This is a genomic window from Chryseobacterium sp. RU37D, assembly GCF_900156075.1.
Lineage (GTDB): Bacteria > Bacteroidota > Bacteroidia > Flavobacteriales > Weeksellaceae > Chryseobacterium.
Genome location: NZ_FTMM01000012.1, coordinates 1 through 95644 on the forward strand (window position 1 = coordinate 1; position 95644 = coordinate 95644).

General features: G+C 35.2%; 95 protein-coding genes and 1 tRNA gene. 57 read left to right on the plus strand and 39 right to left on the minus strand.

Annotation, left to right across the window (positions count from 1 at the left end):
- Positions 1 to 80 precede the first annotated feature (80 nt).
- A complete protein-coding gene (locus BW926_RS07530; protein ID WP_143756516.1) occupies positions 81 to 314 on the minus strand; it encodes a hypothetical protein in 234 nt (77 codons plus the stop codon).
- A gap of 266 nt (positions 315 to 580) precedes the next feature.
- Positions 581 to 1954 (minus strand): phage integrase SAM-like domain-containing protein, encoded by a 1374-nt coding sequence (locus tag BW926_RS07535; RefSeq protein WP_076445793.1) that lies wholly within the window; start codon positions 1952 to 1954, stop codon positions 581 to 583.
- A gap of 359 nt (positions 1955 to 2313) precedes the next feature.
- Between BW926_RS07535 and BW926_RS07540 the strand changes: the two genes are divergently transcribed.
- The 6 genes from BW926_RS07540 (at position 2314) to BW926_RS07565 (ending at position 7735) form a co-directional block, all read left to right on the plus strand.
- Complete coding sequence (locus BW926_RS07540) at positions 2314 to 3537, plus strand: site-specific integrase (RefSeq protein WP_076445796.1); 1224 nt, start codon at positions 2314 to 2316, stop codon at positions 3535 to 3537.
- A gap of 16 nt (positions 3538 to 3553) precedes the next feature.
- On the plus strand, positions 3554 to 4480 hold the full coding sequence (locus tag BW926_RS07545) for a hypothetical protein (RefSeq protein WP_076445798.1): 927 nt from the start codon (positions 3554 to 3556) through the stop codon (positions 4478 to 4480).
- 237 nt (positions 4481 to 4717) lie between these two features.
- Entirely contained in the window at positions 4718 to 4966 is a 249-nt protein-coding gene (locus BW926_RS07550; RefSeq protein WP_143756517.1) for a helix-turn-helix domain-containing protein, read from the plus strand.
- Positions 4967 to 4968: 2 nt separating this feature from the next.
- Positions 4969 to 5742: a DUF5131 family protein gene (locus tag BW926_RS07555; protein ID WP_076445803.1), complete on the plus strand. Its 774-nt coding sequence runs from the start codon at positions 4969 to 4971 to the stop codon at positions 5740 to 5742.
- A gap of 143 nt (positions 5743 to 5885) precedes the next feature.
- Positions 5886 to 7289 carry a DNA primase family protein gene (locus BW926_RS07560; RefSeq protein ID WP_076445805.1) on the plus strand — a complete coding sequence of 468 codons (1404 nt, stop codon included), beginning with the start codon at positions 5886 to 5888 and terminating at the stop codon, positions 7287 to 7289.
- Between the two features lie 104 nt (positions 7290 to 7393).
- A complete protein-coding gene (locus tag BW926_RS07565; RefSeq protein WP_076445807.1) occupies positions 7394 to 7735 on the plus strand; it encodes a hypothetical protein in 342 nt (113 codons plus the stop codon).
- A gap of 100 nt (positions 7736 to 7835) precedes the next feature.
- Here BW926_RS07565 and BW926_RS07570 read toward each other — a convergent pair whose 3' ends face one another.
- From BW926_RS07570 to BW926_RS07595, 6 genes are all read right to left on the minus strand, one after another.
- Positions 7836 to 8306: a hypothetical protein gene (locus BW926_RS07570; RefSeq protein ID WP_076445809.1), complete on the minus strand. Its 471-nt coding sequence runs from the start codon at positions 8304 to 8306 to the stop codon at positions 7836 to 7838.
- A 2-nt stretch (positions 8307 to 8308) separates the two neighbouring features.
- The gene (locus tag BW926_RS07575; protein WP_076445811.1) at positions 8309 to 8884 is read right to left on the minus strand and encodes a DUF6705 family protein; all 576 of its coding nucleotides are present in this window, start codon (positions 8882 to 8884) and stop codon (positions 8309 to 8311) included.
- Between the two features lie 25 nt (positions 8885 to 8909).
- Positions 8910 to 10565 carry a hypothetical protein gene (locus BW926_RS07580; protein WP_143756518.1) on the minus strand — a complete coding sequence of 552 codons (1656 nt, stop codon included), beginning with the start codon at positions 10563 to 10565 and terminating at the stop codon, positions 8910 to 8912.
- Between the two features lie 280 nt (positions 10566 to 10845).
- Positions 10846 to 11304 carry a hypothetical protein gene (locus tag BW926_RS07585; protein WP_076445815.1) on the minus strand — a complete coding sequence of 153 codons (459 nt, stop codon included), beginning with the start codon at positions 11302 to 11304 and terminating at the stop codon, positions 10846 to 10848.
- A 7-nt stretch (positions 11305 to 11311) separates the two neighbouring features.
- The gene (locus BW926_RS07590; RefSeq protein WP_076445817.1) at positions 11312 to 11671 is read right to left on the minus strand and encodes a hypothetical protein; all 360 of its coding nucleotides are present in this window, start codon (positions 11669 to 11671) and stop codon (positions 11312 to 11314) included.
- Between the two features lie 10 nt (positions 11672 to 11681).
- Complete coding sequence (locus BW926_RS07595) at positions 11682 to 12137, minus strand: hypothetical protein (protein WP_076445820.1); 456 nt, start codon at positions 12135 to 12137, stop codon at positions 11682 to 11684.
- 1203 nt (positions 12138 to 13340) lie between these two features.
- Here BW926_RS07595 and BW926_RS07600 point away from each other — a divergent pair.
- Positions 13341 to 13871 (plus strand): antirestriction protein ArdA, encoded by a 531-nt coding sequence (locus BW926_RS07600; protein ID WP_076445822.1) that lies wholly within the window; start codon positions 13341 to 13343, stop codon positions 13869 to 13871.
- A 100-nt stretch (positions 13872 to 13971) separates the two neighbouring features.
- Here the strand turns inward: BW926_RS07600 and BW926_RS07605 are convergent.
- Both BW926_RS07605 and mce read right to left on the minus strand, forming a co-directional pair.
- Positions 13972 to 14045, minus strand: a tRNA-Ile gene (locus BW926_RS07605).
- A 65-nt stretch (positions 14046 to 14110) separates the two neighbouring features.
- Entirely contained in the window at positions 14111 to 14506 is a 396-nt protein-coding gene (mce, locus tag BW926_RS07610; RefSeq protein ID WP_076445824.1) for a methylmalonyl-CoA epimerase, read from the minus strand.
- A 91-nt stretch (positions 14507 to 14597) separates the two neighbouring features.
- Between mce and rbfA the strand changes: the two genes are divergently transcribed.
- The 7 genes from rbfA to BW926_RS07645 all read left to right on the plus strand — a co-directional run bounded on the left by rbfA (position 14598) and on the right by BW926_RS07645 (position 22436).
- Positions 14598 to 14957, plus strand: coding sequence for a 30S ribosome-binding factor RbfA (gene rbfA, locus BW926_RS07615; RefSeq protein ID WP_076445826.1), 360 nt, complete (start codon positions 14598 to 14600; stop codon positions 14955 to 14957).
- A 3-nt stretch (positions 14958 to 14960) separates the two neighbouring features.
- Positions 14961 to 16166 carry an ABC transporter permease gene (locus tag BW926_RS07620; protein WP_076445828.1) on the plus strand — a complete coding sequence of 402 codons (1206 nt, stop codon included), beginning with the start codon at positions 14961 to 14963 and terminating at the stop codon, positions 16164 to 16166.
- A gap of 48 nt (positions 16167 to 16214) precedes the next feature.
- Positions 16215 to 18011, plus strand: a complete 1797-nt coding sequence (locus BW926_RS07625; RefSeq protein ID WP_076445830.1) for an endonuclease — start codon at positions 16215 to 16217, stop codon at positions 18009 to 18011.
- Between the two features lie 64 nt (positions 18012 to 18075).
- Positions 18076 to 18813 (plus strand): shikimate dehydrogenase family protein, encoded by a 738-nt coding sequence (locus BW926_RS07630; protein ID WP_076445832.1) that lies wholly within the window; start codon positions 18076 to 18078, stop codon positions 18811 to 18813.
- A 72-nt stretch (positions 18814 to 18885) separates the two neighbouring features.
- The gene (locus BW926_RS07635) at positions 18886 to 20688 is read left to right on the plus strand and encodes a DUF349 domain-containing protein (RefSeq protein ID WP_076445835.1); all 1803 of its coding nucleotides are present in this window, start codon (positions 18886 to 18888) and stop codon (positions 20686 to 20688) included.
- Positions 20689 to 20746: 58 nt separating this feature from the next.
- On the plus strand, positions 20747 to 21766 hold the full coding sequence (gene ribD / locus BW926_RS07640) for a bifunctional diaminohydroxyphosphoribosylaminopyrimidine deaminase/5-amino-6-(5-phosphoribosylamino)uracil reductase RibD (RefSeq protein ID WP_076445838.1): 1020 nt from the start codon (positions 20747 to 20749) through the stop codon (positions 21764 to 21766).
- 64 nt (positions 21767 to 21830) lie between these two features.
- Positions 21831 to 22436, plus strand: coding sequence for an IMPACT family protein (locus BW926_RS07645; RefSeq protein WP_076445841.1), 606 nt, complete (start codon positions 21831 to 21833; stop codon positions 22434 to 22436).
- Here BW926_RS07645 and BW926_RS07650 read toward each other — a convergent pair.
- Entirely contained in the window at positions 22433 to 23143 is a 711-nt protein-coding gene (locus BW926_RS07650) for a zinc metallopeptidase (protein WP_076445843.1), read from the minus strand. The two genes, BW926_RS07645 and BW926_RS07650, sit on opposite strands and share 4 nt — an antisense overlap.
- A gap of 105 nt (positions 23144 to 23248) precedes the next feature.
- On the opposite strand from BW926_RS07650, the gene BW926_RS07655 reads away from it, so the two are divergent.
- From BW926_RS07655 to BW926_RS07735, 17 genes are all read left to right on the plus strand, one after another.
- Positions 23249 to 24379: a GNAT family N-acetyltransferase gene (locus BW926_RS07655; protein ID WP_076445845.1), complete on the plus strand. Its 1131-nt coding sequence runs from the start codon at positions 23249 to 23251 to the stop codon at positions 24377 to 24379.
- Between the two features lie 384 nt (positions 24380 to 24763).
- On the plus strand, positions 24764 to 25135 hold the full coding sequence (locus BW926_RS07660; RefSeq protein ID WP_076445847.1) for an NADH-quinone oxidoreductase subunit A: 372 nt from the start codon (positions 24764 to 24766) through the stop codon (positions 25133 to 25135).
- A gap of 74 nt (positions 25136 to 25209) precedes the next feature.
- A complete protein-coding gene (locus BW926_RS07665) occupies positions 25210 to 25770 on the plus strand; it encodes an NADH-quinone oxidoreductase subunit B (RefSeq protein ID WP_047397471.1) in 561 nt (186 codons plus the stop codon).
- A 5-nt stretch (positions 25771 to 25775) separates the two neighbouring features.
- Positions 25776 to 26270: an NADH-quinone oxidoreductase subunit C gene (locus BW926_RS07670; RefSeq protein WP_076445849.1), complete on the plus strand. Its 495-nt coding sequence runs from the start codon at positions 25776 to 25778 to the stop codon at positions 26268 to 26270.
- A 75-nt stretch (positions 26271 to 26345) separates the two neighbouring features.
- A complete protein-coding gene (gene nuoD / locus BW926_RS07675) occupies positions 26346 to 27569 on the plus strand; it encodes an NADH dehydrogenase (quinone) subunit D (RefSeq protein ID WP_076445851.1) in 1224 nt (407 codons plus the stop codon).
- 106 nt (positions 27570 to 27675) lie between these two features.
- Positions 27676 to 28185, plus strand: a complete 510-nt coding sequence (gene nuoE / locus BW926_RS07680) for an NADH-quinone oxidoreductase subunit NuoE family protein (RefSeq protein ID WP_076445853.1) — start codon at positions 27676 to 27678, stop codon at positions 28183 to 28185.
- An 89-nt stretch (positions 28186 to 28274) separates the two neighbouring features.
- The gene (nuoF, locus tag BW926_RS07685) at positions 28275 to 29633 is read left to right on the plus strand and encodes an NADH-quinone oxidoreductase subunit NuoF (RefSeq protein ID WP_076445855.1); all 1359 of its coding nucleotides are present in this window, start codon (positions 28275 to 28277) and stop codon (positions 29631 to 29633) included.
- 7 nt (positions 29634 to 29640) lie between these two features.
- Positions 29641 to 30522, plus strand: a complete 882-nt coding sequence (locus BW926_RS07690) for a hypothetical protein (RefSeq protein WP_076445857.1) — start codon at positions 29641 to 29643, stop codon at positions 30520 to 30522.
- Between the two features lie 27 nt (positions 30523 to 30549).
- Positions 30550 to 31548 carry an NADH-quinone oxidoreductase subunit G gene (locus tag BW926_RS07695; RefSeq protein ID WP_076445859.1) on the plus strand — a complete coding sequence of 333 codons (999 nt, stop codon included), beginning with the start codon at positions 30550 to 30552 and terminating at the stop codon, positions 31546 to 31548.
- Between the two features lie 97 nt (positions 31549 to 31645).
- The gene (gene nuoH, locus BW926_RS07700) at positions 31646 to 32710 is read left to right on the plus strand and encodes an NADH-quinone oxidoreductase subunit NuoH (RefSeq protein WP_076445862.1); all 1065 of its coding nucleotides are present in this window, start codon (positions 31646 to 31648) and stop codon (positions 32708 to 32710) included.
- Positions 32711 to 32838: 128 nt separating this feature from the next.
- Entirely contained in the window at positions 32839 to 33396 is a 558-nt protein-coding gene (locus BW926_RS07705) for a NuoI/complex I 23 kDa subunit family protein (protein WP_076445865.1), read from the plus strand.
- Positions 33396 to 33893: an NADH-quinone oxidoreductase subunit J family protein gene (locus BW926_RS07710; RefSeq protein WP_072957421.1), complete on the plus strand. Its 498-nt coding sequence runs from the start codon at positions 33396 to 33398 to the stop codon at positions 33891 to 33893. The genes BW926_RS07705 and BW926_RS07710 overlap by 1 nt, the downstream gene beginning before the upstream one ends.
- Before the next feature lie 4 nt (positions 33894 to 33897).
- Positions 33898 to 34227, plus strand: a complete 330-nt coding sequence (gene nuoK, locus BW926_RS07715; protein ID WP_062652978.1) for an NADH-quinone oxidoreductase subunit NuoK — start codon at positions 33898 to 33900, stop codon at positions 34225 to 34227.
- A 2-nt stretch (positions 34228 to 34229) separates the two neighbouring features.
- Positions 34230 to 36143, plus strand: a complete 1914-nt coding sequence (gene nuoL / locus BW926_RS07720; RefSeq protein ID WP_076445866.1) for an NADH-quinone oxidoreductase subunit L — start codon at positions 34230 to 34232, stop codon at positions 36141 to 36143.
- Complete coding sequence (locus tag BW926_RS07725) at positions 36143 to 37636, plus strand: complex I subunit 4 family protein (RefSeq protein WP_076445868.1); 1494 nt, start codon at positions 36143 to 36145, stop codon at positions 37634 to 37636. The genes nuoL and BW926_RS07725 overlap by 1 nt, the downstream gene beginning before the upstream one ends.
- A 16-nt stretch (positions 37637 to 37652) precedes the next feature.
- Positions 37653 to 39038, plus strand: a complete 1386-nt coding sequence (locus BW926_RS07730) for an NADH-quinone oxidoreductase subunit N (RefSeq protein ID WP_076445870.1) — start codon at positions 37653 to 37655, stop codon at positions 39036 to 39038.
- Positions 39039 to 39114: 76 nt separating this feature from the next.
- On the plus strand, positions 39115 to 41415 hold the full coding sequence (locus BW926_RS07735) for a GAF domain-containing protein (protein ID WP_076445872.1): 2301 nt from the start codon (positions 39115 to 39117) through the stop codon (positions 41413 to 41415).
- Positions 41416 to 41470: 55 nt separating this feature from the next.
- On the opposite strand, the gene BW926_RS07740 is transcribed toward BW926_RS07735, so the two are convergent.
- Positions 41471 to 42643: a Pycsar system effector family protein gene (locus BW926_RS07740; RefSeq protein WP_076445874.1), complete on the minus strand. Its 1173-nt coding sequence runs from the start codon at positions 42641 to 42643 to the stop codon at positions 41471 to 41473.
- Positions 42644 to 42681: 38 nt separating this feature from the next.
- Here BW926_RS07740 and BW926_RS07745 point away from each other — a divergent pair, with 38 nt between their 5' ends.
- Positions 42682 to 46386, plus strand: a complete 3705-nt coding sequence (locus BW926_RS07745) for a metallophosphoesterase (protein WP_228403420.1) — start codon at positions 42682 to 42684, stop codon at positions 46384 to 46386.
- 67 nt (positions 46387 to 46453) lie between these two features.
- On the opposite strand, the gene BW926_RS07750 is transcribed toward BW926_RS07745, so the two are convergent.
- From BW926_RS07750 to ruvX, 5 genes are all read right to left on the minus strand, one after another.
- Positions 46454 to 47323 (minus strand): hypothetical protein, encoded by an 870-nt coding sequence (locus BW926_RS07750; RefSeq protein WP_083672284.1) that lies wholly within the window; start codon positions 47321 to 47323, stop codon positions 46454 to 46456.
- 5 nt (positions 47324 to 47328) lie between these two features.
- A complete protein-coding gene (gene mazG / locus BW926_RS07755; RefSeq protein WP_076445880.1) occupies positions 47329 to 48102 on the minus strand; it encodes a nucleoside triphosphate pyrophosphohydrolase in 774 nt (257 codons plus the stop codon).
- A gap of 160 nt (positions 48103 to 48262) precedes the next feature.
- Positions 48263 to 48820, minus strand: a complete 558-nt coding sequence (locus tag BW926_RS07760; protein WP_076445882.1) for a DUF5606 family protein — start codon at positions 48818 to 48820, stop codon at positions 48263 to 48265.
- Between the two features lie 98 nt (positions 48821 to 48918).
- Positions 48919 to 49491, minus strand: a complete 573-nt coding sequence (gene def, locus BW926_RS07765) for a peptide deformylase (protein ID WP_076445885.1) — start codon at positions 49489 to 49491, stop codon at positions 48919 to 48921.
- Positions 49488 to 49904, minus strand: coding sequence for a Holliday junction resolvase RuvX (gene ruvX, locus BW926_RS07770; protein WP_076445888.1), 417 nt, complete (start codon positions 49902 to 49904; stop codon positions 49488 to 49490). The genes def and ruvX overlap by 4 nt, the downstream gene beginning before the upstream one ends.
- A 111-nt stretch (positions 49905 to 50015) precedes the next feature.
- On the opposite strand from ruvX, the gene BW926_RS07775 reads away from it, so the two are divergent.
- The 7 genes from BW926_RS07775 to BW926_RS07800 all read left to right on the plus strand — a co-directional run bounded on the left by BW926_RS07775 (position 50016) and on the right by BW926_RS07800 (position 53941).
- Entirely contained in the window at positions 50016 to 50492 is a 477-nt protein-coding gene (locus BW926_RS07775) for a SixA phosphatase family protein (RefSeq protein WP_076445980.1), read from the plus strand.
- Positions 50493 to 50597: 105 nt separating this feature from the next.
- Positions 50598 to 50816 (plus strand): hypothetical protein, encoded by a 219-nt coding sequence (locus BW926_RS14205; protein ID WP_143756519.1) that lies wholly within the window; start codon positions 50598 to 50600, stop codon positions 50814 to 50816.
- A 153-nt stretch (positions 50817 to 50969) separates the two neighbouring features.
- Complete coding sequence (locus tag BW926_RS07780; protein ID WP_076445890.1) at positions 50970 to 51488, plus strand: HEAT repeat domain-containing protein; 519 nt, start codon at positions 50970 to 50972, stop codon at positions 51486 to 51488.
- Positions 51485 to 51982, plus strand: coding sequence for a metallophosphoesterase family protein (locus BW926_RS07785; protein ID WP_076445892.1), 498 nt, complete (start codon positions 51485 to 51487; stop codon positions 51980 to 51982). The genes BW926_RS07780 and BW926_RS07785 overlap by 4 nt, the downstream gene beginning before the upstream one ends.
- An 80-nt stretch (positions 51983 to 52062) precedes the next feature.
- Positions 52063 to 52557: a Smr/MutS family protein gene (locus BW926_RS07790; protein ID WP_076445894.1), complete on the plus strand. Its 495-nt coding sequence runs from the start codon at positions 52063 to 52065 to the stop codon at positions 52555 to 52557.
- 18 nt (positions 52558 to 52575) lie between these two features.
- Positions 52576 to 53292, plus strand: a complete 717-nt coding sequence (locus BW926_RS07795; RefSeq protein ID WP_076445896.1) for a DUF3822 family protein — start codon at positions 52576 to 52578, stop codon at positions 53290 to 53292.
- Between the two features lie 70 nt (positions 53293 to 53362).
- Positions 53363 to 53941, plus strand: a complete 579-nt coding sequence (locus tag BW926_RS07800; protein ID WP_076445898.1) for an RsmD family RNA methyltransferase — start codon at positions 53363 to 53365, stop codon at positions 53939 to 53941.
- Between the two features lie 26 nt (positions 53942 to 53967).
- Here BW926_RS07800 and BW926_RS07805 read toward each other — a convergent pair whose 3' ends face one another.
- On the minus strand, positions 53968 to 54315 hold the full coding sequence (locus BW926_RS07805) for a winged helix-turn-helix transcriptional regulator (RefSeq protein ID WP_076445900.1): 348 nt from the start codon (positions 54313 to 54315) through the stop codon (positions 53968 to 53970).
- A gap of 84 nt (positions 54316 to 54399) precedes the next feature.
- On the opposite strand from BW926_RS07805, the gene BW926_RS07810 reads away from it, so the two are divergent.
- Positions 54400 to 54999, plus strand: a complete 600-nt coding sequence (locus BW926_RS07810; RefSeq protein ID WP_076445902.1) for a nitroreductase family protein — start codon at positions 54400 to 54402, stop codon at positions 54997 to 54999.
- A gap of 255 nt (positions 55000 to 55254) precedes the next feature.
- Here the strand turns inward: BW926_RS07810 and murI are convergent, their stop codons facing one another.
- The 5 genes from murI to BW926_RS07835 all read right to left on the minus strand — a co-directional run bounded on the left by murI (position 55255) and on the right by BW926_RS07835 (position 60585).
- Positions 55255 to 56085 carry a glutamate racemase gene (gene murI, locus BW926_RS07815; protein WP_076445904.1) on the minus strand — a complete coding sequence of 277 codons (831 nt, stop codon included), beginning with the start codon at positions 56083 to 56085 and terminating at the stop codon, positions 55255 to 55257.
- A 99-nt stretch (positions 56086 to 56184) separates the two neighbouring features.
- The gene (gene hemW, locus BW926_RS07820) at positions 56185 to 57309 is read right to left on the minus strand and encodes a radical SAM family heme chaperone HemW (protein WP_076445905.1); all 1125 of its coding nucleotides are present in this window, start codon (positions 57307 to 57309) and stop codon (positions 56185 to 56187) included.
- A 51-nt stretch (positions 57310 to 57360) separates the two neighbouring features.
- Positions 57361 to 58311, minus strand: a complete 951-nt coding sequence (locus tag BW926_RS07825; RefSeq protein WP_076445907.1) for a PorP/SprF family type IX secretion system membrane protein — start codon at positions 58309 to 58311, stop codon at positions 57361 to 57363.
- A gap of 51 nt (positions 58312 to 58362) precedes the next feature.
- The gene (locus tag BW926_RS07830; RefSeq protein ID WP_076445909.1) at positions 58363 to 59436 is read right to left on the minus strand and encodes an RluA family pseudouridine synthase; all 1074 of its coding nucleotides are present in this window, start codon (positions 59434 to 59436) and stop codon (positions 58363 to 58365) included.
- Positions 59437 to 59508: 72 nt separating this feature from the next.
- The gene (locus tag BW926_RS07835; protein WP_076445912.1) at positions 59509 to 60585 is read right to left on the minus strand and encodes a PASTA domain-containing protein; all 1077 of its coding nucleotides are present in this window, start codon (positions 60583 to 60585) and stop codon (positions 59509 to 59511) included.
- Positions 60586 to 60740: 155 nt separating this feature from the next.
- Here BW926_RS07835 and BW926_RS07840 point away from each other — a divergent pair, with 155 nt between their 5' ends.
- The 3 genes from BW926_RS07840 (at position 60741) to BW926_RS07850 (ending at position 63004) form a co-directional block, all read left to right on the plus strand.
- Positions 60741 to 61727 (plus strand): D-alanine--D-alanine ligase, encoded by a 987-nt coding sequence (locus tag BW926_RS07840; RefSeq protein WP_076445914.1) that lies wholly within the window; start codon positions 60741 to 60743, stop codon positions 61725 to 61727.
- Positions 61728 to 61808: 81 nt separating this feature from the next.
- A complete protein-coding gene (coaD, locus tag BW926_RS07845; RefSeq protein WP_076445917.1) occupies positions 61809 to 62276 on the plus strand; it encodes a pantetheine-phosphate adenylyltransferase in 468 nt (155 codons plus the stop codon).
- 92 nt (positions 62277 to 62368) lie between these two features.
- Complete coding sequence (locus BW926_RS07850) at positions 62369 to 63004, plus strand: trimeric intracellular cation channel family protein (RefSeq protein WP_076445919.1); 636 nt, start codon at positions 62369 to 62371, stop codon at positions 63002 to 63004.
- A gap of 229 nt (positions 63005 to 63233) precedes the next feature.
- Here the strand turns inward: BW926_RS07850 and BW926_RS07855 are convergent, their stop codons facing one another.
- Both BW926_RS07855 and BW926_RS07860 read right to left on the minus strand, forming a co-directional pair.
- Entirely contained in the window at positions 63234 to 63803 is a 570-nt protein-coding gene (locus tag BW926_RS07855; protein ID WP_076445921.1) for a hypothetical protein, read from the minus strand.
- Positions 63804 to 63877: 74 nt separating this feature from the next.
- The gene (locus BW926_RS07860; protein ID WP_076445924.1) at positions 63878 to 64372 is read right to left on the minus strand and encodes a dihydrofolate reductase; all 495 of its coding nucleotides are present in this window, start codon (positions 64370 to 64372) and stop codon (positions 63878 to 63880) included.
- 73 nt (positions 64373 to 64445) lie between these two features.
- Between BW926_RS07860 and BW926_RS07865 the strand changes: the two genes are divergently transcribed.
- The 5 genes from BW926_RS07865 to BW926_RS07885 all read left to right on the plus strand — a co-directional run bounded on the left by BW926_RS07865 (position 64446) and on the right by BW926_RS07885 (position 68857).
- Positions 64446 to 65054 carry a LemA family protein gene (locus BW926_RS07865; protein WP_076445926.1) on the plus strand — a complete coding sequence of 203 codons (609 nt, stop codon included), beginning with the start codon at positions 64446 to 64448 and terminating at the stop codon, positions 65052 to 65054.
- Positions 65054 to 65482: a TPM domain-containing protein gene (locus BW926_RS07870; RefSeq protein ID WP_179077989.1), complete on the plus strand. Its 429-nt coding sequence runs from the start codon at positions 65054 to 65056 to the stop codon at positions 65480 to 65482. The genes BW926_RS07865 and BW926_RS07870 overlap by 1 nt, the downstream gene beginning before the upstream one ends.
- The gene (locus tag BW926_RS07875; RefSeq protein ID WP_076445930.1) at positions 65463 to 66275 is read left to right on the plus strand and encodes a TPM domain-containing protein; all 813 of its coding nucleotides are present in this window, start codon (positions 65463 to 65465) and stop codon (positions 66273 to 66275) included. The genes BW926_RS07870 and BW926_RS07875 overlap by 20 nt, the downstream gene beginning before the upstream one ends.
- A 173-nt stretch (positions 66276 to 66448) precedes the next feature.
- Complete coding sequence (locus BW926_RS07880; protein ID WP_076445932.1) at positions 66449 to 66970, plus strand: NAD(P)H-dependent oxidoreductase; 522 nt, start codon at positions 66449 to 66451, stop codon at positions 66968 to 66970.
- Between the two features lie 3 nt (positions 66971 to 66973).
- On the plus strand, positions 66974 to 68857 hold the full coding sequence (locus tag BW926_RS07885; protein ID WP_076445934.1) for a monovalent cation:proton antiporter-2 (CPA2) family protein: 1884 nt from the start codon (positions 66974 to 66976) through the stop codon (positions 68855 to 68857).
- A 3-nt stretch (positions 68858 to 68860) separates the two neighbouring features.
- On the opposite strand, the gene BW926_RS07890 is transcribed toward BW926_RS07885, so the two are convergent.
- Positions 68861 to 69679, minus strand: coding sequence for a head GIN domain-containing protein (locus tag BW926_RS07890; RefSeq protein ID WP_076445981.1), 819 nt, complete (start codon positions 69677 to 69679; stop codon positions 68861 to 68863).
- A gap of 286 nt (positions 69680 to 69965) precedes the next feature.
- Between BW926_RS07890 and BW926_RS07895 the strand changes: the two genes are divergently transcribed.
- Both BW926_RS07895 and BW926_RS07900 read left to right on the plus strand, forming a co-directional pair.
- On the plus strand, positions 69966 to 72107 hold the full coding sequence (locus BW926_RS07895) for a M3 family metallopeptidase (RefSeq protein WP_076445936.1): 2142 nt from the start codon (positions 69966 to 69968) through the stop codon (positions 72105 to 72107).
- Positions 72108 to 72372: 265 nt separating this feature from the next.
- The gene (locus BW926_RS07900; protein WP_076445939.1) at positions 72373 to 72750 is read left to right on the plus strand and encodes a YchJ family protein; all 378 of its coding nucleotides are present in this window, start codon (positions 72373 to 72375) and stop codon (positions 72748 to 72750) included.
- Positions 72751 to 72937: 187 nt separating this feature from the next.
- On the opposite strand, the gene BW926_RS07905 is transcribed toward BW926_RS07900, so the two are convergent.
- From BW926_RS07905 to BW926_RS07925, 5 genes are all read right to left on the minus strand, one after another.
- Complete coding sequence (locus BW926_RS07905; RefSeq protein ID WP_076445941.1) at positions 72938 to 73438, minus strand: FKBP-type peptidyl-prolyl cis-trans isomerase; 501 nt, start codon at positions 73436 to 73438, stop codon at positions 72938 to 72940.
- 89 nt (positions 73439 to 73527) lie between these two features.
- Complete coding sequence (locus BW926_RS07910) at positions 73528 to 73779, minus strand: VF530 family protein (protein ID WP_076445982.1); 252 nt, start codon at positions 73777 to 73779, stop codon at positions 73528 to 73530.
- Between the two features lie 62 nt (positions 73780 to 73841).
- Positions 73842 to 74867: an LLM class flavin-dependent oxidoreductase gene (locus tag BW926_RS07915; RefSeq protein ID WP_076445944.1), complete on the minus strand. Its 1026-nt coding sequence runs from the start codon at positions 74865 to 74867 to the stop codon at positions 73842 to 73844.
- Positions 74868 to 74945: 78 nt separating this feature from the next.
- Positions 74946 to 76025: an acyltransferase family protein gene (locus tag BW926_RS07920; protein ID WP_076445946.1), complete on the minus strand. Its 1080-nt coding sequence runs from the start codon at positions 76023 to 76025 to the stop codon at positions 74946 to 74948.
- A gap of 13 nt (positions 76026 to 76038) precedes the next feature.
- Positions 76039 to 78180, minus strand: a complete 2142-nt coding sequence (locus tag BW926_RS07925) for a S9 family peptidase (protein WP_076445948.1) — start codon at positions 78178 to 78180, stop codon at positions 76039 to 76041.
- A 627-nt stretch (positions 78181 to 78807) separates the two neighbouring features.
- Between BW926_RS07925 and BW926_RS07930 the strand changes: the two genes are divergently transcribed.
- A complete protein-coding gene (locus BW926_RS07930) occupies positions 78808 to 79320 on the plus strand; it encodes a YceI family protein (RefSeq protein ID WP_076445950.1) in 513 nt (170 codons plus the stop codon).
- Between the two features lie 103 nt (positions 79321 to 79423).
- Positions 79424 to 80251: a 4,5-DOPA-extradiol-dioxygenase gene (gene ygiD, locus BW926_RS07935; RefSeq protein ID WP_076445952.1), complete on the plus strand. Its 828-nt coding sequence runs from the start codon at positions 79424 to 79426 to the stop codon at positions 80249 to 80251.
- Between the two features lie 51 nt (positions 80252 to 80302).
- Here ygiD and BW926_RS07940 read toward each other — a convergent pair whose 3' ends face one another.
- The 3 genes from BW926_RS07940 to hutH all read right to left on the minus strand — a co-directional run bounded on the left by BW926_RS07940 (position 80303) and on the right by hutH (position 82798).
- Entirely contained in the window at positions 80303 to 80686 is a 384-nt protein-coding gene (locus tag BW926_RS07940; RefSeq protein WP_228403421.1) for a hypothetical protein, read from the minus strand.
- A gap of 154 nt (positions 80687 to 80840) precedes the next feature.
- The gene (locus BW926_RS07945; RefSeq protein WP_076445954.1) at positions 80841 to 81287 is read right to left on the minus strand and encodes a GNAT family N-acetyltransferase; all 447 of its coding nucleotides are present in this window, start codon (positions 81285 to 81287) and stop codon (positions 80841 to 80843) included.
- Between the two features lie 23 nt (positions 81288 to 81310).
- Entirely contained in the window at positions 81311 to 82798 is a 1488-nt protein-coding gene (hutH, locus tag BW926_RS07950) for a histidine ammonia-lyase (RefSeq protein WP_076445956.1), read from the minus strand.
- A 282-nt stretch (positions 82799 to 83080) separates the two neighbouring features.
- Between hutH and uvrC the strand changes: the two genes are divergently transcribed.
- The 3 genes from uvrC (at position 83081) to BW926_RS14355 (ending at position 86862) form a co-directional block, all read left to right on the plus strand.
- Positions 83081 to 84871: an excinuclease ABC subunit UvrC gene (gene uvrC / locus BW926_RS07955; RefSeq protein WP_076445958.1), complete on the plus strand. Its 1791-nt coding sequence runs from the start codon at positions 83081 to 83083 to the stop codon at positions 84869 to 84871.
- A gap of 138 nt (positions 84872 to 85009) precedes the next feature.
- On the plus strand, positions 85010 to 85798 hold the full coding sequence (locus BW926_RS07960; RefSeq protein ID WP_076445960.1) for a T9SS type A sorting domain-containing protein: 789 nt from the start codon (positions 85010 to 85012) through the stop codon (positions 85796 to 85798).
- A 212-nt stretch (positions 85799 to 86010) separates the two neighbouring features.
- Positions 86011 to 86862, plus strand: a complete 852-nt coding sequence (locus BW926_RS14355) for a DUF4822 domain-containing protein (RefSeq protein WP_076445962.1) — start codon at positions 86011 to 86013, stop codon at positions 86860 to 86862.
- A 155-nt stretch (positions 86863 to 87017) separates the two neighbouring features.
- Here BW926_RS14355 and BW926_RS07970 read toward each other — a convergent pair whose 3' ends face one another.
- The 3 genes from BW926_RS07970 to BW926_RS07980 are packed head-to-tail and all read right to left on the minus strand — an operon-like array spanning position 87018 to position 89754.
- The gene (locus BW926_RS07970) at positions 87018 to 87767 is read right to left on the minus strand and encodes a hypothetical protein (protein WP_076445965.1); all 750 of its coding nucleotides are present in this window, start codon (positions 87765 to 87767) and stop codon (positions 87018 to 87020) included.
- Between the two features lie 13 nt (positions 87768 to 87780).
- A complete protein-coding gene (locus BW926_RS07975; RefSeq protein ID WP_076445967.1) occupies positions 87781 to 88863 on the minus strand; it encodes a putative type IX sorting system protein PorV2 in 1083 nt (360 codons plus the stop codon).
- 12 nt (positions 88864 to 88875) lie between these two features.
- Complete coding sequence (locus tag BW926_RS07980) at positions 88876 to 89754, minus strand: DMT family transporter (protein WP_076445970.1); 879 nt, start codon at positions 89752 to 89754, stop codon at positions 88876 to 88878.
- A 664-nt stretch (positions 89755 to 90418) separates the two neighbouring features.
- Here BW926_RS07980 and BW926_RS07985 point away from each other — a divergent pair.
- Together BW926_RS07985 and BW926_RS07990 are read left to right on the plus strand one after the other, a co-directional pair.
- Complete coding sequence (locus tag BW926_RS07985) at positions 90419 to 92047, plus strand: acyl-CoA carboxylase subunit beta (protein WP_076445973.1); 1629 nt, start codon at positions 90419 to 90421, stop codon at positions 92045 to 92047.
- A 143-nt stretch (positions 92048 to 92190) separates the two neighbouring features.
- A complete protein-coding gene (locus tag BW926_RS07990) occupies positions 92191 to 92685 on the plus strand; it encodes a VanZ family protein (RefSeq protein WP_076445975.1) in 495 nt (164 codons plus the stop codon).
- Positions 92686 to 92752: 67 nt separating this feature from the next.
- On the opposite strand, the gene BW926_RS07995 is transcribed toward BW926_RS07990, so the two are convergent.
- A complete protein-coding gene (locus BW926_RS07995) occupies positions 92753 to 94192 on the minus strand; it encodes an AAA family ATPase (protein ID WP_076445977.1) in 1440 nt (479 codons plus the stop codon).
- Positions 94193 to 94225: 33 nt separating this feature from the next.
- Positions 94226 to 95347, minus strand: coding sequence for a vWA domain-containing protein (locus tag BW926_RS08000; protein ID WP_076445979.1), 1122 nt, complete (start codon positions 95345 to 95347; stop codon positions 94226 to 94228).
- Positions 95348 to 95644: the final 297 nt, after the last annotated feature.

The window sequence follows — 95644 nt, forward strand, 5'->3', positions numbered from 1 at the left end:
AGATTTGAAACGTTGGATATTACTTGGAAGAATCTGCATTTTTTAGCATTTTCTTTAAGATTAATCAAAAAATTAAAAGTTTAAACAACTTCTATGTTACCATTATCAGCAAGCAATAAAATTCGGTTTTCTATTTCTGCCAAAGCCTTTATACAAAATTCTTTAACACCAAAATAATCAGGATTAGTCTTACGTTTTAACAGTCTTTCCTGTTTCTTTAACACACTTGCTACAGTTTGGAATTCTTCTAAATCTAATTTAAAAGCAGCATCTTTGTGCATTTTTAAAAATACTTCAATATCAAAATCACTCATACACATAATATTTAATGACAAATTAAGCATTTTATCACAAATTATCACCAAATTATCATTAAAAAACATCTGAAAGCATTATGAATAAAGGACTCTGCCAAAATTGTCAATTATACCACCTGTAATTTTATAAAATTCATAATCTACTTATCGATACATATTTTATCATAAATTGTCAACAAATTATCATTGAAAAAGATCCGAAAGGATTATGAATAAAGGATTCTATCTAAATTGTCAATTTTACCATGTAATATTTTTAAATATTAATCTTGTGTAATATCAATATTTGCATAAAAATTCGTGATAAGTTTGGCATTTGTGTTATCCTTTTTTCCAATGTATTCTAATAAGGTTCTTTCTTCTTTATGTCCTGAAACTTCTAAAATTAAAGAGGTAGGAAGTCTTGAATAAAAATTGGTACAATATGATTTTCTACCGATGTGTGAGCCTATCAATTCCCATTTTTCATATTTTCCTTTTACATACCTCCATGTACCATCTTCTTTTACCTTTTTCAAAACGGTTCCATTAGTCATCTCATCAATGCCAGCTATTTTACAGACTTCTTTTATTTGTTTGTTATAAATTTGATCTACCATAGAGTCTGGAAAATCCATATCTCGCTTTTGCAATATATTTATTACTGCTGGATGCAAAGGCAAGGAAATTTTCTTATCTGTTTTTACCTGAGTGAAATCTATAAAGAAATCTTCACCGTCTTTACGGATCATATTTTTTGTAAATTTCATAAAGTCTGAAATTCTTTGCCCTAAAAAGCAGCTTATATACAACCAGTCACGAGCATCTTCCAGATACGTAGGAATTTTATCACAGTTTATAATGGTTTTTAGCTCTGAAAAAGATAAATAAACTATATCTGTTTCTTCATAAGCCTTTTTAAAAAGATCATACATTGGATGTAATATAATACCGTAATTTTTGGAGTAATTACAAATGGTTCTAATGATCTTAATGGTTTTTGCAATGGTATTGGAAGAAAATAATTTTATATCTTTCAAATACTCTTCCAAGTAATACATAAATTCCGGGTTTACTTCTGATACGGAATAATTAACATTGTATCCCTTTATGGATGATTGGTATTTTTGAAAATCAAATATGATGTTTTTACTATTTTCCAGCTTTAATATTGTTCCTCTTGCTATTTCATTACGTTTTAATTTAATGTAGTTCTCAAAATGCCAGATCAAAGATACCGGAGTTTCTGAAAGATTGTCCTGATCTTCTTTCTTCTTGAGTTCATCGTAATATTTCTTTACCGTTGAGGTGAGCCAAGCTTTATTTGGATTTTCTTCATTCTTAAAATCTGCTTCATAATTTAGAATAATATAGTCTCGGAGTTCTTTCTGGTTATTTAAAGCTCTTACAATAGTATTCATAATATGCAAGTCTTTCCCTTTGTATTTTTTGTATTTGCTCCAGAATTTTTTCCCATCAAATAAAGGGCTTTCTAAAACCTCATCGGGTTTATATACATAAATTTCTGTTTTTGTTTCAACGAAATCTAAACCAAACGGATTTTTGTCTGATATTTTTTCTGGGTTGTTGAACTGTAGTCTAACTGTAAAGGGATCATTTTTCTTGGTAGATCGTAATAAAAAATTAACAGAAGCCATGAGCATTATATTTTAATAACTCGAATATAGCACTATTTAATACAAGTGTTGTATTATTCTGTATTATTTTAACAGGTGTAATTTAAAAGAATGAAATGCTATGAAATCAAAAACTCTTTATTAATAAGACTTTAGATAACATAGCATTTCATTTGAATAAGTATCATTTCACTTATTGTGGTCCCACCTGGGCTCGAACCAGGGACCACCTGATTATGAGTAAGGTGTCACAATATTTACTTTCGTTTACTTTTATTTACAAATATACTGTTTTTCAATTAATTACAATTATATCTCATTTTGAATATTGACTTATTTTTACTAATTTTGACCTTTAACCTTGACCTAAAACTTGACCTATGGCAACAACACAACTAATGCTCCGAAATAAACCTAAAGCAGACGGAAGTCTCCCAATTGTTTTTAAAATATATCTAGGCAACAAATCTAAAATTTTGACTACACCATTTTCCATACAGGAGAACCAATGGGATACCAAAAATAAAAAAGTGAAATCGTCTCACGGCAAAGCCCGTGAAATTAACGAAACTCTAAAAAAACTAGATACCCGTCTTAATGAAGCAATAATAGAACTTGAATCCGAAGAACTTGATTACAATTTAAATGATATTGTCACAAAATTCTTAACACAATCAGCAGGTAATAGGATAAAATCTACTTCTGTGAAAGATTTTTTTCAGCAGAGAGTTGATTCATTAGATGAATTAACCAGATTCGGATATGCTAAAGCAATTAAAGAATCTATGCAAGCATTGTTCAGATTTGATAAAAACAAAGACCTTAGATTTAAAGATATTGATTTTGAATATTTGGTGAAGTACGAAAATTTCTTAGCAAAAACGTGCAATAACTCAACTATAAGAATTAGAATGACTGATTTAAGGACATTGTTTAATCTTGCCATACGGTCAGGATATGCAAAAAAAGAAGATTACCCATTCAGAAGTTATAGTATTCAGAAAAGATTAAAAATACAATCTCGCAAAATCGCATTGAGTACAGAGCAGTTTGCAATGTTCAAAAGTTTTGATTGTGGAGAATTTCCAAAATATACAGACACTTACAAAATGTTTTTGTTTTCTTACTACGTTGGAGGAATGAATTTTAAAGATATGGCATTTTTAGAATGGGATAACATAAAAGATAATCGTCTGCATTATACCAGAAGCAAAACAGGTCGGGATTTTAATGTTCCTTTACGAGCAGAAGCACTAGAGATTTTGGAGTATTACAGAAGCTATGTAAAACCAGAACCGGTAAAATATATCTTTCCTGTTATCCTAAAAAATGGACTTGTCGATAAGCAGTTACACGGGAGATACAGAAGATGTTTAAGAACATTTAACTCTGGATTGAAATTTATAGCAGAACAAACAGGAATTGACGAAGATATAACCAGCTATGTAAGCCGTCATTCGTTTGCTACACATTTAAAGTTCAATAATGTTTCTTCAGATGTGATTAGCCAAGTAATGGGACATTCTTCTGTTGCTGTCACTAATTCATACCTGAAAGATTTTGAGAATGATATTATTGATGATGCTTTCAGTAAATTAGCATAACCAAAGTACAGACAACATGGAACAAAAAAGCCTGACAACAATACTAGCTGAAAAACTCGGACTAGACCCTGCACAAAATACAGATACCCGATACCAAAAACTAGATACATTATTAAAAGTTACATCTGACGATGAGTTAACTAGATTTATCAATAAAAATCTTCCTCCTGTAAGAACAAATGATAAACAGGAACTTTTAACACATTTTCAAAAATACCTCCGAACCTATTTTTCTGAGGAAATTCTGAAATATTACGAGAAATCTTTTACCAACCGAGCTGCACAGGTGAACCACTGCAAAACCAGAATAAGTTTTTACAAAGAAACCTTGCAAAAACAACAACATAGCGATATGTGCTATGAATATTTTCATGTTATTTTGGAAGAATTATCTTTGATAGAACGTAGTATCAGTAGGGCAAAAAGCGATGATATGACAGAAGTTCCACCACAATCTCAGGTCACAGCTACGACTACGAGAAGAACCGCAGTACCTCCCCCTGAAAGATTACAAACACCAATCGAGCAAACTGTTTTTGGGCTGAACTTTGATTTTATCGGAAAATTATATGATAACCTTTTGATAGAGGGTTTTGTTAATGAATCCAGTACAAAAGAAATATTTTTACAGCATTTTTTTGTAGATACTGTTCCTGAAACTCGGATAATATTACATGGAAGAAGCCAATCCGACATCGGGTATTTGATTGATTCCTTACGGGAGTTCTTCAAAGGAGATTATCAGCATGACAGTACGCTTTTTAACACATTCTGGGCGGAAAGATTTATGTTTCAAACGAATGGTGATGCTCAGATTCCGAAAATCAAAGATAAAACTGGTATCAGCAGGATTGTAAGCAGTGCAAAAAGAGACGATAGAAAGTCAACAAAAGAACGTATAATCAATCAAATTGTCGAAAATCTCAAAGCCGTTCCGCAGTAATTCCGCATAAATTTAACGTAAAACTCTTAAAACTCCTTATGTACAGGGAGTTTTTGTTTTTTTGCAGAATACTGTATTCCTCGACCGTTCCGCATTTCCTGCCATACTTTTGTAAACACATTCAGCAACGAAGCTGGATAATAAAAAAAGAAAAACATGGTAAAAATTTTACAAGAATTTAAAGAAATGCTAATAAGCATTTTGAGCGAATTAAAGGAACTAAAAGAAACAGTCCGAATGTCAACTATTCTTAATAAGGAAGTACTGGATGTAAACGAAGCTGCGGTACTCACGGGGTATAAAGTGAGTTATCTTCATAAACTCAGCAGTGTCGGAACAGATTTACCCATTTACTCTTCTTCCGGTAATGGGAAACTTTACTTTAAAAGATTGGAGTTGCTAGAGTGGATGACAAAACACAAAAGAAATAATTTCGATGATTTTCAAAAAGATGTAAATAAATATTTAAACAGAAAAACAGCTTAATTATGAAAGAATCAAAAATTCAATGGACGGATAACACATGGAATCCGTGGCATGGTTGTCGAAAAGTATCACCTGGTTGCAAATTCTGTTATATGTACAGAGATAAAGAAAGATACAGTCAAAATGCAACAATAGTTCTGAAATCAAAAACCAAATTCAAAGAACCTCTGAAATGGAAAGAACCCAAAATTATCTTTACTTGTTCATGGAGTGATTGGTTTATTGAAGAAGCAGACCAGTGGAGAAATGAAGCGTGGGAAATTATCCGAAAAACTCCATATCATACATACCTGATACTTACAAAACGACCTGAAAGAATAAAAGATAATCTTCCCAGCTATTTTGAAATGTTGCATAACGTTTGGATTGGAGTTTCAGTTGAAAGTCAGCAACAAGTAGATAGAATTGCTTACCTGAACGATTTATCCTGCGTGACTTTTGCAAGTTTTGAACCCCTGATAGGTGAGATTGAGTGGGATAATAACATGAATCTTTTGGACTGGTGCATTATCGGCGGTGAAAGCGGTAATGATTTTGGAAAACATAGATATCGACCTATGGAAATGGTGTGGATGGAAAAATTGATTAATGCTTCCGTTAAAAATAATGTAAAATGTTTTGTAAAACAGCTAGGAACTTATCAATCTAAACTGCTAGAAATCAAAGACAAACATGGTGGAAATATTGATGAATGGGATTCTCATTTGCAGATAAGAGAGTTTCCTAAAAAAAGAAGACCTTTTGATTTATTTTCATATTCCGTTTCTGAATCATAATCAATGAAACGACTTAGCTACAACTTCTAAGTAGCAATCTTTTTAAATCTCCAAAAATTTAACAATTCAAGGTGTAGCCGTAGTAGAGAAACTATGGAGAGCTATTGCTATGCCTTTTTTTTAAGAAACAAACAATAAAAAAAATGAACAAAGAAAAAGTAATACAATCTCAACATGAGATTTTAGAGCAATTATTAAATGAAATCAATAGAGTAGATTTCAGAGTGTTTTTAAACTTACCAGAAAATGAAAACACTAAACAAAAACATCTTTTAGTCGGTATTATAAAAAACCTGAGCGAGGTTGCAAAGGCTAATCAATGGAGCTTATGCAAAAGTTTTGATTATACTTATATCTATAACGGAGAGTACTGGAAACAGTTGGATAAAGACGATTTAAAAGATTTTCTGGGTAAATGTGCCGCTAAAATGGGTTGCCCTGATTATGATGCCGCTCATTACGAGTTCAAAGATAAACTGTTAAAGCAGTTTCTGACCGACTGCCATTTATCACAGCCTGTACCTGACGAAAATAAAATGATAATCAACTTACAGAATGGGACTTTTGAATTTGAAAATGATACGTGGACGCTTCGTGACTTCGATTCAGCAGATTTTATGACCTATCAGCTTCCGTTTTGCTATGATGAAACAGCTACTTGTCCTATGTTCAACAGCTATCTGGATAAAGTTTTGCCTGATAAAGAAAGTCAGATGATATTACAGGAATTTGCCGGATATATTTTCACCAAACTGAATCTTGAAAAAATGTTGATGCTTACAGGCTCAGGACAAAATGGGAAAAGTGTATTTTTTGATATAATATGTGCTTTGCTTGGCAGAGAGAATGTGTTGCAATATACGCTCGGAGCATTTTCAAGTGAATATAACAGAGCAAAATTAACAGATGTATTGCTTAATTACAGCAGTGAAAAAGGAACTGATGTAAACCCCGATACCTTTAAAGCATTGGTTAGCGGTGAACCTTTGCAAGCGAGAGAGCCGTATGGCAGAAGTTTCACTTTGCATAATACCGTTAGATTTATCATTAATGCGAATGAACTTCCGAGTGAAATTGAGCTTACAGATGCCTTTTTCAGAAGATGGATTATTATTCCTTTTGAAGTTCAAATCAGTGAAGAGGAAAAAGATATTGATTTGTCTAAAAAAATAATTGCTAATGAATTAGCAGGAGTTTTCAACTGGCTTTTACAGGGATTGGACAGAATTGTTAAAAACAGAAGATTTACCAATAGCGAAAAAGTCAACAACGCCATAGGTGAGTTTAAATGGCAGTCGGATAAGGTTAACTTATTCATAGATGAATTTAACTATACGGCATCGGATACAAACAAAGTACATTTATCCGACCTGTATAAAGACTACAAACAGTTTTGTCAGGATGACGGCTATAAGCCACTTGGGAAGAATAAATTTTCAAAGAAACTGGAAAATAAAAAATTTGAAAAATCCAGAGCGAGTAATGGTTCTATTTGTTTTGGTATGGCTTCCGCTCAGTCGGATAATGATGATTTCCTGATTTTCTAAAAAAAAAGATTTGTTTTTACGATTCAGTTTTTCAGTTTTTCGGGCGTATGAAAAACTGAATTTCTGAAGCTCGTTTTAAACATTTTTTTTCTAACAATATACATATGATAAGAGAAATATATATCATCAACATAAAAACGGTACAGGATTTTGAAAAAGAGATTGGGTTTGCCATAGATTCCGACTATACCATTGTTTTATATGACAAAAAAGACGGTGTGATAATGGGTGTGCTGTATAATAAATTTGAGGGTTGGCTGGAAATAGATATTAATCCGGTGTACAAAATCCAACTGTCACAGGTAGAAATACACTTGCTGCATTTTTTAGACAGTGAGAATGACCCTGTATGGAATCCTTGTAAAAAATATCTTTTTGATATTCACATTATTGATAAAGCACTGTCAAAATGGAAAGATAGGGTCGGGTATATTTATTGGAACTAATCTACAATATTTGAAGTTACCTTAAATGAAAATGATTGGCTTTACCTTTCTGCAGTAGAACCAATCATTTTTTTGTCAGATTAAGTAATTGCTGCTATATTTAATATAAATCTTCGTTTTTCATTTTTACAGTGTTTAAAATGAGTTTTGTAGAATTCCAAAAATCCATTCTATTTTTATCAAATCTATCTTTTTCTGAGAGACAATCAATATAGTATTGTTTTTTAGTGTTGTTTTGAAAAATCGTAATTAATGCATCCGACCCATCGATACATCTCGTTTTAATAGAATCTTTCGATTGCACACAAGTTTTTTCCTTAATTTTTAAGATGTTATTACTTATTTCGTTATACTCAGTCTTAGAAATCTTTTTAACGAAGGAATTATTTTTATCTTGAAAATGTACTTTTACTTTCCCTTTTTTATTATTTTTCAAAGGTTCTAAAAAAATATTAATTTTGTTACCTATAATAAGCGAATTATAACTTTCAAATTCTATTTTATCAAATTTTTGAGAAAAAAAATGATTTCCACATAGAAAGATTAATATTGCAGTGAATTTAGAAATCATAGCTATTGTTTAGTTAGAATAATATCTTTGGGGAAATTTATAGGAAAATCACCATGCTGCTCTACATATGCATTATGTATACAGTTTTCATCAATGACACTAGGTAAATATTCAAAATGCAAAGTCATTTGCGTACTTGTTAAGCTTGTGATATCTAACGTTGCCATTTTCCTGCACATATTTTTTGGAGAAAAAAGGAGTCTGTCTCTACCTGGGGGCTTAATACTTTTGCTCATTCCACTAAATTCAGCCCCATCAACCCCAAAATTAGCAATCCTATCAATTTCTACCACACCATTAGCGTTGATGATTTTTCTCTCTCCTAATATTCTATCTTTATAATATGGATGAGTGCCTCCTGGGATAGAATAGTAATCTTTCACTTTTCTTAAATCAAGATAAACGGTTTTACCATTCCAGTTTCCTTTCCATAATCCAACAAATTTATCCAATTCATTATTAATGTCTTTTATATAAGCATTATTAGGTATGTCACTTGGACTTGTATTAAGTGGGTAAGTTTGACAAGAAATCAGATTAATGGATAGTAAAGTAATTGCTAAAAATATATTTTTCATAATGTTCGTAATTTAAATTAATTGTTTAAGGACATTTTGTCCCCTGAAGATTTGTTAAAGAAATTTCATAATTGCCATCACTTTTTACTCTATAGAGCTTTAATCCCGTAATATTCATATTTTCAGAAACAAATTTCAAAAATTGTTTTTCTACCTCGGCCATATCAAAATTACCATTTGTTTGAGTTTGATTCAAGTAATCATTTACGTAAACTTTATTCATTGCATCAAATTGTTGTGGCGTATAAGTTGGCAATGCATCTATAGTTGAACCATCAAAAGCAAGAAGATAATTGCCGTTGCTCGTTACTAATGTTAAAGTTAAATTATTAATTGGAATTTTGGGACTGCTTGAAGGATTATCATTGTAGTTTTTAGCCCAAACGACCCATTGATTAAAGAGTAATAAGTCTCCTGGTGAAAAAATTGGATAAAGTCCATCATAATGAGTATGCATTAGAGCAAAAGTATTATTGAAAATTTTCATATCTACCTGATTTGTTCCAGGCTTGTTTTGTAATACCTGATTCTGTGTCTCAGTTTGCCCTGTTCCAGGTATTGCTGTTCCTAATCTATTGCCACTCTCATATCCATCTCCTGTTTTTCCTTCCAAGGTTGTGATACTTGATTTATATTTTGCATCACTTGTAGATATTTTTATTTTCTCACAAGGTGTCGCCAAAAACTGATTATAAAAATCATCCCAGCTAAGACTTGCATTTTCAGTAAACATATCTACTGCATTATTCAAAATATCAGGTTTTGTACCAAAATAAGATAAAAGTTTAGATACTGTATATTGGTCTTCGTATTGATAAAGATACAGATAAAATAGTTTGGTTCTTAAAGTTGAAGTAAACCCATAAGAGTTGATATGAAAAATGTTGCTAAACTGTTGATATTTTGCCAGCATCAAATCACTGTCATCAGAATAAGGAAGTGTTCCATACCCACCTGTATTTCCTCCTGTTGAATCAGGATTGGGGTAAGGAGGGATTCCTGTATCTGTTCCACCTGCTCCTCCTGAACATGTATTTACAATTGAAATAATGCCAGGAGCTGATGCAGCACCACTTCCTGTCAGTTGGCAGGTGTCATCTCCATATCCATGTTGTCCAGAACCACAGACTCCATTTTCCCATGTTATTACATAGCATCCAATAGCTTCTGTGGCTACTTTTTGGGAAATACTAAGGTTGTTGATATCAAATATTTTTATTTTATTTTTCATATCAACATCCTCACCTAAAACAAAAAGGTCCTTTTGTAATGGGGTAATGTCATACTGAATCAATACTCCCGAAAAAGTGCCGTCAGCATTTTGTTTGAGTACGAGATTTTCTAGTCCAGAACTTTTAGATGCTCTCTTTACAGGGAATGTGTAGGTTTTTTGAGTGCCGTTTTCTACAAGTATAACCTTGTCTGTTGAAATAGTTGCCCCGTCCAAAATTGAATTGTTTTTTTCCAGTAGCTTGTTGGAAGAAAATAGTTCTGTTTGTAGTTGTGTGACCTTTTGAATGAGAGGAGTGTTGTTGCTGATTTCGTGAAATCTTAGTACTGATGCCTTAAGGTCTTGTTTTTGCCGTTCATTCTCCTGATACATATCCTCAGTTCGACAGGAATGAAAGATGAGATTAAAGGCTATCAATAATGATAACCACAAAATAAATTTGTTTTTCATTTGATTGTTTTATTTAAAAGTTGTAAAAATAGTTTTTTTTTAATAAGTTATAGGTTTTTTTTTATTGATATTACAAAGATATACTCTTAAAGCGTCAAAACTTGACGTATTATCTCTAAATTTTCCCAATTATTGATTTGTATGGGTTTGGAAGTAGTGTAATAATAAGTATAGGTATTTATAGTGCTATGGTATTATCTTCGAGGTTTTTTGTCAGCCCCCCCCTTGTTCATTGTTGTTTTCGGAAGCCTTGTATACAAAGACAAAAGGCTGTCGGTGTTTAATCTTTAACCAAACTCGTCCAATTTAGGACGGGAGCTTGTCTGTATTGTATCTCCGTATCTGAAATTTTTCTGAACTCATAATAGTCTGTAACTCCTGTACTGTTATACTTGATGGTAACATTGTATTCCGTGTTATTGACAGTTTCATCAACATTCCCTCCATTAGGCGATACTTTGATTTTTTCCGTCCAGCTCGTTTGTGTTCCTCCCGAACTGATTGATACTATGTCAGAATCAGTAAACTTTAGTGTTAACGGGGAGTCCATTGGTGTTCCAAACGGTGCGTATTTCCATGTACTCTGAATCCATGTTGGCGGATGAAAATATTGAGTTGTTACAGGTGGTTGTTGATTGTTGGGTGTGGTGGTGTCTTCATCATTGCTATTTGAACAACTTATGATTGTTAATGCTAGTGATAGTGCTACCATTGTAGCTTTGAAAGAAAGTTTTTTCATAATAGTATCATGGTTTTATATTAATATATCTTGTTCCGTCTCCTGCGAGATTCATGATTTCTAATCTGTTTTTGTTATAAGAAAAAAAGTTGAGTTTGTTTTGTCTGTCCCGTATCATGCAATTAATAGATGGTGTGGTAATATCACAATAGCTATCAATCTTAAAGACATACGGTGTGGGAAACTCAGAATCTATTACACTGATTGTGTTTTTAGATTTGTTAATTACAATCTTAGTTTTTCGTGTTGCGAGTTCTGTTACATTCATGTTCTTGGTAATCTGAACCATATTGTAATTAAATATCTTTGTCTGCGCGGATAGCTGTAATGTCAGGCTTATTGTCAGACCTAATAAAATCTTTTTCATACTATGTTCGTTATTCGGTGATTAAAAATGTGTTTCTTTTTTCGCTTGCTTCTGCATAACTGCCAAATACAAACATTTCTTTCTTTTTGACCCTGCCATTACGAATTTTCGCATCGGGTGAACTGAGATAGTTTGAAATTATCAGGTCTTCCATCTGTGCTTTTTCATCCTCGCACAAATCGTGGGTTATATCTTGGATTCCTGAGACAAAGTTGGCTCGTCTTGTATCCATTCCATAATCTTCCTCAACAAGCAACCGAACGAATATGTATTGTTTTTGAGCTTTGGCGTGGGCTTCTAGTTTTCTGTCAATTTCTTCAAACTGAATCTTTTCATTGGCTTTCATACGTGCTTGTATAGAATCAATATACGGGTCGGGCTCTCTAGTGGGTTTGGATTTTTCACACGACAAGACGGATAGTGCTGTGGATAGTAGCAGTGCCGGAACTAGCAGAATCTTTTTCATAGGCGGATGTTTTTTTTATTCACCCGCCCTCCTAAAGTGATGTTGTTGGTAAATGCAAAAAGCGTGAAGGACTAAACTCAATTTGCTATAGGAGGTTCTGACAAAACCTTGCAATACAAACAAGAATAGCCTCCACGCCATAGGTGGAGGCATCAACTGTTTATCCTGTATTGCATTTGAAATTGTCAGATTTCCTATAACAGAATAAAAGCTAACGCTTTATATTTTTTCGATAAAATTCAGTCACAAAAGTATAAATTTTTCCTGATACTTTGATTTAAAATTTAGTACCACAATCATGCAGTAAAAAGTACCGTTATACTACTATTATAAAATGCTATTTAATAGGGTATGATTAGAACGGTGATAACTTTAAAAAAAAGATTTGTTTTAAGATTCAGTTTTTCAGTTTTTCATAGCATAAATCCGAAAAAATGAATTTCTGAACCCTGATTTAAACATTTTTTTTTTCAATGAGACTTGAATTTAGCATAGATTCATTGTCATACTCTTTCATTCTGTTAAAGCTTTCTGGGTGTGGTAAGTAATCTTTAAGGTCTGGTCGGGGCGTTGAAAAATTAGATTTGAAGTAAACAGCATTTTGTCAATATATTATCTGCCGATTTACCCCAAAACAAAAAAGTCTCCCAATGAAACGAAAGACCTAAAAACACAAATGATGAAAAATCTATCACTTTTTGTTGGTTCATACAAAAACATTTCGGAAAACTAAGGTAAACAGTTTGTGGTACTTTTAGTTAAGTGATATTTTTTTAAGTTTACTTACCGGGAAAATGTATAATACTTGGGTTACTATTTACACCAACCCCCTCAAATTTTCACTGTAAAATGTCCCCCTTATAATCAAATCTCAAAATTTTTATACAGGTATCGGGACTGTACCTACTATAGCGGTTTGGGGGTAGGATATCGTACTTTTTTCGTCGTGTCCCCTATGCACCGATTTTGCTTTTCTCAGACTTATTTTACTTTTTCTGCCGTCCAAACGGTTAAAAAGTTTTTAACTAACCTCGAAAGTATTGATTTTTTGAGTAAAAAGTGCCTGAAACACTTGTATTTATCCGCTTTTTATCGTATATTTATACTGCTTTTTATGAGCAACTTATTACAAAAAAATGCCTTGAAGTGGTGACACACAACAAGGCGTATCAATAAATTTTAACTACACTAAAACTTATCGACATGGCAAATTTACAAAATTGTCTGGATATTGCAAGTATCTACGTATCTACTTACGCAAAGTACAACAATGGGAGCCTGTATGGCAAATGGCTTAATCTTTCTGATTATTCAGATTATGATGAGCTACTTACAGCAATGTATGAACTTCATTCTGATGAATCCGACCCTGAATTCATGCTACAAGATTATGAGGGGTGTGAACTGTTTGAAAAACTAGGATTGATTAGTGAGTGTCATATATCCAAAGATATCTACGACATTGCCGAGCAAATAAATGATTCAGAGTATAGTATTGAAGTTTATGAGGCTTTGCTGGACAACTTTTTAGATATGAGCTTTGAAAGTGCCTGTGAGTATGCAAACAATTTTTATTGTGGTGAATACGCAAACGATGTTGAGTTCGTGCAGGAGTTCTACGAAAATGACATATATTTCAAACTGCCTCATTTTGTTTGTATTGATTGGGAAGCAACAGCCCGTAACATCATGTATGATTATTTTGAATCGAACGGACATTATTTCCGTTGCTAAAATTATTAGTTTACTTATGTTTACTTTTAGACTTGACCTGTACCTTGACCTACTACAAAACAAAGCCACCTACGATTTTGTAAGTGGCTGATTTTCAACGTGGTCCCACCTGGGCTCGAACCAGGGACCACCTGATTATGAGTCAGGTGCTCTAACCAACTGAGCTATAGGACCTCAAAATTTGGCTAAATTTGTGACTGCAAAAATAGCAAAATTTATTTCACTACAAAATTTTTTCACTACTTTTCTTGACAAAGTTCTATGAGGATTCCGTTTGTATATTTTGGGTGAAGAAAGACAATTAATTTATTATCAGCACCTTCTTTCGGTTCTTCGGAAATAAACTGAAACCCTTCATTTTTTAATCTTTTTATTTCTTCAAAAATATTTTCCACAACAAAAGCCAGATGATGAATACCTTCTCCTTTTTTATCAATAAATTTTGAGATCGGGCTATCCTCCTTACTCGCTTCCAAAAGCTCAATTTTACTTTCTCCTGCAGCATAAAATGAAGTTACCACCCCTTCCCTTTCTACAGATTCTTTTTTATAAGATTCTTTTCCCAAAAGCTTTGTAAAAAGATTATCCGAAACACCCAGAGATTTTACCGCAATACCTATATGTTCTAATTTCATAAATAATTTAAATAAATTAAGTCGTAAATTTGATACAGAGACCAAATTTCAAAGTATCAATTCAAACAAAAGTACTAAATTTGCATAAATTATGGAAAGCAACAGACAAAGAAAAGTAGCACAGATTATACAGGAAGACTTTGCAGAGCTTTTCCGCAAACAGGCTGCGGAAAGCAAACAAAGCATTTTAGTGACTGTTTCAGATGTAAAGGTAACTGCAGATCTTGGTATTGCCAAAATTTATTTAAGCATATTCCCCCAGGAACATCGCCAGGCAATTATGAAAGAAATTGAGGAAAATAAAGCATTATACAGAAATTTCATTGGCCAGAAAATGGCAAAACAGGTCCGCGTAATTCCTAATCTGAACTTCTACCTGGATACTTCCCTTGATGATGTCGAAAAACTAGAAAGAGAACTAAGAGGCGAAGGAGACAATCCTATTTTATAAAACTTGAAAAACATTGCATTTTATATAGCTTCGAGATACCTTTTGGCCAAAAAAGGAAGTACTGCAGTTACGTTTATCACGTGGCTGGCCGTGGGTGCTATGATGGTTGCAGTTACAGCAATGTTCGTAATTATTTCTGTTTTTTCAGGGCTTGAAGATCTTAACAAGGATCTTATTTCTAATTTGCATGCTGATCTTACTATTAAAAGCACTTCAGGGAAAACATTAAAAAACTTTGATAACATAAATGCTATTCTCAAAAACAATAAAGAGATAAGTAATTTTTCAAGAGTTATTGAAGAAAAAGTTTACATCAATTATAATGGAAAAGGTGATATTGCCTATTTAAGAGGTGTTGATTCTGCTTATATCAAAGTAAATCCGATCCATAAAGATGTTTTCTACGGAACCTACCCCAGCTTCAAATACTCTAATGAGGTTTTGATGGAAAATTCGCTGAACAACAGATTATCTATTCCTGTACCCTCAAACAGAGATTATGCTACCATCTTTATGCCTAAACCTGGAACAGGTATTATCAATAAAGAAGAAGACATTTATAACAAAAGGGATATTCTCGTAACAGGAGTTTTCCCAGGGAAAGACCAGCTGGACAACTATATTATTTCCCCGATTGAACTAACCGAAGAACTGCTTAATTTGCCCAAACATTCAGCTTACCAAATTGTTATTAAATTAAAAAACACAGAAAATACAGATGCCGTGAAGCAGCAGCTGCTTTCTTCTTTTGGTAAAAATATTGAGATTAAGACAAAAGAAGAAGAAAACGCCGCTTTCTGGAAAATGATTAATACTGAAAAGCTATTTATTTATCTTATTTTTGCACTCGTTATTTTCATTACAACGTTCAATCTTGCGGGGGCTATTATTATTTTACAATTAGATAAAAAAGAGCAGGCCAGATCTTTAATCTCCCTTGGATTTCCTTTAAGTCACTTAAGACAAATTTATTTATATACTGGAATTCTTATCGTAGTTTCAGGAATTATCTCCGGCTTGATTTTAGGGACAGCACTTTGCTACTTCCAACAATACACAGAATTCTTTAAGGCCAACGAAACACTACCTTTCCCCGTGAAAATAGTCGGGAAAAATTATTTGATTGTTACACTGACAGCTTTAGTTTTTGGATCTCTCATTTCCTGGGTATTTTCTAAAATCAGTAAAGACTATATTACTAAAAATTAACACATTGTAATTTCATTTTTTTGTATATTTACCACCCAAATTTTTAAAATGAAACATACTTTACTTTCTTTCTTCCTGATATTCACCTTTATCAGCGCATTTGCCCAGATTCCTACAGGATACTACGACGGAACAGCAACCCTTAGTGGTGCTGCGTTAAAAACCAAACTTAAAGAAATTATTACGAATGGCCATGTCGATCATGGTTATAACGGTTTATGGTCTGGTTATCAAACTACAGATATTGATAAATTCTACGAAAATGACAATTCTGTTCTAGACATTTATTCTGAGAATCCTAACGGTATAGACCCTTACAACTATACTCCTGGCTCCAACCAATGCGGAAGCTATAACAGCGAAGGAGATTGTTACAACAGAGAGCATATCGTTCCTCAAAGCTTATTTAATGAGCAGCCCCCGATGGTGTCAGACATCCATTTTATTCGTCCTACAGACGGAAAAGTAAACGGTATAAGATCAAATTATCCTTATGGAAAAGTAGGCACAGCTTCTTTTACCTCTCAAAACGGATCAAAATTAGGAAATTCCGTTTCCCCGGGATATTCAGGAACCGTATTTGAACCTATTGATTCATTCAAAGGTGATGTCGCCAGAATGATTTTTTATTTCGTTACACGATACGAAACTCAGCTTTCAGGGTTTACAACAGGAAATATGCTAGGTGGATCTGCTTTTCCGGGACTTCAAAACTGGGAACTTAATCAGCTTTTAGCATGGAATACCTTAGACCCCGTTTCTCCTGCTGAAATTGAGAGAAATAATAAATCTTACGCTTTTCAGGGAAACAGAAACCCGTATATCGATCATCCTGAATTCGCAAACCAAATATGGGGAACTCCGACTGCAGACTCACAAGCCCCGACTGCTCCAACGAATTTGGTAACAAGTAACCCTTCTTCCAATTCAATTTTTTTAAACTGGACAGCCTCTACGGATGATGTAGGTGTTGCCGGATATGATATTTATAAAGATGGTGTTTTCTATGCAACCGTTTTAGGAACAACAGCTACTGTTTCAGGGTTAAACCCTTCTACAACATATAATTTTTATATAATTGCTAAAGATGCAGCCGGAAACTTTTCCACAGCCAGCAATACAGCACCGGGAACTACTCTTGCCGGCGGACAATCAAGCGGAACTTGTGGAACGGAAACCTTTGAAACAATTCCAAACGGTGGTAACGGATACGGGCTAAGAACTTGGACCAATGGAGGAATTACATGGAATGCTACTGACGCAAGGACAGATCAAACCATTAACAATAAAGCCATTACTCTAAGATCCGGAAATTTAACAAGCTCTTCGGCTTCAGCCGGTATCCAAAGCCTTACTCTGACAACTTCTTTAAAATTCGGAAGTGGCGCAGGAGTTTTAAATGTCGAAATAAATGGTGTTCAGATAGGTACGGTTCCTTACAGCTCTACAACAAATGAAATAATAACCACTACAATTAACAATATTAATGTAACCGGAAATGTAATTATCAAAATCATAAATCCTACGACAGGTACAAATGGGCCAAGAGTTGCAATCGATGATTTAAGCTGGACGTGCTATAGTGGAGCTCTATCAACCGCTGAAACAGCAAAAGAAAAATCTTTCAGCATCTATCCAAACCCTGTGAGAAATAACGAATTATTCGTAAAAGGAGAAAACTTAAGCAAAATATCAAAAGCGCAAATCTATGATCTTTCAGGAACATTGATCGAGACTATTGAAAATCCTTTCAAAAAATCAAATAAAATCAACCTTAAAGGTTTAACAAAAGGAAGTTATATACTTAAAACGGATACTTTCTCTACAAAATTTATAGTGGAGTAATCGTAAAAAAAACATTTTAAAGTAAAGATCGGTTTTGTCCGGTCTTTTTTTTATTTTTGATTATATGGATTCAAATAAAAAATTAGGTTTAATAGGAAGAAATATTTCTTATTCCTTCTCAAAAAAATACTTTGAAGACAAATTTCAAAAGCTGATGCTGAAAGATTATTCCTATACTATTTTTGATTTCAACGAAATCAATGAAGTGGAAAATTTGCTTACTACTCCTGATCTTTTAGGTTTTAATGTAACAATTCCTTACAAAGAAAAGATCATGAATTATCTCGATGATTTAAGTGACGAAGCGAGAAAAATCGGAGCCGTAAACTGCGTTTTAATAGAAAACGGAAAAAAAACAGGCTACAACACAGACGCTTTCGGTTTTGAAAAAACACTTCTTCTTCATAAAAAACCACATCAAGATTCTGCCCTGATTTTAGGAAACGGCGGTGCTGCAAAAGCTGTAAAATACATTTTGGATAAGCACAGAATTTTATCCATCACGGTTTCCCGGACTTCTGAAATTAATTTTGAAAACCTTGATGCAGAAACAGTTGAAAAACACAAGATTATTATCCAGTGTACTCCCGTCGGAACTTTCCCCAATGTGGAAGACTGCCTTGATTTTCCTTTCGAAGGGCTTTCTAAAGATCATTTGATTATTGATTTAATTTACAATCCAAATTACACACAATTCATCATCAAAGCTTCCGAAAAAGGCGCAAAAACTGTGAACGGATATTACATGCTGGAGCAACAGGCAGAAAAAGCCTGGGAAATTTGGAATTTTCAAAAAAAATAACATAAATTAGTACTTTAATTGGCTTTTTGCTATATTTAAAGGATATTAAATGCCACTCATAAAAGATTTGCTATGACTACAGAAAACAATCTTTCTGAAAACGAAGAAAAGAAAAATTCTAACGAAGTATCTCATCAAGAAACACCAGGAAATGCTGTTTCGCAGGAAAATGTGCATGAAGAGGATGTAGAGCAGGAAGAAGAACATGAAGATGTAGACATCTCCCTGGCCGATGCTTTGAAAGAAATGGAAAAAATTATCAATGCACATAATGCCGGTGAAAATTCCAAACAATTCAACTTACTTAAGGAAAAAGCAAGTCATTACATTCACGATGAAGTGGAAGATAAAAAACATGAATATATGGAAGCTGGAAATCCTCCTGAGAATTTCAGCTATGAGCATCCTTCGCAGGCAAGATTTTCTGCACTGGTAAATATCTTCAAAGAGAAATATGAAAACTATCAAAAAAGGCAGGAAGAAGAGCAGAAAAAAAATCTTGAGCATCGCCAGAATATTATAGAAAGGCTTAAAAATCTTTATACTAATTCCGAACCCGGAACCAATCTTTTCAAATCTATCCGTGAGATCAAGGAAGAATGGTCAAGCGCTGGGCAGGTTCCAAAATCTGAATTCAGAATTCTTAACAATAATTATTTCCATCACCTGAACCAATTTTATCAAATGCTGGATTTAAACAAAGAATTTCTGGAACAGGAATACAGCCACAATTTAGAAAAAAGACAACATATTATCGAGCGCGCAAAAGAGCTTGAAAACGAACCTGTAATCCAAAAAGCCTTAAATGAGTTGCAGTACCTCCATAAGCTTTGGAAAGAAGAAGCAGAACCGGTAGCAGAAGAATTCCGTGAGAAAACATGGGAAGAATTCAAAGAAATTTCCAACAAAATTCATGAAAGAAAATCTGAGCTTTCTGCTGCAATTGAAGCCGAACAAATAAGCAATCTTGAAAAGAAAAATCAGATCATCGCAGAAATCAAAAAGCTTTCTGAACCTTCCGAAACACCTAATCATAATTATTGGCAAAATGCCATCAGAAGAGTGGAAGATCTTCGTTCTGAATTCTTAAAAACAGGAAGTGTTCCCAGAAAATTGTCTAATCAAAACTGGAATGAATTCAAAACAACTTTAAGAGGTTTCAATACCACTAAAAATACATACTATAAGTCTTTAAAAGGCTCTCAGCAGGCAAATCTTGAAGAAAAACTAAAGCTGATCCAGACCGCAAAAGACAATCAAAATAATGAAGAATGGGATATTGCTGTTCCGCTTTTCAAAAAGCTTCAGGAAGACTGGAAAAAAATTGGACACGTGCCAAAGAGCATGACCAATAAAATCTGGGACGAATTCCGTGATGCCTGCAATGCTTTCTTCAACAATTACAGAGAAAAAAGCAATGCTTCTACAGATAACTGGAAGGAGAACTATAAAAATAAAAAAGTACTTCTTGATGAGCTGAAAACCGTTACCAACGAAGAAGGAAGCATCGAAAGAATCGAAGCGATTAAAACAGCATGGAACAATATCGGGAAAGTACCGAGAGATAAAATCTCCATTAATTCTGAGTTTAACAAAACGCTGAGAGAAAAATTAAAGCTCAACAAAATCAATGAACTGGAGCTGAAAGAAGAAGGCTTAACAGAAAATCAGCTGACTGATAAAGCAAGAAAAATCAAGAGCCAGATTTCTGATCTTGAAGCTGAGATTGTGAAACTGGAAAATAACCTGGCATTTTTCAAAAATCCTTCAAAGGATAATCCTTTATTAAAGGAAACCTTTGATTTGATAGACGAGAAAAAAGCTCATTTAGATACCTTAAAGCAAAATCTTCACAACATCATCGCTGGCGAATAAAATATTTTAAAATCTAAAAAGCGGAGCAAAGCAATTTGTCTTCGCTTTTTTCATACCTATGCAAGACGAATTTTATATCAAAAGATGCATCGAGCTGGCTCAAAAGGCCATCGGCAAAACCTATCCTAATCCGCTGGTGGGAAGCCTGATCGTTCATAACGGGAAAATCATCGGCGAAGGATACCATCACAAAGCAGGTGAAAATCACGCGGAGATCAATGCGATCAATTCGGTGAAAGATAAAAGCCTTATTCCGGAATCTACCATTTACGTTTCGCTGGAACCTTGTGCTCATTTTGGAAAAACTCCGCCATGCGCTTTAAAAATAAAAGAGCTGGGATTCAAAAAAGTGGTTATCGGTGCCATGGATTCTCACGATAAAGTAAACGGAAAAGGAAAAAAAATCATCCAGGACGCAGGAATAGAAGCCGTTTCCGGCATTTTAGAAAAAGAATGCATTGAGCTGAATAAAAGGTTTTTCACCTATCACGAAAAGAAAAGACCTTTTATCATCCTGAAATGGGCAGAATCGGGGGACGGATTTTTAGACAAAAATTTTAAGCCCACTCCTATTTCAAATTCTTTGGTAAATCAGCTTGTGCATCAATTGCGGGCCGATGAACACGCAATTTTGGTAGGAACACAAACAGCTCTAAATGATAATCCCGGCTTAACGGTAAGAAATATGCTGGGAATCAATCCTGTAAGAATTTTAATTGATTTTGATCTTAAAGTCCCACAGTATTTCAGAATTTATAATAATGAAGCTAAAACTTTAATTTTTAATACAATCAAGGAGGAAACAATTGATAACATTCAGTTTATTAGAATGGAAAAAGAAAATTTTCTTTCTAATTTAATGAACAATCTATACAAAGAACAGATCCAATCAGTCATTATCGAGGGCGGAAGGTTTACTTTGCAGGAATTCATCAATGCCGGTCTTTGGGATGAAGCCGTTGTAATCAAAAATAAAAATTTAAAGCTTGAGAACGGAACAAAAGCTCCAGAATTTAATAACAAACCTATTAAAGTTGAGACTTTTAGAGATAATTTGGTTGAATTTTACAACAAATAAACTTTGTCAAAGATTTTGAACTTTGACAAAGTGCCCGACCGGAAAAATTCTAAGACATTAATCAATGACGTTCGAATACAAAACCATAGAAAAGCCTGTAGAAAACACTTTATTAAAAGAAAAAGGGAGCAAATTCATCGGATTTGCCTTTCCTGTAAACAATGAAGAAGAGTTAAAAGCCGCCTTGGAAAAAATCTGGACCGAGCATCCTAAAGCTACACATCATTGCTATGCATTCAGAATAGGTTTGAATGGTGAAAACTACCGCGCTAATGATGACGGAGAACCTTCCGGAAGTGCAGGTTTGCCTATTTATAATCAACTTTTAGCGAATGAAATTACAAACGTTCTGGTCATTTCAGTTCGTTATTATGGAGGAACAAAGCTAGGCGTGTCCGGTTTGGTAAAAGCTTATAAAGAATCCGCAAAAATTACTTTGGAAGAGGCCAATATCATTGTAAAAGAACTGGAAACGGAAATGGAAATCCAGTTTAATTTTAATCAGCAGAACACCATTTTTACTCTTCTTTCAAAATACGATGCAAAAGTCCTGAATTTTGATGCTAACGAAAACTGTATCCTTACCGCATCTTTAAAGATTGCTCAAAAAGAAAGCATCTCAGAAAAGCTTTCCGAGATGCAATATGTTTCTTTTATATTTAAAGATTAATCCCTTCTTCCTCCCATCAGCAAAGATGCAAAATACAGAAGCTGTGCCAGAGAGCCGATAGCAGCTACCACATAAGTTCTTGCAGCCCATTTCAGGCTGTCCTGAACACCAACATATTCTTCTGATGTCACAGTTCCCGTGTCCTTCAGCCATTTCATCGCTCTGTTGCTGGCGTCATACTCTACAGGAAGTGTAATAAAGGCAAAAAGAGTCGTAACGGCAAACATTAAAACCCCTATTGCTAAAACCGTTGTATTGCCACTAGGGTCTTCAATCGTTCTTGTAGCTGCCATAATGGCAATCCCTGCAAAAATAACAAACTGCATTAAATTAGAGCTGATATTAACGACAGGAACCAATTTCGAACGCAACTGAAGCATCGAATATCCAACCGCATGTTGTACCGCATGACCACACTCGTGGGCTGCAACCGCCGCCGCTGCTGCATTTCTCTGCATATAAACACCTTCTGAAAGGTTCACCGTTTTATTTTCCGGATTATAATGATCGGTCAGCTGTCCGGGAACGGAAATCACCTGAACATCATTGATTCCGTTATCTCTCAACATTTTTTCTGCCACTTCTTTACCCGAAAGTCCGTTTCTAAGGTGGACTTTGGAATAATATTCAAATTTTGATTTCAATCTGGATGAAATCCACCAGCTTACCAACATTGAAATACCTATTATTATATAATAACCTCCCATTATCTTAATTTTATGTATATTTTTAACTAAAAATCATGTAAAAACTATGCCAAAGTTTTACATTTAAATTAATTATATTTGTTCTTTAATTACACTCATATCACTATGTCTAAAGTCTCTGTTATTGAAGTAAAAACACCTGCCGAATTAAAGCAGTTTGTAAAATTTCCAATGGATCTATATAAAGACAATCCTTACTATGTTCCGTCATTCATTAAAGACGAACTGAAAATTTGGAATGCCAAAGAAAATCCTGCGTTAAGCTATTCTGAAGCCAAACAATATCTTGCCTACAAAGACAATAAAATTGCCGGAAGAATTGCCGTGATCATCAATTATAAGGAGGAAAAAGAACTTGGTATCAAGAAGGTACGTTTCGGATGGATCGATTTTATTGATGATGAGGAAGTTTCCAAAGCGTTGATTCAAAAAGCAATACATTATGCCAAAGAAAAAAAAGTGGACAAAATCGAAGGACCAATGGGTTTTACCAATCTTGACAAAGCAGGAATGCTGACAATGGGCTTCGATAAACTGGCGACAATGATCGGGATCTATAATCATGAATATTATCCTAAACATCTTGAAGATCTTGGTTTAACGAAAGAAAAAGAATGGGTGGAGTTTGAAATGAATTTCCCTAAAGTGTTGCCGGAAAAAGTTGAAAAATTCAGTGGATTAATTGCTCAGAAATATAAACTTAAAGTTCTTCACTTCAAATCGAAAGAAGAAATCTTACCTTTTGTGGAGCCTATGTTTAAGCTATTGGATGAAACCTATAAACACCTTTCTACTTACACCCCGATTTCAGACGAGCAGATAAAAACATATAAAGAAAAATATTTCCCTTTAATTGACAAAAATTATGTGATCTGCGTAGTAGACGAAAATCAGCAATTGGTTTCTTTCGCTATTACAATGCCTTCATATTCAAAAGCTTTACAAAAATCAAAAGGAAAATTATTCCCATTCGGATGGTGGCATTTTCTACAGGCGAGTAAGAAGAATGACCGTGCCAATTTTTACCTTATCGGAATTCATCCTGAATATCAAAGACGTGGCGTTACAGCCATTATCTTCAAAGAAATTTTTGTACGCTTTACAAGCATGGGAATTAATTTTGCTGAGACCAATCCTGAATTGGAAGAAAATAAAAACGTACAGCTTCTTTGGCAAGATTATAATCCGATAAACCATAAAAGGAGAAGAACGTATTCGCTTAATATAAATAATTAACAGTGAGTGATTAAATTACCCATTTCAAAACCTCTGCTGTTATTTGCTTTAATCAGCTATAATCCACAAACCTTACCATTTTCATAATGAAACCACACCTTATTATTTTCGCCATTTTGATCATAGGATTTATTGTTTATAATTTATTTTTCAAGATAGAAGATGATAGAACAAATAGTATATTTAACATAATATACTCAAGTATATTATTCGGTTATATCTCTTTTATGGCTTTTTCTCTCCTTAAAAAAATGAAAAAATAAATACTATTTTTATTGATTCTAAATTATCAAATTTATCCATTTTCATACCACTTTTAAGCTGATTAATTTCATGCTTTCTTGTTTATTCTGTAAATTTGCAAATTGAGATAATAATGCAAAAATGAATTTACCTGAAAGTTATATTCCAATCCTATTACAAGCAGGTGTTGCGGTAGCATTCGTAGCCGTTTCTTTGCTTGGAGCGCATTTTTTAGGGCCAAAACAGAAAAAAGGAGATTCTGTGAAAAACCAAAGCTGGGAATGTGGTGTCCTGGTTGAAGGAAATGCAAGAACGCCGTTTTCCATCAAATACTTTTTGACAGCGGTATTATTCGTATTATTCGATATTGAAATCGTATTTTTTTATCCATATGCTGTAAACTTCAGAGAATTCGGAATGGAAGGATTCTTGGCAGTACTTACATTCGTGGCGATTTTCTTCATGGCATTTTTCTATGTCTGGAAACGTGGCGCATTAGATTGGGATAAATAAATTTTAACATTAAAAGATGAATCTTATTTAATCTAAGTTTTAAATTCAATTCGTCTTTAAATATTTATAAAAAAATGTCAGACAACAAACCAGTAATAAGAACAGATGCACCTGCTCCGGAAGGATTTGAAGGAGAAGGGTTTTTCGCAACGAAACTGAGCAGCGTAATCGGAATGGCAAGAAAGTTTTCACTTTGGCCGTTACCTTTTGCAACCTCTTGTTGTGGTATCGAGTTTATGGCTACCCTGAACCCGACATATGATGCTTCAAGATTTGGTATGGAAAGAAACTCTTTCTCACCAAGACAGGCAGATATGCTGATGGTTTGCGGAACTATATCTAAGAAATTAGGACCAGTCCTAAAAGAAGTTTACACTCAGATGGCAGAGCCGAAATGGGTGGTAGCAGTTGGAGCATGTGCTTCCAGCGGTGGTATTTTTGATACTTATTCTGTATTACAGGGTATAGATAAAATCATCCCAGTAGACGTTTACGTTCCGGGATGCCCTCCAAGACCGGAGCAGATTATCGAAGGAGTAATGCAGGTTCAGGCTCTTGCAGAAAGCGAAAGCATCAGAAGAAGAGATATGCCTGAATACCAAAAATTATTAGATTCTTACAACATAAGCAACTAACGGAAATGACAAACGAATTTGTATTAGAAGCAATCACAAGAGAATTTCCGGAGTCTATAATCGCGAGTTCAGAACCTTATGGAATGCTGACGATTGAGGTGAAGAAAGAAGATTTGAAAAAAATTGTTCATTATCTTAAAGATTCATCGCTTGAATTTAATTTCCTCACAGATATTTGTGGAATCCATTACCCTGAGTTTCCAGAGAAAGAAGTAGGCGTTGTTTACCATTTGCATAATATGATGTCTAATTTCAGATTGCGTCTGAAAATTTTTATGTCCAGAGAAAATATCGAGGTAGATTCTTTAGTAGAATTATATGCCGGAGCCAACTGGATGGAGAGAGAAACTTTTGATTTCTTCGGAATTAAATTTAAAGGACATCCTGATCTTAGAGCTATTTTAAATATGGAAGATCTTGGATACCACCCAATGTTGAAGGAATATCGTTTGGAGGACGGAACAAGAACCGACAAGAACGATAGCATGTTCGGAAGATAAAATATAATGCAATAAGCAGTAAGCAGTAAGCCATAAGCTTAAAGCCTAAAGCCTATCGCCTAAAGCATTTAAATTATGAAAGATAACTCATTATCTAATATACTAAACCAGTACGACAGTAAGGAGCAGATTGATGGTCAATTATACACCCTCAATTTAGGACCAACCCACCCTGCAACGCACGGGATTTTCCAGAATATCTTAACGATGGACGGGGAAAGAATCCTTCACGCCGAGCAAACAGTTGGATACATCCACAGAGCATTTGAAAAGATTTCTGAAAGAAGAAATTACTCTCAGATCACTACCCTTACCGATCGTATGAATTACTGTTCTGCACCGATCAACAATTTGGGTTGGCACATGACAGTTGAGAAGCTAATCGGAGTTAAAGTTCCTAAGCGTGTAGATTATATGCGTGTTATTTTAATGGAATTAGCAAGAATCGGTGACCACCTTATCTGTAATGGTGTAACCGGGATGGACTCCGGAGCAATTACTGGTCTTACATACATGTTCATCGAAAGAGAGCGTATTTATGATATGTACGAACAGATCTGCGGAGCGAGAATGACAACAAATATGGGAAGAATCGGAGGTTTTGAGAGAGATTTTACTCCAAAATTCCATGAGTTATTAAAGGATTTTCTTAAAACTTTCCCACCAAGATTCAAAGAATTCTGTACTTTATTAGAAAGAAACAGAATTTTCATGGACAGAACCATCGGAGCAGGAGCAATTTCTGCGGAGAGAGCATTAAGCTATGGCTTCACCGGTCCCAACTTACGTGCAACAGGTGTAGATTACGACGTAAGAGTTGCACAACCTTATTCTTCTTACGAGGATTTCGACTTTATTATTCCTGTGGGAACATCAGGAGATACTTACGACCGTTTCATGGTTCGTCAACAGGAAATCTGGGAATCCATTAAAATCATCAAACAAGCATACGAAAATCTTCCTGAAGGACCATTCCACGCGGATGTTCCTGATTTCTATCTTCCTGAAAAGGCCGATGTTTATCAAAAAATGGAAGCTTTGATTTACCATTTCAAAATTGTAATGGGAGAAACGGATGTGCCTAAAGGTGAAGTTTACCACGCTGTAGAAGGTGGAAACGGAGAATTAGGGTTCTATTTAGTGAGTGATGGTGGAAGAAGTCCTTACAGACTGCACTTCAGAAGACCATGTTTTATCTACTACCAGGCGTATCCTGAGATGATTACAGGTTCTGTAATTTCCGATGCGATCGTAACGATGTGTAGTATGAATATTATTGCGGGAGAATTAGACGCATAAAAAAAGAAGAAGTCAGACATCAGATTTTAGATGTAAGACTTTTTCCTTTATATATAAATTTAAAATCTGATGTCTGAAATCTGGCATCTGAAATCTTAGATAAAAAATGAGCGAAACAATAGCTTTTAAACCGGAAAGTTTAGCACAGGTACACAAAATTATCGCAAGATATCCTGAAGGAAGACAAAAATCGGCTCTTCTTCCTGTACTGCATTTGGCACAGAAAGAATTCGGAGGATGGTTAGACGTTCCTGTTATGGATTATGTTGCGGGATTATTGAGTATTAAGCCAATTGAAGTATATGAAGTTGCAACTTTCTATACGATGTTCAATATGAAGCCGGTTGGTAAATATGTTTTGGAAGTTTGCAGAACGGGACCTTGTATGGTTTGCGGAAGCGAAAAAATCCTTGACCATATCAGAACTAAACTGAACATTAAAGACGGACAAACTACGGAAGACGGGATGTTCACATTAAAACCCGCTGAATGTCTTGGTGCTTGTGGATATGCTCCAATGATGCAGTTAGGAAAATTCTTTCACGAAAATTTAACGATAGAAAAAGTTGACGAAATCCTTGATCTTTGCAGAGAAGGACAGGTTGATTTGGGCTAAATAAATTTTAAACTAATTAAAAAAAGGCGCAAAAGCTGTCACACTGAGCTTGTCGAAGTGTAGAAGCCATTCGCCAAAAGCATACTAAAATGAGTAAAAAACTTTTACTTAAAGACGCACATATAGAAGGTATCCGCTACTTGGAAACATACCGTAAACAGGGAGGTTACACAGCAGCTGAAAAGGCCTTGAAAATGACACCGGACGAAATTCTTGAAGAAGTAAAGGTTTCAGGACTTCGTGGACGTGGTGGAGCTGGATTCCCAACCGGGATGAAATGGAGCTTTTTGGCAAAACCGGAAGGCGTTCCAAGACACTTGGTTGTAAATGCCGATGAATCTGAACCGGGAACTTTCAAAGACAGATATCTGATGGAGTTTCTTCCTCATTTATTGATCGAAGGAATGTTGATTTCATCTTACTGTTTAGGCTCAAACGTTTCTTATATCTACATCCGTGGAGAATATTCTTGGATTCCTGATATTTTAGAAGAGGCGATTGAAGAAGCTAAAGCAGCAGGATTTTTAGGTAAAAATATTTTAGGAACAGGTTTCGATTGCGAAATTTATGTTCAAAGAGGTGGTGGAGCATATATCTGCGGTGAAGAAACTGCATTGCTTGAATCTCTTGAAGGTAAAAGAGGAAATCCGAGACTAAAACCGCCATTCCCCGCTGTAAAAGGACTTTGGGAAAGACCAACGGTAGTAAATAACGTTGAATCTATCGCGGCAGTAGTTCCAATCATTGATATTACAGGAGCTGAATATGCTAAAATCGGAGTTGGAAGATCTACAGGTACGAAATTGATTTCTGCTTGTGGAAACATTAACAAACCGGGAGTTTATGAAATTGACATGACAATCACTGTTGAAGAATTCATTTACTCAGAAGAATATTGCGGTGGAATTAAAGACGGAAAAAGATTAAAAGCTTGTATCCCTGGAGGAAGTTCTGTTCCGATTGTTCCTGCTAATTTATTATTAAAAACCGTAAACGGAGAACCAAGATATATGAACTACGAATCATTAGCAGATGGTGGTTTTGCTACCGGAACAATGATGGGTTCAGGAGGTTTCATCGTGTTGGATGAAGATCAGTGTATCGTAGAACATACCATGACTTTAGCGAGATTTTATAATCACGAAAGTTGCGGACAATGTACTCCTTGCCGTGAAGGAACGGGTTGGATGTACAAGATTTTAAAGAAAATCGAGAAAGGAGAAGGAAAAATGGAAGATATCGATCTACTTTGGGATATCCAGAGAAAAATCGAAGGAAACACGATTTGTCCATTGGGTGATGCAGCAGCTTGGCCTGTTGCAGCAGCTATTCGTCACTTCAGAGATGAGTTCGAATGGCACATCAAAAATCCTGAGTTATCACAAACTCAAAACTACGGATTGGCACATTATGCAGATCCAATCCCTACTGTTGAAAAGAATGCTTAATTAAAAGATGAAAAAATTATTAGTTGCCGGCATATTGATGTCGGGGATTGCCTTTGGACAAGTAAAAAAAGATACATTAGAGAAGGAATATAAACTAGAAGAGGCTTCTTACAAAACCAAAAAAAAGGAAAAGCCTTTACCATTAAGTAAAAAAGGTCAGATGTTCGTTTTCTTTGGATGGAACAGAGCTGCGTTCAGTAACTCTGATATTCATTTCACAGGAAATGGTTATGACTTTCAGCTAAATAACGTATCTGCACAGGACAGGCCTACCAAGTTTGGTATTGTTTATATCAATCCTGGATGGTTTACAGTGGTTCAGTACAATTTCAGAGCAGGGTATTTTATTAAAGATAATTTAGCCCTTGTTTTGGGGATAGACCACATGAAATATGTGATGGATCAGAATCAGACGGTTAATTTTTCAGGTACAATTTCAGATCCGAAATATGCTGCGATGGTACATAATGGTCAGGTAGATTTATCAGACGAGCAGTTTCTTACTTTTGAGCATACAGACGGATTGAATTATGAAAACATAGGTTTAGAAAAATACAAAAACCTTATTCATAAGAAAAATATAGATTTAGTATGGTCTTATGGGGCAGGTCTTGGAGTAATGTTCCCAAAAAGTAATGTAAAACTTTTTGGAAATGAAAGAAGCGACCGCTTTCACGTAGCAGGTATGGGAGCTGATGTAAGATCCAGCCTTAATCTTGTCTTCTGGAAAAACTGGATGATAAGAGCAGAAGCAAAAGCCGGATATATCAATATGTGGGATATCAAAACTACATTAAATAATAAGCCGGACAAAGCACAACAGGATTTTGTTTTTGGACAAATCCTTGCCGGGATCGGATATACATTCAATACTAAGAAATATAAATAACAAAGCCTATTGCTTAAAGCATACAATATGAGCGAAGAAGTTAAAAAATTCAAAATAACTATAGACGGACAGACTACCGAAGTTTTGCCTGGAACTTCTATTTTGGAAGCTGCAAGACAAATCGGTGGAAAATCTGTACCTCCTGCAATGTGCTATTACAGCAAATTGGAAACCAGTGGAGGTAGATGTAGAACTTGTCTTGTAGAAGTTTCTAAGGGGTCGGAAGCAGATCCTCGTCCTATGCCAAAATTGGTTGCAAGCTGCAGAACCAACGTAATGGATGGTATGGAAGTAAAAAATCTTACTTCTGATAAAGCTCAGGAAGGTAGAAAAGCTGTAACTGAGTTTTTGTTGGTTAATCACCCGTTAGACTGCCCTATTTGTGACCAAGCCGGAGAATGTCACCTTCAGGATCTTGGATATGAGCATGGTGTGGAAAACACAAGAACTGAGTTTGAAAGAAATACTTATGAAGCGGACGATCTTGGTCCTCACATCAAATTAAACATGAACCGTTGTATTCTGTGCGCAAGATGTGTATTGGCTGCAAACCAGTTAACAGGAGAAAGAGAACACGGAATTTTGTTCAGAGGAGATCACGCTGAAATTTCTACTTATTTAAATAAAGCTCTAGACAATGATTTCATCGGAAACGTAATCGACGTTTGTCCGGTTGGAGCATTAACAGACAGAACAGCCCGCTTTGCAAGCAGAGTTTGGTTTACAAAGCCAATGAATGCTACTTGCAAATGTGATAAATGTTCAGGAAAAGCAACAGTATGGATGAAAGGTGATGAAATCGTAAGAGTTACTGCAAGAAAAGATCAGTGGGGTGAAGTGGAAGAATTCATTTGTGATACTTGCCGTTTCGAAAGAAAAGAACTTTCTGACTGGAACATCGAAGGTCCTAGACACATCGACAGGCATTCTGTTATTTCATTGAATCATTACGAAAAACCTAAGGATGAGCTAAGAGTATTGGACAATCCTATGGCGAAAGAAATCAGTGAAAAAGACGAAAAATAATTAATTAAAGACAATTAGATCTTAGACACTAGACATCAGACTTTTATCTTATATCTAGCATCTGACATCTCATATCTAAAAATCTTTACAAATAAAAATGGATTTACTTACATTTAAACTTATACTTGTACTAGCGCTTTTCCTGCTTTCGTTAACGATTGCGGCCTACTCTACTTGGGCAGAAAGAAAAGTTGCCTCTATCATGCAGGATAGAATTGGTCCCAACAGAGCTGGACCTTTCGGATTGTTGCAGCCTCTTGCTGACGGTGGAAAGTTCTTCTTTAAAGAAGATTTTACACCTGCCAATGCAGAAAAATTCCTTTTCGTATTGGGACCGGCTTTGGTAATGTTTATTTCATTAATCACGGGAGCGGTTATTCCTTGGGGTAAAAGTTTAAATATTGCAGGTACTTCTTATGATCTTCAGGTGGCTAACATCGATGTTGGTGTACTTTTCATCATCGGAATGGCTTCAATTGGTGTTTACGGAATCATGATCGGAGGTTGGGCTTCAAACAACAAATATTCATTATTAGGTGCAATCCGTGCTTCTTCTCAGATGATTTCTTACGAATTGGCAATGGGATTGGCTTTGCTTTCTATCATTATGATGACGGGAAGTTTAGATTTAAAAGAAATTACGGCAAGTCAGACCAACGGAAAACTTTGGGGATTAATTCCTTGGGTTTCAGGTCTTAACTGGAATATTTTCTATCAGCCGATTGCTTTCCTTGTTTTCTTTGTAGCAGCTTTAGCAGAAACAAACAGACACCCTTTCGATTTACCTGAGTGTGAATCTGAATTGGTAACAGGATATTCTACAGAATACTCATCCATGAAATTAGGTTTATACATGTTCGGTGAATACGTGAATATGTTTATTTCCAATGCGATCATGGTCGTTCTTTTCTTCGGTGGTTACAATTATCCTGGAATTGAGTGGGTAACTCAAAACTGGGGTGAAAACACTGCAGGGATCTTGAGTATCGTAGCATTTTTAACTAAAACGGTAATTGGAATTTTGATCTTCATGTGGATCAGATGGACGCTTCCAAGATTTAGATATGACCAACTAATGCATTTAGGTTGGAAAACTTTAATTCCAATGGCATTGGTAAACTTATTAATTACGGGTGCTGTGATTTTAGCATTTGGAAATTAATTATTTTATCTAAACCTTATAGGTTTTAAAAATCTATAAGGTTTGTGTATTAATAGAATATTAAAAATTAAGATAACAGGCAAGATTAGTCTAAAATCTAATGTCTAACATCTAACATCTATAATTAAATGAAACTTACGAACAGATCAAAAGTTGTTTCTAATAAAGAAATGACCCTTGCTGAAAAAATCTACTTACCTGCGATTATTACAGGAATGGGGATTACATTTAAGCATGCTGTAAGAACCGTATTGAAAGGTGCTCCCGCAGTATATTCGTATCCGGAAGTACAGAAACCGAGAGCAGATATCTGGAGAGGTCAGCACGTTTTGAAAAGAGACGAAGAAGGCAGAGAAAGATGTACAGCTTGCGGACTTTGTGCGGTTGCATGTCCTGCAGAAGCAATTACAATGACTGCTGCTGAAAGAACTAAGGAAGAAAGAGATCTTTACAGAGAAGAAAAATACGCATCGGTATATGAAATCAATATGCTGAGATGTATTTTCTGCGGTATGTGTGAAGAAGCTTGTCCGAAATCTGCAATCTATCTTACAGACAGATTGGTAGACGTGGAAACCAACAGAGGTTCTTTCATCTATGGGAAAGATAAATTGGTTGAAAAAATAAATCAAAGGATTGATATCACTGAAAGACAATCCGAGAAACAAAAAAATGCGGTAAAATAATGGATCAGTTTTTATTTTTCTTGGTGGCGTTTTTAGCAGTGGCGAGTGCGGTGTATTTCGTATTTGCCAGAAATCCTTTATATGCTATTTTGTCATTAATTGTTACGATGTTTTCTATTGCGGGTATGTACATCCTTCTGAATGCACAATTCCTTGCGATTATCCAGATTATTGTATACGCCGGAGCGATCATGGTATTATTCCTTTATATCCTGATGATGCTAAATCTTAATAAACAAGACGAAAGTAAGAAGAACAATACTTTAAAATTTATTGGAGTTTTTACGGCAGGTCTTTTATTAACGGGAATTTTGGGCGTATTCAGAGGTGTTCAGCAAAACCACGTTGTTGTTGAAAATGTAGACAAAGGCGTTGGTCTTACTAAAAATCTGGGTAGACTTTTGTTTAATGAATATGTTTTACCGTTTGAGCTTGCATCCATCCTTATTTTGGCAGGTATTGTAGGTGCGGTATTAATCGGTAAAAAAGATTTATAAAATTATGGGAGAAGTAAATACATTTATACAAAGCATCCCTCTGAATTATTTCATCATTCTTTCTTCTGTATTATTCAGTTTAGGAGTGTTGGGCGTATTGTTGAGAAAAAATGCTATTGTTATTTTGGGTTGTGTTGAGCTTATGCTAAATTCTACGAACCTTTTATTGGCTGCATTTTCTGCGTACAAAGGTAACGGAGACGGACAACTTTTAGTTTTCTTCATTATGGTGGTTGCTGCTGCGGAAGTGGCGGTTGGTTTGGCAATTATTGCTATGCTATATAGAAATACCCGTTCTGTTGATGTAAGTATATTTAATAAATTAAGAGGATAAGAATGGAGAATTTAATATATGCAATAGTACTTTTACCACTTTTAGGTTTTCTTATTAACGGTCTTTTCGGGAAAAATCTTCCTAAAATTGTTGTGGGTAGTTTGGCTACGGCAATGGTTTTCGGATCTTTCTGTATTGCAGTAAGTCTTTTCATGAATTTCGATTCTGAAAGTCCTGCTGTTATCGTAAAGGCTTTCAAATGGTTCACAGTAAACGGAGTTCAGATTGATTTCGGATTCCAGATCGATCAGCTTTCATTAATGATGGTAATGATTATCACAGGAATCGGATCTTTAATTCACCTGTACTCTATCGGATACATGAGCCACGATAAAGGTTTTTATAAGTTTTTTACTTATTTAAATCTATTCATCTTCTCCATGTTATTATTGGTAATGGGATGTAACTACCTTATCTTATTCATTGGATGGGAAGGTGTAGGATTATGTTCTTATTTACTAATCGGATTCTGGTATACTAACGAAGAATACGGTAAAGCAGCGAGAAAAGCATTCATCATGAACAGAATCGGTGACCTTGCGTTATTGATCGGTATTTTCATGATTGCAGCACAGACAAATTCATTAGATTATATTTCTGTAGCGCAAAACGCCGGAAAATTTGAATTAGACGGAACAGTAATTATCTTTATTACAGCGAGTTTATTTATCGGTGCAACTGGTAAATCTGCACAGGTTCCATTATATACTTGGTTACCGGACGCGATGGCTGGTCCAACTCCTGTTTCTGCGTTAATTCACGCGGCAACGATGGTAACGGCGGGTATTTATTTAGTAGTAAGATCAAACTTCTTATTTACTTTAGCACCAACTGTTCAGGGAGGAATTTTATTCATCGGATTCTTAACAGCTGCTTTGGCAGGATTCTACGCATTACGTCAGAACGACATCAAAAAAGTATTGGCATATTCTACAGTTTCACAACTTGGATTTATGTTCATCGCTTTAGGACTTGGAGCTTATACAACAGCAATGTTCCACGTAATGACGCATGCTTTCTTCAAAGCATTATTATTCTTAGGAGCAGGTTCTGTAATCCACGCCATGAGCAACGAACAGGATATGCGTTTCATGGGAGGTTTGAAAAAGTACATTCCAATCACTCACGCAACTTTCTTAGTTGGAACACTGGCAATTTCAGGATTCCCTTTATTATCAGGGATGATTTCAAAAGACGAAATTTTAGTAGCAGCTTTTGCAAAAAATCCTATTTACTGGGTAATCTTATTCATTTTAGCAGCTATTACTGCAACATATATGTTCAGATTATATTATTTGACTTTCCACGGAGAGTTCAGAGGTACTGAAGATCAAAAGCACCACTTACACGAAAGCCCATCTAACATGACATTACCTTTGATCGTATTGGCTATTCTTTCTGTTTTGGGTGGTTTAATTAATCTTCCTCACTTCATCGGTCACGGTCATTATGCTAAATTAATGGAATGGTTGAAGCCGGTTCTTACTGAGGAAAGCTTTAAACAAATGGAAGCTACTCTTTCTGGAGTTCCGTTTGGTACTGAAATGATACTTTTAGGAGCAACAGTTTTAATGTTCTTCTGTGTTTGGTTCATTGTTAAAAATACTTACGTGAACAAGAAAAAACAAGCTCTTCCTGAAGAGCAATACACTGGATGGGAAAAACTGTCTGCTAAAAAATTATATGTTGACGAACTTTACAATGCATTAATTGTAAAAACTGTTGAAGGATTAGGACGCGGAGGAAAGATGTTTGATAAAGGTATTCTTGATCGTTTTGTAGACTTCGTAGGTGAAGGTGCTGAAGACAGCGGAAAAGCGATGAAGCGTATCCAGAATGGAAATGTAGAAAACTACATTCTAATCATGTCTTTGGCTGTGGGAATTATACTGATTGTTAACTTTATATTACAATAATGTCTGGTTTATTATTAACATTATTACTATTACCTCTAGTAGGTTCGGGATTAGTTTTTGCATGGAAAGATAAATCCAGCAAATATTTGGCACTGGGAATTGCATTGGTTCAAATGCTTGTTACCTTCTACATTACAGCGGATTTTAATTTTACGCCAACAGTAGACAGCGTATTGCAGCACGAGATCAATTACCCTTGGTCACAATTTATGAAGAGTTCTCTTCACTTCGGGATCGATGGGATGAGTTTGCTTCTTTTATTGTTGACTAATATTTTAGCGCCAATCATTATTTTATCTTCTTTTAATGAAAATGTAAGCTACAGAAATACATTCTACGGTTTGATCCTGCTGATGCAGTTCGGTCTTGTAGGAGTTTTCACTTCGTTGGACGGATTATTGTTCTATATTTTCTGGGAAGTAACATTGATTCCGATCTGGTTTATTGCCGGACTTTGGGGTCAGGAAAATAAAAGATTTGAATTCACTACGAAATTCTTCGTATATACATTCGTTGGGTCATTATTTATGTTAGCCGGATTAATTTATGTTTACAATCACTCTGCATCTTTTGCCCTGACAGATTTATATAATGCTCAATTAAACGAAACACAACAAACGGTGGTATTCTGGTTTATTTTCTTTGCATTTGCAGTAAAATTACCGGTATTTCCTTTCCATACTTGGCAACCGGATACGTATACCTATTCGCCAACTCAAGGCTCGATGCTTTTATCTGGTATCATGCTTAAAATGGCGGTTTATGGAGTTCTTCGTTATTTATTACCAATCACTCCCCTTCCGATTGCAGGAATTTCAGGACAGATTGTAATTATTTTAGCCATTGTAGGAATTGTACACGGGGCTTTAATTGCTATCATTCAATCAGATATGAAGAGAATCATTGCTTATTCTTCTTTCTCTCACGTAGGATTAATGGTTGCAGGTATTTTTGCTTCTGCAGTGATCACTTTAAGAGGAACTTTCAACATCGAAGGTGCTGAAGGTGCTTTGGTACAGACTTTTGCTCACGGTATCAACGTTGTAGGTTTATTCTACTGTTGTGATATTTTATACAAGAGATTTAAATCAAGAGACATCAGACAAATGGGAGGTTTGGCGAAAGTTGCTCCTAAATTTGCCGTGTTATTCTTGATCATTATATTAGGTTCAATGGGAGTTCCATTGACTAATGGATTCATCGGAGAATTTATTTTGTTGAAATCTGTGTATGATTTTAACGGATTGGCGGCGGTAATCGCTGGTCTTACGGTAATTCTTGCTGCAGTATATTTATTGAGATTCTACGGAAAAGCAATGTTTGGGCAAGGAGATGATGCTGTTTTAAGCACAGTAAAAGATTTATCTTCAGTAGAGTTTTCTGTACTGGCAAGTATAGCGGTTTTTGTGATTATATTTGGTATTTTCCCACAACCGATAATCGAAATGGTGAATAGTTCGTTGAAGTTTATCTACCAATCAATGGTAAGCTAATTTGATATTTTAAAAAATGAGTGTTTTAATTATTGTTTTCCTAACGGCAGTTGTTGCGTTATTTTCAGGAGTTTTTGAACAAGGGAAATTCGCAAGATACATTGGGATTTTGGGATTAATCATCGCATTATGGGTAAGTTTCATGCCGGAATGTGCTTTCTTCGGACAGTACAGACATATGTATGACTATACAGCCAATACTGCGTTATTCACAAAAATATCAATTGTAACGACATTATTATTATTCTTTTTGGGAGGTTTTGCATTTAGCAATCACAGAAGTCACCAATCAGAATTATATGCATTGATGCTTTTTGCATTGTGCGGTGGAATTATCCTTTTCGGATACCAAAACTTAGTAACGTTATTCTTAGGAGTTGAAATTCTTTCTATTCCATTATACGTAATGGCGGGAGCTAACAAAACAGATCTTAGATCAAACGAAGCTTCAATTAAATATTTCTTAATGGGTGCATTCGCAACAGGTTTCTTGTTGTTCGGTATTGCATTTATCTACGGAAGTGTCGGAAGTTTCGATTTATATAAAATCCAGGATTTTGGAGTTTCAAATCCAAAAGATGTGATGTTCATCTTAGGAGTATTATTGATTCTTTGTGCATTGGCATTCAAAGTAGCATTAGCACCGTTCCACATGTGGAGCCCTGATGTTTATTACGGCGCGCCTTCATTAATCACAGCTTTCATGGCAAGTGTTGTAAAAATCTCAGGTTTCTTCGCATTGTTCAGATTAATGACCATCGGATTTGGTGGTGTTACAGAAGAATGGATTAATGTTTTTGGAGTATTCTTAATTATTACTTTACTTTTAGCAAATGTTATGGGTCTTGCTCAGACAAATGCAAAAAGAATGTTGGCATACTCTTCAGTTTCTCACGCAGGATACATCGGGTTGGTGTTCTTCGGAATGACAAGCCTTTCTACTTATAATTTAGCGTTCTATTTATTCGCGTACGCTTTATCAACAGTAGGAGTTTTCATGTGTTTGATCTATGTTGAAAAACTGAAAAGAGAAACGTCTTTCGGAGCTTTCAAAGGATTGGCTAAAACAGAACCTTTATTGGCAACAGTAGCGGCAATTTCTATGCTTTCAATGGCAGGAGTTCCGTTAACGGCTGGTTTCATGGGGAAATTTTCTTTATTCTCTCAAGCGATGAATTCTAACCACGGAGTCTTTCTTGTACTAATAGCGGTTTTAGGTTCTGCAGTATCTATTGCTTATTATTTAAGACTCATCATTTCGATGTTCTTCTTTAAAGAAAGCACATTCAAATCTTCAGAAAAAGTAACCCTTACATACAATATTGTGGGAGTAGTTGTTCTGGCAGCAATCATTGTTTTAGGAGTTGCCCCTGACTTATTTGCAGGAATATTCGGATTGTAAAAATTCATGATAAAAATAATAAACCACAACCCGCGAAGTTGTGGTTTTTTTTTAACTTTACTCTAAATTTCACCTTTTGTCAGATCTCTACAAAAAAGACGCCCCATTTCAGGTATATATTTCGTTCAAAAAATATTTGGATGTGCTTGAGCATATCCGCTATAACGACCGTTTGGAATACCGCGTCAACTATGCCGAATCGATTATCGAAAAAACAAAAAATTTCAAAGAGCTTAGAGATGGCTTTCAGGATACTTCTCTGCTGGAAAAAAATGATGACCTCATCAAACTCCTGCTGGCTGACCTCTTCCCTACCGGATTGACAAATAACGAAATAAAAGCCGCAAGCATCCCCCTTTCAAATATTACCTTCAATTATACGGAAAGATTTAAAGCCATATTAAAAGATGCCGGGAAAGATTTCGAGATTGAGCTGAGGAATATCGACGACGATGAATTTTATGTTTTTTGCTGCTGCCTGATTTTACAGAGCTATTTTAAACGGGATATAAAAAGTAACATTCCGTTTTACTACGACATCCCGAATAAGCACGGAATCATGAAGCATTACAAAATCACGGTGAATGCAGATTTTACGGAACTTTGCCCTACAGATAAAGCAAAAATTCCATCAGCTGAAGTCTTGGATATGTTACTCGAAAATCTGGATGACATTAAGCTCTGGAAAAAATATTTCCCTTCAAAATCATGGATATTAAAGGGATTTTCAATTATTTCTTTGGTAGATTGTACTTCAGAAGTTGCTTTGTCGGATTTAAAATCAACAATGATTCAGATTGATCCGGAAAATTTTAATCCTGATGAGAATTTAATAGAAATTTTTAAATCTTATTTTGATGTAGCACAGCTTAATTTCGGATTAATGCTTTTCAATAAAAAAGATCAAAGGCTTGAAAAGCTGCCTATTTATGAAAATGTTTTTACCAATCATATTCTCGATTTCTGGATCAATGCTTTTGATGAAGAAACGAGAAAAAATACATTCACCAGTTTAAATCATAATTCAAAACCAATTGTCGTTTCCAATATTGAGAATCTGGATCATGATATAAAATCGCTGCCTTCTTTCAGAATTTTAAGGGATAATAAAATCAACAGCTTTATGGTGATCCCTATCGTGAAAGATAATGAGCTGCTGGCAATTATGGAATTTACTTCACCCATCGCAAATAGCTTCAACGGATTAAAGCTCAAAAAATTAGAGTTTTTCTCAGACATGATTTTGTTCTCCTTAAACAGGTTCAGCTTTGAGAAAAATTACCAGATCGAAGCGATTATTCAACGGGAATATACTACCATTCATGACAGCGTAGTCTGGAAATTCAGGAATGAAGCCGAGAAATATTTCAATGCCTCTCTTGCAAAAAAAATATATACTTTAAAGCAGATTTCATTTAAAAATCTTACCCCACTTTTCGGTTTTTCAGATATCCGTTCATCTTCAGAAAAACGGTTTAGTTTAATGCTCGAAGATTTGAACCAGCAGATCGAATCGCTCCATCAAATTTTTTCGTTAATTAATTCAGAATCCGAAAAATATATATTGGCTTTAGATATTTTTGAAAATGAATTAAACAACGAAATTAAAGCCGACAGTGAACAGCGTTTCCAGCGGTTATTGAGGGACGAAATCCACCATTTCCTGCAGGGAAAATTAGAAATAAAATCATCAAGCGAAGTCAAAGCTAAGATCAAAGATTATTTTGCCCAAGTATTTCCGCAAACAGATCTTTTCTATGCCAACAGGAAAAGCCTGGATGATTCTATCACACTCGTAAATAGAAAGCTGGCAGACATGCTGGACGAAGCTCAGGTAAAAGCCCAACAGATTTTCCCACATTATTATGAAAGGTTTAAATCCGATGGTGTTGAGCACAATCTTTATACCGGCCAGAATATTGCCCCGGAGCTTCATTATCATTCAAAAATAGTTCATAAGCTAAGATACTGGCAATTAAAAACGATTTGTAATATGGAGCTTGAATTTCAAAATTTCAAAAAAGATCTTCCAATAAACCTCGATATTGCTTCATTAATTTTCGTTTATAATGAAAAAGTCGATATACGATTCAGAATGGATGAAAAACGATTCGATGTAGATGGAGCCTATAATTCTTATTATGAAATCATCAAAAAACGCCTTGATAAAGCTCATGTAAAAGATTCCACAGACAGGATTACCTGCCCGGGAAAGATCACTATTGTCTATTTTGGCATGGAAAATCAAAAGGAATACCTGGAATATATTAACAAATTACAGAAAAAAAACATCCTCAAAAACGATGTAGAATTCTTAAGGGTCGAAGATCTGCAGGGAACTACCGGACTTTTGGCTTTAAGGGTTTCTTTAGCGTAAAAACTCATTTCAATCGGAATGAGTTTTCACATTACTTACTATTTAATTCTACTTTTTAAAGTGATAAAAAAGCGTACCCAAAAGACAGCACGGAAATAATTATTCCCGCCATGAAAATTTTATACGTCGTAGATAAAAGTTTATATTTTCTGTCCAAAACCTTTCCCAGATAATATAGATCTTTCACCATCGAATCATAAATATAATCCTTGTCTTTGATTAAATCTTTCATAGCATTGTAATAATCATCAAAAAGCATTCTATTAAAATTACCAAAAAATAAAAGATTTACTTTTCTGTCTTCTACATCCTGCTTGGTAAATTTTGTTTCAGTTACATTCGGTTTTGTAGATAAAATTGCGAAAATGATGGTAAGAACACTTGAAAACAGCAGCAAAAAACTTGGAATTATCAGGTGAGAGTTTTTAGGAGTATCAAGCTTTGGAACCAAAACAGAAAGACATACGGAAATAATGATCGCATTTACAGAAAGTAAAATATTCGCTTTACTGTCAGCAATATCACTTAATCTGGTATGATTATTCAGCGTTACACGAAACAGAGTATCAATGCTTCTGTCAGATTTCGGCTCCTTTTCTTTCTCTTTTTTATTTTCAGAATTATCTTTTTTGTCGTCTTCTTTTTCTATTTTTTTCTCAATTTTCCTAATATTTTTCTCTTTCAAAGGCTGCCAGTTTTGTTTAGCAAAATCCGTATAGAATTTATGCTTGTTTTTAAGCATATCCAGATTTCCTGCATTCCATTCATCATTAGAAAAACATTTCACATTGGTCAGCTCCCATTCTTTTCTCAATGCATCAGAAATATCATTGTAGTCATGGCTTGCAAAATGGCTGCAGTCAGCATCTTTTATGATTTTTTCCAAAAGATTTTGGGGTTCATAATTGATCTTTGTGGCCAGAATTAATTTTTTGACATCATCTATATAATTTTCAGGATAATTTTCTTTTTGTAAAAAATTTTCCAAAATCACTCCTCCCTTCTCTTCATGATCTTTAGCAGATTCTATGTATCCCACATCATGAAACCAAAGCGCCAATAACACCTTTTCCTGATCTTCCTGGGAAACAGATGTATTTTTCATAATTTCCTCAGCTTTATTTACTGTATACGTAGTGTGTATAAAATTATGATAAAAATATACCAAAGATAGTTTATCTTTGAATAGGATTTCAACATAATCTTTGGCTTTTTGTAAAATGCTCATCATCGAAATTTTGTTAACGTAAATTTATGAATTTCTCCTTGAAAACTCATCTAAAAAAAACTTCTGTTGTCCTTAGAGTAGCTATATTTGCCTGGGTTCTTTATTCCTGCGCAACTTACAACATAAAAAAAGGTAAAAATCTATCTAAAATAGAAAATCATGATATAAAATCTGAAAATGATTTTAAAATTTTCTTAATTGGAGATGCCGGAAATGCAGATGAAGCTCAGTCTCAGAATACTTTGAATCTTCTAAAAAACCAGCTTGAAGCCGCCGATAAAAATTCTATGCTAATTTTTCTCGGAGACAATATTTATCCCAGCGGAATGCCTAAAAAGTCAAACAAAAACTATTATCTGGCCAGGCAAAAACTGGAAAACCAACTCTCCATTACAAAAAATTTTAAGGGAAAAACTTTAGTAATTCCGGGCAATCACGACTGGTATAATGGTCTTGGCGGGATGAAGGATCAGGAAGAATTTGTGAAAGATTATTTTGATGATAAAAAATCTTTTCTTCCGAAAAACTCTTGCCCGATTGATGATATAAGCCTTACAAAGGATATAAAATTAGTCGTTATCGATACAGAATGGGCTTTATTAAACTGGGATCAATACCCGGGAATCAATAAAAACTGCGACATCAAAACCCGTGAAGACCTTTTCGTTGAATTTAAAGATCTGATTAATAAAAATCAGGATAAAATAATTATCGTTGCTCTTCATCACCCTGTTATCAGCAGCGGAACTCATGCAGGCTATAATTCTGTAAAATCTCATCTTTTCCCTTTGAAAAGCAAGATTCCGGTTCCGGGTGCTGCAAGTGTGATTAATGTATTGAGAAGCTCCTCTGGTGCCAATCCGGAAGATATTAATAATCAACACTATGCTGATTTAGCCAATCGATTAAAAAGTATTGTTCAGGAAAAAGAAAATATCATTTTTGTTTCGGGACACGACCACAATCTGCAATACCATGAAGAAAGAAATATCAGGCAGATTATCAGCGGATCCGGTTCAAAAGTTGATCCCACTTCTATTGGTGAAAAAACAGATTTTTCATATGGCGGAAGCGGATTTGCGGTTTTAAATATCAGAAAAGACCAAAGTTCCGATGTTGAATATTTTTCTACAACAAATAATAATCTCGAGAAAATTTCACACATTCAGGTAATTGATAAGCCTAAGGAATTTGTCAATAATTATCCAAACTCATTTTCTGCTGTTATTTCATCTACAATTTATCCTAAAAAATTAACAGAAAAAGGAAAATTTTACAGATGGCTTTGGGGCGAGCATTACAGGAAATATTACGGAATGGAGATTGAAGCGCCAACAGCAAATCTCAATGAACTTGACGGAGGCTACATACCTTTCAGAGAAGGCGGCGGAAATCAATCAAACAGCTTAAGATTGAAAACACAAGACGGGCAAGAGTATGTAATGAGAGGCGTGAAGAAAAGTGCTGTACGATTTCTGAACAATATGGCTTTTAAGAAAAGTACTTTCGGAAATGAGCTGAATAATACGTTCCCGGAAAAGTTCCTGATGGATTTTTATACAACCAATCATCCATTCACTCCATTTTCTGTAGGAAATATGGCTGATAAACTGAATATTTTTCATAGCAATCCAAGATTATATTACATCCCCAAACAACAGGCTTTGGGTAAATATAACATTAATTATGGTAATGAAATGTATATGATTGAAGAACGTTTTTCTTCAGATCCCAAAACGTTGGCGGCTTTAGATAATGCAAAAGATATTGTTTCCACAGATGATGTACTGAAAAATTTTAACAAAAATTACAAATATTCGGTAGATCAGGAATCTTACATCAGGGCCAGAATTTTTGATATGCTGATCGGTGATTGGGACAGACACTCAGATCAATGGAAATGGGCAGAATATCAGGAAGGCGACAAAGAGATCTACAAACCCATCCCAAGAGACAGAGATCAGGCATTCAGCAAATATGACGGAGCGGCCTTTAAAATTATCATGAATATTCCGGCGATTCGCCATATGAAAACCTTTAAGGAAGATATTCAAAGTGTAAAATGGCTGGCCATGGAACCTTATCCTCTGGACTTGATTTTCTTAAAAAGCTCTACGGAAAAAGACTGGATCGAGCAGGCAAAATACATCCAGGAGCACCTTACAGATAAAGATATAGACGAAGCTTTCGACAATTTACCAAAAGAAGTAAAAGATGAAACAATTGCTGATATTCAGCGAAAATTAAAAATAAGAAAAACCAAATTACAGACATACGCTTCACAATACTACGATGTTTTACAGGAAAAAGTTCCGTTAGCAGGAACAGTAAACCCTGATAAGTTTGTGATTACAAAAAATGGGAATTCCGTTAATGTAAAACAATACAAATTAGATAAAAACAAAGAAAATTCAGAACTGGTTTTTGAAAAGACATATGATGATTCAAAAACAAAAGAACTATGGATCTATGGACTTGAAGATGATGATATTTATGACGTTTCCGGTAATGGAAGACCCAAAATGAATATCAGGCTGGTCGGCGGCTACAATCATGATACTTACAATGTAGAAAACGGAAGCAAGGTGAAGATTTATGATTTTAAATCGCAAAAAAACATATACAATACTCACGGAGCAACGAAAAATATTTCGGATGATTATGACATCAATACGTACAATTATAAACACCCGAAATACAATTTCTTTGCAGGCTATCCCAACGCAGATTTCAATCCTGACGATGGTATAATTTTAGGGGTTTTAGCAAACTATACAGTTAATAATTTTATCCGCGCCCCTTATACTCAAAAGCATAGCCTGAAAGTGAATTTTTATACTGCAACCGGTGGGTTTAATGCAGTTTACAAAGGAATTTTCAAAAAAGCAATTTCCGGATGGGATTTCAATCTGGATGCCGCCTTTACAACTCCCCGTTTTGCCAAAAACTTCTTCGGGCTATCCAACGAAAGTGATTATGATACAGATATTGCAGAAAGAGAATATAACAGGGCAAGAATTTCAAAGATCAATTTCTCTCCCTCAATTTCCAAAAAAAGCTGGGCGAATTTATTTCATCAGTTTCAGCTAACTTTTGAAAATAATAAAGTACAGAAAAATGGGGATCGATTTGTAGATGTTTCACCCGACGTAAGACCTGAAGTGTTTAGCAACCAGCAATTTGCAGGGGCAAATTATACTTTTAGCTATAAAAACCTTGATAATAACGCGTTTCCGACTTTAGGAATGGAATTTACTGTAAATGCAGACTGGAAAACAAATCTTTCAAATTTTGATAAAAACTTCCTGATCCTTACCGGGACACTTACCCTGGATCACAGGCTTGACAGTAGAGGAAATTTTGTTTTTGCCAATTCGAGCAACGCCATGTGGATCAACAATAACAATTTTGAATTTTACCAAGCTGCAGCGATTGGTGGAAATAATGGTATGAGGGCATTCAGAAATGACAGGTTTTCGGGAAGGTCTTACTTTACCAATAACTCGGAAATCCGTTGGGATTTTGGGAGAGTGAGAAATAATATCATCCCCGCAAATATGGGAATTTTAGTAGGATATGATATCGGAAGAGTATGGAATGACAATGAAGATTCCAGAAAATGGCATCAGTCATTTGGAGGCGGTTTTTGGCTAAGCATTGTAGAGATGTTCTCCGCAAGACTTAATTATTTTACAGGCACGGATGGCGGAAGGGTTTCTGCCGGTGTGGGAATGACGTTTTAAAGAACAAATTTATATCTTTAACATGTCTTTTAGTTTTTGATAAAAAATTTAATAGACTGGTTATTTTTTATTTTAGATCAAACTTATATATGTTTCCTCCCGTTTTTTTATCCGCTTCATCAGCAATCATCAATGTTTTATCATCTTGAAAAACTATTGCTTCCTTTTGCGAATTATGATGTAAAGATATTTTCTGAACTGCAGCCTTACTAAAGTCATCCGCCATAAATCCGGATAAAATATGAATATTTTTATGGGTTAGTAATACGATTTTATTTTTGCTGCTGTTGATGGCAGCAGATGTAATTGCTGCATCGCTATAACCACCTTTAAGCTTCAATCTACCTATTAGTTTTGCTTCATAATTCCCCTCCTTATTCGGAATCTGGAAAACCATGAAAGTTCCGTCGAAACCTTTGCTTCTGTTTTTTGTAAAGAGATAAAAATATCCATCCATTTCTACAAAAGCTTCACAATCGTATAACCAGTTTGATTTTTTTGGCGGAAAATCTTTCTGGCCTTCGTAATGAAATTTTGTGGTTTGAATAACCTTCGTGGCTCTTTGGGAAGCATCTTTCAAATCAACTTTTAAAATAGCTAAATCCTGTCTGTCGTTTTCGTTATTCCCAAAATCTCCAATATAAATATTTCCTTGAGGATCAGAGGTGATGTCTTCCCAGTCATAGTTTTCAGCTTTTTCTACTAAAACATCGCTCGTAAGATTTCCCTTTTGATCTAGCCCATAAATAACATTTTTATTCCCTTGATCTTCTATTGCCCAAATGATACTTTTATTCTTTGATAAAATAATTCCCGAGACTTCTTTAAGTTTTTTAGGCAAAGAAAATTCTACTTTTAAAGAATCGGTTTGAGGTTGATCTATTTTTGGGTTGCAGCCAAGAAATACCATTACCGTTACCGCATAAAAAATACTCATTTTCATTAATTTTTATTTAAAATTTTTGCTTCTTCCCAAAGCAAATCCATTTCTCCCAAAGACATATCTGCTAATTTTAAATCTCTTTCCAAAGCGATATTTTCCATTTGCTGAAATCTTGAAATAAACTTCAGATTGGTTCTTTCCAATGCTGAATCGGGATTAATTCCTGAGATTCGGGCATAATTAATCAGGGAAAAAAACACATCGCCCAATTCCTGCTCTTTTTTATCCAAATCTGTTTCTGCATGAAATTCCTTAATTTCTTCATCCACCTTTTTCCAAGCATCTTCCGCATCATGAAATTCAAAGCCGATTCCTTTTACTTTATCCTGAATCCTGTAAGCTTTCACCAAGCTCGGCAAACTTTTCGGTACACCGCCCAAAATAGATGTATTTCCTTCTTTCAGTTTTAATTTTTCCCAATTCTGCTTTACTTCTTCTTCATCCTTCACTTCTGTATCTCCGTAAATATGTGGATGGCGGAAAATCAGTTTTTCGTTTAAAGAATTAATAACATCTGCTATATCGAAATTTCCTTTCTCGGAACCGATTTTTGCGTAAAAAACCAAATGCAGCAAAACATCTCCTAATTCTTTTTTTATTTCCTGTAAATTTTCCTGTAAAATAGCATCTGAAAGTTCATACGTTTCTTCTAAAGTTAGATGGCGCAACGATTGCAGTGTCTGTTTCTGATCCCACGGACATTTTTCACGCAGATCATCCATAATGTCTAATAATCTTCCGAAAGCTTCCAGTTTTTCTTGTTTGGTGTTCATAGTTTGAGAGTTCAAGTCTTACAAATTTAAGGAATGAAATTTAATGCATTGTTTTCAATACCAAAACCTAACAGGTTTTAAAAACCTATTAGGCTTGTTGAGCTTAATAAAAAAGCTCTGCCTAAAATGACAAAGCTTTATAATTTAAATCAAAGATGAATTATCCTTGTTTTCTGTGTGTGCTTTTTGGAGCCGCTTTTGCAGCAGAGGTAGCTTTAACTTTCGAAGTGGCAGGCTTCTCTGTTTTCGAAGCTTTCTTAGGAGCTTCTTTTTCTATACTCGCCTCTTTTGCAGGTGTACCTTCCAATGTTTCAGGCTCAGCTTTTACGAAGCTCTCAGGAGTGATATATCCTGCTTTCTGAAGAATATTGTACCATTGAGCCAATTTTTTAATATCGGAAGCATACACTCTTTCCGTATCATAGTTTGGAAGAGATGTCAGCATGAATTCTTTCAATTCTGCATCGCTTGATTTGTGAGGGATCGCTTCTTTGTAATCATAGTTTTTAGCAATATTTTCAAAAACTTCGAACAAAGGAACTTCTTTTTCAAATGTAAACATCGCGATGTTATCCAATAAACTTACCTGGCTGGAGTTTCCAATGCTTACTTTTTTCTTTGTTGTAACATCTTCAATAATAAATCCGTTTCTTAATTGAGAAACTAATTTGTAAAGTCCTGGTTTTCCAGAAATTGAAATTATTTTTTCTAACAGCATATTTTAATTTTTTGTAAATCTGCAATCATTTTTCAGTACTTCGGCAAGCTCGGTACGAAACTTTTTGCTCTGTATTATTTTTATTTTTTTATCCTTATTTATTTTGGAAATCTCATTTTATAACTGATGCTTACGTCACCTTGGGTAATTTTCGTCAGCTTTCCTTTTACCAGCTTTTTTTTAAGAGCGCTTAAATGGTCTGTAAATAAAATACCCTCAATGTGATCATACTCATGCTGAATTACACGGGCTCTAATATCGGAAAAAGTTTCCGTATGTTTTACAAAATTTTCGTCATAATATTCAATCAGGATTGTTCCTTTTCTTTTCACATCTTCTCTTACATCAGGAATCGAAAGACATCCTTCATTGAACTTCCATTCCTCACCGGATTCTTCAAGAATCTTAGCATTTATAAATACTTTTTTGAATTCTGCCAGCTCATCCTTAATATCTTCATAATCTTCATCTTCGGCCAAAGGACTCACATCCACTATAAACAGACGGATATCAAGGCCGATTTGCGGTGCAGCTAATCCTATGCCATTAGCGCTATACATGGTATCAAACATGCTTCCTATCAACTCTTGCAGCTCAGGATAATCTTTATCAATATCCTTTCCTACTTTTCTCAAAACTGGGTCCCCAAAGGCTCTTATCGGTAAAATCATCTTGTTCTTTGTTCTAAAAAATTTTGCAATATGATGGTTGCGCTTATTTTATCTATTAATCCTTTTTCCTGTCTCTGTTTTTTACTTTTTCCGCTTTGTGAAATAAAAAACGAAGCCATTTTGGATGTAAATCTTTCATCGAATCGATTAATTTTAATCGTTGGAAATTCTTCTTGAAAAATTTCCAGAAACTTCAAAATATCCGTTTCTATCTCTGAAATATTTCCTTTCAAATCTACAGGAAGGCCTACCACTACTTCATCTACCTTATTTTCATTGAAATATTTTCTTAGAAATTCCATTAAAAATGAAGTTGGTACAGTCTCCAAACCACTTGCTATAATCTGCATATCATCCGTTATAGCAATGCCACAACGGGCCCTTCCATAGTCTATCGCAAGCATTTGTCCCATAAGTTTGCAAATTTAATAAATTTTAATGATTTTATTTCAAACACAGTTTTTTTTATAAATATGTTTTATTCCATTATTTTTTATAATTTTAATTTTCCAAAAAGCAATAATATGAAAAAACTTATCCTTGTAAGACATGCAAAAAGCGACTGGCCGGAAGAGACAGAGGATTTTGACAGGCCCTTGGCAGACAAGGGGTTAGAAGAAGCCTTGCAGATGTCACGATTTATGAAAAACAATCAGATTTTCATCGATTCTTTCGTTTCGAGCCCAGCTGTGCGTGCCTTGAATACCTGTAAGATTTTTAATCAGAGTTACCATATTAATATTACAACAAATGAAAAACTTTACAATCCTTCGGAAAGCAATTTTGAATCAATAATTTATGATCTTGATGATAGACATGATTCGGTAGCTTTCTTTTCTCATAATAATGGAATTTCAAATTTTGCAAACTCTATTTCTGAAGATATTTTCCATTTCCCGACTTGTGGCGTTGCAGGTTTTGAGATCGACTGCAATTCGTGGTCAGAATTTGATGGGGCTAAAAAGAAATTACTATTTTTCTATGATCCCGGAAAGCTTTAATTTTTTAATGTAAACTCTTGTGAAATTGTCGAAATTATGAAAATGAATGATCAATTGTAAGTTTTTTTTATTAAATAAATTTTGGCTAAAACCTTTTTTCTCCGTTTGAAAAGAGAAGAGTCTGTCTCAAAAGAGCAGTCTTTTTTATGGTCTTTTATTTTGAGAATGCATCATATGTTTGAAATTCAGGGATATATTTTGAAACTTTATCGTCCCAATTCACTTTTCCTTCGTATGCGAAAATGGCAAGACTTGTCCGAAATAAACGACTTTTCAATCTTTGATCATTTCGACAGACACTCCGGGAACATCGGAGGCTTTTAAGGTATTCTGCATTAATATATCTCGTATTCTCCTCAACCTGTGACTGTTAAAAGAAAAAAGAAAGTTTCTCCTTCATTATTAATAATTTAAAAAAAATATATATAAATTATGTAAACTAATAAATTCTGTATATTTGAAGAATTTCCAAAAACTATGAATTTAAAAGAAGTTTTTACAGACAAATCCACAAAAAGTAATGATAAAGTCGAAATAATTTCTGATTTTGTTTTAAATGGAGAAATTTCATTAAAAGAGCTTATTCACTTTGCATCTTTATCAAAAGATCCTATAAAAGCAAATTGTATAGAAGCTCTAGAGTTTTCTACCCAAAAAAAATCTAATCTTCTAGATCAGGAAACTTTTGATTTTGTCACAGAAAACTTATCTGCGAAAGCGCCCAGAATAAAATGGGAAAGCGCCAAAGTTATAGGAAATACAGCAAAGCATTTTCCTGAAAATCTTTATGATCCCATCACGAAACTTATTGAAAATACTACTCATGAAGGAACTGTTGTACGATGGAGTGCTGCTTTTGCATTAAGTGAAATTTTAAATATTAATGAAAATCTAAAAAATAAACTACTCCCATCCCTTAAAGATATTTGTGAGAAAGAGGAAAAGAACAGCATCAAAAAGATATATCAAAAAGCAATAAAAGTTGCAGAAAAATGATTAAAATTCTCCTCCTTTCCGATTCTCACTCCTATATTGATGACAGAATTTTAGAATACGCTCAACAGGCCGATGAAATTTGGCATGGCGGAGATTTTGGAAGTATGGATGTTATCGAACAACTTGAAAAAATCAAACCATTAAGAGGAGTCTACGGAAATATTGACAATACAAAAATCCGTTCCGAATTTCCTGAAGTGAATCGTTTTATCTGCGAAAATGTAGAAGTTTTGATGATTCATATAGGTGGTTATCCCGGAAAATATACTCTTTTAGCAAAAAAAGAAATTTCTGAAAAAACTCCAAAATTATTTATCTCAGGACATTCACATATTTTGAAGGCGATCTTTGATGATAAAAATAATCTGCTTCATCTGAATCCGGGTGCCTGTGGAAAGCAAGGCTGGCATAAAATGAGAACGATGATGCGTTTTGTGATTGATGGAAGTGAAATTGAGGATTTGGAGATTATCGAATTGGGACCGAAGGTTTAAAATTATGTTTAAATCATTAAGAACAATTGAGGAATTAAGAATATTAAATGATTGTGAGTTCCTCACACTTACAAATAATTATGAAAATAGGCGATAAAATTGCTGTGGTAGATGAAGATTTGAGCGGAATTATTACGTCCGTTAAAGGAAATATTGTCTTTTTTAAAGATGAATTCGGATTTACACATCAATATCCTAAAGAAAAATTGGTTCCTAAAATTTCTGATTTTTATGAAAATATTAAAGTTGTAAAAAAAGCAGAACCTCAAAAAAATATTTCAAAAAAACACCAGCGTAATCCGTTGGTTTTAGATCTTCATTTTCCTAACTTGGTTAAAAACCCCAATGATTACGATAGCTTTGAAAGGCTTTTTATTCAAAAGGAAAAATTACTGGAGGCATTGGAGTTCTGTAGAAAGCATTATCTAAAAAGACTGGAAATTGTTCACGGCATCGGAGATGGAGTTTTACAAAAATTGGTTTGGGACATACTAGAAAACCAAACTAATCTGGATTTTTATAATAAGGAAATTCTTCATCATCAATCGGGTGCTGTAATGGTAGAATTTCACTAAATTTGCAGGAATTGAAATATGAACGTACTTAAATTACTTTTTACAAAAGACGGATTGACCTATCAGATAGCTAAAAACAAAAGCATTTTTGAAGAAAAATCTTATTTCGTAGATGAAGAATCTCCGGAAAATTTCATTGCTGACAAACTTGATGATGTGTTGATTAAACAAAGATTTGATGAAATTCAGGTGATTTCCGCATTGAATCATTTCACGCTAATGCCTGAAGGTTTTTCACAACATGAGACAGGATATGAGCTTATTGCCTACAATGCGCCTGTTGACAAGGAAAAAGAAGAACTTATGCTTTCCGTTAATGAAAAATTTAAAGTTCAGTTTTATTATACTTTTCCGAAAAACTTTTATAAAAAGATAAAAGAGTTAGCTTTACCTGTTAATTTTAATTTTTCCGGAGAAAGGTTTCTAAATTCAATCCACAATAAAAATAATAAGGAGATTCATATCAACCTTTACCATAGTCAGTGTGAATTTTTTGCGATAGACAATAAAAAAATTATTTTATACAATAATCTTGATGTAAATTCTGAGGTTGATTTTCTTTATTTCATTATGTTTACTTTAAGCAAAATAGGTTTCGGGATTAATGAGACCAATTTTTTTGCTTACGGGGAAACTACGGAAAATGAAACTTTTATTTCAGAATTACAAAAATTTGTAATGAATCTGAAAATTGTATTTGACAATATTCCGAACAAAAACTTTATATTAAATTAGATTGCAGGCATCAGATGGCATGTTTTGGCTTTCCTGCGACCTTTTATCTACAACCTAAATCCAACAAACTATGTACAGAATAATTTCAGGTAAATGGAAAGCAAAAAAAATAGCAGCTCCGAAAAATTTTGATGTAAGACCTACAACCGATTTTGCAAAGGAGGCATTATTCAGTATTTTGGAAAACAAATATGATATGCAGTCGATCTCCGTCCTGGATCTTTTCGCCGGAATCGGTTCTCTCACCTTAGAATTTGCTTCGAGAGGATGTCAGGATATAACTTCTGTGGAAATGAATCCGAAACATACAGCGTTTATAAATTCTACTGCTGCAGATCTGGATATGGCTTTGCAAATCAACGTTCAACGAGGGGATGTTTTTGATTGGCTGAAGAAATTCAGAAACAAAAAATCTTTCGAAATTGTCTTTTCTGATGCACCTTTCGAAACGGAGAAGAAAAAATATCAGGAAATTATTTCATTAGTTCTAAACAATAGATACCTTAAAAATAATGGAGTTTTGGTTGTAGAACACCAAAGCCGAATGAAATTTGATCATCCGAATTTAATTGATACCAGAAAATACGGAAATGTAAGTTTTAGTTTTTTTGAACCAAATAAAGAAGAAAACACAGATAATCAAGAATAATTTTCCTGATTTTTTATGACAATTCTTTAGATAGCTTCAACTTTTTCAGAAGCTACAACCGCACTTTCTCCCCATTTTGCAATTTCTTGTAATACAGGAAGCAGCGTTTTTCCAAAATCTGTTAATGTATATTCTACCATTAAAGGAGGCTTTTCTGTATAAACTTTTCTGTTAATAATATTATCGTCTTCCAACTGTTTTAATTGAAGACTTAAAGTTCTTTCCGTAATTGTAGGAATAAGTTTTCGTAATTCATTATATCGCTTCGAACCATCTACAAGATAATGTAAAATTACCGCCTTCCATTTTCCACCTATAAACCTCATTGTAACCGTCGTACAGCAAGGATATTCTTTATTGTCAATTAAATACATTTTATACTATCATTTTTGACCGTTATTGCAAATGTATTAAACTTAAATTAGTTTTGCAACTATAAAGAATATAGTATAAAAATTATGAATTTTTTAGAACAAATGAAAAAGAGATATACCGTAAAAAAGTATGATCCTCAAGGTACAATAAGTGAAGAGCAGATACAGACCCTTAAAGAAATTTTGCATTTAAGCCCCTCTTCAATCAACAGTCAGCCATGGAATTTTGTTTTTGTGAACAATTCTGAAACAAAAGAAAAACTTGCTGAGGTTTCCTATTTTAATAAAGAAAAAATATTGGACAGTAGTTATTTAATTGTATTTCAGGTAATCAAAAATCCCGAAGATTTTGAAAAGCAAATTAAAGAAAATCTTCCCGAAGGTTCTATCAATTATTATAAAACTTTTGTGAAACCAAAAGGTGAAGTTGAAATTAAATCCTGGCTGAAACATCAGGTTTATCTTTCTCTTGGTGTTTTGCTTTCCGCCTGTGCAATGATGGAAATCGATTCCACACCAATGGAAGGAATAGAAAATGATAAATATGATACTATTTTAAATAATAAAAAATATGAAAGTTTATTTGCTGTTACAATTGGTGTAAAATCTGAAAACGATAAAAACCAACCTATTCATACTCCAAAGAAAAGACTTGAATCCAAGAAGATTATTTTAGAATTTTAAATAATATGTTTTAAATTTTGGGAGTATTTTCACCTGGTTTGTCATCCCGTAGGGGTCTAGGCTCGAATCTTTCCTGTCTATTTTCTAATACTATACTTAGATCCCTACGGGATGACAAACTGGGTAAATAATAAACTGATATACAAAAGAGGTTGTCTCAAAAATACGCCTCTCTCGGACTCCTTGTCTTACAAATTTTGTCATTTAGGAGATTCTCAGAGCATTAGTTTACCTTTTGAGACAGCCTCTTTTGTTTTATAATACTTTTAATTCTAAGTCAATTGATTTTCCAAAGAATTTCTTTGATATTTTTTCGAAGTTTTTTGTCAGATCCGAAAGGTAAAAATGATAATTTGGCTTAGGGTTCTGATCATTCAGCAGATTAAACTTGTCTAAAATAATTTTCAGATGATTGGCAACAATATTCGGAGAATCGATCACACGAACACGGTTTCCGTAATACTGTTTGATTTCATCGATCAATAAAGGATAATGAGTACAGCCTAAAATCAACGTTTCAATATTTTTTAATTTGCTATTGCTTAAGTAATTATAAATAATTGCATGGGTAATCGGGTGATTTTTAAATCCTTCTTCAATCGCAGGAACCAGCAAAGGTGTTGCCAGCTCATCCACTTTGATCCATTTATTATGTTTTCTAATGCTTTTCTTGTAAAGCCCAGAATTTACCGTTGCTTTCGTAGCAATTACTCCCACGTTATTATGAATTTCATATGAAACTTTTTCCGCTACAGGGTTGATCACATCAATCACTGGAACTTTTCCCGCAACAGACTGCATCACTTCATTCAAAGCGTTGGCAGTTGCTGTATTACAGGCAATTACAATGGCTTTACAGTTTTGTTCCAACAAAAAGTTGGTGATTTTTGTAGAATATTCGATAATCGCTTCTTTAGATTTTTCACCATAAGGAAGATGTTTTGTATCCCCGAAATAGATAAGATCTTCGTTGGGAAGGAGTCTTTTTATCTCTTTGGCCACCGTTAATCCTCCAACTCCACTATCAAAAATACCGATAGGCTGCTTGGGTGAAAGATGCGAATAATCTTGTTTTTTAGTCTTCAAAATTGAGTTGAAATTTTATACAAAAATAGTGAAATTTGTGTGACAATATATCATGTTTAAAAGAGATACTGAGCTTGTCGAAGCATCTTTATTATTATTTTAAACTATAAACAGATCCGAAGCAATTCCGTCTGCCATGAACCAATGCTTTTCAGGAATTTTTAAGTGATTGCCTTCAATAATTAAAACTTTTTCTTCTAATTTTGATTTAGTTTCGTTTTGGAAATGCTCCAAAATTCTACCATTAAATTTTTGCTTTAAGTTTTCAAGATCAACACCCCAGATGGTCCTTAAACCAATCATAATCATTTCATTAAACTGATCTTCCATAGAAAGAACCTCCTCTTCTTTCGCCAAAAGATTGGAATTTAACTTCTTAATGTATTGCTGATTATTAGCCACATTCCAGCTTCTTATGTCAAAACCATTGTAAGAATGTGCCGAAGGGCCAATTCCTAAATATTCCTTGTATTTCCAATAGCCAGAATTATGCCTTGAGTAAAAACCCGGTTTTGCAAAATTGGAAACTTCGTAATGTTCAAAACCGTTATTTTTTAGAAAATCCGATAAATAGTAGAATTCTTTATTTTGTTCCTCTTCTCTTGGGCTTTTCACTTTCCCTTTAGAAATCCAGTTTTCCAAAGCTGTTTTGGACTCAATCGTCAAAGCGTAGGACGAAATATGGGGAACTTCTAGCGCAACGGTTTTGTTTAAATTTTCTTTCCAGATTTTGAGATTAGAAGTTGGTGAACCGTAGATTAAGTCAATACTTAAATTTTCGAATCCGAAGTCTTGGGACCTTTTGATAGAATCTTCCGCTTCATTTGCTGTATGTGCACGATTCATTAATTTTAAATCATCTTCAAAAAAGCTCTGAGTACCGATTGATAAACGATTGATAGATGAACCTGACAGACCTCTTAAAAAACTCTTATCCAAATCATCAGGGTTGGCTTCTAATGTAATTTCAATATCATTTTCAAAGGTGAAATGTTTTAAAACCTCATCAATCAACGTTTTGATCTCATCTGGTGTGAGTATTGACGGGGTTCCGCCGCCGAAATAAAGAGATCGTAAATTTTTGCTTTGCAGCTCATCTTTCCTCAAAAAGATTTCCGTCTTCATCGCAGCCAGCATTTCATCCTTAAAACCCAAAGATGTTGAAAAGTGAAAATTACAATAGCTGCATTTTTGCTTACAAAAAGGAATGTGAATATAAATCATTAAAAAAGCTCTGAAAAAATTCAGAGCTCAAATTTATTTAATTTAAATGAATTAATATCTATAACCTCTGTGGTTAATGAAATTATCGAAGTTATATCCTAACCCGATCATGAAGCTGTTTCCTCCATATTCCTGAATATCAGACAATCCGATATTGTAAGTAGCACCCACCATAAATTTGTTGAATCTTACTTTTACTACCGGTGCAATCTGTAATTGCTGGCTATCGAATCTATTCTGAACAGATCTGTAGCTTACCCCGAAAGAGAATGAATTAATATCGTTGAAGAACGTTCCCATTAGGTTATAATCTATTGTTCTTGTAGAGTTCGTATTCAGGTTAATTAAAGCTGAAGGAGTGAAATAGATGTTATCTCCTACATGCCAGTCATATCCTAAGTTTAAGAAGAATTTGATAGGAGAAGGTTCACGTCCATTCACGATAGCTTCGTCATTAGTAAGAGCAATGTCGTTTACAGAAACCCCAGCAAAGATATTTCTATATGTCGCTGCCACACCGAAGTTGGCATAAGCCATGAAGATATTACTCTCATTACCTTGTAATAAAGGGTCTGAAGCATCCTGAGTATTAATTTTTGAATAATCAAAATTCATATTATAGAAGCTCACACTTGTACCGAAAGAGAATTGGTCTTTTCTGTCTCCTTCACTGCTAAGAGGAATAAAATATGAAGCACCCGCCGTAATACCACCTGCAGAAATAGGCCCGTTGCTGTCTCTGAATACAGAGATACCTGCTCCTACTCTATCAAAAATGTTCGCATTGATACCAATTGATTGTACATTTGGAGATTCTGCGAACTTAGAAAATTGCTGTTGATAGTTAAGATTAAGCTGCACATAGTCTGTTTTTCCGTATTGTGCCGGGTTGAACAGAAACTCACCATCTAAAAGGTATTGTTGATAGTACGGTAAAGTTTCTTGTGCTTTGTATGCATTTGACAAAAGAGCTAAACATACGATAGCATATAGTTTTCTCATAACAAATCTTGATTTCAATTCAACAAATATAAAAAAATTCTCAATATATTTTTAGTTTTCTAAATATTTTCTCCATTTTTTTACAGCATCCTCCATATCTTTCGGCATTGGGCTTTCAAAATATAATTCCTTCTTTGTGGTAGGATGTATAAATCCTAAAGTATGGGCATGAAGTGCATGTCTGGGCAAAACTTCAAAGACATTTTTTATAAACTGCTTATACTTAGGAAGATTCACTCCTCTTAGTGGAGTATGACCTTCATATCTTTCATCATTAAACAGGGTGTGACCGATATGTTTGAAGTGCGCCCTGATCTGGTGGGTTCTTCCTGTTTCCAGCTTACACTCTACCCAGGTCATATATTTAAATCTTTCTAAAACTTTATAATGGGTAACGGCATGTTTACCCTGGCTTCCATCTTCATAAGTGTGCATCTGCATTCTGTTTTTCGGATGGCGACCGATATGGCCACGTATAGTACCTTCATCATCCTGTACATTCCCCCAAACAAAAGCCCAGTAAAGCCTTTTTGTTTTTCTTTCAAAAAACTGCTTAGCGAGAAAGCTTAAAGCATATTCATTTTTAGCAATCACTAAAAGTCCGGAAGTATCTTTGTCAATCCTGTGAACCAGTCCTACCCTGTCCAGATCAGATTTTTCATTATTCTGTTCAAAATGATAAGCTAAGGCATTCACCAACGTCCCATCCCAGTTCCCAAACCCCGGATGGACAACCATTCCTGCATCTTTATCAACAACGACTAAATCGTCATCTTCGTATATGATATTAATAGGAATATTTTGCGGGATGATAACGTTTTCCCTCGGAGGGTGTGCCAGCAATACAGAAATCTGGTCTCCGGGCTTTACGCGGTAGTTTTGTTTAACCGGAGTTCCGTTTACAATCACATTTCCTGCCCTGCAGGTCTGGGAGATTTTATTTCTCGAAGAATTCTGACGAAAAATCAATAAAAATTTATCTATCCTTAAAGGTTCCTGGCTTTTATCAACAGTGATATTGAGATGCTCATACAACCCTTTATTTTCCTCATCAATATCGAGATTATCAATATTGTTTTGGCTTAATAATTCTTCATCTAAAAAATCTTCGTTATCTTCTGTCATTGTTTTATTTTTTAAACAAAAAGCTTCAACATAATGAAAGTTGAAGCCTGTATTTTTAATAATATTTTAGTATTATTCTACAACTACCTTTTTAGCTTTTGGCTTTTCTGTTGTGGTGGCAGTTTTATTCCCTGAAGCTGTATTGCCACTGATATTTGTGGGTGCTTTGGGTTTATTTTCATTTGTTGCAGTAGGTTTTGAAGTAATTGTTTTTGGAGCATCAGAAGTTTTTACCTCTGCCGGCTTAGGATTTTCCTTTCTCGGAGCGGGTGCTGCCGGCGGCGCATCAAAATTAGGTTCCTGATGAGCAGGAATCTCATGATACTCAATTGGCGGAAGCCCTGTATCCACCTTCATTCTATAGATAGAGTTCAGCTGTTCAATTTTTGCACTCAGCTCAGCAGGTGTTTTCTTACTTGCCCAAAGATCAATCTGCATTCCCTGGTCGCGGACGTCTCCAGCCGCAGGATCCTGATAATAAATAATATCAGATTCATCCTTGCTTCCATCTTCATGCTCCACAAGGCCTACCTCAAACATGCTTCTTGCGATCACAGCTCTGGCCTCTTTTACGGTTAACCCCACTACATTAGGAATGGAGATATTTCTCATTGGCCCGGATCCGATTACAACATCTACCATCGAGAATCTCGGAAGTTTCGTTTTAGGTTTTACGGGATTTCCTTTAAATAAAATCCTTAAAACAGCATCTTTTTGGATACTTGGCTCGAAAAGCGTGTCACCTACCTTTAATCCTACCTGCTCCAATCTCTGGAAAGCAAGGCCGGAATATTTATTTATTACATCAGGAACCTCTACTCTCGCCCAGGTTCTAGGATTTACTTTCAGCTGAATAGATCTTCCATTCTTTACACGGGAACCCGGAGCCGGATACACCTGTAATACTTGGAAAGGTCTATATTTTGGGTCATACTTAAAACTATCTACCTCATACTCCAGTCCAGAGTCATCTAAGATTTTGATGGCTTCCTGCACAGATTTATTGACAATATTAGGAACGGGAATTTCCTGACCATGATTGGTGTGGTATTCTAACCAACGGAATGTAAGCCAAACCAACCCTACGAAAACACCAATGGCTACAACTAAGTTCAGTAAAACTTTCCAATTGAAAAGTGATTTAAGCATACTTAAAATTACTATAAATTAGACAGCAAATATAACTAATAATTTTAGAATGTGATTTTTATTTAACACATTTCACTTTTGATTTTAAAATTTCCGAATTTGCGCTATGCATTATATAAAATGATTAAATTTGTCCTAATTGATACTATACAGTTATGAGCAAAAAAAGTGTTGCCGTAGTAATGGGAGGCTATTCGGACGAATATGTTGTATCATTAAAAAGCGGGCAATTAATTTATGATTCCTTAGACAGAAACCTTTATGATGTATATAAAGTAGTCATCCTTAAAAATGAATGGTCTTTTTTAAGTGAGAATGATAAAAAATACTCAATCAATAAAGGTGATTTTTCTGTAAACCTGGAAAATGGCGAAACTTTGAAGTTTGACGTTTGCTTCAACATCATCCACGGAACACCGGGTGAAAACGGAATCCTACAGGCTTATTGGGATGCAATAGGACAAAAATACACAGGTTGTGACTTTTATCAAAGTGCCTTAACCTTCAATAAAAAAGACACATTAGCCGTACTTTCAAAATACGGAATCCCTTCTGCAAAAAGTGTTTATTTAAGAAAAGGGGAAAAGATCAATGTTGATGAAATTATAGAAACGCTTGGTTTGCCTATTTTTGTTAAGCCTAATCAATCCGGATCATCTCTGGGAATTTCAAAGGTTAAAGAAAAATCGGAATTAATTGCAGCCACTGATGTTGCTTTTAAAGAAGATGATGAGATTTTAATTGAAAGTTTCCTTAACGGAATGGAAGTTTCTGTTGGCGTTATAGACTATAAAGGAGAAACTATCGTTCTGGGAATCACGGAAATTATCCCTAAAAACGAATTTTTCGATTACGAAGCCAAATATGAGGGTGCTTCAGAGGAAATTACCCCTGCAAGAATAGATGAAGCTACAAGAATCCGTGTGGAAGAAATTGCAAAAAGAGCTTACAATTCTCTTGGAATGAGCGGCTTTTCAAGAAGCGAATATATTTTAATGAATGGCATTCCTTATATGCTGGAGATGAATACCAATCCTGGATTCTCTCCTGCAAGCATTTTACCTCAACAGGCAAAAATCTATGGAATTTCCATTACAAACCTTTGCGGAAACGAGGTTGAAAAAGCATTGAATAAAAAATAAATAGAAGTTAGATATTAGAGGTTGGAAGTTAGCTGTTTTAAAATCCGAAACTCGAAACCCAAAACTCAAAACTGTTTACGCATGAAAATTGCTGTTTTCCCGGGATCATTTGATCCTATTACCCTAGGACATTACGATATTATTGAAAGGGCTGCTCCGCTTTTTGACAAATTAATTATAGCCATTGGGCAGAATTCTCAGAAAAAATATATGTTTCCATTGGAGAAAAGAATGGAGTTTATTCAAAATTCTGTTGCCGAATTTCCGAATGTAGAGGTTGACTATTTTGAAGGTTTAACTGTTGATTACTGCTTTGAAAAGAATGCGCAATACATCATCAGAGGTCTTAGAAACCCTGCAGATTTTGAATTTGAAAAAGCCATTGCCCATACCAACCGGACTTTGGCTCATAAAAAGCTGGAAACCGTATTTTTATTAACCTCATCTGGAAAATCTTTCATCAGCAGCAGCATTGTGAGGGAAATTATTAACCACGGCGGAGAATATGAACTACTTGTTCCAGATTCGGTAAGAATAGAGAAGGAATAATTGATAAGCAATGAATGATAATTGATACAATGGTTAGCAATTTGCTTTGGAGGAAAAATCATTCATCAATTATCATTTATCATCAATAAAACATGCACGAACAGTTCAATTTTGCCATAGAAATCCTTGGAACGATATCCTTTTCGATGTCGGGAAGTTTTGCTGCGATGCAGAAGCGACTGGATCCGTTTGGGGTTTTGATCATTGCTTTTGTGACTTCTGTAGGTGGTGGAACTGTGAGAGATTTACTACTTGATATTCCTGTTTTCTGGATGCATGATCTTCTCACCTGTGCGTTGATTATTCTGACGAGTATTTTTACGATGGTTTTTAAATCCTTTGAAAAAAATTTCAGGGTAACATTATTTATTTTTGATAGTTTCGGGTTGGGATTATTTACGATAATAGGTGTACAGAAAGGCCTTCACGCAGGAATCCATCCATTGATCTGTATTGGACTAGGAACTATTACCGGCTGTTTTGGAGGTATTATCCGGGATATTTTGCTCAACCGAATTCCATTGATTTTCAGAAAAGAAATTTATGCTACAGCTTGTATTATAGGGGGTGCAACGTTTTTATTATTGACAAAATTCACAATGCTTTCTTATACAGTTGTTCAGGTTTTTACGATTTTATTAATTGTGGCAATCAGAACTTTAGCCATGAAATATCATTGGCAGATCCCGAAATTTTATGGATATGAGCATAATAATTCTGAAATGTGATGTTGATTTAAAATAAAAATCCTTCGACTGCTCCGCACTCAGGATGGCATCGCTAATACTAGACGGTAATATTATACAGAATAATTGGCCAGTGTTATTCTGAGCGCGAAGCAGTCGAAGAATCTAATACACTAAAAACCACTTAATATGAAAAACAAAAAAGCCCCTGAAAATTCAGGCGCTTGTATTTTATAAACTCAATTTCGAAAAACTCGAAACTCGTATCTCATTAAAAGAATTTCCCTCTGTTTCTCATATTGGGATTATGCATATGCTTTTGCATTGTTGGCATTTTCAATTGATCTTTCATCATTTTGATCTGATCAGTCATCATGCCTGCAGTGTCTAATCTCCTTGCTTCATCTAACAATTTTTGTCCTTCTTGTTTTCTGCCTTTAGAAATTGCTGCTGCTGCCAAATTCAATGTTGCCATTGCCCTGTCATGCTTCATATTTAAACCATAGTCTAACGCTTTTCTCATTAAGGGCTCTATTTTTGTGGGATGGTCCTGAGCCTGTGTCAATCCCAATAAATAATGAAAATATCCATACTGAGATTTATGAAGCTGAGTCTGATAATTGGTAATATTTTTAAGCCATTTTGCAGCTTTTCCCATATTCTGCTTTCTTAATTGCCAGAAAGCCAAAAGAATATATTCGTTTTTAAAGAAAAGCAAGATCGGTGCTGCTGCTAAAAGGAAAATTACAATTCCCCAACCCAGATTTCTCGTGAAAATCATCATATAAAGTCCTAAAAGTATAAGAACCGCTGCAACTGCAATTTTTATGTACTTATTCATTATTCAATTTTAGAAGTGCAAAGATAAAGAATTTAGAGGTTAGAAGCTAGAGGTTAGAAGTTAGATTCTTACAACTATTCACTTTTAATCTTTTCAAACGTCTGAAAGCAAAAATCGTATTGATTTTTTTCGTCTTTTTCATGGCAGACTTCATCAATTTTTTTCCAGATCCTAGCATCAATTTTGGGGAAGAAAGTATCAGCTTCAAGGTCTGCTTTTACTAGAGTAACTTCCAGTTTATCAACAAAATCTATGGTCTGCTCATAAATATTTCCTCCGCCGATAATGAAAACCTCTTCGTCGATTTTTTTGGCAAATTTTATTGCCTCTTTAATACTTCCCACAATCAAAATTCCTTCTTCAAACCAGTTTTTTTTTCTTGATACTACAATATTGGTGCGGTTTGGGAGCGGCTTTCCTATACTTTCATAGGTTTTCCTTCCCATAATTACAGGATGTCCGGAAGTAATAGATTTAAAATGCTTGAGGTCTTTTGGAAGATGCCAAAGTAGTTGATTTTCAAAACCAATTTCATACTTCTCACCCATAGCCACGACTATTGTTGTCATTAAAATATTTTTTTACAAAATTAGAACATAATTTGTATATTTGATTAACACAAAAATTTAAAAAAAATAAACTATGAAAAACAAAGGCTGTTTGAGCGCTGGAACCATTGGTATTGCGCTTCTCATCATTGTTGCATTATTATTCTTTTGGGGAAAAAGCGGCTACAATAGTTTTGTAACTAAAGAACAAAATGTAAATACAAAATGGTCAAACGTAGAAACTGTTTACCAAAAAAGAGCGAATTTGATTCCAAATTTGGAAAGAACCGTAAAATCTTATTCTAAATTTGAGCAAGAAACCTTAACAAAAGTAATCGAAGCACGTTCCAAGGCAACTTCAATTAATATAGATCCAACGAACATGACCGAACAGGATATCGCAAAATTCCAGGCGGCACAGGGTGAACTTACTGGTGCTTTAAGCAGATTGATGGCAGTAGTGGAACAATACCCCAATCTAAAGGCAGATCAGCAGTACATAAATTTTCAAAGAGAATACACTGCCATAGAAAACAGCATCAGAACGGAAACTGTTTACTACAATGAGGCAGCACAGGATTACAATACATCAATCAAAACTTTCCCGAATAATATTCTGGCGAATTTTACAAACTTTAAAGAGAAACCTTATTTCAAAGCAGATGCAGGCGCGCAAAAAGCACCTGAAGTATTCTCAGAATAATGAGCAATTTCCTTACAGATCAGCAGATAGCTTCCCTTGTGGAAGCTATTCAGTCAGCAGAAAAACATTCTACCGGTGAGATCAGAGTGCATATCGACTCGAATACAGAAACCAATAGTGCGGAAACGGCTTTTGAAGTTTTCAAAAAATTAAGCATGAAAAAAACCTCCGATAGAAACGGGGTTTTGTTTCATGTCAATTTCGAGCAAAGATACCTTACCATTATTGGTGATATCGGAATTCATGAAAAGGTGCATCAGTCATACTGGGATCATCTGCATGACTATATCACTTCTGAATTTGCAAAAGGAAATTATTACAAAGCCTTAAAAAGCGGAATTCTGGAAACAGGATTAGAATTAAAAAAACATTTTCCCATAACAGGCGAAAACCACAACGAACTTCCTAATGAAATTACGTTCTCTTAAAATAGTATTTTCATTTTTATTGCTTTGCTTTTACACATTTGTATCAGCGCAATACACCTTTCCTGAAAAGCCAGCTATCCTTTATCCTGTTTTCGACGAAGCCAATTTGCTAAGCCAGCAGGAAAAAGACAACCTCAATAAAAAACTGATTGCTTTTTCAGATTCTATCTCTACGGAAATTGAAGTTATCATTATTCCTTCCACAAAAGGGGAAGATGTGAACTTTTTAGCAACCATGTTTGGCCAAAAATGGGGAATAGGAAAAAAAGGAGTGGATAATGGCATCGTATTTTTAATTGCAACCGAAGACCACAGCATGTCTATACAGCAGGGAAGGGCAGTTGAACAATACCTCACGGCATCCGTTGCAGGACAGATTTTAGATTATATCGTCACCCCACATTTCAAGCAAGGTGAATGGTACGAGGGCATTAACCGCGGAACTTCGGCAATCATGGAAGCCGTTCAGGGAAAATTCAAACCATTGAATGATCCGAGCAGCGATGGAGATGTAAGTCTCTTTAAAGTAATCATCATTGTTTTTGTGGTTTTCATAATTATTGCTATTCTTTTCGGGAACAGAGGCGGAGGAAAAGGTGGAGGAAACTATGACGACGACGATGTGATCTTGTCCAGAAGAGGCCGCAAAAATTACCCTGGTGGATTTTTCCCTTTCCCGGGCAGTTTCGGAGGAGGTGGATTTGGTGGAGGCAGTTCCGGTGGAGGCGGAGGATTTGGTGGCTTCGGCGGAGGCGGAAGTTTTGGAGGTGGTGGTGCTTCGGGAGGTTGGTAAATTAAATTCATATAATTATACATAAGTTTCACATATGGCTATTATTATTGAAGCCTTTCAGGCTTCCGCTTAATATAATAAGCTAAAATCAACTTAACAATAAAAATTAATACTTTTATAAAAAGCGCATAGTCTATTCCTCAAAATTCATTAAATTTACTGAAAACAGGTTTATGAAGAAGACGTTGGTAGTTTTTGCGCACCCTTATTTAGAGCATTCCAACTCAAATGTAGAGCTCATCAATTTCTATGTCCGTCATCAGCATTTTACCTTAAGGGATATCTACGAAGAGTATCCGGATTTTCATATTGCCGCATTCCGGGAGAGAAAAAGAATAAAAAATTACGACCGTTTTATTTTCCAGTTTCCATTGATCTGGTTTGGAATGCCTCCTTTGTTGAGACTCTGGATTGATGAAGTTTTTGACCGCGACTGGCTAAAGAACGGAGAATATAACCCCCTGGAAGACAAAGAAATATATATTTTGGTCACTACAAGCGGAAAAGAAAAATATTTCACAAAAGAAGGAGCATACAAGTATACTGTGGAAGAACTGATAAGTGGGCTTATTGTTTCTTTAAATGTTTTCAAAGCCAATATTAAAAACATCAAAATCGTTTACGAAGCCAATAAATTATCCAAAAAAGACATCATTTTACATAAACAGGAATTTTCAGAACTTCTTAATCAATAAAGCATGGAAACCAGTTTGGCTATGAATACCCTTATTTTCTTAGGCGTTGCCATTATTATGGTTCCGCTGGCGAGGAAGTTGGGACTGAGTTCCGTCATCGGATATATTGCAGGAGGAATCATCATTGGTCCCTATGTTTTGAAGCTTACAGGCAAGAATGTGAATGATATTATGCACGCCAGCGAATTCGGGGTGATTATGCTTTTGTTTTTAGTTGGTCTTGAATTAGAACCAAGGAAATTCTGGGAAATGCGTAAGAAAATTATCGGGCTCGGGCTTACACAAATGTTGCTGACCATTTCACTGCTTTTTCTAGTTTTTGTCTGGGCCGGATGGCGGGTTGATAAAGCCATTGCGGTTGCCATGTGTTTTGCACTGTCTTCCACAGCTATTGTTTTGCAGACTTTACAGGAAAAAAATAATTTAAAAACCTTAGCCGGGGAAGCTTCTTTTTCTACACTTCTGTTTCAGGATATTGCGGTGATTCCTATATTGGCGGTTCTTCCACTTATTGCCAATTATAAAGCCCAGCATAATGATAATGATATCCAGGTTTTGATACAGACACTTCCGGAATGGATGCAGTTTATAATGGTAATTCTAGGGGTTGTTATTTTAATTTTATTAGGAAGATATGTTTTCGTTCCATTTTTAAGATATGTTTCAAAATCGGGAATGACAGAACTTTTAACGGCTTCTTCTCTATTTTTAGTTATCGGAGTTTCAGAATTAATGGGTGCTATTGGGCTTTCCCCCGCATTGGGTGCTTTTCTTGCTGGAGTGATGTTGGCCAACAGTGAGTTTCGCCACGAGCTGGAAGCGCAGATTGATCCGTTCAAAGGATTGCTTCTCGCAGTATTTTTTGTGAGTGTGGGCTCTACCATGAATTTTAATGTGATTCAGAAAGATCCGGTTTTTATTTTTAGTACCGTTTTTGCAGTTTTAATTATAAAATTTATTGTTCTTTATTTTATCGGAAAGTTTTTTAAAATTGATACTCCTCAAAGTTTTTTTTATGCTTTTGCTCTGTCACAGGTTGGGGAATTTTCTTTTGTGCTGATTAATTATGCCTCAAGCCTTTACCTACTAAGCCCGGAACTGAATTCCCAAATGATGGCTGTAACTGCAATTACAATGTGTATTACGCCTTTTCTTTTAATTATTAATGATAAACTGATTACTCCAAAATTCATTAAAGAAATTCCCGAAGGCGAGCATGACTACAGTATTATGGATAGTAATATCGCTCAAAAGAAAATCATCATTGTGGGTTTTGGGCATTTCGGGAGTACAGTCGGCCGTCTTCTAAAAGCGAATAAAGTTTCGGCTACAGTTCTGGACAGGGATCCGGATCGGGTAAAGCTATTAAGAAGCTATGGCTTTAAGGTATATTACGGAGATGCAACAAAAATCCTTACTCTAAGAGCGGCAGGAATAGAGGATGCGGAAATTTTGGTTTTGTGTTTGGATGATCCAGACGATAATAAATTCATCGCTGATCTTATTCGTGAATATTATCCGTCTGTGAAAATTTTTGTAAGAGCAAAAAACAGAATTGACGCTTATAATTACCTGAACAACGGAATTAATAATATTTACCGTGAAACCCTGGGAACTGCCGTAGATATGGCCGTAGACCTTCTTCACGAAACAGGAATGCGGAAATATGCAGCAAGACGTCTTGCACAGCGGTTTATGGCAATTGATAAAGCTTCAGTAAAAAAACTTGCCAAGATAAAAGAAGAGGATAACGAGCTCATTCTCTTTACCACAAAAGAAATCCTCCAGCGAGAGGAGGAGTTATTAGCTTATGATAATCTTAATTTTGATAATCAGGAATGGGAAGTCTCCTCATCTGAAGATGAAGATGATGAAACCGAAAATTAAACCTTACTGAATATTAACGCTTCCGCCACTATTTTCTTCCTTCAAGATGTTGGTTACATTTCCTTTTTTATAAATGCCTATACTTCCCCCGGATGAAGCTTCTGCCTTGATGGATGAAGAAGCACTGATCTCCACACTTGCTCCGCTCGAAGCTTCTGCATCTACATTATCTGCCACTACATTTTTCGCAGCAATACTGCTCCCCGAAGAAGATGTTACTTCAGCATTTTTCGCTTTTCCTGAAATATCTATACTTGCGGCAGAAGAGGCATCCACATCAAGATCAACAGCCCAGATTTTTCCACTGAAATTACTACTGCTGTCTGCCGAAATATCAAAATCATTGGCTTCCATATCTCCAGAAACCGATCCTGCACTTGAAATCTCGATGCTGGTCTTATCCTGTACAAATTTATCTTTAACAGCAATCTTTCCTGCGGAATTGGCATTCAGTTTTGTGAAATCTTTAGCATAAATCTTTGCTGAAACATTATGGGTATTCATCACCCTGATTCCTGGCTTATAATGAATATGAAGCTTTCCGCCGCTGATATTCACCAAAACCTCATCAATAATATTTTCCGGCGCAGATATTACCACTTTTTCCACATCCGATTTTACAATTTCAGCATCAATGGCCTGGGAAACTTCAATTTCGTCAAAATCGCCTGTAGATTCTTTCTGTCTCATTGGCCCATTGTCTTTTGTGACAACTTTTTCTACCCAATTGCTTTTTCCGTTATCGTGGTTTCTTCTTTCGTTTTTTTCACAAGAAGCAAGGAGAATAAATGCTGAAAAAATAAAAATAGTTTGTGATTTCATGTTTACCGTTTTTGAATTTACTTTAATGTCTTTCTTTAATAACAACTAATTTATAAAAAATATTACACCTGTTCTTAACTATAATATCATTTCAGTCATATTTAATCATTTTTAAATATAATTTTCCTATAAACTTAAACCAAAAAGAATTAAAATTCAATAACTTACACTATATTTTCCTCTTTGATTGTATAAATATTTAACTAAGAATTTCTTTTTCTGATGATGAAATTTAGTCTTATATCAATTAAGTTTTTAATATCTTTATGCTTTTAATAAATTATTTATGAAGAAGATTTCATCGGTATTATTAATTTCTGCATTAGCATTTAATCAATCTTGTACTACAATGAAAAACATTGATATCCAAAAGGAAATTTCCACACCGGATCCTTCCCTTTCATCAAACCCTTTTATGAAAAAAAGCAAGCTTCAGTATGAGGCTCCGGAGTTTGATAAAATTAAAGATGAACATTTTAAACCGGCTTTTGATTTTGGATTAAAACAACATGATGCCGAGATTTTAAAAATAGCCAATAATCCTGAAGCTCCTACTTTTGAAAATACAATTGTAGCATTGGAAAAAAGCGGTGAAGTGCTGAAAAGAGCCCAAATCGTATTTTCAAATCTTACAAGCGCGAATACAAACCCTACTTTACAGGCTTTAGATGAAGAATATGCCCCTATTTTTGCGGCTCATTCTGATAAAATGTATCTCAATGAAAATCTTTATAAAAGAATAAAATCTATTTCCGAAAACGGCTTAGATTCTGAAGGTAAGAGGCTTTTACAATACTACAAACAAAATTTTGAAATTGCCGGAGCCAATCTTTCTTCTGCCGACAAAGAAAAACTAAAGCAGATCAACCAGGAGCTGGCTTCACTTTCCACTCAATATTCCAACAAATTACTGGAAGCAAGAAAGCAGGGCGGAGTTTTCTTTACTGATGCTAAAGAACTGGACGGGCTTTCGGCTGATGAAATTGCAGCGGCCGCCAGTGATGCGAAAAACGCGGGAAAGCCCGGTCAATATCTTTTAGCCTTACAAAATACAACCCAACAGCCTCTTTTACAAAACCTTAAAAACAGGGCAACCAGAGAAAAGCTGTTCAAAGCATCCTGGATGAGAGCCGAAAAAAGTGATGGAAATGACACCAGAGAAACCATTGAAAAATTATCCAAATTAAGACTTAAAAAAGCTCAGATTTTAGGAAAGAAAAGCTTTGCGGAGTGGAAACTGCAGGATCAGATGGCGAAAAATCCAGAAGCAGCAACAAAATTAATGAATCAAATTGCAACGCCAGCCGTAGAAACAGCAAAACGTGAGGCGAAAGATATTCAGGATCTGATCAATCAGCAAAACGGAGGCTTCAAAGTAGAGCCCTGGGACTGGAATTTTTATGCCGAGCAGGTAAGAAAAGCAAAATTTGATCTTGATGAAAGTGAAATAAAACCTTATTTTGAAATTATAACCGTTTTGGAAAAAGGAGTTTTCTTTGCTGCTGAAAAATTCTATGGACTGACATTCAAAAAAAGGACGGACCTTCCTGTTTACCACCCGGATGTGGTGACATACGAGGTTTTCGATCATGACGGAAAATCTATTGCCATCTATTACCTCGATTTCTACACTCGAGATTCTAAAAACGGTGGTGCTTGGATGAGCAATTTTGTTGAACAGTCTTATCTTTTGGGAACAAAACCTGTGATTGTCAACTGCTACAATTATCAGAAACCTGCTCCGGGGAAACCATCATTAATCAGCTATGACGATGTTACAACCATTTTCCATGAGTTCGGGCATTCGATCCACGGGATGTTTGCAAGCCAGAAATATCCTTCCCTTTCAGGAACCAATGTACCAAGAGATTTTGTGGAATTCCCTTCTCAGATCAATGAGCACTGGGCTTTGGATCCCGTTGTTTTGAAAAATTACGCTTTACATTACGAAACAAAACAGCCCATTCCGCAGACTTTGGTTGATAAAATTAAGAAGGCCGCAACCTTTAATCAAGGATATATGACAACAGAATTGGTTTCTGCTGCCGAGCTGGATATGGATTGGCATACGGTTACGAATGAAAGTCAGCTGATTCCGGTTTTAGATTTCGAAAAACAATCATTAATGAAACACGGATTTACTTTGGCAACGGTTCCTCCGAGGTATCATACTCCTTATTTTGCTCATATTTGGGGTGGCGGCTACTCTGCCGGATATTACGCCTATTTGTGGTCCGAAACATTGGATAACGATGCCTGGGAATGGATCAGAAACAATGGCGGATTAACCAGAGAAAACGGTGACCGTTTCAGAAAATATATCTTATCTGTAGGAAATTCTGTTGACCTTAATCAGGCATTCAGAGATTTTACGGGACATGATCCGGATATTAAACCTTTATTGAGAAACAGAGGATTTATTAAATAATTTTTAAGAGCATTCAATTTTTGGATGCTTTTTTGTTTAACCACAAATAGCAGTAATATTTTCACGAATAGTGCTATTTTCTCCCGCAGATTTTGCAAATGACGTGGATTTAATGCTGATAATAGGTTTCGGCTAAAGCCAATTTGAATGAATTTATATTCTTAAACGGGCTAAAGCCCGTTCCTATTGATAAAAAGAATTGTGTTATGTAGAAAATATTCGTATAAATTTGTGTTTTAATCCTGTTTAAAAATAAAATTAAAAAATGAATTGTCCCTGCTGCTCCGGAAAGATCTATCAAGAATGCTGCAAACCCTATCACACCGGAGAAAAATATGCTCTGACTGCCGAAGCCTTGATGCGGTCGAGGTTTTCTGCATTTGCCATTCCGAATAGTGAATATTTATTGGAAACCACCCTTCCGAGCAAAAGGAAATATCACAGTAAAAATGCTTTACAGGAATGGGGAGAAACCAATGAATGGACAAAACTTGAAATTATTGACAAACCTTTTTTAAATAAAGTTGAGTTCAAAGCTTTTTATATTGATGATGAGGGTCACCAACAGATTCACCATGAATTATCAACATTTAAAATGATTCAAAACCGTTGGTTTTATGTGAGTGGGGAATTTCTAGAATAGTTCTTTTGTTGGAACTCGCAAAGGCGCAAAAAGCTATTGATTTATATATTTTTTTAAGGCCAAGGATTTTATTTTCGATAAAATTAAAACTTTTGATTTCTTGCTTTAATAAAAATCTAAACTTTATATCTTTGAGCAATTAAAAAAATGTCCGACAAAAGCCAGACATTTATATTATTCAAACTCTTTAGTGAGCTTCGTTTCCATCAATTCCATGAGCGTGGCCGTGAGACAGCTCTTCTTCCGTTGCCGGACGTGTGTTTAAAATTTCCACCTGGAAATCCAATACTTTTCCTGCCATCGGGTGATTAAGATCTGCTACTACAGCTTCAGGGGTAACTTCTACTACAAATGCCTGGAAATGATTTCCCTGATTGTCAGATAAAGGCAAAATAGCGCCTACAGGCGGAGTCCCTGATTCTTTGAACATATCCATCGGCAGCTGCACGATAGCATCCGGCTGTTTTTCTCCATAAGCTTCCTCAGGCTGGATAACAAAATCGGCTTTATCACCAGATTTTAAGCCAAGAATATTTTGTTCAAATTTCGGGATCATCATTCCTACACCATATAAAAATGTAAGTGGGTTTTCTGCTGTTGTTTCTTCTACAAGAACCTTACTCCCATCTTCTTCGATAGTGTGAAGAATATACTTTACAGCTACCACGTGATTGTTTTCGATTGTCATATTTTTCTTTTTTGCCGTGATAGTTTTTCACGATTAACATGACAAATATACTGTTTTTGAAATGATTGAAAGGGGAAATCACAACAACATCAGTTTTCTCCTTTTGCTTCGTCTCTTTTCTTTTGCCTTAAAACATATAAGTATAAGCTTTCTACTTTAGCCCTAGCCCAGTCTGTCTTTCTTAAAAATTTTAATGATGAGCTGATGCTCGGATTGTCTGTAAAGCATTTTATGTTAATCTGCTCTCCCAGTTTCTCGAATCCGTTGTAATATTCTACCAGCTCTTCGAGGATGGTGTCGAGCCTTTTTCCGTGTAGTGGGTCTTTAGAAGGTTGTGGCATCCGTTTTTTTGTAAAATTAAGAAAAAAGTCTCCGTTGATACCTCTCAACAGAGACTTTATTTTTATAAATCTTTAATGGCCGGCTTTACTTCTTTCCCGAATAGTTCTATCGATTTCATCATTAGATCGTGAGAAGGATCCCCCACGTCCATATGCCCGATAAATCTTGTTATTCCGAAAATTTCCTTTAAATAAGCAATTTTATCTGCAACTTGTTTAGAATTTCCTATTAATAAAGCACCGTCTTTACTTCTTCCGCCTTCATACTGCATTTTTGTATAAGGAGCCCAGCCTCTTGTAGCTCCTATTCTATCCATTTGAGATTTGTAATTCTCAAAATAACCATCAATAACCGCGGAATTGTCGCTCACGAAAGTATGAGAATGTACGGCAATCTGCATTTTTGACTCGTCGTGGCCTGCTTTTTTATATTCTTGCTTGTAAAACTCAATTAGATTTTTAAACTGAATCGGCATTCCTCCAATAATTGCCACCACCAAAGGCATCCCCAATTGTGCAGCGCTTAAAACAGATTGTGGAGTTCCTCCAACAGCCCTCCAAATCGAAATTTTCCCATCGTTTTTAGCCCTTGGATAAACCGTTTGATTGTTCATCGGGGCACGGAGTTTTCCTGACCAGGTTACATTTTCTTTCGAATTTATTTTTAATAATAGTTCTAATTTTTCATCAAAAAGCTCTTCATAATCATTCAGAGAATAGCCATACAAAGGAAAAGATTCTATAAAACTTCCTCTTCCTACGTAAATCTCTGCACGGCCATCAGAAATTAAATCCAATGTTGCAAAATCTTCATACACTTTTACTGGTTCTGATGAACTTAATACCGTAACACCGCTTGCCAGCTTTATATTTTTCGTAATACTTGCCGCCGCAGCCAACACCATTTCCGGTGATGAAACTGCATAATCCGGACGGTGATGTTCTCCCATTGCAAAGACATCGATTCCGATTTCGTCCATGAATTTTACCTGCTCAAGGATCTCACGGATCTTTACACCTGCATCTCTATATTTTCCGGTTGTTTTGTCGATACCTAAATCGCCAAACATGCCTATACCTAATTCCATATTGTTGATTTTAGCTGAACAAAAATAGTTGAATACCAAACCAAAAACATTGATGTTTGTTAAGAAGCTAAGTTGAGGTTAAGGCTGTTTATTTTTCAGCTTCAAAAATTGTTTTTCGAAAAGATGATAAGAAAGTATTGATAACAAGACAGTTCCAATGAATGATAATGTGGTGATCATTATCCAATTCATATTCGTTTTATTTCCGATTTTAACGAATAAACTTATGAAAATGGTATGAAAAAGATACAAACCATAAGTATATTTCCCTAATCTGGCTAAAATACTGGCATCAGGAATTTTAAAAACATTTTTCTTTCCAAGGGTAAATAAAATCAATCCTGAAAATAACACGCTAAAAAGGAATGAACTTACTTTAAGATCTGGAATCACATCCGTATTAGCAACAATTAAAATAAAACCAATGATAGAAATAGCATATATATTTTTATAAAAAGCCGGAATTTCGCCCAGTTTTTCAATAATATTTTTTTTAAACACAAATATATAAGCCGGGATCGCCCCAAATGCAAAATAATGGATATTCGTGAAAATATCAAGAGTATTCAGATTATATCTTTCATACACAGCCTGCATAATGAAAGAGAAAATAATACACCCGATAAGCAGTTTCGAAATATTTTTTAAAGAAATGAAATAAAAAGCCAGTCCCCAGAAAATATAAAAATGTTCTTCCACGCAAAGCGACCAAATTACCGTTAAAGGCGCAACATTCGGAAGCAGCTTTGTAAACATGGCCATATAATTTTCAAGAAATGTTAAAGTAAAAAACCAATTCGGCAGATATCCTTCGTTGGAATAAGAAATATTAAAAAAACTAAGAATATAAGGCGTACACATGGCAAAAATGACCATTGCATAATACAAAGGCCAAATTCTTAATACCCTCCTCTTAAAAAACTTTTTTAACGGAACTTTCCCTTGGTTATTTATTTTTTCAAGGATGAGTATATAAGTAATCAAAAAACCACTTAACACAAAGAAAAAAGAAACACCAATCCCCCCTTCATGAGAGAAATAGTATAGAATGCTATCTTCAGGAACGGGGGAATGGCGCAAAAAAACCAATAAAAAAGACAGGAACCTCAACGAATCAAACGTGTGAAAGTGTACCCTGTCTATTTTTGTAAAATTCATTATATATTAAAGATTATTTCTTCAAATATAAGTCAAAATAATCTGTTATTTTCTGCATCAGATGTACTCTGTCTTTTCCGATGACATTATGCGGATGCCCGGGATAAACAAAATAATCCAGCTGTACACCATTATCCACTGCAGACTTAATAAATTTCACCGAATGCTGCCAAACCACCACATCGTCCTGTGCCCCGTGAATCATCAGTAACTTCCCTTTCAGGTTCTGAACTTTATCCAGAAGATTTGCAGCGGCATAGCCTTTAGGATTTTCCTGAGGAGTATCCATATATCTTTCGCCGTACATGACTTCATACATACTCCAATCGATTACAGGACCTCCTGCAACTCCTACTTTGAAAATATCCGGCTTACGAAGCATAAAGCTTGTTGTCATAAATCCGCCGAAGCTCCAGCCGTGAATTCCCATTCTTTCAGCATCTACGTAAGGAAGAGATTTCAGGTACTCTACCCCTTTCATCTGGTCGTTCATTTCAATAGTCCCCAGATTTCTGAAAACTGCCTGCTCAAACTTCAAGCCGCGATTAGCAGAGCCTCTTCCATCCATTGTGAAAATAATGTATCCGTTCTGAGCCATATATTCATACCAAAGATTCCCGGAAGCCGGAAAAGTATTGGTGATCAGCTGCAAGTGCGGACCATTATACAGATAAACTATTGTAGGATATTTTTTATTCGGATCAAAATTGGTCGGAAGAATGATTTTCCCGTATAAAGGAGTTCCGTCGTCTGCTTTTAACTCTACATTTTTAATTTCAGGGCGCTGATAATTTTTTAATGTATTTTCAGCAGTTAAAATAGTATTTGATTTTAGGGTATTTGTATTAATAATGTTCGCCACTCTTGGGATGGAGGCACTAGTATACATATCATACAGATAATTTCCGTCGCTGCTTAAAACCCCATTGTGAACACCTTCTGCATTATCCAGGCGCTGCATTTTAAAGCTTGTCCAATTAATTTTATATAAATGTTTCTCCAAAGGAGTTTCTTTTGTAGACGTGAAGTAAATTTCTTTTTTCTTTTCATTAAAACCCAGAATGTCAGTTACCAGCCAGTCCCCTTTTGTGATTTGTGCTACCAGGCCTTTTTCTAAACTATAATGGAACAAGTGATTGTAGCCCGTTCTCTGGCTCTGCCAGATAAAGTCTGTATTGGAATTCGGGAAGAATGTCAGCGGATGCTGCGGTTCCACGTATTTATCACTTGTTTCTTCGAACAACGTTTTCACCAAATCTCCGGTTACCGCATCATACTGGTTCATTTTCATGTGGTTTTGCCCCCTGTTCAAAACACCCACGAAAATGTATTTTGAATCCGGGCTCCACGTCACAGCCGTTAGATATTGATCTTTTTCCCCATCAATTTTTAAGAAAGTGGTAGTTTGTTCTTTGATATTGAAAATGCCCAATGTTACCTGATGCGAAGTTTGCCCAGCCATAGGATATTTTATATTGTGATTTTCTGCCGGTGTTACCGACCAGTCGATGATCGGGTAATCTGCCACCATAGTTTGGTCCATTCTATAAAACGCCACATTTTCTGAATTTGGAGATGGGAAAATTCCCGTATCAATTCCAAATTCATTTCTGTGTACATTGGAAGCTCCATTCAGGATATTTTCGTCAGAATCATTCGTTACGGTGATTATTTTTCCGTTTTTGCTGACGAACAAATTATTTTTCACTGTAAAAGCAAAAATTTGATTATTTGCAAAAACTTTCAGATTAGATGCTTCTTTATCTATTGTAACGGAATTTTTCATCTTCCAGTCACTTCCCGATTTTTCAACCCATACCATTTTGTCATTTGCGTTGAAATATCCGTGGGAATTGCTTGTGAATTTTATCTGTGGTACAGCTTTCAATGCGTTATCCGTCAGGTTTTTATTCAGCTGGGTAAGTGACACCAGCGTATCCTGCTTATTGGTTTTCAGATCAGTGATCAAATAACCGCCTTTTACGGCTTGGATGTATGATTTCCCATCATTAGACCATGAAAATTGTGAGATGCTTTTAATCGCAAGATTAGTTCTCAGGCCGTTAACCGCTTCCGCCATCGTGAATTTTTGAGTCTGGGCAAATGCCGAACCGCCCAAAACCATCATCAATAAAGAAAATCTATATAATTTCATTGTATAAAATTGAATCCATCAAAAATAAGAAATAAAAATCATTCGTTAAGAAATGTTAAAATAAAAGACTGATAAATTAAGAGTGTGGTATTGATGGGAAATATTTCTTAACTTAATATGGGTTTTTTATTGATGGTTGTTAGTTAATGGCTGATGGTTTTTACTATTGATTTTATGATTAATTGTCATTCTGAATATAGACTGAAGGTCTACGAACGCAGCTCAGAAGCGGAGTGAAGAATCTATTTTAACGCAATTTTCGCTAAGATTTTATTTTAAAATTATACTGAATATTCTTAGTTCGCAAGGGCGTTCCACTTAGCAAATGAGCAGTACGTTTGTCATCCTGAAGGATCTAAGCAAAGTTTAAAACAATATGTAAAGATTCTAATTAGATTCCTATGGAAAGGCAAAAGTATGGAAATATAACTATTGAGATTGCTTCGTCACTCCCTAGCCCCGATTGCAGTGGAAATCCTTTTAAAAAAAGATTGTAACGAAAAGCGGGATTAAGCTTCAAATAAAAAGAAAATAAACAAAAACTAATTTCTTATCCTACGTCAATGATTTGTACCCTCCGACTGACTTAAATTCGCATTATAATTTAACAACAAAAATACTATTACAATGGCTACAAAATGGAACCTAGACCCAGCACATAGTGAAATTACTTTCAAAGTAAAACACATGATGATTTCTAATATTAAAGGAAACTTCACCAACTTCAATGCAGAAATTGAAGCTGATGATGACAGCTTTGCTAATGCTAAAACTACAGCAACAATTCAGACAGATTCTATCTCTACACACAATACAGACAGAGATAACCACTTAAAATCTGCCGAATTCTTTAATTCTGAAGCAAATCCTACAATCACTTTTGAATCTCAGGCCCTGAATGGTGAAGTAACAGGAAATCTTACCATCAACGGGATTACAAAACCTGTAAAACTGGATGTAGATTTTAACGGTATTAATGTAGACCCTTGGGGAAATACAAAAGCGGGTTTCTCTTTTGAAGGAAAAATCAACAGAAAAGATTTCGGGCTTAACTGGAATGCCGCTCTTGAAGCAGGTGGCGTAATGGTAAGCGAAGAAGTAAAGCTTGCCGGTGAACTACAGTTTGTAAAACAAGCTTAAGAAGAGCCTAAGGAAAAAGTAAAAGAGCAAGGGAAAAAGATATAATGTCTTTGTTCTTTGCTTTTTTATCTATTCATCTAATATCTATTTTATCATCTAAAATATGAACCTCAACGATCTGCAAAATATCAGTGAAAATTTTGGGAATACCCGAAGAATGCCTGTTCTTTTTCTTGGGCATGGTTCGCCAATGAATGCCATTGAAGAAAATCAGTTTGTACAGGGCTTCCGAAAGGCTGCCAATGAAATTCCCAAACCGAATGCCATTTTGTGTATCTCAGCTCACTGGTTTACGAATGGGACGAAGGTAACCTCCATGAATACGCCGAGAACGATTCATGATTTCGGAGGTTTTCCGCAGGCGTTGTTTGATGTACAGTATCCGGCTCCGGGAAATCCGGAATTGGCGAGAGAAACAGCAGAATTATTGGCTCCGGTTCTAGTGGAAGAAGATCATAATTGGGGATTAGATCATGGTGCATGGTCTGTAATTAAACACATGTACCCAAATGCAGATATTCCCGTCATTCAAATGAGCATTGATTACACAAAACCTTCTCAATATCATTTTGATTTAGTTAAAAGATTAAACAAACTTAGAGAAAAAGGCATTTTAATTATCGGAAGCGGAAATATTGTTCATAATTTAAGATTGATCGACTGGCGAAATATCAACACCGTGGGAGCCGGCTGGGACTGGGCGATTGAAGCCCGGGAAAAAACGAACAACTGGCTTTTGGACGGAAATTTCCAGCCTATTATTGATTATCAGAAGCAGGGAACTTTTCTACAGTATGCAGTTCCTACACCTGATCATTATTTACCATTGATCTATATATTGGGCTTAAAAGATAAATCTGAGAACCTTAGCTTGTTCAATGATGAATTACTTGCCGGTTCATTAAGCATGACGAGCGTAAAAATCGGATAAAAAAGAATCGGAAGAAAAATTCCCCCGATTCATATAAGTAAAATGTTACTGTTAAAATCTGTGAATAGAAGTCACGTGCGGTCTTCCTTCAATTGGTGCATAAATTTCTACAATTGCTTCCCAAACCATTTGTGAAGGCGGCATAGAAGCGATGCATCTGAAACGGTAGTTGGTTTCGTTTACCAATTGTGTAGATACTTCCTGTGAGGAGTGTATTTTACTCCTACAAACCCTTCCATTGCTTCGTTGAATATTTTTTGATCTTCCGAGGTAAGAACGTGATACTTTTTCCAGCCTCCTACTACTAATTCTTGCGTTGACATGATTAATGTTTTGATTAGCTTTCTTATTCTTCTGGCCTTTCGGATTTCGCCCCGTTTTTAATGGTTTCTGGTCTCCATGATTTTTTAGTTTTTGATTATGATCACATGACAAAGCTACTGCAGGTAAGGGAAATCCGGCAGCATATATTTGCTAATTTTTCACTACGCGTAGAAATACCTAATTATATGATACAATCTCTTTTTAAACAAAAAAGTAATGCTATACATGAATAACATTACTTTTTTTAGTTTAAATTAAATTAATTTTATAATAATTTCTCGTAGCAGACACTTTTATCAACCCCTATATACTGCCCATAATTCGGAATTCTCTGAAACCCGCTTTTTTCATAAATTGAAAGCGCTTCGTTTTGTTGCAAAGAACTTTCCAGAACAGCTTTTTTATATCCCAGCTCTTTTGCCCATTTTTCGAGTTCTTTTACTATGGTTGTTGCCGAACCTCTTCCTCTGAAATCGGGATTAGTATACATTCTCTTAATTTCTACCGTATCATCCTCAAATTTCTTAAATGCGCCGCAGGCTGCCGGTCTTTCATCGATATAAATGACAATACAGTTTTTGATCATATCAATTTTATTAAACTGATCATAAAATGCATGATCATCACCATTGCGAATCGCTAAATCTGCGTCTAAAAGTTTTACTAAATCCTGAAAATCTTTGTTGGAAGAATCTGTTCTTTTAATTATCATTTTGAATTGTTTTAACTACTAAATTAATTAACTATAAATTTTCTTTCATTAATCAATCCCGCGATAGCCAACATATCCTGCCCAATCAATCTGTCATCTTCAAGCTTAGCTACCTTTGAACGAAGAATGGAATAATTTTCTTCAATAATTTTTGAGCATTTTGCAGGCCTTCTGAATTCCAGCCCCTGAGCGGCAAACATTAACTCCACCGCTAAAATATTCACCAGATTTCCAAGAACCTGATTGAATTTTCTTCCCGAAATACTTCCCATAGAAACATGATCTTCCTGCCCCAGACTCGTCGGAATTGAATCCGCCGACGCTGGGAAGCACAACGTTTTATTTTCTGTAACCAGCGCCGCAGAAGTATACTGAGGAATCATAAATCCTGAATTAAGCCCTGAACTTTCCGTTAATAATCTTGGCAGGCCATATTTCCCTTCCAATAATAAATAGCTTCTTCTGTCTGAAATATTTCCTAATTCAGCCACCGCCAACGTAGCATAATCCAAAGGCAGAGCCATTAATTGCCCATGGAAATTTCCACCCGAAATAGATTCTTCTGCACTTAAAACGATTGGGTTATCTGTTACAGAATTCAGTTCCGTTTCTGCCATCATTTTCAGATGCTCGAAGGCATTTCTGCTCGCTCCGTGAACCTGCGGAACACATCTCATCGAATACGGATCCTGGACTCTTTCACAATCTTCATGCGCTTTCATATTCTCTGATCCTTTCAGGAATTTCAACATTCTTGCCGCCACTTTTTTACTTCCTTCAAACGGCCTTATTTCGTGGAGTTCTTTTTTGAATGGGCTCTGAGACCCTCTGTAAGCCTCTAAACTCATTGCAGCGGTCATGTCAGCAAGATCTAATAAATACTCAAATTTTTCTAATCCTTTGATAGCATGAGCCAGGATAAATTGAGTTCCGTTAATTAATCCCAGGCCTTCTTTTGGGCCTAAAATCAAAGGCTCAAGATTTTTTTTCTCAAAAATTTCAGAAGTCTCAAAAATTTCGTTTCCTACCCAAACTTTGCCTAAACCCAAAAGCGGTAAGACTAAATGCGCTAAAGGAGCTAAATCTCCCGAAGCCCCCACAGAGCCTTGCTCTGGCACTACCGGGATAATATCTTTCTCCAGCATGAGGATCATTCTTTCAATCACTTCCAGGGAAACTCCTGAAAAGCCTTTCGACAAGGCATGAACCTTAGCAATCATCATGATTTTTGAAAGTTCTTTATCGATAGGTTTTCCGACACCGACGGCGTGGGAGATAATTAAATTATATTGTAAAAGCGCTGTCTCGTCAGCAGAAATTTTTGTATCACAAAGAGGTCCGAACCCTGTATTGATACCGTAAACACACTGATCCGATTCTACAATTTTCTGAACATTTTTCTGAGATTTTATAATCTGTTCTTTCGCCGCCTTGTTCAGCTTAGCTTTATTTGGAGTTTTACAGATCTCTAAAACATCATGGAAACCGAAAACATCTACACCGTATATCATTTTTAAAAATTTGTTCTAAAATTACACATTTAACAATAATTGGAAAACTAATTTTTTCAACCATATATTTTTCTTACAACAAGCAAATTAATTCACTTCTTCTGCCGTCGGAATAAAAAATTAACACCTTATGAAACTTTACTGTCAGAATGAGATTATTTCAGCTTCCTAGTATACGAATACACTGCAATGGCAAACTGACAAGATAATTTTAACATAAATAATTAAAGCTGTAGAAATCTACGTCTTTTTTTGTGCCCTTAAATTCCTTAATTTTGTTATATGAATCCTTCTTTAGAATTACAGCTTAAAACTTTACCATCTGAACCCGGCGTTTATCGCTATTATGATAAAAACGATCAGCTTTTGTACGTGGGAAAAGCGAAAAATTTAAAGAAAAGAGTTCTCTCCTATTTCAACAAAAACCTTTCGGGATACAGGATCAAAATAATGGTCGGGAAAATCCAAAGGCTGGAAACAACTATTGTCAACAGCGAATATGACGCACTTTTATTAGAAAATAATTTAATAAAAGAACACCAGCCTTTTTACAATGTCATGCTCAAAGATGACAAAACCTATCCCTGGATCTGCATTAAAAATGAGGATTTTCCACGAATATTTTTAACGAGAACCATAATAAAAGACGGATCTGAATATTACGGGCCCTACGCAAAAGTCCGCCCGGCAAAAATTTTACTGGATACGATTAAGCATATTTACAAATTAAGAACATGCAATCTGAATCTTTCTCCCAATAAGATTGAAGAAAGAAAATACAAGGTATGCCTGGAATATCATATTAAAAACTGCGAAGGCCCTTGTGAAGACCTAGAAAGCAAAGAAGATTATGACGAAAAAATTGATGCCATCCGTGGGATCATCAAAGGAGATTTCCGAAAGGCAAAAGATTATCTGGTGAATCAGATGATGAAACTTGCCACGAACCTTCAGTTTGAACATGCCCAGATTATCAAGGAGAGGCTGGATATTTTGGAAGATTATCAGGCTAAAAACACTGTGGTAAATCCGAATATTGATGATGTGGATGTCTTCGGAATGACGAGTGACGAAACCGCGGCTTATGTTAATTTCTTTAAAATCAGGAATGGAAATATTATCCAGAGTTTTACCACCGAGATCAAGAAAATCCTTGAGGAAAGCGATGAGGAAATTATGGAGCAGGCATTGATTGAAATCCGTCAGAAATTCAGCTCTGATTCTAAGGAAGTTTTACTGCCATTTCATCTGCCCATTGAAATCCCGAATGTAAAGCTGATTGTCCCAAAAGTAGGAGACAAAAAACGTATTGTAGAGCTTTCCGAAAAAAATGCAAAAGAATATCGACTGGAAAAGCTAAAACAGGTTCAGATCGTGGATCCTGAAAGACATACCAACAGAATCATGGCCGAAATGCAAAAGCTACTGAGGATGCCAGTAGAGCCACGGCACATCGAAGGTTTTGACAACTCGAATATCCAGGGGACCAATCCTGTTTCGGCGTGTGTGGTTTTTAAAGACGGAAGACCAAGCAAAGCAGATTACAGGATTTTCCATCCAAAAACTGTTGAAGGCCCGAATGATTTTGCCACGATGGAAGAAGTGATCTACCGCCGTTACAAAAGAATGCTGGATGAAGGTGAAAGTTTGCCTCAGTTAATTCTGATAGACGGTGGAAAGGGGCAATTATCTTCAGCTGTGAAAAGCTTACGGTTATTAGGCTTATACGGAAAAATAACCATCGTAGGCATCGCAAAAAGGCTTGAAGAAATTTTCTTTCCGGAAGATCCTATTCCTTTATATCTTGATAAAAAATCTGAAACACTGAAAATTTTACAACGTGTGAGAGACGAAGCCCACCGTTTCGGTGTAAAACATCACAGAACAAGAAGAAAAAACTCAACCATAAAATCTGAGCTGGAGGAAATTCCTGGTATTGGAGAAAAGACAATTGAGCTTCTTTTATCAAAATTAAAGTCTGTAAAAAGAATAAAAGAGTCAAGTTTAGAAACTTTAGAAGAGATATTAGGAAAAAGTAAGGCTAAAGTTATTCATGATTTTTTCAATAATTAATTCTTTTAATAGTGATTTTTATTAGATTTAATTAAAATAATAAATCAAATATGTAATTATAATTAAAACAATACTAAAATTTGTAATTTTATACAATAATGAATATTTTAGTAAATAATATTTAAATTAATTATAATTATGGCAAAAAATTACAAATTAGCAAAAGTTTTTACTCTTTTATTGGGAATTACTTTTACATCATTATTTAATGCGCAAACCTATTGCAATCCTTCGTATCCAAGTGGCTGTTATAACTGGAGAATTACACAGGTAACTATTCCTCAGGCTAGTTTTGATAATACATTTGCTTCTGGAACTTGCACATCAAGTAGGGATAGGACATCAGTAATAGTTAATCTAAGTACAGATACAAATTATACCATAAATGTTTCGACGACAAACTGGACAGCTTGTGGAATGGCCATCGATTTTAATAAAGATGGAGATTTTGATGACTCAGGAGAAGCATTATTTTTACCGGCATACATAGCAAACCAGAATCAAACTTACACCGGAGATTTTATGGTACCTGCCTCTGTAGCATCAGGACCGTATAGAATGAGAGTATGGAACAGATTGGCCAATTCCGGGCCGGGAACACCAACCGCAGACTCTGCCTGTGCGACATATGCATACGGAACCTGGACAGATTATACGGTAAATGTTACAGGAGCTCTGGCAACTTCAGAGGTAACAAAATCCGTTGCTAAAGTTTATCCTAATCCTGTTTCCGACGTTCTGAATATAGAGGGGAAAAATTCAATAAAATCAGTACATATCTACGATGCCAATGGAAAATTAGTAAAGACTGTTTCAGAAAACAAGAACAAAACTTCAATAAAATTATCAGAGCTTGTTCCAGGAACATATACTGCTAAGATTAAGAGCAATAAAGAAGATCAAACTGTAAAGTTTATTAAAAAATAAAATTCCTCAAGTAATAAAAAGAGGTTGTTTCAAGATGAATCAGCCTTTTTTTATATCCATTATCTGGTTATGATCCTCAAAAAATTATGTTTTCTACAATACTTCATCGCTACTGCATCAATAATGTTAAGCCTATTGATAGTAGATTTCTACCGTTAATTCTAATTAAACATTAAAAATACTTGAATTTATTTACAAATAAATATTAAATTATGAATAGATTATTAAAAGCATGCTACATTGCAGCTGTAATGATTACGGCAGGTACTGGAATCTCTTGTTCGGATGATAACAATACCTTTGAAGAACACCTTACCCCATCGCAAATATTATCTTCTACCCCTTGGGAAACTACAGCCGCCAGAGACAAAGACGGTAATCCTGTAGATCTTAATGATGCTAAGGTTAATGGGTTTGTCGGGTTTGCTTATTTTAAAACAGATGGAAATTTTGCCATTTACGGACTTAATGATGTGCTAAGATCAAGAGGAACCTGGTCTGTAGATCCAATCGGAAAAACAAGAACGATTACCGCATTACGTGCAGACGGAGCAACTGTTTTCTCTCGTGACGTGGATATCCTCGTACTCAATAAAAATGAATTTACCTACAGGATCCATACAAATGCTTCTGATCCTTCAGAATTTTATGATATCGTTCATACAAGAGTTGTACACCCGGAGCCTCATTTAGGACAGCTGATTTTAGCATCCCATGCCTGGGAAACTAAAGATGCTTTAGATAACCAGGGGAATCATGTAGATTTGAATAACGCTGCGGTGAATGGTTTTGTAGGATATGGATACTTCAATCCAGGAGGTGCTTACAGAATTTATGGATTGAATAATGTGCTAAGATCCCAAGGAAGATGGTTAGTTTCATTGGATGGAAAAACGAGAACCATTATTGCATTAGATGATAATGGGAATGAGCTGTTCACCCGTAACGTAGATATTCTTGTACTAGATGACACTACGTTTACATACAGAATCCATCCAAACCAAGCTTATCCGTCAATTTACTATGACATTGTTCATAAATCGGTTAATCACCCTCAACCTTAAAATTGAATATAAGAACAATTCAGAGTTTTGTTATTATAAAATTATTTTAGCCAAATATATTTATGTTAATAAAGGCTGTCCCCATTATCATTAGAACTCCTTTCAGGGATTTTTAGCGTATCGGAGACAGCCCTTTTAATTTTTTGTATTATAGATTATCTTTTTAAAAAGACTTCTTTAGCATATTCGCCGTTACCCTTCGGGATTTCAATTACAATATTCCCGTTTTCAAAATATCCGATTGTAGATTCTCCGTTTTGCAGCTTGACCCTGAAAACATCGCTTTTAGTTGTTGCTTTGAATGTTGCGAATGGCGAAGAGCTATTGGAGCCTACCAGAATAAATTGAGAATTGTCGATCTGAATTCTCTGCAAATCCAATTTTCCATTACTAAATTTCTGAGCTATATTATCTTCTGAAGATGATACATTGTTTTTTACAGCCGTTTCAGAAACAACCTCTGTTTTCGGTGCAGACTGCTGCTGAGCCTGGATGATAGGGTTAGCAGGGGAAACTGAAGTAAAGGTCTGTTTCAAAGCATCCTGGAAACCTTCTTTAAAATCTTTAATACTAGAAGACCCTTTGATTGACGAAATAACTTTATTATTACAGTCTTTAAACTGTAGAAGCACTTTATTTCTCAAGAAACCACTGTCATTGATGATATCCCCCGTCAAAACATTGCACGGGTTGCTTTGCGCATCAGACGGCCACTGCATTTTGTCTGCCGGAAGTACTGTATAATTTTTACTTCTCAACGTTTTTGTCAGCATATCTCCCAAACCAAAATCTTCCTTGAAAGTTTCAAATTTACCCGGCAGGGAAATATATTTGTAATCCGAAACCTTTTGTCCGAAAGCTAAAATGGAACAAGCTGTAAGTATAACAAGTGAAAGCTTTTTCATCTAATTTAAAGTTTTAATCATTTCTAAACTGCCCCATATCCAATTTTAAAGACAAGAAATTCGAGTAGAAATTAGATCCTCCGATTCCTGAATTTGTAATCGCGTAATCCAATGTAAGACCTCTGTATCGTATCCCAATACCAGCACTTGGCTGGAAAGAAACCTTTCTTTTAAGATCTTCAATATCGGTAATTGATTGGAATCTGTTGACCCCTAATCTCACAAAAATCATTTTTTGATACCCCAATTCCGCACCGGCATAAGGTGTAATACTTGCAAAATCTGTTGAAATAAGAGCTGCAGTTTTAGCAAAATCTACATTAATTCCCGCTTCCGGTAAAACATATACACTACTGTTGATTTCAAAATTTTTGCTTACTCCTACATTCAATTTCGGCATTGTTAATTCCATTTTATCTTTCGGTGCAGGGTTGAATTCTTCACCGTTTACGACCGTTGAAAGCTCTTTTTGATTAACACTCCAGAAGTTTACGGTAGTCGTTGCATCTCTCAGCATACCCCCTATTTTATAGCCGTTATCCAATTTATAGATTGCCCCGATATCAAAACCGAAACCGTATCCATTCGCAAATTTCCCTACATTTCTGTAAACAATTTTTGCGTTTACCCCAACGTCTAATTTTGTATTTCCTGCAGGATTAAAAGCATAAGATAAAATTGCAGCATAATCTGACTGGGAGAATTTTGTGATTTTATCATAATCAATATTTCCTTCAGTATCAATCAACTGAGTGGTATTTAAGATATTATCTACCCCAAGCCTTACCACAGAAACTCCGAAAACACCCGTTTCCAGCACTTTTGCGTAAGCCAGGTAATCATATTTTGCGATAGATTCGAAATATTCTGCATGCATTGCAGCTCCCTGCCAGTCTTTTTCAATGGCCATCAACCCGGCCGGGTTCCACATTGGAGAATATACATCATCCTGGTTAGAAACTACGGCTCCACCCATTGCAAGCCCTCTTGCTCCGGCTCCTATATTAAGGAATTCGTTCGAATATTTTCTGATAATCTGAGATTGCGAAACCCCAAACAGCAGGGAAAATACAAGTAAAAGATATTTTTTCATCATATAAGTTGATGCTTAATTTAAAGTTTTTTGTTTTCTAGCTTTTATTAATCCGTTGGCAATGATTGCCAATATCATAACACCTGAAGCGATATAAAAAATCGGGCTCATATGTTCTGATTCCCCAAAGATAAAAAAAGCTAGTATAATTCCGTAAACAGGTTCCAAATTAACTGTTAAAATTAGTGTAAAAGGCGAAATATATTTCATCAAATTCACCGATTCCAGCATCGGGAAAGCTGTGAAAAGACTTGCCAACAAGCATATTAACGCAATATCACGGTAACTTATTTCACTCATCTGAAAAATTTGGCCTGTAAACAGATAAATAATCAATAAAATGAACCATCCGCAGAAAATTTCATAGAAAATAATATTTCCTGAACTGGTTTTACCAAACATCTTCCCGTTAAAAACCGAAAATATGGTCCCGAATATAGCGCAGAGGACTCCATAGAAAATACCTTCTTTAAATCGGAACTCTGTTTTGAATATTAATAAAATGCAGGCAACGATCACCACTCCCATCACCACTTCAGAAATATCAATTTTCCTTTTAAAAATAATGGGTTCTAAAATTGAGGCAAATAATGTCGATAAAGAAAGGCAGCTTAAAGCAATGGAAACATTCGAAACCTTTATGGAATAAAAAAAACAATACCAATGTAAAGCCATCGTAAAACCAATGGCAGCAAGCTGTAAGAAAATTTTCTTTGAAACTTTGATACTGTCTTTCTTAAAGATCCTGATGTACACAAAAAGGCAACCCGCTGCGAAAAGCATCCTGTAAAAAACCAGAATCTGTGCATTTGCATGAATCAGTTTTCCCAAGATTGCCGTAAATCCCCATAAAAACACTATTAAATGCAATCTGAAAAGAGCTAATTTGTGCATATCCTACCTACTTTGAACTTTTTTGCAAATTTACAAATAGCTTTTACAAATACTGCAATAATTTTGTAGTAAACCTATCATTTTTTTGAGAAAATTTAGCTTGAAATTATTTTTTAAAAACTTTTCTAAATTTTTCAAAACAAAACTCCATTATTAATTTTGGATTATTTATATAAGTGAAGCGCCTTTGTTTAACCTAAAACCGGAATTATTTAAAATACTCTTTTCTTACTTTGCGTTTAAAATTTTATCGCAAGGGTAAACAAAGATTTTAATTTAAATCATGCTTAAAAAATTTAAAAATAGACAAAAGCGTTTCACTTAATTTCGAGAAACAAGGTTTAAAAAAGTTTAAAAATTGGAGAAAAAAAATTGCTTTAGGTTTTCAATGTAAAGACAATAAAAAAACCCTGAAAATTTATTCAACTTTCAGGGCCTTCAAATAATAAACTATTAAAAAAATAAACTAGGAACTTAGAGTATTATATAGAGACAATATCCCTATTACTCTCGTGTAAAGTTAGAAAAAATATCACGCATTCGAAAATATTTTTATGTTAAATATTTCACAAATTTCTGGAAACCAACAAATTAAACATCTGTTTTAATTCAATTTAAATTCTTTTGAAAAATAGTATCTTTAAGCGGAAAAAATGAGATTTTTATGGACATTGAATTCAACAAAAGAGAAGATCAGAACAGATTAAAACTATCCGAAATAAACCGTTTACTAGCCGACATCAAAAAAGGCGGCGGAGAGAAAAGACTTCAGAAGCTTCGCGACGAAGGAAAAATGACGGCAAGAGAAAGAATTGAATATCTTCTTGACAAGGATTCTGATTCCATAGAAATTGGCGCTTTTGCGGGATACGAAATGTATGAGGAGCACGGAGGCTGCCCAAGTGGAGGCGTTGTGGTGGTAATGGGCTATGTTTCAGGAAGACAATGCATTATTGTGGCCAATGATGCTTCTGTGAAAGCCGGAGCCTGGTTTCCTATCACTGGGAAGAAAAACCTGAGAGCTCAGGAAATTGCAATGGAAAACAGACTTCCAATTATTTATCTTGTAGATTCTGCAGGAGTTTATTTACCTATGCAGGACGAAATTTTTCCTGATAAAGAGCATTTCGGCAGAATTTTCAGAAATAATGCTAAAATGAGCTCAATGGGAATTATTCAGATCTCAGCCGTTATGGGAAGCTGTGTTGCAGGTGGCGCTTACCTCCCGATCATGAGCGATGAAGCGATGATTGTGGACGGAACAGGCTCAATTTTCCTTGCCGGAAGCTATTTAGTAAAAGCTGCCATAGGAGAAAGTATTGATAACGAAACTTTGGGAGGAGCAACTACACACTGCTCAATCTCAGGAGTTACCGATTATAAAGCTAAAGATGATAAAGATGCTTTGAATAGAATTAAAAACATCATGAAATCTTTGGGAAGTACTGATAAAGCTGGTTTCGACAGAATTGAAAGTGCCCAGCCAAAAGAAAAGCCGGAAAATATTTTCGGAATTATGCCTGTTTCAAGGGCAGAACAATATGATACTTATGAAATTATTAAATGTTTGGTTGATAATTCAGAATACGAAGAATACAAACCTGATTACGGAAAAAGTATCATCTGCGCAACCGCTAGAATCGACGGCTGGTCTGTCGGAATTGTTGCTAATCAAAGAAAATTAGTAAAAAGCGGAAAAGGGGAAATGCAGTTCGGAGGGGTAATTTACTCTGATTCGGCCGATAAAGCAACAAGATTTATAGCCAATTGTAACCAGAGAAAAATTCCTTTAGTTTTTTTACAGGACGTGACTGGTTTCATGGTAGGTTCAAAATCTGAACATGGTGGAATCATCAAAGATGGAGCAAAAATGGTAAATGCTGTTTCGAATTCTGTTGTTCCGAAATTCACAATTATTATAGGAAATTCTTACGGGGCAGGAAATTACGCTATGTGCGGAAAAGCTTACGACCCAAGATTGATCGTTGCTTGGCCATGGGCAGATCTTGCGGTAATGGGTGGAGCTCAGGCTGCAAAAGTTTTGGCTCAGATCCAGGAATCAACATTGAAAAAACAGGGCAAAGAAATTTCCGAGGAAGAGCACAACGAGATTTTAGATACGATTTCCAAAAAATATCAAAAGCAAACCGAGGCAACTTACGCTGCTGCAAGGCTTTGGACGGATTCTATCATCAATCCTGTTGATACCAGAAAATGGATCTCGATGGGAATTGAAGCAGCAAATCACGCTCCTCTTACAGAAAAATTTAATTTGGGAGTAATGCAGGTTTAATAAAAAAATAAAATCTTTAAATGATCAGCCTCACTAAAATGTGAGGTTTTTTATTGAGTTAAAAAATATTAAATAAAGATAAACTTTCTAAAGACGATAAGCTAAGGCAAAATTTTTGTTTCAGCATTATAAGCTAAAAACTAATGCGTGATACTCTTTTATCTAAAACCTTTATGAAAAAGAATTTTGCAGTACTTATTACGGTTTATACTATTTTTTTGCTTTACATGATGTTTTTTGCTTCTGGCAGGGAGGCCTCTGAAATTAGTTATGTACAAACCACTCCGTTTAGTACTATACGTCATTTTTTTATAGATTCAAAAATTCAAAATGAAGCATTCCTGGTAAATATAATTGGTAATGTATTCGTGTTTTTACCATTTGGCTGGCTTGGCCTATGTATAAAAAGATTTAATAAGATTATCCCTATTTCTATATTTTTTGTATGTGCGATAAGTGTTATAGAGATTGTTCAATCTATTTCAGGTCGTGGTGTTGCAGATGTTGATGATGTATTTTTAAATTCTTTGGGAATGCTGATAGGTTTTACTATATTCAAATATGTTACATTACAAAACATTGCCAATATCAGATTTTATTTCGATCTGGATAAGCAGTTTCAGCTTCAAACTTCTTAATCTCAAATAATTCCTAATATTTATATAAAAAAAGTTTCTTAGAATCTAAGAAACTTTTTTTAATTATTTAAGAAAAGAAAACCCCGGTTCTGAATCTTTCTTTGTTCAGTTTTTTATTCACCGCCAATCCCCAAAGGATAAATTCCTTTAAAAATAAAATATCTTCAGGATTGGTATCCGGTTGATATTTTTCTATAATACTATCGAGAGGCGTAATACGATTAAGAGCTTTTGCATAATTTTCATCCGGGGATTCATCAGTAATTTCCAGGAAGCCATCGTCCTCCAGAAACCAATCCGTAATCTCGCTGAATGGTCCGTCTACATTCTTTTTTTCCAATTTTTCCACCTTAGGAAAATAGGTGGTAAATAAAGTTCTTATTGCATTGTCAATTAATAATTGAGCGACAGCTTCTGCCCCTTCCTGTTCGCCTTCGTATACCAACTCTACTTTTCCGGTAATTGCAGGAATAACTCCAACAAAATCACTTAATCTTACAGAAGTATTTTCATCACCCGTCAAAAGAGATCTACGTTCTGCAGTGCTCAGCAGATTTTCAAAAGCAGTAATGCTCATACGGGCACTTACTCCACTTTTTGAATCTACATATTCACTGTCACGAGCCTCAAAACCAATCTGTTCCAGAAGATCCTTCGCCAAAGACGGAACATAGACTCCACTGTTTTGGCGACTGTCCTGATTTAACTCATAATTTGTAATTTCTCTTGCAGTACTGATATTTTCCGGATAATGTGTTAAAATCTGAGAGCCGATACGGTCTTTCAAAGGGGTAACAATGCTTCCCCTGTTCGTATAATCTTCCGGATTCGCAGTGAACACAAACTGAATATCTAAAGGCATTCTTACCTTAAATCCACGAATCTGAACATCTCCTTCCTGTAAAATATTAAACAAAGAAACCTGAATTCTCGCCTGAAGATCCGGCAATTCATTAATAACGAAAATGCAACGGTTCGCTCTCGGAATCATTCCAAAATGAATCACACGATCATCTGCATACGAAAGTTTAAGATTGGCAGCCTTAATAGGATCAACATCCCCGATCAGATCAGCAACGGTCACATCCGGAGTTGCTAATTTTTCGAAAAATCTTTCATCGCGGTGAAGCCATTTTATTGGTGTATTGTCACCTTCTTTTTCAATTAATTCTTTTGCAAAACGGGAAATCGGATTAAACGGATCGTCATTGATTTCACTTCCTTCCACAAAAGGAATCCATTCATCCAATAAGCTTGTCATCATTCTTGCCAGTCTTGTTTTTGCCTGACCTCTCAAGCCTAATAAATTGATGTTATGACGGCTTAAGATCGCATGTTCCAATTGAGGAATTACTGTATTTTCATACCCGAAAATCCCTTCAAATACAACCTGCTTATTTCGAATTTTTGCTTTTAAATTATCCCTTAGCTCTTCTTTAATATTTTTTGATGTATATCCAGATGCTCTTAATGAACCTAATGTTTTTATAGTTGGCTTTTCAGTCATTTTTAATTAAATCTATTCTTAACAATTAATTTTTTATCGAATTCTTTTCTTACGATTAGTTTCATAATCCTCAAATATCATATGTCCTAATCCGTTAAGCCCCGTATAAAAGGCTTTCCCTTGATTGGCTTCTGTAAATTCGCTTACAAAATATTGCAAATAAGGATCCTGAGCAATCATAAAAGTCGTAATCGGAATATGAAGTCTGCGAGCCTGGGCCGCCATATTATAACATTTTTGAACAACATAATCATCCAAACCATAAGAATTCATATAATAAGTTCCGTCCGGCTCCCGAACACAACTTGGTTTTCCATCGGTAATCATGAAGATTTGTTTATTGGTATTTCGCTTTCTACGCAAAATATCCATTGCCAATTGAAGTCCCGCAACGGTATTCGTATGATAAGGACCAACCTGTAAATAAGGCAGTTCCTGAATCTTCACCGGCCATGCATCATCTCCAAAAACAATAATATCCAAAGTATCTTTCGGATAACGTGTCGTGATCAATTCTGCAAGAGCCATCGCAACTTTTTTAGCTGGAGTAATTCTATCTTCACCGTACAAAATCATACTGTGACTAACATCAATCATCAAAACCGTACTCATCTGAGATTGATGAATACTGTCTTCCACGATCAAATCATCCTCAGTAAGATGAAAATCTCCGATTCCGTTATTGATTTGGGCATTTTTCAGACTTTCCGTAATAGAAATTTTTTCGACAGGATCTCCAAAACTATAATTCCGGAACTCTCCAGTCGTATCTTCACCTGTACCGCTTTTATTGGTTTTATGATTTCCGATTCCACTTTTTCCAAGATTTCCAAAAATCTGATTTAGTGCCTGTTTACGAATATTTTGTTCCATTTTTGCACTCAAAGTCACACCACTTCCTCTTCCATTCGGATCAACTTCTTCACGGATGTAACCTTTCTTTTTCAGGTCTTCAATAAAATCATTAATAGTGTATTCCGGAGTAGTAAGTTGGTATTCTTCGTCCAACATTCGAAGCCAATCGATCGCTTCATCAAAGTCTCCTGAAGTGTGGGTCAACAAATCTGTAAAAATTTCCAGCAACCGATCAAACACAGATAATTCTGGTGATTTATAAGTTTCAAACCTGAACCCTCTCACAATATGCTCTTTCATAATATAAAGTTACAACATAAATTAAAAGATAATAAAAGATTTTATCTATTTAATTTATTCCCGTTAATTTTTCCAAGAGCTTCATCCGGCTATCCACTCATACTCCTCGCAGCATTGTTTTCCAGCCTCATAATTCTTTTCTACACCCAAATCACTCCGACCCAGCTGTGGGGTAACCGCTTCTATCCGGGCTAAAATAGGCAATAGGCAAAGATAATTTGGGCAGGCTCAAAAAACAAAAAAGTCTCACAGAACTTCATCTATGAGACTTTTAAAATAAAAACTGGCGGCGACCTA

Bases quoted from the DNA above. Each gene is read 5' to 3' on its own strand.
- BW926_RS07730 (WP_076445870.1), top strand. From the start codon at position 37,653: ATGAGTGTTTTAATTATTGTTTTCCTAACGGCAGTTGTTGCGTTATTT.
- BW926_RS07560 (WP_076445805.1), top strand. From the start codon at position 5,886: ATGAACAAAGAAAAAGTAATACAATCTCAACATGAGATTTTAGAGCAA.
- BW926_RS07905 (WP_076445941.1), bottom strand. From the start codon at position 73,438: ATGACAATCGAAAACAATCACGTGGTAGCTGTAAAGTATATTCTTCAC.
- BW926_RS07535 (WP_076445793.1), bottom strand. From the start codon at position 1,954: ATGGCTTCTGTTAATTTTTTATTACGATCTACCAAGAAAAATGATCCC.
- def (WP_076445885.1), bottom strand. From the start codon at position 49,491: ATGATTTTACCGATAAGAGCCTTTGGGGACCCAGTTTTGAGAAAAGTA.
- BW926_RS07985 (WP_076445973.1), top strand. From the start codon at position 90,419: ATGGACATTGAATTCAACAAAAGAGAAGATCAGAACAGATTAAAACTA.
- BW926_RS07775 (WP_076445980.1), top strand. From the start codon at position 50,016: ATGAAAAAACTTATCCTTGTAAGACATGCAAAAAGCGACTGGCCGGAA.
- BW926_RS07900 (WP_076445939.1), top strand. From the start codon at position 72,373: ATGAATTGTCCCTGCTGCTCCGGAAAGATCTATCAAGAATGCTGCAAA.
- hemW (WP_076445905.1), bottom strand. From the start codon at position 57,309: ATGATTTATATTCACATTCCTTTTTGTAAGCAAAAATGCAGCTATTGT.
- BW926_RS07785 (WP_076445892.1), top strand. From the start codon at position 51,485: ATGATTAAAATTCTCCTCCTTTCCGATTCTCACTCCTATATTGATGAC.
- BW926_RS07780 (WP_076445890.1), top strand. From the start codon at position 50,970: ATGAATTTAAAAGAAGTTTTTACAGACAAATCCACAAAAAGTAATGAT.
- BW926_RS07850 (WP_076445919.1), top strand. From the start codon at position 62,369: ATGCACGAACAGTTCAATTTTGCCATAGAAATCCTTGGAACGATATCC.
- nuoE (WP_076445853.1), top strand. From the start codon at position 27,676: ATGAGCGAAACAATAGCTTTTAAACCGGAAAGTTTAGCACAGGTACAC.
- BW926_RS07875 (WP_076445930.1), top strand. From the start codon at position 65,463: ATGAAATTACGTTCTCTTAAAATAGTATTTTCATTTTTATTGCTTTGC.
- nuoD (WP_076445851.1), top strand. From the start codon at position 26,346: ATGAAAGATAACTCATTATCTAATATACTAAACCAGTACGACAGTAAG.
- BW926_RS07635 (WP_076445835.1), top strand. From the start codon at position 18,886: ATGACTACAGAAAACAATCTTTCTGAAAACGAAGAAAAGAAAAATTCT.
- BW926_RS07795 (WP_076445896.1), top strand. From the start codon at position 52,576: ATGAACGTACTTAAATTACTTTTTACAAAAGACGGATTGACCTATCAG.
- BW926_RS07880 (WP_076445932.1), top strand. From the start codon at position 66,449: ATGAAGAAGACGTTGGTAGTTTTTGCGCACCCTTATTTAGAGCATTCC.
- ygiD (WP_076445952.1), top strand. From the start codon at position 79,424: ATGAACCTCAACGATCTGCAAAATATCAGTGAAAATTTTGGGAATACC.
- BW926_RS07750 (WP_083672284.1), bottom strand. From the start codon at position 47,323: ATGAGTATTTTTTATGCGGTAACGGTAATGGTATTTCTTGGCTGCAAC.
- BW926_RS07825 (WP_076445907.1), bottom strand. From the start codon at position 58,311: ATGAGAAAACTATATGCTATCGTATGTTTAGCTCTTTTGTCAAATGCA.
- BW926_RS07990 (WP_076445975.1), top strand. From the start codon at position 92,191: ATGCGTGATACTCTTTTATCTAAAACCTTTATGAAAAAGAATTTTGCA.
- BW926_RS07630 (WP_076445832.1), top strand. From the start codon at position 18,076: ATGGATTCAAATAAAAAATTAGGTTTAATAGGAAGAAATATTTCTTAT.
- BW926_RS07595 (WP_076445820.1), bottom strand. From the start codon at position 12,137: ATGAAAAAGATTCTGCTAGTTCCGGCACTGCTACTATCCACAGCACTA.
- BW926_RS07545 (WP_076445798.1), top strand. From the start codon at position 3,554: ATGGAACAAAAAAGCCTGACAACAATACTAGCTGAAAAACTCGGACTA.
- BW926_RS07945 (WP_076445954.1), bottom strand. From the start codon at position 81,287: ATGATAATTAAAAGAACAGATTCTTCCAACAAAGATTTTCAGGATTTA.
- BW926_RS07995 (WP_076445977.1), bottom strand. From the start codon at position 94,192: ATGACTGAAAAGCCAACTATAAAAACATTAGGTTCATTAAGAGCATCT.
- uvrC (WP_076445958.1), top strand. From the start codon at position 83,081: ATGAATCCTTCTTTAGAATTACAGCTTAAAACTTTACCATCTGAACCC.
- ruvX (WP_076445888.1), bottom strand. From the start codon at position 49,904: ATGGGACAAATGCTTGCGATAGACTATGGAAGGGCCCGTTGTGGCATT.
- BW926_RS07710 (WP_072957421.1), top strand. From the start codon at position 33,396: ATGGATCAGTTTTTATTTTTCTTGGTGGCGTTTTTAGCAGTGGCGAGT.
- BW926_RS07865 (WP_076445926.1), top strand. From the start codon at position 64,446: ATGAAAAACAAAGGCTGTTTGAGCGCTGGAACCATTGGTATTGCGCTT.
- BW926_RS07565 (WP_076445807.1), top strand. From the start codon at position 7,394: ATGATAAGAGAAATATATATCATCAACATAAAAACGGTACAGGATTTT.
- BW926_RS07690 (WP_076445857.1), top strand. From the start codon at position 29,641: ATGAAAAAATTATTAGTTGCCGGCATATTGATGTCGGGGATTGCCTTT.
- BW926_RS07705 (WP_076445865.1), top strand. From the start codon at position 32,839: ATGAAACTTACGAACAGATCAAAAGTTGTTTCTAATAAAGAAATGACC.
- BW926_RS07960 (WP_076445960.1), top strand. From the start codon at position 85,010: ATGGCAAAAAATTACAAATTAGCAAAAGTTTTTACTCTTTTATTGGGA.
- BW926_RS07590 (WP_076445817.1), bottom strand. From the start codon at position 11,671: ATGAAAAAGATTTTATTAGGTCTGACAATAAGCCTGACATTACAGCTA.
- BW926_RS08000 (WP_076445979.1), bottom strand. From the start codon at position 95,347: ATGAAAGAGCATATTGTGAGAGGGTTCAGGTTTGAAACTTATAAATCA.
- BW926_RS07550 (WP_143756517.1), top strand. From the start codon at position 4,718: ATGTCAACTATTCTTAATAAGGAAGTACTGGATGTAAACGAAGCTGCG.
- BW926_RS07725 (WP_076445868.1), top strand. From the start codon at position 36,143: ATGTCTGGTTTATTATTAACATTATTACTATTACCTCTAGTAGGTTCG.
- BW926_RS07540 (WP_076445796.1), top strand. From the start codon at position 2,314: ATGGCAACAACACAACTAATGCTCCGAAATAAACCTAAAGCAGACGGA.
- coaD (WP_076445917.1), top strand. From the start codon at position 61,809: ATGAAAATTGCTGTTTTCCCGGGATCATTTGATCCTATTACCCTAGGA.
- BW926_RS07760 (WP_076445882.1), bottom strand. From the start codon at position 48,820: ATGCTGTTAGAAAAAATAATTTCAATTTCTGGAAAACCAGGACTTTAC.
- BW926_RS07915 (WP_076445944.1), bottom strand. From the start codon at position 74,867: ATGGAATTAGGTATAGGCATGTTTGGCGATTTAGGTATCGACAAAACA.
- BW926_RS07830 (WP_076445909.1), bottom strand. From the start codon at position 59,436: ATGACAGAAGATAACGAAGATTTTTTAGATGAAGAATTATTAAGCCAA.
- BW926_RS07645 (WP_076445841.1), top strand. From the start codon at position 21,831: ATGACGTTCGAATACAAAACCATAGAAAAGCCTGTAGAAAACACTTTA.
- BW926_RS07910 (WP_076445982.1), bottom strand. From the start codon at position 73,779: ATGCCACAACCTTCTAAAGACCCACTACACGGAAAAAGGCTCGACACC.
- BW926_RS07530 (WP_143756516.1), bottom strand. From the start codon at position 314: ATGAGTGATTTTGATATTGAAGTATTTTTAAAAATGCACAAAGATGCT.
- BW926_RS07740 (WP_076445874.1), bottom strand. From the start codon at position 42,643: ATGAGCATTTTACAAAAAGCCAAAGATTATGTTGAAATCCTATTCAAA.
- BW926_RS07650 (WP_076445843.1), bottom strand. From the start codon at position 23,143: ATGGGAGGTTATTATATAATAATAGGTATTTCAATGTTGGTAAGCTGG.
- nuoF (WP_076445855.1), top strand. From the start codon at position 28,275: ATGAGTAAAAAACTTTTACTTAAAGACGCACATATAGAAGGTATCCGC.
- nuoH (WP_076445862.1), top strand. From the start codon at position 31,646: ATGGATTTACTTACATTTAAACTTATACTTGTACTAGCGCTTTTCCTG.
- BW926_RS07980 (WP_076445970.1), bottom strand. From the start codon at position 89,754: ATGCACAAATTAGCTCTTTTCAGATTGCATTTAATAGTGTTTTTATGG.
- ribD (WP_076445838.1), top strand. From the start codon at position 20,747: ATGCAAGACGAATTTTATATCAAAAGATGCATCGAGCTGGCTCAAAAG.
- BW926_RS07890 (WP_076445981.1), bottom strand. From the start codon at position 69,679: ATGAAATCACAAACTATTTTTATTTTTTCAGCATTTATTCTCCTTGCT.
- nuoK (WP_062652978.1), top strand. From the start codon at position 33,898: ATGGGAGAAGTAAATACATTTATACAAAGCATCCCTCTGAATTATTTC.
- BW926_RS07885 (WP_076445934.1), top strand. From the start codon at position 66,974: ATGGAAACCAGTTTGGCTATGAATACCCTTATTTTCTTAGGCGTTGCC.
- mce (WP_076445824.1), bottom strand. From the start codon at position 14,506: ATGAAATTAGAACATATAGGTATTGCGGTAAAATCTCTGGGTGTTTCG.
- BW926_RS07790 (WP_076445894.1), top strand. From the start codon at position 52,063: ATGAAAATAGGCGATAAAATTGCTGTGGTAGATGAAGATTTGAGCGGA.
- BW926_RS07665 (WP_047397471.1), top strand. From the start codon at position 25,210: ATGTCAGACAACAAACCAGTAATAAGAACAGATGCACCTGCTCCGGAA.
- mazG (WP_076445880.1), bottom strand. From the start codon at position 48,102: ATGAACACCAAACAAGAAAAACTGGAAGCTTTCGGAAGATTATTAGAC.
- BW926_RS07575 (WP_076445811.1), bottom strand. From the start codon at position 8,884: ATGAAAAATATATTTTTAGCAATTACTTTACTATCCATTAATCTGATT.
- nuoL (WP_076445866.1), top strand. From the start codon at position 34,230: ATGGAGAATTTAATATATGCAATAGTACTTTTACCACTTTTAGGTTTT.
- BW926_RS07895 (WP_076445936.1), top strand. From the start codon at position 69,966: ATGAAGAAGATTTCATCGGTATTATTAATTTCTGCATTAGCATTTAAT.
- BW926_RS07925 (WP_076445948.1), bottom strand. From the start codon at position 78,180: ATGAAATTATATAGATTTTCTTTATTGATGATGGTTTTGGGCGGTTCG.
- BW926_RS14355 (WP_076445962.1), top strand. From the start codon at position 86,011: ATGAATAGATTATTAAAAGCATGCTACATTGCAGCTGTAATGATTACG.
- BW926_RS07805 (WP_076445900.1), bottom strand. From the start codon at position 54,315: ATGTATTTAATTGACAATAAAGAATATCCTTGCTGTACGACGGTTACA.
- BW926_RS07660 (WP_076445847.1), top strand. From the start codon at position 24,764: ATGAATTTACCTGAAAGTTATATTCCAATCCTATTACAAGCAGGTGTT.
- BW926_RS07580 (WP_143756518.1), bottom strand. From the start codon at position 10,565: ATGAAAAACAAATTTATTTTGTGGTTATCATTATTGATAGCCTTTAAT.
- BW926_RS07920 (WP_076445946.1), bottom strand. From the start codon at position 76,025: ATGAATTTTACAAAAATAGACAGGGTACACTTTCACACGTTTGATTCG.
- BW926_RS07840 (WP_076445914.1), top strand. From the start codon at position 60,741: ATGAGCAAAAAAAGTGTTGCCGTAGTAATGGGAGGCTATTCGGACGAA.
- rbfA (WP_076445826.1), top strand. From the start codon at position 14,598: ATGGAAAGCAACAGACAAAGAAAAGTAGCACAGATTATACAGGAAGAC.
- BW926_RS07870 (WP_179077989.1), top strand. From the start codon at position 65,054: ATGAGCAATTTCCTTACAGATCAGCAGATAGCTTCCCTTGTGGAAGCT.
- BW926_RS07930 (WP_076445950.1), top strand. From the start codon at position 78,808: ATGGCTACAAAATGGAACCTAGACCCAGCACATAGTGAAATTACTTTC.
- BW926_RS07835 (WP_076445912.1), bottom strand. From the start codon at position 60,585: ATGCTTAAATCACTTTTCAATTGGAAAGTTTTACTGAACTTAGTTGTA.
- BW926_RS07860 (WP_076445924.1), bottom strand. From the start codon at position 64,372: ATGACAACAATAGTCGTGGCTATGGGTGAGAAGTATGAAATTGGTTTT.
- BW926_RS07670 (WP_076445849.1), top strand. From the start codon at position 25,776: ATGACAAACGAATTTGTATTAGAAGCAATCACAAGAGAATTTCCGGAG.
- BW926_RS07655 (WP_076445845.1), top strand. From the start codon at position 23,249: ATGTCTAAAGTCTCTGTTATTGAAGTAAAAACACCTGCCGAATTAAAG.
- BW926_RS07970 (WP_076445965.1), bottom strand. From the start codon at position 87,767: ATGAAAAAGCTTTCACTTGTTATACTTACAGCTTGTTCCATTTTAGCT.
- BW926_RS07695 (WP_076445859.1), top strand. From the start codon at position 30,550: ATGAGCGAAGAAGTTAAAAAATTCAAAATAACTATAGACGGACAGACT.
- BW926_RS07600 (WP_076445822.1), top strand. From the start codon at position 13,341: ATGGCAAATTTACAAAATTGTCTGGATATTGCAAGTATCTACGTATCT.
- hutH (WP_076445956.1), bottom strand. From the start codon at position 82,798: ATGATATACGGTGTAGATGTTTTCGGTTTCCATGATGTTTTAGAGATC.
- BW926_RS07855 (WP_076445921.1), bottom strand. From the start codon at position 63,803: ATGAATAAGTACATAAAAATTGCAGTTGCAGCGGTTCTTATACTTTTA.
- BW926_RS07975 (WP_076445967.1), bottom strand. From the start codon at position 88,863: ATGATGAAAAAATATCTTTTACTTGTATTTTCCCTGCTGTTTGGGGTT.
- BW926_RS07585 (WP_076445815.1), bottom strand. From the start codon at position 11,304: ATGAAAAAACTTTCTTTCAAAGCTACAATGGTAGCACTATCACTAGCA.
- BW926_RS07555 (WP_076445803.1), top strand. From the start codon at position 4,969: ATGAAAGAATCAAAAATTCAATGGACGGATAACACATGGAATCCGTGG.
- BW926_RS07570 (WP_076445809.1), bottom strand. From the start codon at position 8,306: ATGATTTCTAAATTCACTGCAATATTAATCTTTCTATGTGGAAATCAT.
- BW926_RS07810 (WP_076445902.1), top strand. From the start codon at position 54,400: ATGAATTTTTTAGAACAAATGAAAAAGAGATATACCGTAAAAAAGTAT.
- BW926_RS07800 (WP_076445898.1), top strand. From the start codon at position 53,363: ATGTACAGAATAATTTCAGGTAAATGGAAAGCAAAAAAAATAGCAGCT.
- BW926_RS07625 (WP_076445830.1), top strand. From the start codon at position 16,215: ATGAAACATACTTTACTTTCTTTCTTCCTGATATTCACCTTTATCAGC.